The sequence below is a fragment of the Martinezella tropici genome, assembly GCF_003287875.1.
Taxonomy (GTDB): domain Bacteria; phylum Pseudomonadota; class Alphaproteobacteria; order Rhizobiales; family Rhizobiaceae; genus Rhizobium; species Rhizobium tropici_C.
This window is the reverse complement of record NZ_QMKK01000022.1, coordinates 222,543-335,445: the sequence shown is the minus strand read 5'-3', so window position 1 is coordinate 335,445 and position 112,903 is coordinate 222,543. Positions and strand designations below refer to the sequence as shown.

At 59.5% G+C, this 112,903-nt stretch carries 105 protein-coding genes and 4 tRNA genes (1 of these 109 running past the window's edge); 55 read left to right on the top strand and 54 right to left on the bottom strand.

Features of this window, described 5'->3' with window-relative positions:
- Positions 1-85, top strand: the final stretch of a protein-coding gene (locus DQ393_RS06885) for an alpha/beta fold hydrolase (RefSeq protein ID WP_210209409.1). Its footprint begins 1,031 nt before the window's first position; 85 of the gene's 1,116 nt are visible here — the last part of the coding sequence; the start codon falls outside the window, past its left edge; the stop codon is at positions 83-85.
- A 43-nt stretch (positions 86-128) separates the two neighbouring features.
- Here the strand turns inward: DQ393_RS06885 and DQ393_RS06880 are convergent, their stop codons facing one another.
- Entirely contained in the window at positions 129-1,118 is a 990-nt protein-coding gene (locus DQ393_RS06880; RefSeq protein ID WP_245430278.1) for an acyltransferase family protein, read from the bottom strand.
- Between the two features lie 489 nt (positions 1,119-1,607).
- On the opposite strand from DQ393_RS06880, the gene DQ393_RS06875 reads away from it, so the two are divergent.
- The 4 genes from DQ393_RS06875 to DQ393_RS06860 all read left to right on the top strand — a co-directional run bounded on the left by DQ393_RS06875 (position 1,608) and on the right by DQ393_RS06860 (position 5,709).
- Entirely contained in the window at positions 1,608-2,438 is an 831-nt protein-coding gene (locus tag DQ393_RS06875) for an oxidoreductase (protein ID WP_112341015.1), read from the top strand.
- A gap of 65 nt (positions 2,439-2,503) precedes the next feature.
- Complete coding sequence (locus DQ393_RS06870; protein ID WP_112341014.1) at positions 2,504-3,538, top strand: AraC family transcriptional regulator; 1,035 nt, start codon at positions 2,504-2,506, stop codon at positions 3,536-3,538.
- A 606-nt stretch (positions 3,539-4,144) separates the two neighbouring features.
- The gene (locus tag DQ393_RS06865) at positions 4,145-5,038 is read left to right on the top strand and encodes a hypothetical protein (RefSeq protein ID WP_112341013.1); all 894 of its coding nucleotides are present in this window, start codon (positions 4,145-4,147) and stop codon (positions 5,036-5,038) included.
- Positions 5,035-5,709 (top strand): hypothetical protein, encoded by a 675-nt coding sequence (locus tag DQ393_RS06860; RefSeq protein ID WP_112341012.1) that lies wholly within the window; start codon positions 5,035-5,037, stop codon positions 5,707-5,709. The genes DQ393_RS06865 and DQ393_RS06860 overlap by 4 nt, the downstream gene beginning before the upstream one ends.
- A gap of 45 nt (positions 5,710-5,754) precedes the next feature.
- Here DQ393_RS06860 and DQ393_RS06855 read toward each other — a convergent pair whose 3' ends face one another.
- From DQ393_RS06855 to DQ393_RS06820, 9 genes are all read right to left on the bottom strand, one after another.
- On the bottom strand, positions 5,755-7,575 hold the full coding sequence (locus DQ393_RS06855) for a TniQ family protein (protein WP_181592294.1): 1,821 nt from the start codon (positions 7,573-7,575) through the stop codon (positions 5,755-5,757).
- A gap of 37 nt (positions 7,576-7,612) precedes the next feature.
- Positions 7,613-8,677, bottom strand: coding sequence for an ATP-binding protein (locus tag DQ393_RS06850; protein ID WP_112341010.1), 1,065 nt, complete (start codon positions 8,675-8,677; stop codon positions 7,613-7,615).
- The gene (locus DQ393_RS06845; RefSeq protein WP_112341009.1) at positions 8,674-8,988 is read right to left on the bottom strand and encodes a hypothetical protein; all 315 of its coding nucleotides are present in this window, start codon (positions 8,986-8,988) and stop codon (positions 8,674-8,676) included. The genes DQ393_RS06850 and DQ393_RS06845 overlap by 4 nt, the downstream gene beginning before the upstream one ends.
- Entirely contained in the window at positions 8,985-11,102 is a 2,118-nt protein-coding gene (locus tag DQ393_RS06840; RefSeq protein ID WP_245430277.1) for a transposase, read from the bottom strand. Before DQ393_RS06840 ends, DQ393_RS06845 begins: the two co-directional genes overlap by 4 nt.
- 4 nt (positions 11,103-11,106) lie before the next feature.
- Positions 11,107-11,808, bottom strand: a complete 702-nt coding sequence (locus tag DQ393_RS06835) for a hypothetical protein (protein ID WP_245430276.1) — start codon at positions 11,806-11,808, stop codon at positions 11,107-11,109.
- 34 nt (positions 11,809-11,842) lie between these two features.
- The gene (locus DQ393_RS34095) at positions 11,843-11,974 is read right to left on the bottom strand and encodes a hypothetical protein (RefSeq protein WP_259666459.1); all 132 of its coding nucleotides are present in this window, start codon (positions 11,972-11,974) and stop codon (positions 11,843-11,845) included.
- Between the two features lie 73 nt (positions 11,975-12,047).
- The gene (locus tag DQ393_RS06830) at positions 12,048-12,371 is read right to left on the bottom strand and encodes a hypothetical protein (protein WP_245430275.1); all 324 of its coding nucleotides are present in this window, start codon (positions 12,369-12,371) and stop codon (positions 12,048-12,050) included.
- 804 nt (positions 12,372-13,175) lie between these two features.
- Positions 13,176-13,985, bottom strand: a complete 810-nt coding sequence (locus DQ393_RS06825; protein ID WP_245430274.1) for a hypothetical protein — start codon at positions 13,983-13,985, stop codon at positions 13,176-13,178.
- A gap of 61 nt (positions 13,986-14,046) precedes the next feature.
- Positions 14,047-14,637 carry a type II toxin-antitoxin system VapC family toxin gene (locus DQ393_RS06820; protein ID WP_112341008.1) on the bottom strand — a complete coding sequence of 197 codons (591 nt, stop codon included), beginning with the start codon at positions 14,635-14,637 and terminating at the stop codon, positions 14,047-14,049.
- Positions 14,638-14,740: 103 nt separating this feature from the next.
- Between DQ393_RS06820 and DQ393_RS06815 the strand changes: the two genes are divergently transcribed.
- From DQ393_RS06815 to DQ393_RS06790, 6 genes are all read left to right on the top strand, one after another.
- Complete coding sequence (locus DQ393_RS06815) at positions 14,741-14,923, top strand: hypothetical protein (protein ID WP_112341007.1); 183 nt, start codon at positions 14,741-14,743, stop codon at positions 14,921-14,923.
- 506 nt (positions 14,924-15,429) lie between these two features.
- Complete coding sequence (locus DQ393_RS06810; RefSeq protein ID WP_112341006.1) at positions 15,430-15,651, top strand: hypothetical protein; 222 nt, start codon at positions 15,430-15,432, stop codon at positions 15,649-15,651.
- Positions 15,652-15,661: 10 nt separating this feature from the next.
- Positions 15,662-17,509 (top strand): hypothetical protein, encoded by a 1,848-nt coding sequence (locus tag DQ393_RS06805; protein ID WP_112341005.1) that lies wholly within the window; start codon positions 15,662-15,664, stop codon positions 17,507-17,509.
- Between the two features lie 179 nt (positions 17,510-17,688).
- Complete coding sequence (locus DQ393_RS06800; protein WP_112341004.1) at positions 17,689-18,303, top strand: hypothetical protein; 615 nt, start codon at positions 17,689-17,691, stop codon at positions 18,301-18,303.
- A 9-nt stretch (positions 18,304-18,312) separates the two neighbouring features.
- Entirely contained in the window at positions 18,313-20,187 is a 1,875-nt protein-coding gene (locus DQ393_RS06795) for an AAA family ATPase (protein ID WP_112341003.1), read from the top strand.
- Positions 20,184-20,489: a hypothetical protein gene (locus DQ393_RS06790; protein ID WP_112341002.1), complete on the top strand. Its 306-nt coding sequence runs from the start codon at positions 20,184-20,186 to the stop codon at positions 20,487-20,489. Before DQ393_RS06795 ends, DQ393_RS06790 begins: the two co-directional genes overlap by 4 nt.
- Before the next feature lie 489 nt (positions 20,490-20,978).
- Here the strand turns inward: DQ393_RS06790 and DQ393_RS06775 are convergent, their stop codons facing one another.
- Together DQ393_RS06775 and DQ393_RS33780 are read right to left on the bottom strand one after the other, a co-directional pair.
- The gene (locus DQ393_RS06775; protein ID WP_245430273.1) at positions 20,979-22,631 is read right to left on the bottom strand and encodes a DNA cytosine methyltransferase; all 1,653 of its coding nucleotides are present in this window, start codon (positions 22,629-22,631) and stop codon (positions 20,979-20,981) included.
- Positions 22,583-23,008 carry a hypothetical protein gene (locus DQ393_RS33780; RefSeq protein WP_245430272.1) on the bottom strand — a complete coding sequence of 142 codons (426 nt, stop codon included), beginning with the start codon at positions 23,006-23,008 and terminating at the stop codon, positions 22,583-22,585. Before DQ393_RS33780 ends, DQ393_RS06775 begins: the two co-directional genes overlap by 49 nt.
- A 166-nt stretch (positions 23,009-23,174) precedes the next feature.
- Here DQ393_RS33780 and DQ393_RS06770 point away from each other — a divergent pair, with 166 nt between their 5' ends.
- The 4 genes from DQ393_RS06770 (at position 23,175) to DQ393_RS06755 (ending at position 26,066) form a co-directional block, all read left to right on the top strand.
- The gene (locus DQ393_RS06770) at positions 23,175-24,197 is read left to right on the top strand and encodes a hypothetical protein (RefSeq protein WP_146758964.1); all 1,023 of its coding nucleotides are present in this window, start codon (positions 23,175-23,177) and stop codon (positions 24,195-24,197) included.
- Between the two features lie 9 nt (positions 24,198-24,206).
- A complete protein-coding gene (locus DQ393_RS06765; RefSeq protein ID WP_112340999.1) occupies positions 24,207-24,614 on the top strand; it encodes a hypothetical protein in 408 nt (135 codons plus the stop codon).
- Between the two features lie 232 nt (positions 24,615-24,846).
- The gene (locus DQ393_RS06760) at positions 24,847-25,479 is read left to right on the top strand and encodes a hypothetical protein (protein ID WP_112340998.1); all 633 of its coding nucleotides are present in this window, start codon (positions 24,847-24,849) and stop codon (positions 25,477-25,479) included.
- Complete coding sequence (locus tag DQ393_RS06755) at positions 25,476-26,066, top strand: hypothetical protein (RefSeq protein WP_112340997.1); 591 nt, start codon at positions 25,476-25,478, stop codon at positions 26,064-26,066. The genes DQ393_RS06760 and DQ393_RS06755 overlap by 4 nt, the downstream gene beginning before the upstream one ends.
- On the opposite strand, the gene DQ393_RS06750 is transcribed toward DQ393_RS06755, so the two are convergent.
- A complete protein-coding gene (locus DQ393_RS06750; RefSeq protein WP_245430271.1) occupies positions 26,029-26,847 on the bottom strand; it encodes a metallophosphoesterase in 819 nt (272 codons plus the stop codon). The genes DQ393_RS06755 and DQ393_RS06750 overlap by 38 nt on opposite strands.
- A gap of 92 nt (positions 26,848-26,939) precedes the next feature.
- On the opposite strand from DQ393_RS06750, the gene DQ393_RS06745 reads away from it, so the two are divergent.
- Entirely contained in the window at positions 26,940-27,809 is an 870-nt protein-coding gene (locus tag DQ393_RS06745; protein ID WP_112340996.1) for a DUF4365 domain-containing protein, read from the top strand.
- 290 nt (positions 27,810-28,099) lie between these two features.
- Here the strand turns inward: DQ393_RS06745 and DQ393_RS06740 are convergent, their stop codons facing one another.
- From DQ393_RS06740 to DQ393_RS06705, 8 genes are all read right to left on the bottom strand, one after another.
- Entirely contained in the window at positions 28,100-28,615 is a 516-nt protein-coding gene (locus DQ393_RS06740) for a Mov34/MPN/PAD-1 family protein (protein ID WP_112340995.1), read from the bottom strand.
- Positions 28,615-30,312: a ThiF family adenylyltransferase gene (locus DQ393_RS06735; protein ID WP_112340994.1), complete on the bottom strand. Its 1,698-nt coding sequence runs from the start codon at positions 30,310-30,312 to the stop codon at positions 28,615-28,617. Before DQ393_RS06735 ends, DQ393_RS06740 begins: the two co-directional genes overlap by 1 nt.
- Before the next feature lie 8 nt (positions 30,313-30,320).
- Positions 30,321-31,373, bottom strand: coding sequence for a cyclic GMP-AMP synthase DncV-like nucleotidyltransferase (locus tag DQ393_RS06730; RefSeq protein ID WP_112340993.1), 1,053 nt, complete (start codon positions 31,371-31,373; stop codon positions 30,321-30,323).
- Positions 31,370-32,515, bottom strand: a complete 1,146-nt coding sequence (locus DQ393_RS06725; RefSeq protein WP_245430270.1) for a patatin-like phospholipase family protein — start codon at positions 32,513-32,515, stop codon at positions 31,370-31,372. Before DQ393_RS06725 ends, DQ393_RS06730 begins: the two co-directional genes overlap by 4 nt.
- Positions 32,516-32,923: 408 nt before the next feature.
- Positions 32,924-36,730, bottom strand: a complete 3,807-nt coding sequence (locus DQ393_RS06720) for a vitamin B12-dependent ribonucleotide reductase (protein ID WP_112340992.1) — start codon at positions 36,728-36,730, stop codon at positions 32,924-32,926.
- Positions 36,731-37,499: 769 nt separating this feature from the next.
- Entirely contained in the window at positions 37,500-37,997 is a 498-nt protein-coding gene (gene gpt / locus DQ393_RS06715) for a xanthine phosphoribosyltransferase (RefSeq protein WP_112340991.1), read from the bottom strand.
- 316 nt (positions 37,998-38,313) lie between these two features.
- A complete protein-coding gene (locus tag DQ393_RS06710) occupies positions 38,314-39,159 on the bottom strand; it encodes a universal stress protein (protein ID WP_112340990.1) in 846 nt (281 codons plus the stop codon).
- A 114-nt stretch (positions 39,160-39,273) separates the two neighbouring features.
- Positions 39,274-40,047, bottom strand: a complete 774-nt coding sequence (locus tag DQ393_RS06705) for a competence/damage-inducible protein A (RefSeq protein WP_112341080.1) — start codon at positions 40,045-40,047, stop codon at positions 39,274-39,276.
- A 240-nt stretch (positions 40,048-40,287) separates the two neighbouring features.
- On the opposite strand from DQ393_RS06705, the gene wrbA reads away from it, so the two are divergent.
- On the top strand, positions 40,288-40,887 hold the full coding sequence (gene wrbA / locus DQ393_RS06700; RefSeq protein ID WP_112340989.1) for an NAD(P)H:quinone oxidoreductase type IV: 600 nt from the start codon (positions 40,288-40,290) through the stop codon (positions 40,885-40,887).
- Between the two features lie 81 nt (positions 40,888-40,968).
- Here the strand turns inward: wrbA and DQ393_RS06695 are convergent.
- A tRNA-Leu gene (locus DQ393_RS06695) sits at positions 40,969-41,054 on the bottom strand.
- Between the two features lie 335 nt (positions 41,055-41,389).
- On the opposite strand from DQ393_RS06695, the gene ilvA reads away from it, so the two are divergent.
- Positions 41,390-42,640 (top strand): threonine ammonia-lyase IlvA, encoded by a 1,251-nt coding sequence (ilvA, locus tag DQ393_RS06690; RefSeq protein ID WP_112341079.1) that lies wholly within the window; start codon positions 41,390-41,392, stop codon positions 42,638-42,640.
- Between the two features lie 37 nt (positions 42,641-42,677).
- On the top strand, positions 42,678-43,016 hold the full coding sequence (locus DQ393_RS06685) for an HlyU family transcriptional regulator (protein ID WP_112340988.1): 339 nt from the start codon (positions 42,678-42,680) through the stop codon (positions 43,014-43,016).
- Positions 43,017-43,121: 105 nt separating this feature from the next.
- On the opposite strand, the gene DQ393_RS06680 is transcribed toward DQ393_RS06685, so the two are convergent.
- Positions 43,122-43,898 carry an SDR family NAD(P)-dependent oxidoreductase gene (locus tag DQ393_RS06680; protein WP_112340987.1) on the bottom strand — a complete coding sequence of 259 codons (777 nt, stop codon included), beginning with the start codon at positions 43,896-43,898 and terminating at the stop codon, positions 43,122-43,124.
- Between the two features lie 105 nt (positions 43,899-44,003).
- Here DQ393_RS06680 and DQ393_RS06675 point away from each other — a divergent pair, with 105 nt between their 5' ends.
- The gene (locus DQ393_RS06675) at positions 44,004-44,585 is read left to right on the top strand and encodes a TetR/AcrR family transcriptional regulator (RefSeq protein ID WP_112341078.1); all 582 of its coding nucleotides are present in this window, start codon (positions 44,004-44,006) and stop codon (positions 44,583-44,585) included.
- Positions 44,586-44,638: 53 nt separating this feature from the next.
- Here DQ393_RS06675 and DQ393_RS06670 read toward each other — a convergent pair whose 3' ends face one another.
- Positions 44,639-45,253: an FMN-dependent NADH-azoreductase gene (locus tag DQ393_RS06670; protein ID WP_112340986.1), complete on the bottom strand. Its 615-nt coding sequence runs from the start codon at positions 45,251-45,253 to the stop codon at positions 44,639-44,641.
- Positions 45,254-45,389: 136 nt separating this feature from the next.
- Between DQ393_RS06670 and DQ393_RS06665 the strand changes: the two genes are divergently transcribed.
- Positions 45,390-46,358, top strand: a complete 969-nt coding sequence (locus DQ393_RS06665) for a LysR family transcriptional regulator (RefSeq protein WP_112340985.1) — start codon at positions 45,390-45,392, stop codon at positions 46,356-46,358.
- Positions 46,359-46,455: 97 nt separating this feature from the next.
- Here DQ393_RS06665 and DQ393_RS06660 read toward each other — a convergent pair whose 3' ends face one another.
- Positions 46,456-48,444, bottom strand: a complete 1,989-nt coding sequence (locus tag DQ393_RS06660) for a bifunctional 2',3'-cyclic-nucleotide 2'-phosphodiesterase/3'-nucleotidase (protein WP_112340984.1) — start codon at positions 48,442-48,444, stop codon at positions 46,456-46,458.
- Between the two features lie 137 nt (positions 48,445-48,581).
- Complete coding sequence (locus DQ393_RS06655) at positions 48,582-48,941, bottom strand: PilZ domain-containing protein (RefSeq protein ID WP_112340983.1); 360 nt, start codon at positions 48,939-48,941, stop codon at positions 48,582-48,584.
- Positions 48,942-49,097: 156 nt separating this feature from the next.
- Here DQ393_RS06655 and DQ393_RS06650 point away from each other — a divergent pair, with 156 nt between their 5' ends.
- The gene (locus DQ393_RS06650) at positions 49,098-49,901 is read left to right on the top strand and encodes an endonuclease/exonuclease/phosphatase family protein (RefSeq protein ID WP_112340982.1); all 804 of its coding nucleotides are present in this window, start codon (positions 49,098-49,100) and stop codon (positions 49,899-49,901) included.
- Positions 49,902-49,907: 6 nt separating this feature from the next.
- On the opposite strand, the gene DQ393_RS06645 is transcribed toward DQ393_RS06650, so the two are convergent.
- A complete protein-coding gene (locus tag DQ393_RS06645) occupies positions 49,908-50,369 on the bottom strand; it encodes an Lrp/AsnC family transcriptional regulator (protein ID WP_112340981.1) in 462 nt (153 codons plus the stop codon).
- Between the two features lie 152 nt (positions 50,370-50,521).
- On the opposite strand from DQ393_RS06645, the gene ald reads away from it, so the two are divergent.
- Entirely contained in the window at positions 50,522-51,640 is a 1,119-nt protein-coding gene (gene ald, locus DQ393_RS06640) for an alanine dehydrogenase (RefSeq protein ID WP_112340980.1), read from the top strand.
- Between the two features lie 17 nt (positions 51,641-51,657).
- Here ald and DQ393_RS06635 read toward each other — a convergent pair whose 3' ends face one another.
- From DQ393_RS06635 to DQ393_RS06615, 5 genes are all read right to left on the bottom strand, one after another.
- A complete protein-coding gene (locus tag DQ393_RS06635; protein WP_112341077.1) occupies positions 51,658-52,167 on the bottom strand; it encodes a DUF1203 domain-containing protein in 510 nt (169 codons plus the stop codon).
- A gap of 80 nt (positions 52,168-52,247) precedes the next feature.
- Entirely contained in the window at positions 52,248-52,811 is a 564-nt protein-coding gene (locus DQ393_RS06630; RefSeq protein ID WP_112341076.1) for a GNAT family N-acetyltransferase, read from the bottom strand.
- A 5-nt stretch (positions 52,812-52,816) separates the two neighbouring features.
- Positions 52,817-53,674, bottom strand: coding sequence for a 3-mercaptopyruvate sulfurtransferase (gene sseA, locus DQ393_RS06625; RefSeq protein ID WP_112340979.1), 858 nt, complete (start codon positions 53,672-53,674; stop codon positions 52,817-52,819).
- A 73-nt stretch (positions 53,675-53,747) separates the two neighbouring features.
- The gene (locus DQ393_RS06620) at positions 53,748-54,485 is read right to left on the bottom strand and encodes an alanyl-tRNA editing protein (RefSeq protein ID WP_112340978.1); all 738 of its coding nucleotides are present in this window, start codon (positions 54,483-54,485) and stop codon (positions 53,748-53,750) included.
- 4 nt (positions 54,486-54,489) lie between these two features.
- A complete protein-coding gene (locus DQ393_RS06615; protein ID WP_112340977.1) occupies positions 54,490-55,530 on the bottom strand; it encodes a cysteine synthase A in 1,041 nt (346 codons plus the stop codon).
- 295 nt (positions 55,531-55,825) lie between these two features.
- Between DQ393_RS06615 and DQ393_RS06610 the strand changes: the two genes are divergently transcribed.
- Positions 55,826-56,656, top strand: coding sequence for an SDR family NAD(P)-dependent oxidoreductase (locus DQ393_RS06610; RefSeq protein WP_112340976.1), 831 nt, complete (start codon positions 55,826-55,828; stop codon positions 56,654-56,656).
- Between the two features lie 3 nt (positions 56,657-56,659).
- On the opposite strand, the gene DQ393_RS06605 is transcribed toward DQ393_RS06610, so the two are convergent.
- A complete protein-coding gene (locus DQ393_RS06605; RefSeq protein WP_112340975.1) occupies positions 56,660-58,117 on the bottom strand; it encodes a cryptochrome/photolyase family protein in 1,458 nt (485 codons plus the stop codon).
- A gap of 249 nt (positions 58,118-58,366) precedes the next feature.
- On the opposite strand from DQ393_RS06605, the gene DQ393_RS06600 reads away from it, so the two are divergent.
- Positions 58,367-59,479, top strand: a complete 1,113-nt coding sequence (locus DQ393_RS06600; protein WP_112340974.1) for a sn-glycerol-3-phosphate import ATP-binding protein UgpC — start codon at positions 58,367-58,369, stop codon at positions 59,477-59,479.
- Between the two features lie 249 nt (positions 59,480-59,728).
- On the opposite strand, the gene DQ393_RS06595 is transcribed toward DQ393_RS06600, so the two are convergent.
- The 3 genes from DQ393_RS06595 to DQ393_RS06585 form a co-directional block, all read right to left on the bottom strand.
- Positions 59,729-60,643 (bottom strand): ABC transporter permease subunit, encoded by a 915-nt coding sequence (locus DQ393_RS06595; protein WP_112340973.1) that lies wholly within the window; start codon positions 60,641-60,643, stop codon positions 59,729-59,731.
- Between the two features lie 7 nt (positions 60,644-60,650).
- On the bottom strand, positions 60,651-61,535 hold the full coding sequence (locus DQ393_RS06590; protein ID WP_112340972.1) for a carbohydrate ABC transporter permease: 885 nt from the start codon (positions 61,533-61,535) through the stop codon (positions 60,651-60,653).
- Between the two features lie 98 nt (positions 61,536-61,633).
- On the bottom strand, positions 61,634-62,986 hold the full coding sequence (locus tag DQ393_RS06585) for an extracellular solute-binding protein (RefSeq protein ID WP_112340971.1): 1,353 nt from the start codon (positions 62,984-62,986) through the stop codon (positions 61,634-61,636).
- A 329-nt stretch (positions 62,987-63,315) separates the two neighbouring features.
- Here DQ393_RS06585 and DQ393_RS06580 point away from each other — a divergent pair, with 329 nt between their 5' ends.
- The gene (locus tag DQ393_RS06580; RefSeq protein ID WP_112340970.1) at positions 63,316-63,879 is read left to right on the top strand and encodes a sugar O-acetyltransferase; all 564 of its coding nucleotides are present in this window, start codon (positions 63,316-63,318) and stop codon (positions 63,877-63,879) included.
- On the opposite strand, the gene DQ393_RS06575 is transcribed toward DQ393_RS06580, so the two are convergent.
- Complete coding sequence (locus DQ393_RS06575) at positions 63,876-64,187, bottom strand: hypothetical protein (RefSeq protein ID WP_112341075.1); 312 nt, start codon at positions 64,185-64,187, stop codon at positions 63,876-63,878. The genes DQ393_RS06580 and DQ393_RS06575 overlap by 4 nt on opposite strands.
- 116 nt (positions 64,188-64,303) lie before the next feature.
- Here DQ393_RS06575 and DQ393_RS06570 point away from each other — a divergent pair.
- Both DQ393_RS06570 and DQ393_RS06565 read left to right on the top strand, forming a co-directional pair.
- Positions 64,304-64,378 (top strand) — tRNA-Asn (locus DQ393_RS06570).
- A 349-nt stretch (positions 64,379-64,727) separates the two neighbouring features.
- On the top strand, positions 64,728-65,087 hold the full coding sequence (locus tag DQ393_RS06565) for a DoxX family protein (RefSeq protein ID WP_245430269.1): 360 nt from the start codon (positions 64,728-64,730) through the stop codon (positions 65,085-65,087).
- 217 nt (positions 65,088-65,304) lie between these two features.
- Here the strand turns inward: DQ393_RS06565 and DQ393_RS06560 are convergent, their stop codons facing one another.
- The 5 genes from DQ393_RS06560 to DQ393_RS06545 form a co-directional block, all read right to left on the bottom strand.
- The gene (locus DQ393_RS06560) at positions 65,305-65,631 is read right to left on the bottom strand and encodes a hypothetical protein (RefSeq protein WP_112340969.1); all 327 of its coding nucleotides are present in this window, start codon (positions 65,629-65,631) and stop codon (positions 65,305-65,307) included.
- A 209-nt stretch (positions 65,632-65,840) separates the two neighbouring features.
- Positions 65,841-66,947: a porin gene (locus tag DQ393_RS06555; protein WP_112340968.1), complete on the bottom strand. Its 1,107-nt coding sequence runs from the start codon at positions 66,945-66,947 to the stop codon at positions 65,841-65,843.
- A 781-nt stretch (positions 66,948-67,728) separates the two neighbouring features.
- Positions 67,729-67,802, bottom strand: a tRNA-Cys gene (locus tag DQ393_RS06550).
- 202 nt (positions 67,803-68,004) lie between these two features.
- Positions 68,005-68,145 carry a hypothetical protein gene (locus DQ393_RS33355; protein ID WP_162736968.1) on the bottom strand — a complete coding sequence of 47 codons (141 nt, stop codon included), beginning with the start codon at positions 68,143-68,145 and terminating at the stop codon, positions 68,005-68,007.
- A 376-nt stretch (positions 68,146-68,521) separates the two neighbouring features.
- Positions 68,522-68,947: a Rap1a/Tai family immunity protein gene (locus DQ393_RS06545; protein ID WP_112340967.1), complete on the bottom strand. Its 426-nt coding sequence runs from the start codon at positions 68,945-68,947 to the stop codon at positions 68,522-68,524.
- Between the two features lie 451 nt (positions 68,948-69,398).
- Between DQ393_RS06545 and DQ393_RS06540 the strand changes: the two genes are divergently transcribed.
- From DQ393_RS06540 to exoR, 5 genes are all read left to right on the top strand, one after another.
- Positions 69,399-70,067, top strand: a complete 669-nt coding sequence (locus DQ393_RS06540; protein WP_112340966.1) for a protein-L-isoaspartate O-methyltransferase family protein — start codon at positions 69,399-69,401, stop codon at positions 70,065-70,067.
- A 246-nt stretch (positions 70,068-70,313) separates the two neighbouring features.
- Complete coding sequence (locus tag DQ393_RS06535) at positions 70,314-71,195, top strand: PopZ family protein (protein ID WP_112341074.1); 882 nt, start codon at positions 70,314-70,316, stop codon at positions 71,193-71,195.
- Between the two features lie 121 nt (positions 71,196-71,316).
- Positions 71,317-74,160: a valine--tRNA ligase gene (locus tag DQ393_RS06530; protein ID WP_112340965.1), complete on the top strand. Its 2,844-nt coding sequence runs from the start codon at positions 71,317-71,319 to the stop codon at positions 74,158-74,160.
- Positions 74,161-74,661: 501 nt separating this feature from the next.
- Positions 74,662-75,915: an OmpP1/FadL family transporter gene (locus DQ393_RS06525; RefSeq protein ID WP_112340964.1), complete on the top strand. Its 1,254-nt coding sequence runs from the start codon at positions 74,662-74,664 to the stop codon at positions 75,913-75,915.
- Between the two features lie 683 nt (positions 75,916-76,598).
- A complete protein-coding gene (gene exoR / locus DQ393_RS06515) occupies positions 76,599-77,402 on the top strand; it encodes an exopolysaccharide production regulator ExoR (RefSeq protein WP_112340962.1) in 804 nt (267 codons plus the stop codon).
- A 168-nt stretch (positions 77,403-77,570) separates the two neighbouring features.
- On the opposite strand, the gene xth is transcribed toward exoR, so the two are convergent.
- Together xth and erpA are read right to left on the bottom strand one after the other, a co-directional pair.
- On the bottom strand, positions 77,571-78,362 hold the full coding sequence (gene xth / locus DQ393_RS06510; RefSeq protein WP_112340961.1) for an exodeoxyribonuclease III: 792 nt from the start codon (positions 78,360-78,362) through the stop codon (positions 77,571-77,573).
- Between the two features lie 127 nt (positions 78,363-78,489).
- A complete protein-coding gene (gene erpA, locus DQ393_RS06505; RefSeq protein ID WP_112340960.1) occupies positions 78,490-78,822 on the bottom strand; it encodes an iron-sulfur cluster insertion protein ErpA in 333 nt (110 codons plus the stop codon).
- A gap of 306 nt (positions 78,823-79,128) precedes the next feature.
- Between erpA and DQ393_RS06500 the strand changes: the two genes are divergently transcribed.
- The 13 genes from DQ393_RS06500 (at position 79,129) to DQ393_RS06440 (ending at position 94,395) form a co-directional block, all read left to right on the top strand.
- Positions 79,129-80,346: a deoxyguanosinetriphosphate triphosphohydrolase gene (locus DQ393_RS06500; RefSeq protein WP_112340959.1), complete on the top strand. Its 1,218-nt coding sequence runs from the start codon at positions 79,129-79,131 to the stop codon at positions 80,344-80,346.
- 55 nt (positions 80,347-80,401) lie between these two features.
- Positions 80,402-82,162, top strand: coding sequence for an arginine--tRNA ligase (gene argS / locus DQ393_RS06495; protein WP_112340958.1), 1,761 nt, complete (start codon positions 80,402-80,404; stop codon positions 82,160-82,162).
- Between the two features lie 61 nt (positions 82,163-82,223).
- Positions 82,224-84,923: an SPOR domain-containing protein gene (locus DQ393_RS06490; RefSeq protein ID WP_112340957.1), complete on the top strand. Its 2,700-nt coding sequence runs from the start codon at positions 82,224-82,226 to the stop codon at positions 84,921-84,923.
- Positions 84,924-85,049: 126 nt separating this feature from the next.
- A complete protein-coding gene (gene nagZ / locus DQ393_RS06485) occupies positions 85,050-86,063 on the top strand; it encodes a beta-N-acetylhexosaminidase (protein ID WP_112340956.1) in 1,014 nt (337 codons plus the stop codon).
- A gap of 73 nt (positions 86,064-86,136) precedes the next feature.
- Positions 86,137-86,934, top strand: a complete 798-nt coding sequence (locus DQ393_RS06480; protein ID WP_112341073.1) for a segregation and condensation protein A — start codon at positions 86,137-86,139, stop codon at positions 86,932-86,934.
- 37 nt (positions 86,935-86,971) lie between these two features.
- A complete protein-coding gene (scpB, locus tag DQ393_RS06475; protein WP_112341072.1) occupies positions 86,972-87,664 on the top strand; it encodes an SMC-Scp complex subunit ScpB in 693 nt (230 codons plus the stop codon).
- A gap of 245 nt (positions 87,665-87,909) precedes the next feature.
- Positions 87,910-88,110: a twin-arginine translocase TatA/TatE family subunit gene (locus DQ393_RS06470; protein WP_112340955.1), complete on the top strand. Its 201-nt coding sequence runs from the start codon at positions 87,910-87,912 to the stop codon at positions 88,108-88,110.
- A 55-nt stretch (positions 88,111-88,165) separates the two neighbouring features.
- Positions 88,166-88,876, top strand: coding sequence for a Sec-independent protein translocase protein TatB (tatB, locus tag DQ393_RS06465; RefSeq protein WP_112340954.1), 711 nt, complete (start codon positions 88,166-88,168; stop codon positions 88,874-88,876).
- On the top strand, positions 88,873-89,700 hold the full coding sequence (gene tatC, locus DQ393_RS06460) for a twin-arginine translocase subunit TatC (protein ID WP_112340953.1): 828 nt from the start codon (positions 88,873-88,875) through the stop codon (positions 89,698-89,700). Before tatB ends, tatC begins: the two co-directional genes overlap by 4 nt.
- 100 nt (positions 89,701-89,800) lie before the next feature.
- Positions 89,801-91,084 (top strand): serine--tRNA ligase, encoded by a 1,284-nt coding sequence (serS, locus tag DQ393_RS06455; RefSeq protein ID WP_112340952.1) that lies wholly within the window; start codon positions 89,801-89,803, stop codon positions 91,082-91,084.
- Positions 91,085-91,099: 15 nt separating this feature from the next.
- Positions 91,100-91,864 (top strand): 5'/3'-nucleotidase SurE, encoded by a 765-nt coding sequence (surE, locus tag DQ393_RS06450; RefSeq protein ID WP_112340951.1) that lies wholly within the window; start codon positions 91,100-91,102, stop codon positions 91,862-91,864.
- 4 nt (positions 91,865-91,868) lie between these two features.
- Positions 91,869-92,522, top strand: a complete 654-nt coding sequence (locus DQ393_RS06445) for a protein-L-isoaspartate(D-aspartate) O-methyltransferase (protein WP_112340950.1) — start codon at positions 91,869-91,871, stop codon at positions 92,520-92,522.
- Between the two features lie 169 nt (positions 92,523-92,691).
- The gene (locus DQ393_RS06440) at positions 92,692-94,395 is read left to right on the top strand and encodes a LysM peptidoglycan-binding domain-containing M23 family metallopeptidase (RefSeq protein ID WP_112340949.1); all 1,704 of its coding nucleotides are present in this window, start codon (positions 92,692-92,694) and stop codon (positions 94,393-94,395) included.
- A 78-nt stretch (positions 94,396-94,473) separates the two neighbouring features.
- Here the strand turns inward: DQ393_RS06440 and DQ393_RS06435 are convergent, their stop codons facing one another.
- Positions 94,474-95,349 carry an ATP-binding protein gene (locus DQ393_RS06435; protein WP_210260578.1) on the bottom strand — a complete coding sequence of 292 codons (876 nt, stop codon included), beginning with the start codon at positions 95,347-95,349 and terminating at the stop codon, positions 94,474-94,476.
- 201 nt (positions 95,350-95,550) lie between these two features.
- Here DQ393_RS06435 and yajC point away from each other — a divergent pair, with 201 nt between their 5' ends.
- From yajC to DQ393_RS06410, 5 genes are all read left to right on the top strand, one after another.
- Positions 95,551-95,898 carry a preprotein translocase subunit YajC gene (gene yajC / locus DQ393_RS06430; RefSeq protein WP_047634659.1) on the top strand — a complete coding sequence of 116 codons (348 nt, stop codon included), beginning with the start codon at positions 95,551-95,553 and terminating at the stop codon, positions 95,896-95,898.
- A gap of 157 nt (positions 95,899-96,055) precedes the next feature.
- Positions 96,056-98,599 carry a protein translocase subunit SecDF gene (gene secDF, locus DQ393_RS06425; protein WP_112340948.1) on the top strand — a complete coding sequence of 848 codons (2,544 nt, stop codon included), beginning with the start codon at positions 96,056-96,058 and terminating at the stop codon, positions 98,597-98,599.
- Between the two features lie 4 nt (positions 98,600-98,603).
- Positions 98,604-98,990 (top strand): Mth938-like domain-containing protein, encoded by a 387-nt coding sequence (locus tag DQ393_RS06420; protein WP_112340947.1) that lies wholly within the window; start codon positions 98,604-98,606, stop codon positions 98,988-98,990.
- Positions 98,991-99,005: 15 nt separating this feature from the next.
- The gene (locus DQ393_RS06415) at positions 99,006-99,866 is read left to right on the top strand and encodes a phytoene/squalene synthase family protein (RefSeq protein ID WP_112340946.1); all 861 of its coding nucleotides are present in this window, start codon (positions 99,006-99,008) and stop codon (positions 99,864-99,866) included.
- Between the two features lie 77 nt (positions 99,867-99,943).
- On the top strand, positions 99,944-100,405 hold the full coding sequence (locus DQ393_RS06410; protein WP_112340945.1) for a hypothetical protein: 462 nt from the start codon (positions 99,944-99,946) through the stop codon (positions 100,403-100,405).
- A 33-nt stretch (positions 100,406-100,438) separates the two neighbouring features.
- On the opposite strand, the gene trmFO is transcribed toward DQ393_RS06410, so the two are convergent.
- From trmFO to DQ393_RS06390, 4 genes are all read right to left on the bottom strand, one after another.
- Complete coding sequence (gene trmFO / locus DQ393_RS06405) at positions 100,439-101,875, bottom strand: methylenetetrahydrofolate--tRNA-(uracil(54)-C(5))-methyltransferase (FADH(2)-oxidizing) TrmFO (protein WP_112340944.1); 1,437 nt, start codon at positions 101,873-101,875, stop codon at positions 100,439-100,441.
- 113 nt (positions 101,876-101,988) lie between these two features.
- Positions 101,989-102,453 (bottom strand): VOC family protein, encoded by a 465-nt coding sequence (locus DQ393_RS06400; RefSeq protein ID WP_245430268.1) that lies wholly within the window; start codon positions 102,451-102,453, stop codon positions 101,989-101,991.
- A gap of 173 nt (positions 102,454-102,626) precedes the next feature.
- Entirely contained in the window at positions 102,627-102,770 is a 144-nt protein-coding gene (locus DQ393_RS06395; RefSeq protein ID WP_069611985.1) for a DUF1127 domain-containing protein, read from the bottom strand.
- Positions 102,771-103,074: 304 nt separating this feature from the next.
- Positions 103,075-103,221: a DUF1127 domain-containing protein gene (locus DQ393_RS06390; protein ID WP_081615319.1), complete on the bottom strand. Its 147-nt coding sequence runs from the start codon at positions 103,219-103,221 to the stop codon at positions 103,075-103,077.
- A gap of 839 nt (positions 103,222-104,060) precedes the next feature.
- Between DQ393_RS06390 and DQ393_RS06380 the strand changes: the two genes are divergently transcribed.
- The 4 genes from DQ393_RS06380 to tig all read left to right on the top strand — a co-directional run bounded on the left by DQ393_RS06380 (position 104,061) and on the right by tig (position 107,807).
- Complete coding sequence (locus DQ393_RS06380; protein WP_112340941.1) at positions 104,061-105,200, top strand: DUF2157 domain-containing protein; 1,140 nt, start codon at positions 104,061-104,063, stop codon at positions 105,198-105,200.
- The gene (locus tag DQ393_RS06375; protein ID WP_112340940.1) at positions 105,197-105,811 is read left to right on the top strand and encodes a GDYXXLXY domain-containing protein; all 615 of its coding nucleotides are present in this window, start codon (positions 105,197-105,199) and stop codon (positions 105,809-105,811) included. Before DQ393_RS06380 ends, DQ393_RS06375 begins: the two co-directional genes overlap by 4 nt.
- Before the next feature lie 144 nt (positions 105,812-105,955).
- A tRNA-Leu gene (locus tag DQ393_RS06370) sits at positions 105,956-106,040 on the top strand.
- A gap of 279 nt (positions 106,041-106,319) precedes the next feature.
- The gene (gene tig, locus DQ393_RS06365; RefSeq protein WP_112341070.1) at positions 106,320-107,807 is read left to right on the top strand and encodes a trigger factor; all 1,488 of its coding nucleotides are present in this window, start codon (positions 106,320-106,322) and stop codon (positions 107,805-107,807) included.
- 269 nt (positions 107,808-108,076) lie between these two features.
- Here tig and sthA read toward each other — a convergent pair whose 3' ends face one another.
- The 5 genes from sthA to sfsA all read right to left on the bottom strand — a co-directional run bounded on the left by sthA (position 108,077) and on the right by sfsA (position 112,897).
- Positions 108,077-109,483, bottom strand: a complete 1,407-nt coding sequence (gene sthA, locus DQ393_RS06360; protein ID WP_112340939.1) for a Si-specific NAD(P)(+) transhydrogenase — start codon at positions 109,481-109,483, stop codon at positions 108,077-108,079.
- 109 nt (positions 109,484-109,592) lie between these two features.
- Positions 109,593-110,189: a dual specificity protein phosphatase family protein gene (locus DQ393_RS06355; protein WP_112340938.1), complete on the bottom strand. Its 597-nt coding sequence runs from the start codon at positions 110,187-110,189 to the stop codon at positions 109,593-109,595.
- A 261-nt stretch (positions 110,190-110,450) separates the two neighbouring features.
- Positions 110,451-111,269, bottom strand: a complete 819-nt coding sequence (gene radC / locus DQ393_RS06350; protein ID WP_432421986.1) for a RadC family protein — start codon at positions 111,267-111,269, stop codon at positions 110,451-110,453.
- 42 nt (positions 111,270-111,311) lie between these two features.
- The gene (map, locus tag DQ393_RS06345) at positions 111,312-112,148 is read right to left on the bottom strand and encodes a type I methionyl aminopeptidase (protein WP_112340936.1); all 837 of its coding nucleotides are present in this window, start codon (positions 112,146-112,148) and stop codon (positions 111,312-111,314) included.
- A 2-nt stretch (positions 112,149-112,150) separates the two neighbouring features.
- A complete protein-coding gene (gene sfsA / locus DQ393_RS06340) occupies positions 112,151-112,897 on the bottom strand; it encodes a DNA/RNA nuclease SfsA (RefSeq protein WP_112340935.1) in 747 nt (248 codons plus the stop codon).
- Between the last annotated feature and the right edge of the window lie 6 nt (positions 112,898-112,903).

The window sequence follows — 112,903 nt, the reverse complement described above, 5'->3', positions numbered from 1 at the left end:
TATTTCGGTCTTGTTCGATCGACCAATTCCACAATCCTGTCCGGTCGTCGCGGGAACGTCTAATGCGCCAGGAGCGCAGCGGTAGCATTCTTCGAGCGAGCGACCTCGTCCCTTATGCGTCAGCCGCGCTATGCCGGCCGCGGGCGTGCGGATCGCGTTTTCCGGAGGATCGGCCGTTCTATGAACAGGTAGCAAACGATCGTGAAGGCGAGCGAACCCAATGCAATGAACACGGGCTGCGTGCCGTGCGGCACCCCGATACGCAACAGCAGCGCCGTTGCCAGGACACCCATCAGCACATGCCAAACGTAAATGGAATAGGAGGCATCTCCCAGGAAATGCAGGAATGCCAGCTGCGGCACGCCACGTTCCCGTTCCGCGAAAACAGCGCCTGACAACAGCAACATCGCTGGTATGCCCCAGCGGATAGCCCGTTCCAAGTGGATCAGCGGGTCACTCGCCACAAGCAACGCGACTGCGACGATCATCAAGCCGATAGCGGCGGAAAAAGGCAGCCGAAAGCCCTGTTTCCACAGGTGCCCGATGATGATGCCGGCAGCAAATTCCAGAATGACCGGTTGTGTGAAAACACTGAAGTAGCCGAGAGGCAGCAGGTAGTGCGCAATCACGATGGTCACGAAGGCTGCCATCAGGAGCCATAGCCGCCTGAATTCCGGCAGAAGCAGTGCAATCGAAAAGATGAGATAGAAGAACATCTCGTAGGACAAGGTCCATCCCTGCTCGACGACGGGGTGCAGCGCTTCGTCCTTCATCAGGGGCACGAAGAACAGCGAGCCGATCAAGTTCTCCATGCTTGAATTCGTGTCGAAGAAGAATTGCGGCTTCAGCACGGCGATGATGAAGGTTGCCGCCGTCGCAATCCAGTAGAGCGGCACGATCCTCATGAGCCGGCGCCACATGAATTCCTGCGGACCGAGCGATCGTCCGTCGGTCGTGACCCACATGATGAAGCCGCTGATGACGAAGAATATATCGACACCCGCCGCACCACTCTTGAAGTCCAGGCCGTATGTTTCGCAGACATGGAAGCAAAGAACGGAAATTGCGGCGATGGCCCGCAGATATTGAATGCTCGTGATATCGCTGCCGGTTTTCAAAGCGGTGCCTCGCGCGACTGAAATGCCATTGCCCGGGACCTTGCGGGCCGATGGAGCGATAGGGAATGAGTCGAAAGGCCGGACACTCACGCAGAATGATTGGGAGGGCACGGCGGACCGAATGTTGCTGGCTGCAACACTTCCAATGAAAATGGATGATTTCCCGCCGGTTTCGTGACCGAAATCGGGCATTTGGGATGCGAGGGCCTACTGCGATGAATTCGGAGGCCTTCATGTGGTTGGCCTATCGGTTGACGATTCCGTCGGCCTTTGTCCACCCATTCAGGCAGCCCGATCACTGAATTACATGTTTCGGCCGCAATAGGGTTGGCCCGCTTGGGCTTTCAGTGATGAGCTTGGAACGGCGGCTGCTTGTTCCTTTTGCGTCCATTTGACGATTGGCGTAATCCGCAACAGTGATGGCATGTTCCGCCAATGATCTGCCGCCAGCGAGCTTCTATTTGTGATCTTGCGAACAGAGAGGCAGATATGAGCAATACACGCAAGAAAACAGCGCTGGTGACCGGCGCATCCTCCGGCATGGGCAAGGAAATCGCCAAGCGCCTCATCAGCGATGGCTTCAGGGTCTATGTAGCGGCGCGCAGCATCGACAAGATGCTGGATCTCGAACGCCTTGGTGCTCGTGCCCTGCAGATGGACGTGTCGGACGACGACGAGATCAAGGCGGCCGTTGGGATCATTCTCGCAGAAAGCGGCGGCGTCGATGTCCTTGTCAACAATGCAGGCTTCGGACTGTATGGACCAGTCGAAGACATCGCCATGGACGAGGCGAGATATCAGTTCGAAGTCAATGTCTTCGGCCCGGCTCGCCTGACCCAGCTTCTGCTACCGGCGATGCGCCAGAAGGGAGCGGGCACCATCGTCAACATCACCTCGATGGGCGGCAAGATCTATACGTTGCTCGGTGCGTGGTACCATGCCACTAAGCATGCGCTCGAGGGCTGGTCGGATAGCCTGCGGCTGGAACTGGCCCCGTTCGGCATCGATGTCGTTGTCATCGAACCAGGCCTGATCGAGACAGGATTTGGCGATGTGGTCGCCGACGGCCTTGTGAAGCGCTCCGGGGCAGGTCCCTATGCCAAGGTCTCGCAAGCCGTCGCCAAGACCACGAGGGCGACCTATGGCCATGGGCGCGGCACGGATTCGAAAGTGATCGCGGATGTCGTCTCGGCTGCCGTGCATGCGAGAAGGCCGCGGACGCGCTATGTCGCCGGCAAATATGCCAAACCGATGATTGCGATCCGCAAATGGCTCGGTGATCGGATGTTTGATCGCATCATCATGAGCCAGATGCGCTAACATTCCCGCAGGCGGATGACAGACGAGCGCACTTCTGCGAGATCGGGCTTAGAGGGTCGACTGAGATGAGTGTGATGCCAGCAGATAAATGCAAGGTGCCGCAGGCCTTCTGGCGTGCGGTCGAGCGGATAGGCTTGCCACCGTCTGCGGTTCTGCGTCAGGCCGGTTTGCCCGCCACGTTGCATCTGGGCGAGAATGGCATGGTGACGACCTCGCAGTATTTCGCGATCTTCAGGGCGCTCGAAGAGTTGATGCCGGAGCCTGCGCTCGGACTTCGGCTCGTCCGCGAGGCGGATACGGCGGTTCATCCACCATCGACCTTGGCCGCCTTTCACGCCAGGGATTATCGCGATGCCCTTTACCGGGTCGCGCGCTTCAAGCGGCTCTGTACGCCCGAGCAGTTGAGTTTCCATGAGGACAAAGGCGAAGTCTCGATCGCAAGCAACTGGGTTTACGCGACCGAGCCTGAGCCCGGGATCGCCACGGACGTTGCCTTCGCCTTCCTGATCGAGCTTGGTCGCCGCGGAACCGGCCAAGCTCTGACGCCGGTTCGGGTCGAGTTCATGCGCTCCGGGCCAAAGAGCGATCTGTACCAGCTCTTTTTCGGGTGTCCTGTGAAGTATGGCGCTCCTCAGAACAGGCTCGTCCTGAAATCGGCCGATCTTGACCGGCCGTTTCCGGGCCACAATCCCGAACTCCTGGAAATCCTCACGCCGGCGCTTGCTGCCGCCATGGGTGAACTGCAGGCCCGCAGTTCCATTGGCGACCAAGTGAAAGTTGTCCTGAAGCGATCGCTTGCAAGCGGACGTCCGGAGTTGTCGCAGATAGCGCAGGATCTCAACATGAGCGAGAGAACGCTGCAACGGCGCATCACCGATGAGGGCAAGACCTTTCGCGAGCTTCTGTCGGAAGCGCGCCAGGAACTCGGACGGCAACTCCTGTCCAACCCATCCACCGACATCGACGAGGTCGCATGTCTTCTAGGCTATCAGGATCGCAGTTCCTTCTATCGCGCCTTTCGTGACTGGGAGGGGCTGACGCCTCTGCAATGGCGCGAGCTGAACGAACGGGATGCCTCGCAATTCAATTCGCTGCATTGATGCAGATTCCTGAAGACCGAATACCAAGGGATCGGCTCATGAATGGCACTCGGTGCGTAATTGGGGCGCGTCAGTATCTTCGGGTAACGCAAGTTGGCGTATGGCGCCTGTCACCCGACGTTCGATTTCTATCATAGTTGATTCTTGTCTTGTTCCGCGAAGTACTTCCGGGCACCGAAGTGCCCGGAAAGGATGCCTGGTTGTCCGCCCAAAAGGTCACGTTAATGACATCAGAATGGCCAATGACAACCTAATGGCGCGTTCCGTTGTAGGCAGCCAGTGATTATGACGCAGCGGTTCGTGGAAAATCAGCCACTTGCACAAACGTCCGGCCAAGCCATTCTGACGCAGCAGCCACGTGATTTTGACGGATGCGTGCAAGTCATTGATCAGACCGGCAATTTTGCCGAACTTCTTTTTCTGATTTGTAGCTTCTCCGAGGGCTCTGCGATCTTGTTTTAGGGGCAAGTTTTCGTTGCGCCTGCCTAGGATTCTGCCGACGCGCTGCGTCGCGTTCGCGGCATCGCGAGCCGTGATCGGAGTAGGGAATATGTTTAAACAAAGGCGTTAGAGGTTGTGCATTTCGTCGCAGAAGAAAGTGACCATATGCACGTCGAAGACTACGTCCGGAAGCACGTCGGAGAAGCGGCCGCCACCAGGCTTCGGTTCAAGCTGACAGGCGGTAGGTCGAATGATGAGGGCTATCGGTTCGAGCTTTTTAATTGCCTTGTGGAGGTGGTGGACTACGCCTACTCCTGGGTTGTCAAAGAAGCCATTGAGCCCGACACAGCTCCCCATCATCCTTCAACAGTGCTGCTAACCCAAGGAGCTCTGGCCTTCGTCGATGACGTTGTAATCAACACTCCTGAGGTTAGCCGATATCTCCAGGTCAAATATGGACTGGAACAAAAGTGGACCAGAGAGATCGCGCTCGACTTCGGCTATCAGCGGGATTGGCTGGGTCAACAAACATCTTATCGCCTTGAACTCGTCGTGCATGACCTTGAGCGGGAGAGTTACCTCCGAAAGAGCCTGTCGCGTTACAAGCCAGAATCTGCGCTTGTCCGAGCGAGGCCGCCGAACGAAACGTGGAATTCGCTTTTCGAGAAAGTTGATCAGCTTACGGCCGGGCCCCTCAGTGCGCGTAACAAGGAACTGGTGCTTTGGCACTTGGAGCTATCATGGTTCAGATCATCTCGCAGCGAAGCAATCTCGGGAACATTGGAGAGGGCGCGTGAAATCTCGAAAGGAATGGTCAGGTCGTTCCAAAAACCGCCGGAAGCCCTCCATGAGGCGATTGCTAGTCTGCCTGCCGAGGACGACGCCTTGTTCCTTTCGGCCGATGGTCGAACGCTTATTTTCGAACTCGGTGATGACGACGAAATATTCGAAGGTAGCGTGGTCGTCCATGACTGGTGCCGGTTCGAGGAGCAGCTCCGCGCGACGCCACCTTCGACGGCGCGAGAACTGATCTCGATGGCCATGGAGGTGGCGGAATGACGCTTGATCTGAATTATCGCCCTGACGAATTTTCGGAAGAGGTATGGAGTGCTCTGCGCGCACTGGTCGAGTTCCGGACGGGAAGCGACGATCTAATAGGAGCACTGCAGTTGCTTGGCCGCATAAGCGCCTCTCAGGTCGAGATTCTTCTTGATGGTGAGATTGCTCGCGTCATGGGACTCGCAGCCGATTTCGACGAGTTTGCCGGCCCGTTGATCGACCGTCTGGGAAAACGAGATGGGCAAGTTGCCAGCCATTGCGCTTGGACGAAGCTTGCTGAGGGCCGGTTGCCAGGCGAAACAGCCACCTATATCGAGAAAGAGTACCGGAAGCGTCAGAAGCTTCAGGCCGAGAAAATCTACATCAGCACTTCGATGGCCACAAACATTGAGACCGTGGAAACCTTGGTAGAGCGGGCGCTTGAGCTTTATTGCCCGACGAGGATCGAGATCCGTTGCGCAGTAGCTTCACACGAGGTCAAAGAAGCAAGGTTTGCGGGCGTCGAAGTGATCACCGATGCCCTTCTAATCCTGCCGCAATATCGTGCCGGGCATCATCAGAATGCGTTCGGCAATATGCTGTGCCGTTTACCAGAAATGCGCCAGCGGAGCACCTTCATGCCAACCTATATCAGGAACCTCGCGTTACCCGGAATTCAACCCACCTTGTGACCATGGGTAATGCCGCCAGCAAGCGGCGCTATTCGACGCATTTCTTCAGAGTGTTAGGAACCGCCGCTCGACGATCCCCTGCTTCACGCTCTCCATCGGGAAGGCGAGGGGCGCTCCCTTTTCCCTGAGGATCTTGCCGAGCCCACGCGAACCGACGCCGATCTCCTTCGACAGGCGCGCGAACGTCACGTAGCGCGCGTCGAATTCCTTAAAGTCGGCCTCGGTCATCACCCAGGTCGGCGCGCGTGCGACACGGAGCTGCCTCTGCTCGGCCTTGATGTTTCCGGTCCGTACGAGGAAGGCGAACGCCTCGGCCTGAAGCAGCAGGCGACGGCAGACTTCGGCACGCTCGACATAGGCCTTTTCAGTGACAGCGATCAGCGGGTCGATCTCCTTCACGTCGAAACGCAGCGCGGCGACGCCGTCCTCGTCGGACGACCTCCCGAGGTTCCGGAGCCGCCCGTCGAGAACCATCTGAAGGACGTCGACCAGCCTCAGCCCTGCCTTTCGTGCAGAATTTGTCAGGTTCGTCCAGTCGGCAGGGAATTCCGGCCGCGCGCGTGCCAGAAGCCTATCCCGCAGATCGGCGACGGCCTTTCGAGAATACCGGTCCAGAAGGCGGTATCCCCGTTCGCCCGCGTCTGCGCTCTTCAGGACCGGTTCGATCATGCCGTCGGAGATGAGGCGCTTCACCGTCATGCTGGGGAGACCGAGTATCGCCGCGGTCTCCTCGCGGGTCGCCATGTCCCCGATAGCCGCGACGGCCTCGTCCGCCGCCGTCTTCCGGACGTACCGCTGTCCCTTCGACTGTCGGAGGGAATCGATATGGCCGAGCTCGACAAGGATGCGCCGGAGCGTCTCGTCCGGGTAGCCGGTCGCCTCCGCGATCTTCCCGATCGACGTCCATGGGCTCTCCGTCACCGGGCCGAAGAATTCCATCCCGTCGAGCATCGGAACCCTCGACATGGTGTGGCTCCGGATCATGCTTCGCAGCCGGTCGTAGTCCGGATCTTCGTAGTTCTCGTTAAGCGAAAGGTAGAGCTTTCCGTAGAGGGCCTGGCCGCCGCGGACGTTCGATCTCTCGTCAGTCGACCTGACGTCGTCCAGCAAGGACGTGAAGCCGTCAGTGCCCTTCGCGAGCCGCTCGAACCCCGCCTGCCTTGCACAATGAAGGTCCTCCTCACCGAGCTTGCCGACGCGGACCTCCCTTCCAAACAGCAGCGCGACGCCCAGCAGCTCGCAGGCCGACATCCCGGCGGAGAGGCCGAAGCCGTTCAGGAACTCACCGTGCGCGCTTCGTCCTGCGAGACGCTTGCGGACGAAACCCTCAAAGGCCGTCGGCCGACGCGGCACGCATTCTTCCAGAAGCTCGTGCATCCGGTCTCCCAGGAGATCGAGCTGGGTGTTCAGGTCGTAGTGGTGGCTCTGGTCTGCTTCCATCTCTACGATCGCGACGCGGTGGACGTGGCAGGCCGGCACCTGCGGAAACACCCAGTAAAGGCGCGAGTAGCGGCGTGCGCCGGGCATGCGGCTGGCGTCTGCGTCGTCGTCCGCAATGCAGCGCGGGCAGAAGCGCAGCTTCGACCGCCGGAGCTTGCCGTGCGGGAAGTAGTGTCCGGCGACCGTCGCGCCGGAGAGGTCGTCGACGACGATCGCGCTGGCCTGCAGTCCCTCTGCATCGCGTCCTGCAAGTCCGGCCAGCTTGCGGACCTCGTCTTCGTCGCCCCGGATCAGACGGGGCCGGTCGAGCTTCATGTCCTGGCAGAAGCCGCGGATCGTCCCGGCGCCGTTCGCCCGAGCGAGACGGGCGAGGTAGCTCGTAAGGGGCTCGTCCGGGAGAAGAGGGACGTCGAACAGGCCGGACACCGCTATCTCCCGTTCCTGCGAGTTTCGATCAAGTTCATCATGCCTTCCTCGGTCGCCCACGCTTCCTGGGGGCCGCGGCGTCCACCAGGCGTCCCTCGTCGTCGACCTCGCGCTGGATGTGGAACCAGTCGTCGATCAGGAACACGTTCGTCTCAGCGGAGCAGTTCCGGGCCAGCCGCCTGTATCCTTCGGCGAAGTGCCGGTGGTGGAGTACCGCGCCCTTCTCCTTCGTCCAGCTCCTGTCCCAGAGGCCGCGCTCGATCGCGTTCTTGACGATCTGCACCGTCATGCCGAACCGCCAGATCCCGCCATGCATGAGACGCAGCAGGAAGTCTCGCGTCGGCGCGAAGCCGAGCGTCAGCCCGCAGGCTTCGACGAGCTCGTACACAATGTCGGCGATGCGCTCCAGATCTGCCTGAGTGTCCTTCAGCCCGGTGATTTCGATGAGCGGCGCCCGGCGGTCCAACTGTTTTGCAGGGTCGCGGTCGATGAAGTCCACGATGCTCGGCACGCCCGAAAGGATGAGCCAGATGGGCCGGCCGTCGTTGATCAGGAGGTTCTTGATGGTGTTGCTGAGGTGCATGTACTTCTTGCTGGTCGGAGCATCGAGCACGTGCTGGAACTCGTCGAGAACGAGAATTCTCGTCTGCATCTTCTCCATTCTCTCCCGAAGGATACGCCAGGTGTCATGCTCGTCCTTGTCCGACTGAAGGACGTAGCCAGTTCTTTCAAGAAGCTCCTTTCCAAGTGTCTTGGCTGTGCAGCTAGACGGCGTGGTGGCCCGGAGGCTCAGGGAGAGCATGTTCCCGTACTTGCCCGCGAAAGGCTTGAAGGACGGGTGGGCGTCGAGCCGTCGGTTGAGGGCAGTGGTCTTCCCAGCCCCGCTCTTCCCCGTGATCGTCAGGGCATAGCCTTCTTTTGAGTTACCCGCGAGAATGTGGGCGATCATCTGGTCGAGTTCCACGTCGATCGCCTCGTCGTCGGCGGTCACGATATGCATCGCCTTCAGTTCGGCGAGGATCTCGGCGCGGTCGACGGTGGCGGGGGCCACCGTCGACTTGATATGGGCCAGCATTTCATCGTCGAAGTTCGGCTCCGTCATTGGTCGTCCTTCCGGGTCTTTTCGATGCGGATGCCGCTTTTCCGTGGGATCACCTCCTGTCCGTCGTCAGGCGGCGTCGAAGGCGGCAACGACGGCTCCGATGGTGTCGGATGCGCTGTCAGAGGGGTCTGCGTGTTTTGCGTTGCGACCGGGTCGCGCGACTTCCTGGACTTCCTGCCCGGCTTCTTCGGCTTCTTATCCGGCCCGGCATCCGTGTCGTCGGAGCTGCTGTCCGTTGCCGCGTACGCTGCATCCGTAGCCGTGCTGCCGCCTTCAGCCGCAGCATGCCCCGCGTCGCGGGCCCCCTTCACTGGGTCCTTCTCCTTCGATGAGAACGGACCCGCTCGGCGTCGACACGGGCCGCCTCGGCCGGCTCGCCGTAGTCGGTCACGGTCTCCCTGGCGATCGTGAAGCCGGCGACGACCTCCCTGTCCCAATAGGCGAGCTGCGAAGCGGTGGTAAGAGGCGAACCGATCCCGGCCGCCGCCTTGCTCGACTTTGCAAAATCCCTGGCATTCGCCAGTGCCGCCTGGGCCACCCGCATGCCGATCGACCTCGACGCGCCGAACTGCCTCTTCAGGTACTTGATCTGCTCGAGCCAGTGGGTCACCCGCCAGCCCTTGAGGCCGTCCAGCGCGCACTCGACCTCCACCCACTCGTTGACCTTGAACGGATCCTTGACGAGAATCTTGGAGATGTCGGTCTCGTTGTAGCGGACGCTCAGCTCGAGGTCGTACCGCATCTCCCGGCACTCCTGAAGCCACGTGTTGGAGTACGGCAGCCCCAGGATCATGATCCCGTAGTTGCCGACCTTGTACTTCGTGACGACGCTGAAGGCCTCCGCATACTCCCTTTCCGACGGGTAGCCCTTGACGGCGCCGTTGGCGTTCTGCGTCCCGAAATACCATGCCTGGAGCGGCGTAAGGCCCTTGAGCCCTCGGTGTGGCGTGTTGTGGTAGCAGTCGACGATGAGCATGACGAGGAACTCGGCGAGCTGCTCGTCCGTCATGTGACGGTACTTCTGGGCGTCGTACTTGTCGCGTAGCAGCACGTTGCTGAAGGTCTGCCCGGACAGGAGATGGATGTAGCGCTGGTTGATGGTGCGGAAGAAGCGCTCCACGCGGCCGCGCAGGTGAGGGTGCTTCGAAGGCGGGACCGTGACGTTGCCGCTGTAGGACAGCGCGGCCTCCTGGAACTCCAGCGACGTGTAGCTCGCGCCCGCGTCCACGTGGATGTTCTCTGCCGTGCCACCCTGGGGCCAATTCGTCGCGGTGCCGTACAGCCTCGTCTCGAACTCCTTCGAGCGCGCCACCATCGCGAGGGTCGCGACCGCGGACGCGCCATCGGGCGCGCCCCACAGAAGCTTCGCCCCGCAGACCGATCTGGAATAGGCATCCAGCGCGACCGACAGCCAGACGCGGCCGTCGTTCGTCTGCGTCATCTTCTCCTCGATCTTACGCTTCACGTCCGGATGGAGGAATTCCCAGATCCCGCTGCGGACCAGAAGCCGCATCACGTCGAGCTTGTGCTCGTCCATCTCGACGTATTCGAGCGGACGCTGCGGCTGGTATCCGCGCCGGGACATTCCGAACCGTCTGGCGACGCGCGAGGGATCACCCGCCCGCGTCAGCTCGTTGCGGTAGTCGCCAAGGTCGTCGATGATGCGCTGGAACGTGCGCAGCGACGGCACCTTGAGCTCGGCGAGCCCTTCCTCGGCCCGCCTGCGGTTCGCCTCGTCCATCTGCGCGTAGCAGTCGAGCTTCGACGGCCGGTCCTTACTCTGGTACGCGCCCGCGTGCTCCATGTGGAAGGCTTCTTCCTCGGGCGTGAAGTCCGACTTCTGCCCGACGCCGCCGCGATGGCGCGGGAGCAGAGAGCAGGGTTCTAGCTGGTTGTCCTGGAAGCGCTCCACCAGGCGGCCGAACTGCCGCGGACCCGGAATGACTTCGCGCTTGCCCTTCTTCGGCGGGATCAGGTGGGCGTTCTCGGCCTTGAAGTGGTCGATGAACTTCTGGAAGCCCGCCTCCGAACGGGTGAAGAACTCGCCCGTCTCGTACTTGTCGGTTTCCATGTCCAGGAACTCCAGCACCATCCTGGTACGGAGGAGGGTGACGGCCGGAAGGTCCGTCCGCTTCAGCTTCTTCGCCCTGGCGATCGCGTTGCGCGCGCTGAAGTAGCCCTGTTCCCAGTCGATCTTCTTGTGGCGGAAGAGGTAGTCCACATACTCGAAGCTGAAGGCCTTCACCCGCCGGTCCTGCCCTCCGTCGACGGTTTCGATGACGATGCCCTCCGACCAGCGGGCGACCTCCTCCGGGTCGCCTTCGTTGCGGGTCTTGAGGCACCAGTAGCGGCCTTCGAAGCGGATGCGGTCGTCCGCGCCGAAGTCGTATTTCGTATAGCTGCCAACTGGTGCTGCTACGGTCATCTTCTTAATCCTTTCCAACGGCAAGGATCCACGATCCCGCGGAGACCACGACGGCCTCGGGACTTGGATGGTCATGAACGGCTAGGCCCTTGTCGATCAGGTCCCATACGGCGGTGCGGACCGCCGACAGGTAAAGATCGGGAAGGCGTACGGCGAGTTGCCAGATCCGGGCGCGTCCGCCGAGCTCCAGCAGTGCTTCATGCACGCGCGCGGTCTCGAACTCGTTCGCCACCTCGCGGGTGTGGAGAATGTTCCCGGCGAAGTTAACGCGCGCTTTCGAGATGTCCTCGCTCGTGGCCAAAAAGAACTCGTCGCCTCCATCTTTGCGATGTTGGTTATTGAGGAGTTTCATTTCGGCACGGGTCTGCTCGGCCGTCGGACCTTCCGGCTTGACCGCCCAGTGCTCGACCGACCCGTCGTCCAGACCGGCAGCCACGTCGATGATGTGCTCGTGGAACTTGCCCTCCACCTTGTAGCGGTGCGGGCCGTCCTGAGCCTTGATCGACACGACATCGTCGCGCAGGAAGAACAGCTTCACGAGGTCGCGCTCCAGACCGCTTTCCAGGCGGTGGTACGTGTTCGTCTTGCGGTCGACCACGGCCGGGCGGCTCGAGGCGGTCGTCTTTACGTGCTCGTGGTCCTCGTCCTCCTCGATGGTCTCCGGGGGAGCCTTCGGCGCGACGTCGCGGTCGGTCTCGCCGCGCATCGGCGGACCTCCGCGCCACGTGCCGGTCTTCTTGTCATATTTCCCAGTCCCCCGGCATGGCGGCACCGGTCGGCTCCGCGAAGTGCGTGCGTTCGTCGACGGTGCGCTCGAAGAGGTCGAAGCCCTGTTCGCGCAGGTGCATGGATTCGATAAGCGTGGCGATCATCTACGTCGTCCTTCCAAAAGATCGGGTGATGCCCGCCGGGAGCGCTTCCCGGCCAGGCGTCGTGCGCCTGCGGCTAGGCTGCAAGGTCGAGTACGGCGAGGTCGAGGTCGGCGAGGTCGCGGCCAGCCTCGTCTTCCGCACGGCCCTCCGGCTGCCAGCCGTTGAGGTCCTCGATCTCCGACAGCATCTCGGAGTAGGTCGCGAACACGCCCAGGGTGTCGTCGAGATGCATCATCGCGAACGTCTTCTGAAGCGCGGCGCTCGTAGCGGAAAGACAATGATCGTCGGCATCGAAAGCGAGAGCTTCGACGAGCTCCTCGACGTCGACGACGCCGTACTCCTCGTCGAGTTCGGACAGATGAATGCGGGGGAGGATGGATTCGATCAGGTCGCGCATGACTACGTACTCCTTGTGCTGCGACAAACGTTGGGTTTTGCAGGGTGACGGCGCAGCCGGGCTCGGCGCTTCGTAAGCGCGCACGAGTCCTAGGCCTGCGACGCAGTCCTGTTAGGCACGATGGGGAAGTGGCCGCGCTTACGGCCGCTCGGACGTCAGCCTATCGGCTTGACGACGCTTGCGAGCAGGCTGGCGGCGGCGACGGCGGTTTTCGAACCGCAGGGGAGCAGCATTTTCACAGGCACCTCCGGAAGGAACCGTCGGGGCCTCATCGGGCGCGACGGATAGGACAGACGAGACGGCGAAATCGGCGTCAGGCTATCTGCGGGAATTCAGCACTATTCCGGGAAACGTTGCGAGCGAAAGCCGAGAAGGTTGTGTTCTCGTAACCAGACATTTCGAACCCTCATTCCAAAATTGGCGATAAGAACTTCGGGCGGCCGAACCCTCATCACGGGCACGGCGCAGCTCTGTCGATGCCTACGCGGCGAAGCGGGCAAGGGGCCCGGCTGTTATCGACATGACTGCAGTCATGGCATGCTCCTTGAAGCCGATCCGCCAACGTGACGGACCTTCAGGCTGGGCCGCACCATAATGCGACAATACACGCAGTGCAAGAGTGAATCATTCCGCCGACGTCCACCCTGTAAAATGGCGCAGGTTCTATTAATGGCGCCCGTTCAGTGAGTTACGAGGGAGTTTGGTTAGTGAACTCTCAAAACATGCACGAGTCCTGCGCCAAATCGAGACCGTAGCCAGGCCGGCAATGATTCAACCATTAGAAGCAAGGATTCGCCCGCGCGTCTATGGGCCCGAGGCCGCGAGGAGATCGTCGCTGTCGGCCTGGGCGGGATTGGATTCGACGTGCTCTTCGGGATGCCACGGCGACCGAACGATAGTCTTCCATACCGCGTTCTCCGTCAGCATCTTGATGACGGGTATGCCCTCGGCGGCGGAGAGTTCCATCAGGCCGAGCTGGTCTAGCGACGTTCCGAAAGTGCGCACGAGCTGCGATGCGGCCCAGTCCGGATCGCCGACGTGCCATGCGGCGAGGACGCCGTGACGGCTTCCCGCGTTCCGCCGGTCAAGCACCGAGGCGACTTCGAGCGGCGTGCCATGGACGGCCCCGACGAGGACGCGTTCAGGCCTGTCGTGCGACCAAAGCACATGACACCAGCCTTCGCGGATGTCGGTCGGCCGCGGGTCGTCCAGGGAGGTTGTCTCCCGGAAGTATTGCAGCATCTCGGGAAGAGCGAGATCTTCGAGGTGGTCGAAAACCCGAGCTGTCTCGCTTGACCGCAGCTCCAGCTCCTTCAGGACGCCCAGATGCTCGTAGACTTCGTGCGCGAGGGCCCGCGACGGCTGGCCAAGGTCGTTCGACAGGGTAAACCAGTCGCGCGAGCTTTCGCCGGCGACGGAGCGGAATGTAGCCTCGAGCACGGTGGTCGAATACTTCCAGTCGCTCGGTTTCACGCCCGGCGTAGCATCCATGAAGCCGAGAAGGTTTTTTGCACTTCGCCGCCGCTTCCCAAGCTCCGTGGGGAGCTGCGGATATACCCCCCAGCCATGGGTATAGGGGTAGTTGTTTGGCGAGATCATGAGCCTGATCGACATGGTTAGCTTCCGTATGGGCGTATGCCTTACGGTCGCTCTGTCCGGAGCAAGTGACAAATGCCTATAGGCGTCCACTTCGCGCCGGCCATTCCGTCGGTTCCAGGTCGTCGTTCGCCGCGTCGCCGACATGCCATCCGGGCGGCGGCTCGACGTGCCATACGTCCGCCCGCGGGTCGTATACGCCGGGAAGGGGAAAGTGCTGGTGAATGAGACAGAAGTCGGCGGGGTTCAAGGTGGCGATCGGCAGTCCATGGGCTATGGCGAGCGCTGCCAGCATGGCGTCGCATCCGAGGTTGACACGATCCTGCTTGATCACCCTGCCATGCCTGTCCCTCCTCTCTGGAGTATGGAAGAAGTGCCGGAGGGGAGGGTGAGCCGCCATGGCCCCCAGAACGCGGGCGGCGGCGACGTCCATTTCCGGCTGGATCATTCGGCTGGAGAGGAACTCCTCGAACCAAGCCAGCAGTTCAAGGGCCTTCTGGACGTTGTGCCGCTGAACGGCCCGGATACCCACCTCCGTTTCATAGATGGTGATCCACGATACGGCGAGGGCGCCGCGCGGCAACTCGCCCAGCCACTCCCATATCCATTGTGGAGGTTCTGGAAGGTAGGCCGTGCTGATGATATTGGTATCAACGAGAATCTGTCCCACCAGCTCGTCGCTTTCACTTGTTGGTCCCTCGGTAGAGATGTAGGCTAAGGCGTCGACGCCTGTTAAAGTGTTACGGTCGAATCTTAGTCAGCAATGAAGTGACATGAGCCCTATTTGGACCGCAAAAGACCTCGAGGGGAATATTGTGCAGGTTCTCGAACTGGCGAGAACTGTTGGTCCTCAGCGCATCCGCGATGCGACCGGTATTTATGTGCTCAAGGTCGAAGAGGACTTCAGCAAACCCGATGTGGCCGAATCCATTCTGAAACTGCGACCGAAGGGCTAGATTCCGGCGCCTGGCTGGAAGGACTCGTTAACCACGCTGACAAATGATGGTTCCGCGGTCGTTCAATCGCAGGCGGGCGCGGCCGGTCGGCTCGGCTGCCTTAGCAGTCGGTTCATCAAGCGAAGGCGACATACGGAAACCCGTTCAACCTCCTAGGAGGAGAATACCAGCAGGGTAGCGTCACTTCGAAATCGGCATCTGCCGATGTCCTAGAAGGACGCTGCGGTCTCCCGAATTTCCGCGTGCGACGAAATGCCGAGCGCTCTCCAACCTCTTGGGGCGTCGGCCGTGTCGAAATTCACCTAGTAACGGCCGCGCCTCCTTCCAGCATTCCTTGGTCATTCCGCCCATGTAGCGAACACCGCGCCGCGTTGCCTGCCTATGGCCCCGCGAATATCATTCGAATGAAAAGAAGAATTACATCATGAATTTCGGCGAAATATTCATCATGATTGTTGACCTGCCGTCCTAGAGATCTTATGTGCCCGGAAGTATCGGGAGCACAGATGAGCGAAAAAAGAGAGAAATTCGTCAAGCTTGCAGAGGGGCGGACCCAGTTGGCGTTGGAAGCAGTCAGAAAGATTGGCAACCTATCGAACCGGCGCGCCTACGAGTTTGATGAGGGCGACATTAAGAAGATTACGAAGGCGCTTCGCGACGCAGTTTCCGATCTTGAACGTAAATTCGGTTCCAGCGCGGCCTCTCAGAAAGACGTCTTCAAACTTTAAAGGGAATTCGATGAGCTCCGAACGTCTGACAATCGAAGATGACCGTTTCCTGATCAACCGCCTTATAGGTCAGGCACCGCGTCATACCCTCGTGCGTGAGTTCTTCATGAACGCCCAGGAAAGCGCCTCGCTCGCTCCCGAAGGACGAAAGCTTGTTCGGATCTATCCTACTCTCGTCGAGGGGGTCCGAAAGCTCACGTTTTGGAACACCGGCCCTGGAATGAACGCGACCGAGCTGCGAACCGCGACCAATATCTCGGCCTCCATCAACAAGCAGATGTCGTTGAAGGGCAATTTCGGGATCGGCGCTAAAGTTTCCGGTCTCACGGTTTCGCCGGCGGGCATCCGCTATCGGTCCTGCAAGGACGGCGTCGTTCACGAGGTCACTATCGGTTACGACCAGGAAGCCGAGACGTTCGTCCGATTTACTTTCGAGGTAGAGGGCAGGGAAGAGTCCATTTTCGACGTAAGCTACTCGCTACGTCACAAAGTCGATCTGTCCTCGGACTGGACTGAGGTCGTGCTGATGGGCGAGGACGACGAGCATGACACGATTGCGGAGCCGGTCGGCAAAGGAATTCGCGTGGACCGGAGCTATGTTCCCACACAGATTTTCCGAAGGTTCGCCGAGTTTAAGCCCGGCGTCAGGGTCACCCTCGACGTCTCTCTTACCAAGGGAGGAGGAAAAGACGAAACGGGCAAGACGCGAACGCTTAAGACGCTTCAGGACGTGGTGCCGCTGCTGCCGAACGCAGAAGTGGTCCTCTGCCCCGAGACCGGCGTCAAGATCCAATACATCCACGATCCCAAGCACGCCAACTATAGTCACTCGCTTAGCGCCCTCAACAATCCTGCCACGTCATCGACGTCCTTCTGCGCGCTGGTGCATAAAGGCGAGCGCTACGATTTCCGGACGGGGAAGAAATGGTCTGCGGTAGCGCCGAATTACGGCATCCCGTTTGGTTCGACAGTGTTGACGGTCGAAATCGGCATCCCTGACGACGACGCCCTTCCCAACCAGTACCGGGACGCACTCACGACCGTAGAGGAGCGCAATCCGATTTCGACGGACGAATACGCCTCGAGGGTGCGGGAATTGATGCCCGAGTGGGTCAAGGACGTCATTCGCGAGGCCCATCCTCCGCGGGATGAAAACCTCGACGATCTACAGCGGGATCTTCAGAAGCTGCTTGACGAATTCCGTCTGCCAACCGCCACCTTCGTGAACTCGATCAAAGCGCCCGACCGCACCGATGATAGTGACGTCGGACTGGACGAGGCTCGCGCGGCGCCGGTCGATCCTATCGATAACGAGGAAGACCGTTTCCTTCGTGGCGGACGTAGCAGCGGCCAGCGGGCTACCGACAAGAAGGTTCGAAAGGCCCCCGAGGGCGCGAAATTGTCCAAGGAATCTCAGGCTTTGGAGCGGGCGCCGACGATTGAGATTCTGGACGATCCGGCCGAGGTCGACGAAAAGCAGATGAAGGGGCGGGCGGGGAGATACTACAAGGACGCGCAGACGCTGTTCATCAATGGTCTGTACTCGGCTGTGGAGCGTATGACTGCCGAACTCGAGCTCCACTTCGCTGGGCAGACAGAGGGAGAGGAGCTGCGGAAGATCGTATTGAAGGCCGCGCAGCGATCGATGGCGTTCCGCGTCGGCAAGGCCACGTGCTTTGCAATAAGCAAACGTCTGGTCGATGGCTGGTCTATCGAAGACCTTGATCGAGCCACCTCGCCGGAATCCCTTTCGCTCGCGGCAGACGATTATCGGCAGAGCATGGGCACCGCCCGCAAGTGGATCGGGGCAGAGTTGAAGGCGCAGGGGTTTGCAGCGGAGGAACCCGAGCCGGCGTAAGTCGCCGCACGAGGGAGCGAAGCGTCCGAGCGTAAAAAACACGAGATACCAGTTGACTCCGGCAAATTTGTTCATATTTTGTTCACCATGATGAAGCTCGTTTGGATATCTCGAATAGGTTGAACGGTACCGCCCCGTGGCGGAGCACGCATCGTTTTCCTTATTTGAGGATGTCCCTGATGAGCCATTCGCACGTCGAAACGCCTGCGGCCCTGTACGCCGCGTATGCAGAAGCCTCCATCCAGCTTTTCTATCCAAGGGGCACCGTCCGCTGCTCCGCCGACGCCCTGTTTCGATCACGCTCCGCTCGCGATCTGGGCTGCATCCTGGACGTGGACCCCAACGTCATCGCGTGGCTCTGCCTCCCGCTCGAATTCGCGACGGAACTAGGGCCGCACGTCCCGGACTTCCTCGTCGACTACGAGGATGGTGCCAGATATCTGCTCGACGCCGTCGAAGAACAGGAAATCCCTGAAGTCAAGGAGGGCGCAGCGCTCGCCGGTTTCCGATACCGCGGCATCGCCCGAGAGGAGATCGAAGGAGGTTTTCGCCTGGCGAACTCGCGCGACATGCTTCGATACGCGAATTGCCGGACTCCGCTCAACGATAGAATCAGGATGTTGTCCGCGCTCGACGAAGCCGGATCCCTGTCTGTGGGGGAGTGTTTGCACGTGTTCCGCGAGGTGCAGCCCATGACGGGCATTTCCTGGATGGTCCTGCACCGATTGATCGCAGTCGACCTCGATGAGGCGATGATCGGTCCCGAGACCCTCGTTCGTCGCTTTCAGCGCTAGGAGGGTGGAATGAATGATCTCCCACAAGGTCGCCACACGGTGACACTTGAGCGCGTGGCTTATGCACTTACTTTGAAATCCGCGGCGCGACTCGGCGGAGCCTTTAAACGGAATAACCAGCCCGGTCAGCAAATCGTGATCGCTCTGAGGCTTCCTGTCGGGTCTGCGTTCGAGGAATACGTCGCCGCAGCGAACATCCTGGTGCGCGAGGCGGACGGTCTAGCCAACTTTACAGTTGCGTCTCCGAGGTTGGGTATCAAAGGCGGCGTCGATGTTCAGAGGATCAAAAGCTATTTGAAATTGAAGCTATTGCTACTGATCGTCTGGCCCTCGGGATATGCGATGTCGAGAGAGATCGCTCTGGCTGCCGATCGCGTCGTAGACGTCACGCCGGTCCGCCCTTTCCATCTTGTCGCTGCCGCAAAAAAGTTTGCGGGTCAAAACGTCGATTCGGCGGACGCAAAGAAGTTGATGGAATATCCTCTTTCGGATGTCTTCGCGGCCTTCAGAACGGGACGGCCTGCTTCGAGCGTGCTTGCCCGCCTAACCGAGGTGAAAGCAACCGCTCGGCCCGCCGTGGACGGGCCGCGCCTCGAAGATCTCGCAGGATATGGCGAGGCAAAGACCTGGGGACTTTCTCTCGCCGAGGATATCGAGGCATGGAGGAAAGGGACGCTCGTGTGGGCGGACGTCGACCGGGGGCTGCTTCTGAGCGGAGCGCCCGGAACTGGAAAGACGACCTTCGCCAGCGCGCTAGCACGGTCATGCGGTGCCCATCTCGTAGCCACCTCTGTCGCACGATGGCAGGCAGCGGGGCATCTCGATGATACCTTGAAGGCGATGCGCAGGTGTTTTGAGGAGGCGACTGCGCATAAACCGGCTGTCCTTTTCATCGACGAGTTCGACGGGATCAGCGACCGAACCCGGCTTGTCGGAAACGAGCACGAGACCTATTGGTGCCAGGTGATCAACTTCCTTCTCGAGTTGATGGACGGCCACGACAGGCTTGATGGGGTGGTCGTCATCGGAGCGACGAACCATCCCGAGGTGATCGACGCCGGACTTCTTCGCCCTGGAAGGCTCGACCGCCACATCAGAATCCCGCTGCCGGACGCCGAGGAGCGCAAGCACCTTTCACGCTTTTACTTCGGCGACGACGTTTCCGACGAAGACATCGCGTCGATCGCCGCAGCGACCGCGGGATTGGCAGGAGCTCATTTCGCCAAAGCCGGTCGTGAAGCGAAAAGGATCGCCAGAAGAGCGGGGCGAGCAGTCGCCATCGAAGACGTCCTAGCTGTGCTTCCGAAGCCAAAGAAGATCGTCGGCAGCGAACGGCGAGCGATCGCTGTTCACGAGGCCGGCCACGCCGTCGTCGGACTTCGACTCGGCGTCGGTTATCTTCGGGCCGTGGCGGTCCCGTGGGAGGCTCACATCTCGTACCCTCTCGGTTTCGCGCATTTCGAATTCGACGAAGAGCCCGTATGGGATCGTCAGGGCTATCTCGATCTCATCGCTATGACGCTGGCCGGGCGGGCTGCAGAGGAGGTGATCACTAATACCGCCTTCGATGGCGCCGGAGCGGCGGAAGGCTGCGACCTGCACAAGGCGAGCGACCTTGCCACGAGGTTGGAACTACAGTTCGGCATGGGCGAAGGGCTCGCGTACTTCAATCTAAACGACATCAAGCAGCGTGATCTCGTCCGTCAGAACAACCCCGTCGTCGCAGCAAGGGTGGAGCGGCTTCTACGGCGGGAAATGGAGCGAAGTCGAGAAATCATCACGCGGTTTCGCGCGGCCGTCGAACGTATCGCCAACGTGCTGGTGGACACGGCGCTCATCGAGGGAGACGAGGTCAGGCGTATCATTCGGGAGAGTTCGAGATGACCAAGGTCAATCCGAGGCCGGAGGTGGACTGGAAAATCGTCGTGCGCAGCCTGAAGGGAACCGGGACCGCCGAAGCGCGCATCCTTGTCGAGAAAACGATCCTAGAAGCGGGAGGGATCCCACTTCGGCTTCGCGACGCGAGGCGTCGGCTTTTCATCCTGACAACGTGCGCTTGCAACGGGACACCGGCGATCGTAGATACTGAGGGCGGTTTGGTCTGCATGCTCGCGCTCGACGATCTGATCGATGTGGTGCTCGAAAGAGGCCCGACCTTGGGGGAGGTGATGAAAGGGGCGCGGTAGGCTCTAGGAAACCATCGGCTAGGGCGCGATTAACAATACCACCGCTTTGCGGCAGGCGTCACGATCTCATGTTGATGGAATGGCTTGCGGCTCTCAATTTTTTCTCCCAGCTTTATCAAAAGATAGGAGACGGTGGTTGTGTTCATGCCCGGCTCCGGCAACATCGCGAATACTGCCGATTGGCAAAACTCAGTAAACGGTCTGGCTGAGGTCCTGCTGATACGACTGCAGGGGACCACGATAGAGCAGGCCGATGGTCATCATTTTCGAGAAGTTGCTAACGACATCGTGAAGGTGCTCGAAATGAGACGACAAACGTCGACGTCATGCCTTTGCCGCTCTTGATACGTGACCAGGTAGTTTCTAAGGAAGCGTTGCCGGGCCTATAGCTCAATTGGTTAGTGCTGACCGCTCATAACGATTGCAGGTTCGAGTCCTGCCGGTTCACCAGCGGCCTCCTTGCGAAGCACTCGATCGCGCCGCTCTAAATTAGTTCGCCGGTTCCCGCGGTGAAGGTGCCTTCTCGGCGTCGAAGCCCTCTGAAGCGAGAGGTTGAAGCGGCGGCACTGCATCGAGCAGGACGCGCTCTTGGATCTGCACAGACCGGATTAGCACAGCCTCGTAATCGAAACGTTTGTTGGTGAGCGCTGCCCGAACCGCAAGGCCGATGGCTTGGCCAAGGATCGGCGGGACAGCATTGCCAATCTGACGCGCGCTCGAGTCCTTGCCGCCAACAAAATCCCAATCGTCTCGGAAGCCCTGAAGACGGGCTCGAATCCTTAGAGTGAGCTGAGGAAGAAATCCGGGGCCTGAGACGTCGGCCTGGTGTTGCGTCGGCGCAGCGTCGGCAACGGTCGCAATGTTGATGCCTTTTGTTGCCCAGCGTAGCGCTTCTTTCTCGCGCGAGCCTCCCTTGCGGCCGACCACGGTCGAGGCCAGCGCGCCACGCTTTTCAATGCCATTGCGAACGACCACATGATTGCGGCGGGCTTCCGCCCATTCCTTCGCGCCTGTCCATCCATTGGCAGCCATGAGGTCTTCAAGGACGTCGCCCAGATTAAGTCGCCATTCTGGAAAGACCGGTGGAGCTTGGAAGGCGCCCATTGCAGCTTGATGCATTCCGACGAACAGCATCCGGGTCCGTTCTTGAGCTACCCCATAATCCTCCGCTTCCATGCGAACAATTTGTACAGCGTATCCAGACTTCCTCAATTGCCTGAGGAAGTTTCCAAGGTGGTCTGCGTGTTTGGCATTCAGGAGGCCGGCAACGTTCTCAAAGACGAACGCCTTTGGTAGCATTTCGCGCGCCGCCCGCGCGCATTCGAGCAACAGATCTCTGGGGTCGTCTTTGCCGAGGCCTTTTCCATCTACGGAATAGCCCTGACAAGGCGGTCCTCCCACAAGTAAGTCGACACCTGCCGATCTGTATTCGGTGAAATCCACTTGGCGGATGTCGCCCTCGACCACGTTCCAAAGCGGCCTGTTGAGCCGTAGGGTCGCGGCCGCATGCTTGTCGAATTCGAAAAGGGCGAGAGGATGAAACCCGGCGTCTTCGAGGCCCAGAGACATTCCGCCGGCGCCCGCGCACAGTTCGACTACGGTCAGTTTCTGCGTCGGAAGACGAGTTAGCGGCGCCGGCTGGGTCAGTACGACATCATGCATGATGGGTGCGGCGGTCGATGTGATCGGTTGAATGCATTCTTGGAAATTTGTCGCCCATTGCGCTTCCAAGCTGGATAGGTCGAGGGCAAGTCCAAACTCCCCGCCAAAACGGCCTGAGGCGAGGGCGGTGATCGCGGCGTGGGCGAGCGCTAAGGGGCGTTCGCTAGAGTGCAGCGGAAGCCTCAGGGTGTCCTGTGGAGATAGGTCGTAGGTCCCATAAGCGGACACGAAATGCGGCAGTAGATCTGCTGCACAGTTTTGGATGCGCGTGCGGGCGGACGCGTGGTGCTCCTCCGGCATCTTCCTCTGGCGGTAGGCGTATAGGAGGGCGAGGAGCTCGGCGGCAGCCTTGTCGACGACGCGCGAGGCCTCCAGCGCCCGCCGACGTGCCGTCCTTGTCGAACTTTGGAAGCCAGCCGTGACCGACCGCTCTAGGAAAGTTTTCTTGCTGTTTCGAATATTGGCGCGAATGGCGGACACGTCCCTGAACCCGACGTCGCCCCTGCGGCAATCCTGGAGATAGCTTCGCCTCGGGTCTCGTCATCTGCCGCAGCTAGCGCCTTTAGAACTGGGAACTGGATACGTGCTTCCCTAAGCAGGTCCTCGGAGCCCTTCAGCGTTTTTCCCACCTTAAGATACGTCGATGCTTCGGCTACATCCATTTCACAACCGGCATATAGAAAGTGCACAACTTCTTTCGGAGACAGATGCTCGAGAAGTCCGTCGACTTTGTCCGCCATCTTGAACAGCCGGTCCGAAATCTGCTTCTGAAGGTTTCGGATCGCCTCCTTCGCCTTGCTAAGGGCCTCGGCTCTCAAATCTGTCATCCGTAATATCTCGCATTGGAAGTCGAACATGTCATATCGGGACACGTGTTGCAGGTCTGGCAATCAAATTGATAAAATTGCGAGCAACTGTGAATTTGGGCGCTCGGTGAATCGCTTCCCGACGCTTGCTTTACGCCGCATGCAAAAGCTGTATTGTCTCGAAAACGTCCGTGCAGATAGGTCGGGGAATGTGCTGATGAGGATGCGATACCTTTCCATCTTGCTTCCAATGTTAGTCGGCTTTGGCGCGGCGCCCTCGGTAGCGCAGCCTGCAGCGTGCCTGACTAAAACAGACGACGGCGGTCTTCAAGTCGGGAGGAATGCCTCGGTAACTTCGGAGAAGAAGGAATTCTACGAATCCTCCAAGGCGTATCCGGTCCGGACTTTTTCCGACCGGGCCGCGACAGGAAAGACCGCAGAATTCTGCCTGCGATACGAGATCGAAAACGTGGGGCAGGATCACATTCAGAACCTCTACTGGGGCTTGGCAGGCATATCTGTAAAGGACTTCCGGCCCGGTGCGCACGATCGCCAGTCACGGTCGCAGCAGCTCCAGAGCTTCAAGGATCCCGAAATCGACAGGACCGTGCTGAACGCATTCACCAACAATAAGGCGGAATCTCAGGTGTGGAGGGTCGAAACTCAGACCGCCAAAGCGACCGCGTCGCCGTTCGCGGAGGTAGTGGCCGTCGACAGGGAGCAATTTCTGCCCGGCGCCGTGCTCCAGGTATTGGCCGCGAACTCGATTGCGCAGCGAGGACTGCTGAAAGTCGTCAATATCGAGGAAGGCAAGCCGATCTACCCGATCCGTCAGACTGTCTCCGGCGAAGGGATCGATCTCGAAGTAAATTCACGCGTCGTATTGGACGGAAGCAGCGTGAGTTTCCAGACCGACGTGTCGCTCGGCGGTGAGAGCGCGGGCAATGCTCGGATCGCCATGCCGGCGTTGCTGGCCCTGGCGGACACGAAAGCAGCAGGGGCTCCCGAATACTATGACGCTTATCTGAGTTCCGTCGAAACACAGAGATCTGAATTTATCGGAGACTTCAAGCAGCAACGGTTCTCGACGACGCTCGACCGCCGAGCATTACTGCACAATTCACTTTTTCTATCCGAACATGTGATCACGGTACGCGCGAACGACAACGAGTACTGCTACAGGTTCCAGTCATATCTGCCCTTCGCCGTGAACTACGATCTCGACCGCTGTGCGCAATAGGAGGCGGCAGTGGCGGGTTTGGGAGACAAGATCGCAGACAAGGCACTAGACTACGTCGTCGGCGGCGTAACGTGGGCCGTCGTCACTCTGATACCGGGCCTATTGGGCACGCAGACGTTGAGAGACCCGTTCTACCACGCAGGATGGCTCCAGGAAAATAGAGCCTGGATCATGCCGTTTGCGATCGTCCTGCTGGTGTCGACATGCTTGGCCCTCAGGGTTTGGGGGCTTATCTTTGTCACTATCGTCGCATTCGTTGCGGCGTCTTCGTTCGCCTATTTTTACAGCGGGTCGAGCGTCCTCAGCGACAGCACGCAGCTCGCCCTATGGGTGGCTCACGCCGTGGTGTACAGCCTCTTTCCTGCGATGCTGGCGGGATGGACAATCATGGCTTTGAAATGGACCGGCGTGTTGTAGTTCTACGCCGCTAGTTTATGGCTGCGACAATACGAAGTCGCTCGCATGCTCGCGGAAATAGGATCGGAAGCCAGTCTCGTTCATTTCCTAGTTCCGGAGCCGCGAAATTCCCCGATGCCTCCGTGGATGATCCTGTTACTCTTTTCGCTCTATCACTCAGATTCAGATTGCACTTTTTGGTAGTTCAACGAAATTAGCTCGCGACGCCATCACCCACTGCAGAGCATCGCATATGGAAGAACACGACTACCGCCGAGACGCCCTCCGAATATTCTTCATTATCTTGGCTGGCTCCAACGGATTCAACGATCCCGCATATCCAGAACATGATCGTGTTTTCGCCGGGGAGTCGAGGCTACAGGCCTTGGATTTTTGGGTTCGTTACCCGGACTACCTAGCAGACGAGATGCTTTCGCAATACGAGCACTGTCACGACGTCTTTCTTCTCGCGCAGGCGAGGCGGATTTTCGAAAACGAGGAACCGAGCCTTCGCAAAATCCCGATGTTGAGACGCTATTTCGGTGCCTACGAGCCTCTGGATACCTCCCTCGGAATACTCAAGTCACGAGGTCTTGTTCTGCCGCGCACGCGCAAGGCGATGGACGGCAGGTCGAGCCATGACTTCCTCACAGGGGCGTTCTCGAGGCAGAAGCTCGACGAGATCGTATCCGCGTTTCCAACGCTCGAGTGGTATCGCGCCAGAACCGAACTCGTACTGAATGTCGCGAACGGCCGGGGTGGATTTGACCTTAAGAAAAGGCAGCACGCGCAAAAGGAATATCATGAAGCGCAGACCGGCGATCTCATACCAACCATCGCGGAGCGCGTCCTAAAGAGACTAGAGGCATTGGAGGAGCTCGTATGACCGACGGCACCATGATCCAGCCGGACGACGAGGGCAGGAAAGCCTGGTTGGAGATGATCGCAGCAAAGGCTGGAAGCGACGTTGACCATGTTAAAGACGTCCTCGCTCGCAACGGGATATCCGCGCGGCAGACCAAGGCCGTGCCACAGAGGCTGACAATCACTTCCATCCAGTTTTCAGGTGTGAAGGGCAACAGCTCCGTTCCGTTCGACTTCAAGTGGGATGCACTGGGACCGGGCGTCTGGGCAGTCCTTAGCGAGCACAACCTCAGAGGAAAGACCACGGTTCTCAATGTCATCAGATGGACGCTGACCGGAAAGCGATCCGTCCGCGACGACATGGATCCGTGGTTTCGGACAGTTTTGGTGGGCTTCACACTGGATGGGCGAGATTTTCGCGTGGTCCTGACCGACGCCCAGAAGGACGCCGGGCAGCTTGAGAGGATTACCGACGGCAAGGTTCTCGTCGTTCGAAAATTCAGGGATGACGAATCTTTCGAAGCCACGATGTCGGACTTCTTCATGGGCGAGCTAGGGCTCCAGCCAATCCTCAACCACACGGAACGAGATGGAAAGAGCTTGGCGTGACCTCTTCGACTCCGATCGTTTCCGTTTCCGACATCCAGGTGCTCACAAAGGATCGTACTGCGCCGTCCTCTACAGCCACAGCCGTCAAGAACCCTGTCTCCTCGGCGCCGGTATCAAGAGCGATACGATAGTTGTGGACTTCGGGAAGGCGGGAGGCGGTCACCGTGTGGCCGTGAACAACCGGCATGCCGAAGTCGTAGTCCACGTCCAGGAAATCGGAACGTATCGTCATCATGTCATATATCGACTGCCCGCTGAAGCTCACATCCGGGCGAAGGCCGGCGTGGACAAAAACGTGGCCTTGGTCAACTACTTTGTGCTCCGCGTCGCGCATGGCGGCAATATGGGAAGGGTGCGCCTCCAGCGCCGCTAGCATCTCCGGGATCATGCGCTGGAGTTCTCCCCAATGTTCTGCTGGTGTAACGCCATACGAAAGGGCCGTTGCGACGCCTCCGTTGTACATCCAGTTCATCAATTCGTAGTCTCGATTAAAGGGGTTGTCGATAAATCGCAGCACAAAGTCTTCATGGTTTCCGCGGAGCAGCGTGCTGCCCGGAACGTTCAGAAGAGTAGCGATGACCAGATCCATGGCGCGCTTGCTCCACGGGCCGCGATCGATGATATCGCCGAGAAAGATCACCCGGTACGGCGTCGACGTTCGAAGGGAATCCTTCCGAAGATGCGACAGGAGAGCATCCAGGAGATCGGCGCGCCCGTGCACGTCCCCGATGGCATAAATTCTCATTGGCGTCATATCCCCCGCAGCGACTTGCTTGAACATAGGTTGCAGAGCTTTCCTCGCGATCAAAAGATTCGATAGAAGTTGAGGGAAGCATGGCGAGATAAACCGATCGAGCGGTAGGGGTGGCTGTAATGGCGGATAGTAACCAGACGGAGCGGGTCGGCGTGAACGCGGTAGAGGCCATTTTCCTGCATATGGGCTGGATCTTCCGCGAGCAGACAATCAGCGACTACGGCATCGACGCGCATGTCGAGCCCAAGGACGATGGCGTACCGACCGGGCAGTTGATCGCCCTGCAAATCAAGACCGGCGATTCATATTTCAAAAAGCGCGGCGATAATTACGTCTTCTATGGCGAGCGAATTCATTTGGACTATTGGCGACGTCATATCCTGCCGGTCTTCATCATCCTTCACAATCCAACGACCGGCCAGACTGTCTGGCAGCGCGTGGATCCCGAGCTCGTCGAGGAACACGGTGGAGGAAGATGGTCACTCGAGATTCCTGCAGACCAGGTTCTGAACGCATCGGCTGGTGAGTTCCTGCGGCAAGGGATTTCCTCGGATGCCAGATCGGTACGCAGGGTTCGCATGCTGCTCGACGTCCCGCTCATGCGGGAGGTTCTGGAGAAGCAGGAGGAAGATGCGGTATTCCTTGTTGTCGACGAGTGGGTGAACAAGACACTCAACTTTCGTAACAGCACCCTGTTCTACGGCGATCCAAGGGGAGAGCCGGTTTTTGAGTTCGATCGCTGGGTGCCGTACAGCGATCTCGGCAACTTCATGAACGAGAGCTTTCCGTGGATGGATTTCGAGTACGCAGAACCGATCGACGACGGGTCAATCGAGGTCGAGGGTCACATCCTGGAGGTCAAAGTAAACTCCCTAGGCCGAGCTTTCCTTGAAGTCGAAGACTACCTGGAGAACGGCAGCGTGCCCTTGGAAGTGGATCGTTGGTACGAAAATTCGGCTGAAAGCTATGCAGACGATGATCAAGATTGACGGTTTGCAGGTCGGGAGAGGGCGTTCAAAATAGCGATGCGGAATGGTCGCCATCCACGTTGGTCTCGATACCGCGCGGCGACCGGACGATGCCATTTTCGAACCCGCACGCGGTTCCGGTGGTGACGGAGCTATTCCGCAAGCGTCTCTAGGCGGACTCCTGGCTCTGGGCTTCTCGACGACCCCTGGTCTTATCTCGACACCAATTTGGTTTTCATTTTGGAGCCGAACGAGGAAGTCTTGCTATAGCATCGCTTCTAGCCGGCACGTCGGATTCCATTGCCGTTCAGCTAGATCCACTTAGCCTTTCGTCGTTGAGGCTTCTCCTCCTTGCTGACAGTTGCCTCGTCCTTCCTCATTCCACCACCGATCGGATGGAAGGACATCCACAGACCAACCGGCGGTTCACGCCGGCCGAGAATGCACATGAGAAGTCCTGGCAGGTCATGATGCGACTCTCGCAGGATGTTCTCCGTGCTTGCAAAGTCCTGCGCGGATGGACGCGGGACGTTTTGTGGATGAGTATGCCAGTCGCCGATGAATTCTAAGCCTTGCTCGTAAAAGCGATTGATCTCTTCTTGCTCAGCTCGCCGGTCCGGCCAGAAGTGAAACATCCCCCGACGATCTCCAAGTCGGGGGCCGGTCGCCACGTCGATCCGCCAGTAGTTCTCTGAAAGGGACGCGAACATCTGGCCGCCAGCCTCCTTCTGCATAAATCGTTTCTGCTGGTGAGCGAGCATCGTCGATAAGGCCGACGGCATCAGATCGACCACGAGGTCGCCGAATCGATAGGTCAGGCGTTCCATCAAAAAGACCAATCACTCTCAGTAATGCCACCATGTCTCGGCGGGGTTCCGTGCTCCCTCAGCCAGTACTCAGTCCAACATCCTTCGGCGGCGCCCACCGTGCTTTCTTCGGCCGTCCATGTACGCCAGACTGTGCTTTTGTTAAATCCTGAAAGGGCTTCGAGAGCGAGCCGCGCAGCAAGCGCCTGCGATTGGGCGACTTCGACCGCACCGAAGGGCGACGTGCTGTTTCCGCACTCCGCCGGCGGTGGCAGATCGGTGTGCGACGCCTTGCCCATGAAGCTGCCATTGACGTCGAATCCCTCGACGAACGATTTGTCCTTTCCTGAGATCAGCACCGCATGGCTGGCGAGCCCATAGGCTTCTGTCCATGCGTAGACGACCGGCAGGGACTTCCCAAGTTCCTTGACCTTGTTATCCAAGAAGACGTCGCAGCCCCAATCGCCTGTGGTCGAAACGATCAGATCGACATCATCCATCAGTCCCGGCTTTTCGGCGATTGCCTTTCGCAGGGTGGTGCGATAGGCGACGACCTCCTCCAGTGACGGAATCAGCCGCTCGAGTCTCGCCTTGAGAGCGTCGACTTTCGCGATGCCGACGCTTTCTGCACCGAGTTCGTGTCGGCGGATATTCTCCCATCCAAGAATCTCGTTGTCGATCAGGACCAACCGGGAGACGCCAGACTTTGCCAGCAAGGACGCGACGCCGGAACCCAAGGCGCCGCATCCGACGATGACCACCGTCTTGGGTAAGCGGGCAACCTCGGGATCAGGCAGGCGGCTACGCGAGGATTCGATGTCCTTCGTGTCCAACCGGCCAACATCGTAAAGTCGGATGACATCCTCGTCCGCCAGCTTCGATTGGACAGGTGCCTTGTGAGGTGGCCGCCCCCTTTTATCCACCCGAAGCGAAAGCTCGACGGCCACCTTGAACTGGCGCCCATCCCGCGCTTCCGCCGAGAAAACGACCGGAAGCCGTCGCGGACAAGGACGAAGGAGCGCGCCCACAGTTGCCATTCCCCCGGATGAGTACCGTCTAAGGAAAGCAAGAAATCCCTCCGCATCCTTCGGATACCGATCGGGACGCGGAATGCGACGCAGTTCGATGACGGGGAACTGATGCGGCTCGCGAATGAAGACGTTCCAGAGGTGCTTCGAAAACCTTCTGAGCGACACCTTGTTCGGGAAACAGTAATAGGCGTCGTCCTTCGAATAATAAAAGTATGCACCCAACCCCTCCCTAACGCCCGCCAGGCTTAATCGAGCTGACCGCGCGTTCTGGGGAAGATAGTGTGCCCAGTACGATCCGAAGTCGTTTTCAAAATCGCCGTCCTCGTCGCCATTTTCGTTCGCCTGTAGGAGCTTGCGAGCATCGTGAAAGGCAGCCTTCACGGCACCTAGAGGATCGGCAGGGGCGGTCGGCGTATCGAGGCAAATCCTGGCGATCTCGCCGAGGAGTGGGGCGGGTTCTATGTGTGGTCTGGGATCCTGGGGATCGTACTGCCCGATGAACGCCTGTGGCTTGGAGTATGGAAAGTCGCGATCAGCGACGACCAAAAGTTCCACGCCCATGGTTCGGACACGCCAGCCCTGACCGCCAAACACCCGGATCAAAGTATGGTCGTCTGGCAGCTTCCCCTGGAAGGCCCCTTCCAGGGATTCGAACCAGCCATCGATCTCGGGCGTCGGGTAGGACATGGAAAACCTTATGCGTACCTTCCGTCGTTGGACGCGTAGCGGGTCTCACCCTGCTTGATGAAAGGGCCGGATCTGGCGCTGCTGTCCAGTTTCTTCTCGGCGTCGGGATCCGGCTGGGTTCGGAACCAGTCCGTGTTGAAAACCCTGTCCCAAGCCTTCATGGCCTGATCATGGGTGCAGTCCGGATCATCGAGGATCTCGAAATGTCCGAGGTTCTCTTCGAGACATTCCTTGAAAAAGGAGACCTTCGAGCTTCCGGAATTGACAATGTTCTCGTCTTTGAGCGTAGGATGCTCGATCTCGTCGTTGTAGTTCAGGCGGTCAACGATCCTCCGCATCAGATCCCTGAATGCCTTGTCGTTCCGACCTCTAATCTCGAGGTAGCATTCCTCGACAAGGCGCGATATCGCGAAGCCCGAGATGGTCTTCGACTTCCAAGTGCCGCGACTTTTGGCGAACTTTTTCATCAACCGTGTCATCCGGACGAACTGGCCGCTGTTACCGTCCTTGCTCGCATCGGAGCATTTAGTGCTGTTCGCTGTCTTGAACCACTTGGTAACCGCTCTGGCGTCCGAGCGTTTCCAGTCAGGACCGGCCAGTTCCCAGGCGGTCTTCGGTTCGCCGGAGATCGGATCCTTGATTTCGATCTTTCGGTAGGAGGGGACGTCGACGTGGAATCCCTCGTTGTAATAGACGCGCACGCAGTTCTTGCGTACCTCCGGTGCCTGTTTGAAGCGGCTGTCCTGAAGTGCGTTGCATACCATTTTCCGGACATCGAGCGCAGACATTTCGCCACCGTTCGGCCCGACGAGATCTTCCTTCTTGAAGTAGACGCCGTCGTCGATGTCATAGTCTGCATCGTCCTCCTGGATCATCGTCTTCATCGAATATGATCCTTGGGTGTGCATACCGATGGGTGTCGGCTTTTCCTGGACCCGTAGTCCGCCTTTCAGGCGGTCACGGTTGGTGTCGGCTTTGTCCTTGATGTCCAGGCGATCGTCGTCCGACAGCTTCACCATCTTGCGCTGGAACTTCAGGATTTGACTGTCGCAGTTCTTCATTGAAACACCTCCATCGGGATCCCCGATTTCGGCATCGCAGGGACTTCGTTGAAAAGCTTGTGGATCATTCGGCCTTCTGGGTGATCTGTGCGGTCGCAGAGGCTCTTGACCATGTCTGCATCGTCGTAGCCGTGAGCGATGAGAGCCTTCAGGGCCTCGGGGCGAGCTTCGTCGAGGCTGAGGTACTGAAGCATTGTCGACGCTGCTTCCTGCTGCGGAATGCGGACATGGGTCACGGATCGTCCTAGCTTGGTCAGGTGCCCGGCAAAGAACCGAGCCATCTGATCATAGGCGAACTCTTGGACATCGATTGCAAGCGGCCCGATCTCAGCGCCGAGCTTCCATGAAAGCATCGAACGATGAACCTTTTTGGGCTGGATTTGCGACCCGGCCGGTCGAGACACGTTCCCGATCGAGAAGATCTCGATCGGCTGATCAGGTTCGGCGCAAGAGAGCGCATCGATCATGGCGACGAGAACAGGGTTATTCGCCCACAGGCCGCCGTCGGCGAAAACACGAAAGTTATCGGATTTTGTATCCGGGTCCCGGATCGCAGCGAGCGAACGATAGATCGGCGCCGCGCTTGACGCGAGGCACACATCGGCTAGGCGGTAGTTGTCGTCCCGTACGCCGCTCTTGGGGGTCTTCTTGAAAACCCAGGAACGGTGTTTCTCCATGGAAACAGCGGGGATCGAGAGGCTGATTCCGCGCCCGTCCAAGACCTGCTTCATCGTGACGTCCCGCATCTCGTTTTGTAGCGCGGACTGAAGTGCCTTGTCGCCGGCCCGGACGATGCGGCCGCCTTTGGTCAGCGCGCGCCAGAGCGGGCTGACGACCCCGTCTTTGATGCGGTGAGGGAAAATGGACGCGCCGTGATCCTCGTAGAGTTTCACGACTGATGACATCGGTCGTCCGATGGCGGCAGCGCATCCGAGGATCGCTCCGGTACTCGTGCCAGCTATAAGATCGAAGCCCTTGCCGATATCGAGAGCCTCGACGTCTCGGAGTTTTGCGTAGTAGCCCGTCAGCTTGTCCAGAAGCGCTGCCGTGTAGATGCCCCTCATGCCACCGCCGTCGATGCAGAGCACGCGATAGGGGCGCTTACCTATGGGAGTAGTTCCACCTGTCATCTGCACGTCCATCTAACTTTGATCCCTATTCGTTCCCTTTAGGGCTTTCAGACGTCGAGGACGCCTGAATGTTTCTTGCTTTGGTCAACGATCTCGCCGGATGTTCCGGGATCGCTTGCTTTGAGTGGAAACTCGAGATTAAGGAAATGGAAAAGGCATCAGTTTGGAGATGACGTTACCGTTCCTAGTTACAGTATAAGAAAGTCCAAAACACCATTTGTGTATTCATTGAAGAAAGCACATATCAGGGGGCCGAATTCGTCTTCAAAGAAGAGATGAACCATCTCCAGGGAGTCGGAATTTTCTTCGTCTCTTCTCCAGAAGGGTCGCGCATCAATACGCGACCCTTCTGTTACTGCGTCATTTTCGTGGCCGTGCGACAGAATCAATGGCTGCCTACATCCGTGTGCGATCAGATGCTCAGCTGCACCCACTCGTCGCGCCGCAAGTATCGCACTTCTCGCAAGTTCCATTCCGGACCATCGTGAAGTTCTGGCACTCCGTGCACATGTTACCGGTGTAGCCCTGCATGATGGAGCGGGCGCGGCGTTCGGATTCGAGCTTCTTGGCTTCGGTCTTGGCCGTTGCCGCGTCGCTTGCGGCCTTGTCGGTGAAGAGGCCGGTGGCTTCAGCGGTTTCGTTCGCCAGTTCCTCTGCAATCTCTTCGGCCAATTCCTTCGCGCGCTCCTCATAGTCGCGCTTGAAGGCGACGACTTCGGAGGTCGAGACCGCGCTCGCCGGCTCCAGCTTGCGCACCGTGTTGCCGGCAAAGGCGGTCACGGTCGAAAGCGAGGCTCCGCGGACCGGGGCGCCAGATGCCGAACCCTTGGCTTCGGCTGCCGGACGTTCGCCGCCGGTCGGAACCAGTGTCGGCTTGTAACCGCGGGTCAGGCCCTTGGAGACGACATCGGCCTTGCCCTCGGAAACACCGCGGCCGAGCGCCGTGTTGTTGAAGTCCGAGGTGTCGACATGGGCAAGATCGTGACGGCCGAGATAGGAGATCGCCAGCTCGCGGAACACGTAGTCGAGGATCGATGTGGCGTTCTTGATGGCGTCGTTGCCGGTGACGATGCCGGCCGGCTCGAACTTGGTGAAGGTGAAGGCGTCGACATATTCCTCGAGCGGCACGCCATACTGCAGGCCGAGCGAGACGGAGATCGCGAAGTTGTTGATGAAGGCGCGCAGAGCCGAGCCTTCCTTGTTCATGTCAAGGAAGATTTCGCCGAGACGGCCATCGTCATATTCGCCGGTGCGCAGGAAGATCGTGTGTCCGCCGATCTTGGCCTTCTGGGTGTAGCCCTTGCGGCGACCGGGAAGCTTTTCCTGCGTGCGCACGACCTTCTCGATCACGCGCTCGACGATCTTTTCCGTGATGGTGACGGCCTGCGCGGCGGCCGGCGCCTGCAGGAATTCCTCCAGCGCATCCTCGTCGCTGTCATCCTCGATCAGCGAAGCGTTCAGCGGCTGGCTGAGCTTGGAGCCGTCGCGGTAAAGAGCGTTGGCCTTGAGGCCGAGCTTCCAGGACAGCATGTAGGCGTTCTTGCAATCCTCGACGGTCGCCTCGTTCGGCATGTTGATCGTCTTGGAGATCGCACCCGAGATGAAGGGCTGAGCGGCCGCCATCATGCGGATGTGGCTTTCGACCGAGAGGTAGCGCTTGCCGATCTTGCCGCAGGGATTGGCGCAATCGAAGACGGCGAGGTGCTCGTTCTTCAGGAACGGCGCGCCTTCCAGCGTCATGGCACCGCAGACATGAATATTGGCGGCCTCGATGTCCTTCTTGGAGAAGCCGAGATGGTCGAGCAGGTTGAAGCTCATATCGGCCATCTGCTCGTCGGAAACCTTCAGCGTGCCCTTCAGGAAGTCGGCGCCGAGCGTCCACTGGTTGAAGACGAACTTGATGTCGAAGGCGCTCTTCAGAGCGGCGTTGACGGCATCGATCTTCTCAGCCGTAAAGCCCTTGGCTTTCAGCGTCGAGGGGTTGATGGCGGGAGCCTGGTTCAGGTTGCCATGGCCGACGGCATAGGCCTCGATCTCGGCGATCTGGCTTTCGGAGTAGCCGAGAGCGCGCAGCGCTTCCGGAACGGCACGGTTGATGATCTTGAAGTAGCCGCCGCCGGCGAGCTTCTTGAACTTTACGAGAGCGAAGTCCGGCTCGATACCGGTCGTGTCGCAATCCATGACGAGGCCGATGGTGCCGGTCGGCGCGATCACGGTTGCCTGGGCGTTGCGGTAGCCGTGCTTTTCGCCGAGTTCCAGCGCCTTGTCCCAGGCGGCCTTGGCATGGGCAACGAGATCCTGGTCCGGATTGTCGGAATGGATCAGCGCCACCGGATTGACCGACAGGTTCTCATAGCCCGAGGTCTCGCCATAGGCGGCGCGGCGATGGTTGCGGATGACGCGCAGCATGTTCTCGCGGTTCGGCTTGAACATCGGGAAGGTCCCGAGTTCGGATGCCATTTCAGCCGAGGTCGCATAGGCGATGCCGGTCATGATCGCCGTCAGCGAGCCGGCGATGGCGCGGGCTTCGTCCGAGTCATAGGGAATGCCCGACGACATCAGCAGGCCGCCGATATTGGCGTAGCCGAGGCCGAGCGTGCGGTATTCGTAGGAGAGTTCGGCGATACGGCGCGAGGGGAACTGCGCCATCATCACGGAGACTTCGAGAACAACGGTCCAGAGGCGGACGGCATGCTCGTAATCGGCAATGTTGATGCGCTTCGTCGCTGCATCCTTGAAGGTCATCAGGTTCAGCGAAGCAAGGTTGCAGGCCGTGTCGTCGAGGAACATGTATTCCGAGCACGGATTGGAGGCGCGGATCGGGCCGGCAGCCGGGCTGGTATGCCAGTCGTTCATCGTCGTGTTGAAATGCAGGCCCGGATCGGCCGATGCCCAGGCGGCGTAGGAAATGGACTCCCAGAGGTCGCGGGCCTTCAGCGTCTTGATGATCTTGCCGTCCTTGCGGGCGGTCAGGTGCCATTCGCCGTCATTCTCGACGGCGCGCAGGAAGTCGTCCTTGATGGAGACGGAATTGTTGGAGTTCTGGCCGGATACGGTCAGATAGGCTTCCGAATCCCAGTCCGTGTCGTAGGTCTTGAATTCGAGATCCTTGTAGCCCTGGCGGGCGAACTGGATGACGCGCTGGACGTAGTTTTCCGGAACCTGGTCCTTCTTGGCAGCGCGGATCTCGCGCTTCAGGGCAGGGTTCTTGGCCGGATCGAAGCAATCGTCATTGTCGCCTTCGCAATTCACCGTCGCCTTCATGATCGCCTTCAGGTGCTTGGCGACGATCTTCGAGCCGGTCACGAGAGCGGCAACCTTCTGCTCTTCCTTGACCTTCCAGTTGATGTATTCCTCGATATCCGGATGGTCGATGTCGACGACGACCATCTTGGCGGCGCGGCGCGTCGTGCCGCCCGACTTGATGGCGCCGGCGGCGCGGTCGCCGATCTTCAGGAAGCTCATCAGGCCCGAGGAGCGGCCGCCGCCGGAAAGCTTTTCACCCTCGGCGCGCAGCATCGAGAAGTTCGAGCCGGTGCCGGAGCCATACTTGAAGAGGCGGGCTTCGCGAACCCACAGATCCATGATGCCGCCTTCGTTGACGAGATCGTCCTCGACCGACTGGATGAAGCAGGCATGCGGCTGCGGATGCTCATAGGCCGACTTGGACTTGGTGAGCTTGCCGGTGAAGGGATCGACATAGAAATGGCCCTGGCCGGGGCCATCGATGCCATAGGCCCAGTGCATGCCGGTGTTGAACCACTGCGGCGAGTTCGGAGCGACGCGCTGGGTGGCAAGCATATAGGCAAGCTCGTCACGGAAGGCTGAAGCATCTTCCTCGGAAGAGAAGTAGCCGCCCTTCCAGCCCCAATAGGTCCAGGTACCGGCAAGGCGATCGAAGACCTGGCGCGCATCGGTTTCGGAGCCGCTCTGCTGCTCCTTCGGCAGATCCTTCATGGCAGCTTCGTCGGGCACGGAACGCCACAGGAACGAAGGAACGTCGTTCTCCTCGACCTTTTTGAGCTTGGCGGGCACGCCGGCCTTGCGGAAGTACTTCTGCGCGAGAATGTCGGCGGCAACCTGCGAGAACTGCGCGGGCACGTCGATATTTTCGAGGCGGAAGACGATCGAGCCGTCCGGATTCTTGATCTCGCTGGTCGCCTTGCGGAATTCGATATCCGCATAGGGTGACTGGCCGGCCTTCGTAAAACGACGTTCGATGCGCATAGTCCCAATCCTCATTCGTTGGTGTGCGCCCGCATGAAAGCAGGGCGCAAAAATTCTCATTCCGGCATCGCGATTTCAACGCGCAGCCAGTCTTCAATCCGCTTTCTGACAGGAGGTGTCACCCGGAGATGAGTTTCCTGTATCTTGTGGTGATGGTGGCTGCAAACACTAAATATAGTATTAACAGCTTATTGCCGCCAGTCCCCGCATCTATTTTTTCGACGGCATCGAGATCGGCACAAAAACCCCCGCGGCGGCCACCGGCAAAGGTGAATCGCCTTGAATCAAGATCCGATTTCGAATTGAGAACCAGCCCTCACTAACCCGCCTGGTCCAGTCGCCGCCGCAACGTCGTCCATTAACTTTGAAAGACCCGATTCCGTCAAGGGGTGGTTTGTAATGGATTGCTAACCACAATATCTTGTGGGCTCACCTGTGGAAAGTGGGGAAACGTCAGTAGAGTAGAAGAATCAAGAGCTTGATGGGAGATGCTCGCCCTTTGTGGGATCGATGACGGCGCAAGCCTCATCACTGCGGGTGTCGAAAACGACAAATTTGTGTCCGTGACCGCGAGACCATTGGCAAGGCAGCGAAATCATGCTGTGGCGCATCACGATTCGGGCGGAAACCCTTGAATCCCACGCTTTCTCGCTATGGTGACGCCTACTAAATCTAGTGGGCGCCGCAGCGCCCACCTCTATTACCGTCTTCCGGTTCGATTTCGACGCGCAGCAGAATCAGCGAGTGATTCGCAACGCGAAATGGCGGTTTAACCGCGGTGACCCTTGGCGATCGGCTCCTGATAGGTGAAGCCCATGTCCCAGGGGAAGTAGATCCAGGTATCCTGGCTGACTTCCGTGATGAAGGTGTCGATGGTCGGCACGCCCTTCGGCTTGGCATAGACGCAGGCGAAATGTGCCTTCGGCAGCAGGTTGCGAACCTCGACGGCCGTCTTGCCGGTATCGGTCAGGTCGTCGATGACGAGCACGCCTTCGCCGCCATTGACCGTCAGTTCCGGCGCGATGCCTTTCAGCAGGTTCATTTCGCCCTGGCTGGAATAGTCGTGGTAGGAGGCGACGCAGACCGTCTCGATCAGGCGGATATTGAGTTCGCGCGAGATGATGGCGGCCGGCACGAGGCCGCCGCGGGTGATGCAGACGATTGCCTTGAAATCGCGGTTGAGACCGGCGAGCCGCCAGGCAAGGGCGCGCGCATCGCGGTGGAACTGATCCCAGGACACGGGAAAGGCTTTATCGGGCAGGGACATGGCAGAAGCTCCGGGGCATGGAATAATAACGCGCCGGCAATGCCGGCGACCCTGAGCAGACCCCGCGGCGGGCGCGGACCATGAACCAAATCCGGAACGCGATTCGCTTGCTATCTGCTTGAACAGGATCTCATCCGGGAAAAAGCCATGTGCTTTTTCGGGACCATGCTCCGTCGACCGCGCGAACGGTTCCCTGGCGGGAATTCTGTCATCGGTCGCTGCTTTCTGCTGGATTTGCCGGCAAAAGGCAATAGCCGCAAAGCCCGCAATCGGTGCACATCCGCACCCGAAACCGTTTGATTCGCGCTTTGGCGGCTCAGCGGGCCAGAAGCGTCATCGCCGTCATCGATTGCAGCAGGGTGCGCGTCGTGCCACCGAAGATCATTTGCCACAGCCAGGAATGCGTATAGGCACCCATAACAAGCAGATCGATACTGTCATCCGCCAGGCGGTTTTCGATGACCTGCGACGGCGTCGACTTGCCGGTGCAGGCCGCCGTCACGAATTTGGCGCGAACGCCATGGCGCGTCAGCGCCGCCGCGATGCGAACGCCGGTTTCCCTCGACGGGTGGGATTCTTTCTCGGATGTGCTGACCGAGAGGATCTCGACCGAATCTGCAGCCTTCAGGAAGGGTAGGGCATCGAACGTTGCACGCGCCGCTTCCTTCGATCCGTTCCAGGCGATCAGGACGCGGCGGATCGGCTTCGGAGCGGTCAATATATAGGGGATCAGAAGCACCGGGCGGCCGCTGTCGAACAGGAAGGTTTCGACGTCGACCTGAGAGTCGCCATATTTGGATGGGTCCGGCTGCACGGCAACCAGCAGGTCGGCGCTGCGGGCGCTTTCGATCAGTGGTTCGGTGCCGTAGCCGGACGTGCTGGCAAAACTGTGCCATTCATAGTCGAGACCGGCGCTTTCCATCTTTGCGCGGAACAGCCGCTCGATTTCGACCGCCTGATGATGAGCGGCATCCTGAAGAGCCTGCACGGCGACGGGATCAGGAATTTCCATCGGCGCCACCAGCGGCACAGTCGAGACGATTTCCGCATGAAGACCGACAACGCAAGCGTCGTGCTCCTTCGCCAGCGCCGCCACGAAATCGGCGGCGATGCGCGTGTTGCCGGGATTGTCGAGAACGGTCAATAGGGTCTTGTACGACATGACGTGATCTCCCATGCGGAGGGTTGGATCTCAGCATTATATCTGCATTCCGCGATAAATTAATGCGCTTCGATCGCCTCTGGTTCCGCAAGGAGTGCAGCCATTCGTTGAGTATTATGCCTCAGCCGATTGATTTTCCTTGGCTTTCGACTGGCGGATGTCTTCGATCATCGCGCGTACCTCGGCTGCGACATTTTCAATTAATTCGGCGGATCGGCCCCTCACGACGATTTCCGTCGAGAAGGATTGGCCGACATAGCGCGGATAGGAACCGATGCTCGTGTCCGGATGTGCCTTCTGGATGAGCCCGAGTGGCGTGCCGATCTCGCCCTCGCCATAAGGGCAGGAAATGGCGGTCGACAAAACGCGCGCTCCGGTCTTGAGCGTCGGTATGACATTGTCGAGCATGGCCTGGAAGACCTGCGGCACGCCGGCCATGACATAGACATTGCCGATGTTGAAGCCGGGAGCGGTCGAGACCGGATTGGCGATGTGCTTCGATCCCACAGGCATGCGGGCCATGCGCTGGCGCGCCTCGGTGAACTCCATCTCGCGTCGCGCATACATTTCCCCCATGATCCGCATGGCCTCGGCGTCGTGCTCGCAGGGCACCCCGAAGGCCCTGGCGATGGCATCGGCGGTGATGTCGTCATGGGTCGGCCCGATGCCGCCGGAGGTGAAGACATAGTCGTACTGGGGGCGTAGGGCATTCAGCGCCGAGACGATGGCATCCTCGTCATCGGCAACGATGCGGACTTCCTTCAGGTCTATGCCGGCCAGCAGCAGGACATCGGCGAGATGGCCGATATTCTTGTCCTTCGTCCGGCCGGAGAGCAGTTCGTCGCCGATGGCCAGCATGGCGGCTGTGACAATGATATCGTTTGACATGAGGACATCCGTGAAAATGCGCATTGGCGCGTTCGCAAAAAGTTCGAAATAGGTAGCGCCGTTTTCCGCGAATGCAAACGGTCGATTTCGCATGGGCGGCAACCATCGGGAAGCGACGCAAATGAATTTTTCGTCTACAGGGGATGAACAGTGCGTTCCGGGCATGGGGGCTGCGCTGTTGTCGCATCGCTGATAAAACTTGCCACCACAATCAACGCGTCCAACAAACAGGAGACGTTCATGGCTAAGGTTCTGGTTCTCTATTATTCCTCCTACGGTCATATCGAGAAGATGGCCTATGCCGTCGCGGAAGGCGCAAAGTCGGCCGGCGCTGAAGTTACCGTCAAGCGCGTTCCGGAACTGGTCCCGGAAGAGGTTGCCAAGGCCTCCTATTTCAAGCTCGATCAGGAAGCCCCGGTCGCAACGCCCGACGAACTCGCAGACTATGACGCCATCATCATCGGCGCCGGCACCCGCTTCGGCACCGTTGCCTCGCAGATGCGCAATTTCTGGGATCAGACCGGCGGTCTCTGGTTTGGCGGCAAGCTGGTCGGCAAGGTCGGCTCGGTCTTCACCTCGTCCGCGACCCAGCATGGCGGCCAGGAATCCACCATTCTCGGCTTCATCCCGACCCTTCTGCATCACGGCATGGCCGTCGTCGGCCTCCCTTACGCTTTCCAGGGCCAGATGGGCACCGAGGAAGTCAAGGGCGGCTCGCCCTACGGCGCTTCGACGATCACCAACGGCGACGGCTCGCGCCAGCCATCGGAAATCGAACTGGAAGCCGCAAAATATCAGGGCGCGCACGTCGCCAAGATCGCGGCCAAGCTCACGGCCTGATTTGAATTCTGCATATCGATTGAGAGGGGGCGCGGCAAAAGCTGCGCCTTTTTCGTTTGGGCTTGATGGAATTTGACTTTTTGGTGCGGACGACGGGGGTCGAACCCGTACAGCCAAAGGCCGAGGGATTTTAAGTCCCTTGCGTCTACCAGTTTCGCCACGTCCGCGTGCTTTTTCCCTTCAAGCACTTGAGCGATTCAGTCAAGGAAATGTTTTGTGGGAAGAGTTTGATCTCTATGGCTTTGCCTGAGTGACCCAGGCGAAGCCCGCCTGAGCCGACGGATCGGTGTTGGACGGGCCTCTAACCATCATCATGATGGCTGTCACGCATTGGAGACAGGCGAAGCCGCACTGTCAACTCGCAGAATTTGGGGATGAAGAGGTGGACGGCATCATTGGGAAGAATCTCGTTCCGGCAGGTCCGAAAGCGCGCTAAACAGGCTTTCTTTACTCATCTTTCCTGTGCCATAGCGGGGATGGATTGAAGAAGGACGGACAAGCCGTGGACAAACAGACTGTTCTCGAAGCCACCGAGGCCATGCGTGGCCTTTTTCCCGCAACGCCGCTGCAGCTGAACGAGCATCTTTCCGCCCGCTATGGTGCCGACATCTGGCTGAAGCGCGAGGATTTGACGCCGGTTCGTTCCTACAAGATCCGCGGCGCCTTCAATTTCTTCCGCAAAGTTATTGCCGAGGGCGGCACGGGAAGGACTTTCGTCTGCGCCTCCGCCGGCAATCATGCCCAGGGCTTTGCCTTCGTCTGCCGGCATTTTGGTGTGCCGGGCGTCGTCTATATGCCCGTGACAACGCCGCAGCAGAAGATCGACAAGACCCGCATTTTCGGCGGCGAGTTCATCACCATAAGGCTCTTCGGCGATTTCTTCGATCAATGCTATCAGGCGGCCCGCGAGTATGTCGATGAGATCGATGGCGTCATGGTGCCGCCTTTCGATCATGCCGATATCATCGAAGGGCAGGCGACGGTTGCTGCCGAGATCGCCGAGCAATTGCCTGATGGCGTTGTCGTCGATCATGTCCTCCTGCCTGTTGGCGGCGGAGGCCTGGCAGCTGGCATTACCGGCTATTTTTCCGATACGCTTGCCCGTAGCGCCTTCACCTTCGCCGAACCGGCGGGAGCGCCGAGCCTGCGCCGCAGCATCGAGGCGGGGAAGGTGATCACACTGGCCAAGGTCGATAATTTCGTCGATGGCGCCGCCGTTGGCCGCATCGGCGAGCTGAACTTCGCCGCGCTGAAGGGTTTTGCGGCCGAGCAGGTTGAGCTCATCGAGGAAAACGCCATCTGCGTCACCATCACCGATATGCTGAATGTGGAAGGCGTCGTTCTGGAGCCGGCCGGCGCGTTGGCGATCACGGCGCTGGAAAAGCTCGATCGCGACAGCATCCGCGGCAAGACCATTGTCGCCGTCGTCTCCGGCGGCAATTTCGACTTCGAGCGCCTGCCCGATGTCAAGGAACGCGCCATGCGCTATGCGGGCTTGAAGAAATACTTCATCCTGCGGCTGGCGCAGCGCCCCGGCGCGCTTCGCGATTTCCTCAACATGCTCGGGCCGGAAGACGATATCGCCCGCTTCGAATATCTGAAGAAGAGCGCCCGCAATTTCGGCTCCATCCTGATCGGCATCGAGACGAAGAATCCGGATAATTTCAAGCAGCTTATCGCCAATTTTGAAAGTTCCGGCATGGGCTATGAGGACATCACCGAAAACGAGATCCTGGCAAACCTGATCATTTGACTTTGCGACCCCGCAACCTTCATGCTAAAGGCGATCCATGGCTTCGTTCTTTTCAAATATCCTTTCGATCTTCACCGGTGGCGCATCGCAGGCTGGCACTGAAAAGTCCGGCGGCTCGACAGTTAACATCGAGCCCCAGGTGCATGCCGGCTGCACGATCTATGCGACGCCGCAGCGCGAGGGCAATCAGTTCCGTCTCATGGGTCGGATCGAGAAGGATGTGAACGGCGAGATCCTGGTGCGCAATTTCATCCGCGCCGACGTCTTCACCTCGTCCGACGATGCCGTGGAATCGACCTTCCGCAAGGGCCAGCAGATCATCGATCAGAACGGCGCCGGCCTCTTTGGCGACGGCGAAAAAGTCCGCCAGGTCTGAAGCAGCCAAACTCCTTTAACATGCATCAGATGCAAGGCCGCCTCTGCATCTGCTTTGGCGGCCCATAACACTCATTGAAAATTGATGGCTGATAATTCGCGAGGCTCAAGCCGCACGGAATATCTTCGCGCCGGATGGAGCGTTGATCGCGCCGCCGTCGACGGTGATTTCGATCGCCGTCACGTTGGCGGAATCGTCTGAGGCGAAATAGAGCGCGGCTTTCGCGATTTCGTCGGCTTCACTCATGCGGCCGAGCGGGCTGAGGCTGCCAAATCGGGCCTGCAGCGCATCCAGGGCCTCCGGCGTGCTGGCGCGCGGCTCCCAGATCGGCGTCTTGGTGGCGCCGGGCGTCACCTGGTTGACGCGGATGCCGCGGGGCGCGAGTTCGGAGGCGAGATTGCGGGTCATGGCGCGAACCGCGCCCTTCGTGCCGGCATAGGCCGAGGCGCCGGGAATGCCGAGCACGGCATGCACGGAGCCGTTCAGGATGACGGAGCCGCCATCGTTCAGATATGGCAAGGCGGCCTGCACGGTGAAGAAGACGCCGGTGAAATTGATGCGGACGATGGTTTCGAACTGCTCAAGCGTGGTCTTGCCGAGCGGAGTATCGCCGGCAATACCGGCATTGGCAAAGACCACATCGAATTTTCCAAGCTTCTCCGCGGCCTCGGCAAACGCCTTCTCCATGGCAGGAATATCGGTGGTGTCGGCCTGCAACGCCAGCACGCGGCCGCCGAGCTGTTCGGCTGCCGCGGCCAGTGTCTTGGCATTGCGGCCTGTTATGGCGACCTTGGCGCCTTCGGCGAGGAAGAGGCGGGCGGTGGCCAGTCCGATGCCGCTGTTTCCACCGGTGATGACGGCGACCTTGTTCTTGAGACGCATGTTCGTAGCTCCTGTTGGCTTTTGACACGATCTGGATTATGATCGTTATCTATAAGGATTATGATCGTAAGCCATTTTGTCAAGCCAGGCATGAAAGGATTTTCGATGGGCCGCTCACAATTGGAGAAGCAGAAGACGCATGAACGCATCGTGACGCTCGCCGCCAAGCGTCTGCGCGAGGAGGGATTGGAAGGGATCGGCGTTGCCGACCTCATGAAGGAAGCGGGGCTTACAGTCGGCGGCTTCTACAAGCACTTTGCTTCCCGCGACGAATTGGTCGCGGAAGCTGTGGAGTCGGCGATCGGATCATGGCGGCGGCAGCAGGAGGACAAGGGGATCGATCCCAGAAGCATCTCGCTCGATGAGTATGTCGATACCTATCTCAGCGAGCGTCACCGCGATCATTGCGGTGAGGGCTGTGCCTATGCGGCACTGACGGCGGATATGGCGCGCAGCAGCGATACGGTCCGCGCTGTTGCGACGGAAGGCTTGCGGAGGAATTTCGATGCGATGACGGCGCGCATGCCGAAACCGGAGACAGCCGAAGCCAGACGCAAGGCGATCATCGCTTCCTGCCTGATGACCGGTGCGCTCGGCCTTGCGCGCGTGTCAAATGACGAGGCTCTTTCCGATGAAATTCTGGAAACCGTGAGGTCGTTCGTGAAGGAGTTGCCACAGGCGGAATAGCAAAGCGGCCGGCTGATGCCGGCCGCCTGTCGATGTCTGAAGGCTGCAGTCGATCAAGCGGCGAGAGCCAGCTCCGAGGCGCGGGCCTGGGCGGCACCGACGGCCTTTTCGGCAGCTTCCGGACCAAAAGCAACGCCTTCGATGTAAACGGTCTCGACATCGGTGATGCCGATGAAGCCGAGAACCGACTTCAGGTAGGGAACGGCATGGTTCAGCGGGGCAGCCGGGCCTTCGGAATAGACGCCGCCGGAAGCAAGCACGATATAGGCCTTCTTGCCGGTCGCCAGACCCTTCGGGCCAGTTTCCGTGTACGTGAAGGTGCGGCCGGCGCGGGCGACGTTGTCGATCCAGGTCTTCAGCGAGGAATAGATGTTGAAGTTGATGAGGCCGGTGCCGATGACCAGGGTGTCGGCTGCCAGCAGCTCGTCGATCAGCGCGTCGGAAACCTTGACCAGTTCCTGCTGCTCGGGCGTGCGGGCGTCAGCCGGCGTGCGGATGGCGACCGTGAAGGGGCCATCGATGTGCGGCAGGTTGTCGGCAGCGAGGTCGCGCTTGACGAGCGTCTTGCCCGGATTGTTGGCCTTGATCTTCTCGGCCAGTTCGGTGGCGATCTTCGTGGAGAGCGAGTCCGGACGCGGGCTGGAGGTCAGAAGCAGAATGGAGGACATATCCGTTTTCCTTTTCAATGAGTTGCTAAATCGGCTGGGAGAGTCCGATCACGTTCGCCTCCATAAATAAGTCGTCAGTGCTATCGAGAAAAACTGTGATAATATGGATTGGAATTATCGATAGAATGGATGGCAGATGCTCCCCAATCCCACCCTCGACCAATTGCAGGTCTTTCTGACCGTTGCCGAGTCAGGCAGCTTCTCAGCTGCTTCGCGGATGCTCAACCGCGCGCAGTCGGTCATCAGTTACACGATTGCCAATCTGGAGGCCCAGCTCGAAATGCCGCTGTTCGAGCGCTCCGGCTCGCGCCAGCCGAAGCTGACCGATGCGGGCAGGGTGATGCTGGAGGATGCGCGCCGCATTCTTTCCGATCTGCAGGTAATGCGCGCACGCGTGAAAGGCCTGAAGAGCGGCCTTGAGGCGGAGGTGGCTGTTGCCATCAGCGTCATGGTGCCGGTGCATGCCACCGTCGATGTATTGCGGGAATTCCGCGATCGCTTCCCTTATGTTTCCCTGCGCCTCGACACCGGCGAACTCGGTTCGATGCTGGAGCTGGTTGCCAGCGGCAAGTCGACGATCGGTATCGGCGGCTCGGTCTTGAAGCAGGATGATGCCCTGGTCATCGAGCGCATCGGACATTCCTTCATGATGCCGGTCGCAGCTCCGACGCATCCGCTCGCTCTGCTGGGACGGCCGCTGACGCTTGCCGACGTGCGCGAAGAGGTGCAACTGGTCGTCACCGACGCGTCAAACCTCACCAATGGCAAGGATTTCAACGTCCTGTCCTACAAGATCTGGCATCTCAGCGACATCGCCACCAAGCATCAGCTGATCCGCGGTGGTCTTGGCTGGGGCGGCCTGCCGGCCTCGTTCATCATGGAGGATCTGCAGAAGGGACGGCTGGTGCCTTTGGCTCTCGATGCCTATGACCAGAGCGAATATCCACTCTATGCCATCCGCAAGGTGGATAATCCCCCTGGCCCTGCGGCTGCCTGGATGATCGAGGCTTTCCGTGATCGTCTGTCGCGATGCCCGAGTCAGGAGGACTTCAAGTCCACTGTCGAGATGTTCCATCCAGACGACAAGCGCCTGGCGGCCGAGTGAAGAAGTCCTCTCCCTGAAAAAGGGAGGCCAGGTGCGTAAGGTGCTTTTTCGTATCGTGAGCTCCTTCTCCCCAGTGGGGAGAAGGGGTGGTCAATGCTTACAGCACCAGCCGGTAGCTGCGGAAGCCGTCGGCACCTTCGCCGGCGTCTTCGATCTTCACGCTCTTGACCTGGCCGAGGAAATCCTTGGCCTTCGGCGAGCTCTGGAACCGCACGGTCGTGTCCGCCAGCGGTTTGAAGGTCCAGTTGCCGTCGGCGGTCGGGTTGATCGTGCCCTGCTCGTGGACATAGCGCACGATGACATCGCGGTTCGTGTCCGGCGCCTGGTAGACGACCTTGTCCGCGGCGATCTCGGGGAAATTGCCGCCGCCGCCGGCGCGGTAGTTGTTGGTGACGACCAGGAACTTCTGCGCTGGGTCGATCGGCTTTCCATCGAACTGCAGGTTCTGGATGCGGTTTGCATCGGCATTCAGAACCTTGCCGTCATCGCCGAAGCGGCGCGGCTGCGAGACATCGATCTGGTAGGTTACGCCGTCGATGACGTCGAAGTTATAGGACGGGAAGCTGCTGTTGATCAGATCCGCATCCTTGGCGCCCGGCTGTACCTGGTTGAACATCGCGGCCGACATTTCCAGCCAGTTCTTGACCTGCGCGCCATTGATGACGACGGCCTGGACGGTGTTCGGATAGAGATAGAGGTCGGCGACGTTCTTGATGGCGATATTGCCCGCGGGAACGTCCGTATAATAGTCGGCGCCGTTGCGCCCGCCGCATTTGAAGGGTGCTGCAGCCGAAAGCACCGGCAGGCCCTTGTACTGCGTCTCCTTCAATATGTTCTTGATGTACCAGATCTGCGCCTGGCTGACGATCTGCACAGAGGGATCGTCGGCGACCAGCGCGAAGTAGGAATAGAGCGGCGCAGAGGTCTTGCCGACGGGCGTGCGGACATAGGTCAGCGTCGCCTCATGCTCGGCCTTGGCGGCTTCGACGACTTCCTTCTTGTCGGTAACGTCAGCGATGACCTTCTTCTTGTCGTCGCGATGGTAGATCGGGCGTGCTTCGGAGGTGAAGTCGACGATCTTCCAGCTCTTGCCATCCTTTTCGAGCAGCAGGTCGATGAGGCCGAGATGCGAGCCCCAGAAGCCGGCCATGACGGCAGGCTTGCCGTGCAGCGTTCCCTTGACCGGATCGGCGTCCTTGATGCCATCCCAGGTCTTCGGGCCGGGGAAGACGAGATGCTGGTGGCCGGTGAAGACGGCATCGATGCCGTCGACCGCAGCGACGTAAAGCGAAGCGTTTTCCATCTTCTCGCTCGGGCCGCTGCCGTCGATGCCGGAATGGGAGAGGGCGATGATGATATCGGCGCCTTCGGCCTTCATGACCGGAACCCAGGCCTTGGCGGCTTCGACGATATCGCGGGTCTGCGCCTTGCCTTCGAGGTTCTTGATGTCCCAGAGCATGATCTGCGGCGGCACGAAGCCGATGAAGCCGATCTTGATCGGGCTTTCATTGCCGGAGCCGTCCTTGATCTTCTTTTCGAGGATCAGATAGGGCTTGAAGAACAGGTCGTCCTTCGTCGGGTCGGAAGCAAGCTGGCCCTTGGTCAGGTTGGCGCAGACGAACGGGAAATTCGCGCCGGCCAGCACCTTGAACATGAAATCGAGGCCATAGTTGAATTCGTGGTTGCCAAGCGTGCCCACAGAGTAGCCGAGCGTGTTCATCGCCTTGATGACCGGATGGACGTCGCCTTCCTTCATGCCGTGCTGATAGGCCATGTAATCGCCCATCGGATTGCCCTGCAGCACGTCACCATTATCGATGAGGAGCGAGTTGGTGGCTTCGGCGCGGATATTGTCGATGATCGTCGCCGTGCGCGTCAGTCCCATCGTGTCGTTCGGCTTGTCGGCATAATAGTCGTAGGGGAAGACGTTGACGTGAATGTCCGTCGTTTCCATGAGTCGCAGATGTGCCTGGTTACCGGCTGCGCGGGCCGCGAAGGGATGCAGCACGATCAGTGCGGCGGTCGCGCTGAGGCCTTGCAGCAGGGAACGGCGCGACATGCTGGGCAAATCCAGAATGGAAGACATAAGACACTCCTTCAACGATGGGGCTATGGTCCGTCGATCATCTCTCGGGCGAGGGAGATTAGGACGATTTTTGAAGGTGTGCACCAGGAATGTGACAGGCTTATTGTGGATCGTAGCCGGCTTCCGCCGGCATGCCATCAACGTTTGAGAACCGGCTTTATGTCCTTGTGGAAAAAGCGAAAATAGGACGCGACCTTAGCCGAGGCGTTGGATGAACGATCGAATTCGATACCCATGCGGCCGTTGTGAGCCCAGCGCACGAAACCATCCAGCAAGCCGATATCGTCGCATTCGACGCGAACCTTGCTGCCGGCGGCCGCATAGAGCGGCGACTGCAGATCGAGCGCGATGCCGCTGGTGGAAATATTGACCACGCGGCCGGCGACGAGCTTGGTGAAATAGCGAACCTGGCCCATCAGCCGAGCGTGATGGCGCGGCGAACCCCGCGTCTTGATTTTCAGATTGCCTTGAACGAGAGATTTCGAAGAGAATTGCATGACGTTATCCAGGCTCGTGCATTTTTCCTGCTCTGGATAGCAGGTTTGCATTGAGGGATGCTTAGGGTAATCGCTAAAATTGTAGGCGGCCGTATCGAATCGATACCGCAAATCAGTGCCGAACCCGGCCGCAATATGAATGTTGAGAGGCAGAATATGCGCATCGTTTCTTTGAATGCATGGGGCGGTCGGCTGCATGACCCGCTTATGCCCTATGTCGCCGACGTCGATGCAGATGTTCTGTGCCTGCAGGAAGTGGTCCGAACGCACGACGCACAATCTGAGTGGCTGGTCTATCGTGATCATGGTGTCGAGCTTCCGCAGCGCGCCAATCTCTTCGAGGAGCTGAAGGCTGCTTTGCCGGCTTACGATGCCTTCTTCCTCCCGGTCGCGCGGGGCGATCTCTTCGACGGTGCCACGCGATTGGACTCTGAGTTCGGACTGGCAACTTTCGTGCGCAAAACCCGTCCAATCATCGGCCAGGCAGCCGGCTTTGTTCACGGCGAATTTTCGGCTGACGGTTATGGACCGCATCCGCGCTCCCGCAATGCCCATTGCATCCGTCTCTTCGACTATGAGCGCGGCTATCCTATAACCATTGCTCATATGCATGGCCTGCGAGATCTGGAAGGCAAGGGCGATACGCCGGCCCGGCGCCATCAGGCGCACGCGCTGGTCGAGATCATTCGCCAGGTTCGGCAAGAGGGCGACAGGCTGGTCGTTTGCGGTGACTTCAACGTGTTGCCGGATAGCGAGACCTTCGAGATTCTTGCCAGCCTGGGGCTTGTCGATCTCGTCACTTCAAGGGGACATGACGACACGCGCACCTCGCATTACAAGAAGCAGCCGCGTTTTGCCGACTACATGCTCGTGACGTCGAATGTCGAGGTCATCCATTTCGATCCTGTCGCGGAGCCAGAAGTGTCCGATCATCGTGCATTGCTGCTGGATATCCGCTGACGAAGATCACAGGCCAACATTCGGCCGGTCGATGATCTCGCGAAGCGCGAAGCTGGAATTGATCTTCACGACGTGCGGCAGGGCCGAGAGCCAGTCGCGATGGATGCGCTCGTAGTCCTCGAGGTCCCGCGCGGCGACCCGGAGTATGTAGTCATATTCGCCAGACATGAGGTAGCAGGACAGCACATTGGGGCAGCGCTTCACCGCGGTTTCGAATTCCAAAAGCGTCTTTGCGAACTGGCCTGACAGCGAGATGTGCACGAAGGCGATCATCTTGTAATCCAGCGCCTTGTGCGAGAGATGCGCGTGATAACCGTCGATGACGCCGCTCTTTTCCAGAATATCGAGCCGCCGCGAACAGGCCGAGGGCGAAAGCCCGACCTTCTCGGCCAGTTCCGAATTGGTGATCCGGGCGTTCTGCTGCAGCATCCGCAGAATCGAATGATCGATGGCATCGAGGTCGGACATTCGAAGAACTTTCGAAAAAACTCCCCTTGACGCAATAAATCACGAAAAATGACCGCAAAGCAAATCGTCTTTGCAAGGACATTGCGGGACGGAGGTGGTCTGATTTCACTTGGAGAAAATGAAAGACGCAAAAGCATTCGAGGAGGAATGAAATGCGCGTTGGCTGCCCCAAGGAAATCAAGAACCACGAGTACCGCGTCGGGCTGACGCCGGCATCCGTTCGCGAATACATCGCCCATGGCCACGAAGTCTGGGTCGAGACGAAGGCCGGTGCCGGCATCGGTGCCGATGACCACGCCTATGCGGCTGCCGGCGCCAAGATCGCCGCAAGCGCCAAGGATATTTTCGAGAAGTGCGATATGATCGTAAAGGTCAAGGAGCCGCAGCCGTCTGAATGGGCGCAGCTCCGAGAAGGCCAGCTTCTCTATACCTATCTGCATCTGGCGCCTGATCCGGAACAGACAAAGGGCCTGCTCGCCTCCGGCGTCACCGCTGTTGCCTATGAGACCGTGACTGACGAGCGCGGCGGCTTGCCGCTGCTTGCGCCGATGTCCGAAGTCGCCGGCCGCCTGTCGATCCAGGCGGGTGCAACCGCTCTGCAGAAGGCCAATGGCGGCCTCGGTATCCTGCTCGGCGGCGTGCCCGGCGTGCTGCCGGCAAAGGTAGCGATTATCGGCGGCGGCGTTGTCGGCCTGCATGCGGCCAAGATGGCAGCCGGCCTCGGTGCCGACGTCAGCATCCTCGATCGCTCGCTGCCGCGCCTGCGCCAGCTTGACGATATCTTCAACGGCCGCGTTCACACCCGCTATTCCAGCATCCAGGCGCTGGAAGAAGAGGTCTTTTCCGCCGATCTCGTCATCGGTGCCGTGCTGATCCCCGGTGCTGCCGCGCCGAAGCTGGTGACGCGCGAAATGCTGTCAGGCATGAAGAAGGGCTCGGTCATCGTCGATGTCGCCATCGACCAGGGCGGCTGTTTCGAGACCTCGCATGCGACGACGCATTCCGATCCGATCTACGTGGTGGAAGGCGTCGTGCACTACTGCGTTGCCAATATGCCGGGTGCCGTTCCCGTGACCTCGGCCCATGCGCTCAACAACGCCACCATCTATCATGGCCTCGCTTTGGCCGATCGTGGCCTGCGCGCCATCGCGGAAGACAAGCACCTCCGCAATGGCCTCAATGTTCATAAGGGCCGTATCACGAACCGGCCCGTGGCCGAGGCGCTCGGCTATGAGGCCGTTGCTGCGGAAAGCATTCTGAACGTCGCGTAAAGCCCATCGCGCGCACGTCAGATGGAGGCGCCGGCATCCGCATATGCCGGCGCTCCTATTTTATCGATCCGGCACTGATAGCAATTGTTGCGTGCCGAGCGGACGTGGACATAGGCGATGTCTGGACGCTCAAGCAGCGAGGCAGCATAGGCCGGGATGTCGCCGGTCGGCGTCACGGCACCGGTCCCATAGACGATTCGATCGTTCTTGCCGTAGCCGCGCACGATGAAATCGCGAGTGTTCGCGAGCACTGGCGGCAGCACTTCTACTGCCTCGTAGCGCTGGCACGGCGTCTTGTGCAGGAAGATCGGACCCGTCTCCGCATAGGGCTGCAATTCCGGGAAGGGGCGATAGGCGAAGACGAACAGCTCTTCGCCGGCATCGATATTGCGCAGGCAGTGACGGCAGGGATGGCCGGGGCCATCGGAAATCATCGTCTCCGGCCGATGACCATAGGCATCTGTGCCACCGTTCCACAACACTTCGGCATCGGACGTGGGCATGGCTGCAAAGGCGATGGAAGGCATGGCAAAGCTCCTTTCGAGATTTGCCATGTGATGCGCCGGAGAGAGGTGCGAAGCCACCCGATTCCTGCGGCTTCAGTTCCCTAGCCTTTCTTGGCGAGCTCAAGCAGCTCCTTGTCGCTCAATGGCCGAACGATACCTTCGCCAGTCGAAATCGGCGAGAATCCGAACATCTGATAGAGCTGTAATGCCCTGGGATGATCGAGATTATTTGTGGTCGTCACGATGCGCTGCGGGTTCAGCGTCCAGATGGCGTAGAGCGACTGCAGCAGAAACCATTTGCCGATGCCGAGACCGAGCGCGTTTTCGATAAGGCCGAAATGGCTGAGTTCGATCGTCTCCTCATCCTGGCGGAAATATTCGAAGAATCCACCCGGCGCGCCGTTGACGTAAAGTACGCTGATATCGTTGCGCTGGTCGTGAAGAACGGCCGTCAGCTGCTCGTCGGAGAGGCGTAGACGCTCCACCCAATGCCAGCGGGCGCCCACCTGGCGATAGAGATAGCGGTAGAAGGGCAGCGGGATGCCAGGCGTCCGCATGATCGCGGTCTGGATATTGACCGGCACCGGCAGACTGGCCTTGGGCGGCGCGGTCATTTCCAGGCGGGTGATGTGAACCTTGATGGAGGAGGGCGTCTTCACGGCCATGATGCTCAATCTTGACCGGTGACGATGGGCGTATCCGCCCGGCTGCCCCATTCCGACCAGGAGCCGTCATAGAGCTTGTTGTTGCCGTGACCGAGAGATTCGAGCGCCAGCGTGATGATGGCGGCGGTAATGCCGGATCCGCAGGTCGTCACCACAGGCTTGTCGAGATCGATGCCGGCCTTCTCGATGGTTTCCCTCAATTCCGGCAGCGACTTGAACTTGCCATTCGTGGCAAAGACGCCGGATGGCAGGCTTCTCGCGCCCGGCATATGGCCCGAGCGCATGCCTTCGCGGGGCTCCGGCTCCGTAGCTGCGAAACGGCCGCCACTGCGGGCATCCGCGATCTGCAGCGAACGGCTGTCGACGATTTCTCGCATCTCTTCGAGTGAAACGACGCGGCTGCCGTTGAACTTGGGCTTGAAAGTTGCGGGCGCGAAGCTAGGCGTCGCCGTCTCCAGCGGCCGCCCTTCGGCCTTCCAGCCGTCCAGACCGCCATCGAGTACAAACACATTTGGCGCCCCCATGACGATGTGGAACAGCCACCAGACGCGCGGTGAGGCAAACAGGCCGGGACCGTCATAGATCACGATGCGATCGCTGTCGCTGATGCCGAGCTTGCCGACTTCGGACGCGAAGAATTCGGGCGAGGGGACCATGTGGGGCAGGTTGGTCGAATGATCGGCAATTTTGTCCTGATCGAATCGGATCGCACCGGGAATATGGCCACTGGCATATTCGGCATCGGCATTGCGCTTCTGGGCCGGCAGATAGAAGGATGCATCGAGGATGCGAAGGTCCTTGGCTCCCAGCTCGCCTTGCAGCCAGTCGGCAGATACGACGAAACGGCTCTTGTCCGCTGTCATGATGATCTCTCCCTGCTTATGTCTCTTGGTTTTGATATCGGGATATCGGGATAAGGATATAGGCGTTGCCCGGTCAATTCTCGTCGCTCGGTGCGCCGAAGCGAATGCGGAAGCGCCGGTTTTCCTTGCCCTTCTTCTCGATCTTGGCGATGTGGATAGCGCCGACCTCCTGCGTCTCCGACACATGCGTGCCGCCGCAGGGCTGGCTGTCGATGGCCGAATCTTCGCCGATACAGACGAGGCTGACCCGGCCAAGGCCCATGGGCGGGCGCACATTCTTGGATTTGACGATGCCTGGATTGGCAACCAGCTCTTCGTCCGTGATCCAGCGGACGAAAACGGGATGGTTCTCATTGACGAGCGCCATCATTTTCGCCGTCACCGCATCCTTGTCGATCGTCTCGCTCATGTCGAAATCGACGCGGCTTTCATCTTCGCCGACCGCAGCACCCGTAATCGGATAGGGGCAGACCACCGAAAGCAGATGGCAGGCCGTATGCATCCGCATCAGCTTGTAGCGGCGCGCCCAATCGATGTGCAGCACCAGCTTTTCGCCGAGGATGGGCAGGGGCTGATCTTCGAGCGGGACGTGAATGATGATGTCCTTGATCGGCCCATGTTTCGTCTGACCGAGCATGATCCTGGAGCCGTCGCCGCGCTCCAGGAAACCCGTATCGCCCGGCTGGCCGCCCGAGGTGGCGTAAAAGCAGGTCTGATCGAGTTCGATACCCCCGTCCTCGTGAATTGCGGTGACGACGGCTTCCGCGGTCGAGAGATAGAAATCGTCACGATAGAGGGCATTGACGGTCATCAGATCACGCTGTTGTTTCGTATGGGACGGCGATTTCAGTCCGCTTTTCCAAGTAGCCTGGCACCGGCAAGCCCTTCGACTTCAGGAAGTCGGGATTGAAGAGCTTGGACTGGTAGCGATTGCCGTAATCGCACAGGATGGTCACGATCGTATGTCCGGGACCGAGATCTTTGGCGAGACGAACCGCGCCGGCAATATTGATGGCCGTCGAACCGCCGAGGCACAGGCCCTCGTGTTCGACGAGATCGAAGACGTAGGGAAGCGCTTCGGCATCGGTAACCTGATAGGCGAAATCGGGCGTGAAGCCTTCCAGGTTCGCCGTGATGCGGCCCTGGCCGATGCCTTCGGTGATGGAGGAGCCGGAGGATTTCAGCTCGCCGTTCTTGTAGAATTCATAGAGGGCCGCGCCTTCCGGGTCGGCAATACCGATCTTGACGTCCTTGTTGAAGGCATGCAGCCCCATGGCTACGCCCGCGAGCGTGCCGCCGGAACCGACCGAGCAGATGAAGCCGTCGATCTTGCCATCGGTATCGTGCCAGATTTCCTTGGCGGTCGTCTCGATGTGGGCCTGACGGTTGGCGACATTGTCGAATTGGTTTGCCCAGATCGCGCCGTTAGGCTCGGTCTTTGCGAGCTGTTCGGCTAGCCGGCCCGAGACCTTCACATAGTTGTTCGGGTTCTTGTAGGGGACAGCCGGAACCTCGACCAGCTCGGCGCCGAGCAGCTTCAGCGCATCCTTCTTTTCCTGGCTCTGTGTCTCAGGAATGACGATGACGGTGCGATAGCCGAGCGCCTTGGCAACCAGCGTCAGGCCGATGCCGGTATTGCCGGCCGTGCCCTCGACGATGACGCCGCCGGGCCTCAGCAGCCCCTTCTTCTCGGCATCGCGGATGATGTAGAGCGCGGCGCGATCTTTCACCGATTGGCCGGGATTGAGAAATTCGGCCTTGCCGAGAATGGTCGAGCCCGTCGCCTCGGAGGCGCCCTTGAGCTTGATCAACGGCGTATTGCCAATTGCTTCGAGGACGGACGGATGGACGGTCATTGGAATCTGCCTTCTGTTCGCAACTACTGTAAGAACGGTCTTTTCCCTTCACAAGGCGGTATAGGCAAGAAATTCTGTTCCTCGCTATTTGTTCGCGCCGCAAAATTCGACTTGGCAACCTTCGTCCGCCGAAGTCTGCCACACGGCGCGCCAGTCTCCATTCGGTGACATTGTTTCCCTCGCTGGGCCGCCAAACAGGCCGAAAGCGGCCACAATGATACGTTATTTCTAAAATGCCACGGGCGGCCTCGGTAAAGCGTTTGATTCAGGCGGCCGCCAGCCAAGGAGAAGAGCCATGAGCCCGTTCATCGCACGTCCTGAACATGGAGTCGTCTGGATTACCGGCGCGAGTTCCGGTATCGGCCGCGCGCTTGCGCTGAAACTGGCAGATGAAGGCTATAAAGTTGCCGTGACTGCCCGCAGCCATGACAAGCTTCTGGCCTTGCAGGCAGAGGCAAGCGCACTTGCCGGCAGCATCGTCGTGCTCGATGGCGATGTGACCAATGCCGAGGATATGGAGCACACCGTTGCAGCCATCGAATATCAGCACGGCCCGGTCGCCCTGGCGGTCCTGAACGCCGGCATCTATCTGTCCGCGCGCGGTGAAGACCTCAATCACGAGGCGTTCGAGCGCAGTTTCGCGGTCAATCTTCATGGTGTCGTCAACTGCCTCGTTCCGGCGGTCCGACATATGCGCGCCAGGGGATACGGCCAGGTTGCCCTCGTATCTTCCGCCGCCGGCTATGGCGGCCTACCCGGGGGCGCTGCCTATGGCGCCAGCAAGGCCGCACTCATCAACATGGCCGAGAGCTTGAATTTCGAGCTCGATCGCATGGGCATCCGTATCCAGCTTGTCACGCCCGGTTACGTCGATACGCCGTTGACGGCAAAGAACAAGTTCGAGATGCCCGATATAGTATCGGCGCAGCAGGCGGCCGAGGCGATATCGGCCGGATTGAAATCATCGGCCTTCAACATCTGCTTCCCGAAGAGCCTGGTTTTCCGGGCAAAGCTTTTGAAGTTCTTGCCCTATAGCCTCTATTTCCGGGTGCTCGGATATCTTCTGGGAAGCGGCAGGAAGCGCCGGCCTGTCGGGCCGCATATTACCGCGCATCCGGCCGAATAGCGCCTATCCATCATCTTTAAGCGATGCGTGTGCAGCGAGTGCGCGCTGCCGCGCCATGGCATGATCGACGATCGGCCGGGGGTAGTGCTTGCCGAGTTCTATGCCTGCACGCTTGAGTACGTCATCAGGCGCCTCGAACGGTCGATGGATATATTTGCTTTCGAGCTTGGAGAGCTCCGGCACGAAAGCCCTCACATAGCGGCCATCCGGATCGAATTTCTCACCCTGCAGCACCGGATTGAAGATGCGGAAGAAGGGCGAGGCATCGGCGCCGGAGCCCGCAACCCACTGCCAGTTTGCCGCATTGGCGGCCGGATCGGCATCGACGAGCGTATCCCGAAACCAGGCTTCGCCTTTGCGCCAGTCGATCAGCAGATCCTTGATCAGGAAGGAGGCCGCGATCATGCGAACGCGATTGTGCATCCAGCCATGGCGCCACAGCTGCCGCATGCCGGCATCGACGATCGGATAACCGGTTTGCCCGCGTTGCCAGCGTGTGAGCAGCTTGGCATCGGATAGCCACGGAAAATCATCGTAGCGATTGTTCCAATTGGCTGTCCGAAGCTTCGGGAAATGAAAGAGCTGATGGTAACAGAATTCCCGCCAGACAAGCTCCTTGCGAAAGCGGACGATATTATCCGCCGAGATTTTGCCTGATAGTCCGCGCGTCGCGTGCCAGATACGGGCAGGCGAAATCTCTCCGAGCGCCAGATGCGGCGAGAGCAGGGAGGTCGCCGGTCTGTCCGGAAAATCGCGGCCGACCGCATAATCATCGATGGCGCCATCGACGAAATCCTTGAGCTTCTCATGTGCCGCGGTCTCGCCCGGCGTCCAAATGTTAGGGAATTCTGCTGCCCAGTTGGGCTTTGTGGGCAGCATTGACCAAGAGGCGAGCGCGTCCGATTGCGGCCAGCGGCTGGGTGCGAGGAGCTTTGCGGGCGCTTCTATCGGAAACGGCGGCTCGCCGGATTGCTCGAAGGCACGCCAGAACGGCGTGTAAGTCTTGTAATGGTCGCCTGCGCCCGTGCGAAGGCGTGTCGGTTCATGCAGCAGCTGGCCGGCAAAGCTGTTGGCCTCGATGCCCTTGCTCCGCAACGCCTTCTTGATTTGGATGTCCACATCGATCCCAGCCGGATCGTATCGACGGTTCCAGACGACGGCTTCAGCCTCGGTTTCCTCAATAAGTTTTTCGAGCACCGTCAGCGCATCGCCCTGGCGGAGGATGAGCCTGCTTCCGAGTGCATTGAGGGCGGTTTGCAAGGCGGTGAGCGAATGATGCAGCCACCATTGCTGCGCTCCGCCGAGCGGGCCACGCTCCGTTGCATCCGGCTCGCGAATATAGACGGGAATTACCGCGCGGCCCGATATTGCCGCCGCCTGTAACGCGTGGTTGTCGTCGAGGCGGAGATCCTTGCGAAACCATAGCAGGATGGGATTCGGCTCTTTTGTCGATGTCGTCATGGTCCTGGCCGATCGCCTATCCTCTGTGCTTGTCGCATGCCTTGTAACGGGGGAAACCCCCATACGATGCCGACCATCGTATGGTTTCGCTACCGCGCGTTACATAAGCGAATGCCACACGCAACTCGCGTAAGGAAAACTCGCTATCCTCTGTGGTATAAGGAATGCTTGTCACTGTTCTGTAATGCAAATTCGCTAGCAGTCCACCCGATTGACGTGCCGAGAATGGACAGGCGGGGAAGATTAAAAATGGCGGAAATCCGCATCGAGCAAGTTCGCAAGGCCTATGGCCGCAATCCGGTCGTTCACGGCGTCGACCTGAATTTCCGATCGGGCGAATTTGTCGTCATCCTCGGACCTTCCGGCTGTGGCAAGTCTACGCTGCTGCGCATGATCGCCGGCCTTGAGGACATCACCTCGGGCGAGATCATCATCGATGGCAAGGTGGTCAACCAGCTCGAGCCGCGCGAGCGCGGCTGCGCCATGGTCTTCCAGAACTACGCGCTCTATCCGCACATGGATGTCGCCGCCAACATGGGCTATGCGCTCAAGGTTGCCGGTGTGCCGCGCGCCGAACGCGAGCGCCGCATCAAGGAAACTGCCAAGATCGTTGGCCTCGAAGATTTCCTGGCCCGCAAGCCGGCCGAGCTTTCCGGCGGTCAGCGTCAGCGCGTCGCCATGGGCCGCGCCATCATCCGCGAGCCGAAGGTCTTCCTTTTCGACGAGCCTCTGTCCAACCTCGATGCCAAGCTGCGCGTGCAGATGCGTGTCGAGATCCGCCGCCTGCACAAGCGCCTGTCGGCCACATCGGTCTTCGTCACCCACGATCAGGTCGAGGCCATGACCCTCGCCGACAAGCTCGTCGTCATGTACAAGGGCAATGTCGAGCAGGTCGGCACGCCGCTCGAGGTCTACAACACGCCGCGCACCCGTTTCGTCGGCTCCTTCATCGGCTCGCCAGCCATGAATTTCCTGGAAGGCACTTTTGCTGCCAATGGCGAACAGTTTATCTTCGACGGCATTCCGATCGCTATCGACGCCAATATCGGCAAGCGCCATGCCGGTCAGCCGGTTGTCCTCGGCGTCCGTCCCGAGCATGCGCGTCTCGTCCCCGCAGGCACGCCGGGCGCTATCCCGGCAACGGTCGATTTTGTCGAAGAACTCGGCGCGGGCCGCGTCATTCATTGCGATATCAACGGTTCGAGCTTCGCGGTCGCCGTTGCCGACCACACGACAGGTCAGACCGGTCAGTCGGTCGCGCTGGAGCTGCCGCAGCAGCATACCCATCTCTTCGCCCAGGATACCGGGTTGCGGCTCGATACCGTCGCCACAGTCACGCCGCTGAAGGTGCTGGCGAGCTGATTTTCAAACATAACTTTTCAACAGGTGCGCCCGGAAGTCTTTCCCGACTTCCGGGCTTTTATTTTCGGCCATTGCGAGCCAGCGCCCTCTCCAATCGCGTATGAAGCGAAATCGTTGCCGCAAGGTCGTTCTCCCCTCGCGGAGAGAGCGATCTTGCAGTGTCGACGTGCCTCGCACGTGCTTGCACCGCCGCGCGCCGAGAGAGGAGACTGGTTCGCAATGACTGCACCGAGCATGGTGCAGGAGCACTTACTTCTCGGTTGCGATCAGGCCGCGAACGAACCAGCGCTGCATCAGCACGACGACGGCAAGCGGCGGCAGCATGACGATCAGCGTGCCGGCCATGGCGATGTGCCACTCGGGAAGGCCGCCGATGTTCGGGATGAGCTGCTTGAGTTCGGTGACCGCAGTCATGTGAGCTGGATCGGTGGTGACGAGCAGTGGCCACAAATACTGGTTCCAGGCCCAGAGGAACATGATGGTGCCGAGCGCGGCCATGTTGGTGCGCGACAGTGGCAGCAGGATATCAATGAAGAAGCGCAGCGCTCCGGCGCCATCCATACGCGCGGCCTCGGTAAGCTCGTCCGGTATCGTCAGGAAGAATTGACGATAGAGGAAGGTCCCGGTCGCCGTTGCGATCAGCGGCAGGATCAGACCGAGGGAGGAGTTAAGCAGCCCGAAATCCAGTGAGATCTGAACACCCGTGAGCTTCTCGACAAGCCAGCTGATGCCGGTGATGTCGAGCAGCCCCTGATAGGGCGACAGGACGTTCGCTATGACCGCATAGGTCGGCACGATACGCACTTCGAGCGGCAGCATTAGCGTTATGAAGATTAGCCAGAAAATGAAGTGGCGGCCCGGATAGCGAAAATAGACCAGTGAGAAGGCGGTGATCGCCGAAATGGCCACCTTTCCTACCGCGACGCCTCCCGCAAAGATCAGGCTGTTCAGCAGCTTGGGACCAAGATTGGCAGTCGTCCACGCCGTCTTCATGTTGACCCAGAAGTCCGAGCCGGGGATGAGCGACATCGGCACTTTATTGACATCGGCGAGATTATGGGACGCCGCTATGGCGACGATGGCGAAAGGTCCGACTGCTACGACGAAGCCGATGAACAGGATCAGGTGCGTGAAGAAATTAAGGATGGGTGTGCGCTCGACCATATCAGCCTCAACGGTAATGCACGCGCTTCTCGATGAAGCGGAACTGAAAGATGGTAAGGACGATGATCAGCAGCATCAGGATGATGCTCTGCGCCGCCGCACCGGAAAAATCGAGGCCTTTGAAGCCGTCTGAATAGATTTTGTAGACCATGAGATTGGTCGAGTTGTGCGGGCCGCCCGATGTCATGATGTCGACGATGGCGAATGAATCCTGAAAGCTTTCGGTGATGTTGATGACAAGCAGGAAGAAGATCGTCGGCGTGATCAGCGGGAACTGGATGTCCCAGAACCGGCGCAGTACGCCGGAGCCGTCCATGGCGGCCGCCTCGATCAGCGAACGCGGGATGGCCTGGAAGGCCGCCAGAAAGAAAATGAAGCTGTAGCCGATATATTTCCACGAGAAGGCGGCGATGATCGAGGCCATTGCGGCCGTACCGTCAAGGCCCGGATCCCAGAAACCTGGCCAATAGTGGTTGACGACCGACATGAATCCGGCCTCCGGCGCCAGGATGAAGCGGAAGGCCATTGCCGACGCGGGAGCCGCGATACCATAGGGCCAGATCAATACCACGCGGTAGATTTTCGAACCCCGCAGCTGCCGATCGGTCAAAGCAGCAAGTATCAGTGCGGCCCCCATGGAAATACCGGTACTGATGGCCGCGAAAATGATGCTGATCGTGACTGAGTTCCAGTAATCAGTATTAGCGAGGATCGATTTGAAATTGTCGAGCCCGACCCAGATATTGCCGCCGCCCCAGGGCTGCTGCAGCGTCAGCGACCAGAAGACCGCCTGACCGGCCGGCCAATAGAAAAAGGTGAAGATGAGGAGCAGTTGCGGCACCGCGAACAGGATGCCGACACTCCACTTGCTGAAAGTTATACGCTTTTCCATTGTCTCTTCCGGCTTGGTATCCCGATGCCACGCTTGCTCTCATAACGAACGTCCGCCGGGAATCCCGGCGGACGTTGTCTGTCGCGAGCTTGCGCTGCTTACGGCAGCTGCTTGCCCTTGTAGGTGGCTTCGAAGCGGTCGAGGACGGCGTTGCCGTTCTTGACCAGGTTGTCGATGCCTTCCTGGACGCTGACCTTGTTGGCGAAGATGGCCTGCATCTGGTTGCCGAATTCGGCGCGGATCTGCGTGAAGTTGCCGAGGCGGACACCGCGGGTGATCGGGGTCGGCTCGGAAGCGGTCAGGCTGGCGATAGCGACTTCGCGGCCCTTGTAGGGAGCCTTGTCATAGAAACCGGAGGACTTCATGAAGTCGAAGCCGGACTTCTTGACCGGGATGTAGCCGGTGTTGGTGGACCAGAACAAAGCCGTTTCGGGCTTGCCGATGAAGTCGAGGAACGCTGCAGCCCCCTTGTATTCGTCAGCCGACTTGCCGGAGAGAACCCAGAGCGACGCGCCACCGACGAGCGAATTCTTGCGCTCGGTACCGGCGTAGACCGGAAGCTCGGCGACATCCCAGTTCATGCCGGCCTTCTGCGTCTTGCCAACGGTACCGTGGTCGCCGACCGAGGTCATGATCATCTGGCAATCGCCGGCGGCGAAGGCTTGAACCATGTCCTGGCCGAGGTCCTTGGACTTGATCTTGATGAGGCCCTGGTCGTACCAGCCCTTGAGGTCCGTTACGTACTTGACGAACTTCGTCTTGTTGACGGTCAGGCGGGCATCGAGGCCGTCATAGCCGTTGTTCTTCGTGGCAACCGGCTGATCGTGGATAGCAGAGAACTGCTCCATCAGCTGCCAGCTTTCATTGCCGGAGATGTTGATCGCCATCGGGCAATCATAGCCGGCGCCCTTGAGCGCCTTCATGTCTTCGGCAGCTTCTTCCCAGGTCTTCGGAGCGGCGGTCTTGCCGATCTTGGCGAAGGCGTCCTTGTTCCAGTAGAGCAGGGCAGTCGAGGAGTTGAACGGGAAGGAGAGCAGTTCGCCCTTGGAGGTGGCGTAATAGCGGGCAATACCCGGGAAATAGTCGTCCCACTTAACCTTGTAGCCGTTTTCGGACATCAGCTTGCTGACCGGGTAGTAAGCGCCCGAAAGCATCATGGTGGCGGTGCCGACGTCATAGACCTGGACGATCGTCGGCTGCTTGTTGGCGCGGAAGGCGGCAATGGTGTTCTGCAGCGCGGCGTCGTAATTGCCCTGGCTGACGCAGGAGACTTCGTAATCCTTCTGGGAATCGTTGAAGTTCTTGCAGAGCGTCTGTACGACGCGTTCCAGGTCGCCCGACAGGCCGAACCAGAAATCGAACTTGGCCGGAGCAGCGGCAGCAGGCAAAGCCAGCGCTACGCTCATGACGCCGGCAGCAGCGGCCGAAATGTAGTTTTTAAGTTTCGACATAATCCCTATTTCCTTTTTGAAAGCTCGGAACCGGTGGCCTTGCGCAAGTCCGCGGTAGCGCGGGTTATAGACAAGCTGTGTGACAGTTTGTTGAGGGCAAGAATCCCGTATTGCCGGGCATTTCCGGCCGAAATCAGGGATTTCGGGCAACCAATCTTTGAACGATCAGGCATTTGAGTCAACGCTAATCGAGGCGTGCGATATTGGCTGGTTCGCGCCGGGCTCCTCGCATATTCGTAAGCCGAAGATTGGCTTGCTTGCTGCCTGCCCGAGTGGTGATGCATGATCGCTTCGAGACGAATCCGGAGAAGCATGCGAGGAGGCAAGCAATGAACCTGAGCGAGCGGCAGAAGATGGCGGCGGGAGAATGGTATTGCTGCTTCGATCCCGAGCTCGATCGTCTGCGCTGGCAGGCCCGGGAAGCAGTGCATCAGCACAATACGATGCCGCCTGTCGAGCGCGGCAATATCGGACCGGCTCTGGCGGCGCTCTTTGCCGATGCCGGCGAGAATGTTTTCATCGAGGCTCCGTTCCATTGCTCCTATGGCATCAACATCTCACTCGGCCGGCGGGTCTATATGAATGCCGGCTGCACCATTCTCGACAGCGGCAGCGTCCGCATCGGCGATGGCAGTATGCTGGGACCGGGCGTCCATATCTACTGTGCCGAGCACCATAAGGATCGCGAGCTGCGCGGTGCGGGTATCGAAATCGCGCGGCCGGTCACCGTCGGCAGCAGCGTATGGATCGGCGGTGGTGCAATCCTTGTCGGCGGCGTGACGATCGGCGATGGCGCAATCATCGGCGCGGGCGCGGTCGTGACCAGGGATGTCGCAGCCGGTGCGACCGTTGTCGGCAATCCAGCCCGCGCGATCGGCGCAGCGACCGACTAGTCCGCCGGACGGCGTTTCTTGGCCCACCAGACGGCGAAGCGGCGGCGCCAGCGTCGAACGATGGGCATATCGTGCGAGAGCACGATGAAGCCCAAGGGCAGCATCCAGAAACCGAGCACCGGCAGGAAGCCGAGCAGGCCGCCGAAGATGAGGGCAACTCCCACGCCCAGGCGGGCAAGGCGTGACTGCGGCAGGGGAATTCTCAAGGAGCCGAAAACAAGCTCGCGTGTTGCGGGATCAATGCCGAAACGGCGGGTTTTCCGGCCATTTCGATCGGCATTTTCGGTCGTTCGGCTCTGATCGGTCATCCACAGGAAATGGTGAGGCGGGGAAATAATGCAAGAGAATTCGATTTTTTTGAAAAAACCGCTTGGCAAATCGAGAAAGCATTTGTAGAAGCCCACTCACACCGCGCCAAGCGCATTCCCTGGTAGCTCAGCGGTAGAGCATTCGACTGTTAATCGACAGGTCGCCGGTTCGAATCCGGCCCGGGGAGCCACTTTCTTCCATAAATATTGCAGCATAGAGATAGTGGCGAAAGCGTCGTCGTTTTGCCGAGCGATGGTCGTTGTCTCGTGCAGGCGGTTGGCCAGCCTCTGAACGGCAAAGCTCTGGCAGCGCAGTTTGGCAGTTTTATTGCACATGCTTCGCGCCGGCAGTTTCTCGACCTCTGTCTTCTATCTGGATTTCCCCGGCAAACCGTTCTCATTGCCAGCGTTTCCAAGTCGTGGCAGGATCGCGTGCTCTTTGCACCGGCTGGGACCGCAAGGGGGCAGGGGAGATCTGGCATGGTGGAGAATGCAGTCGCCTGGAAGGCGGCTACGCGTCGCATTTCGTGGGCGGGATGAGTGCTCACGGCGATCGTGACTCTTGCTTTTGCGGCCGACGCCGCCGTCAACTTGTTTTCGCCCGCCACACTTACGGCGGAGATGACCGCAACCGGATTTTCGGCCAATCAGGCGGGAGCAGTCGGGCTGATCATCCTCGTCTGTGCGGTTCTTTACGCAGTTCCGCACACGGCGGTGCTCGGCGCAGTCCTGATGACGGGCTTTCTTGGCGGCGCAATCTGCACGCATTTCCGTCTTGGAGAGATCGGCTCGCCGCCACAACTTATCAGTTTGCTTCTGGGAGTCATGGCGTGGAGCGGGCTTTATCTTCGCGATGAACGCCTCCGGCGCCTTCTGCCCATCCGCTCTGCGATCGGGTGAAAAGCGGCGCGCACATCATTCTCGATTTTTTGCCGCAACAGCAAGTGACTTGCGCTGCAGTTGATTGTCCGGACAGCGCGAATGGCAGTAGGCTAATCCGAAAACAAGCGGCCGCTACCGATATCTCAGCAGCGGCCGTTTTCTTTTGGTGCAGTCGGAAGGATTGCGTGTCCGTTTCATCTTGCCTTGCGGCTTAGCGGGAAGCGGCGCTGGGATATCAGGGGCGGATTTCCAATATTACGCCGCTATGGTGCCGACGATAATAACGACGGTCGTCCCGCCATCTGTCGTCCCGCCATCTGTTATGCCAATGGCGGCGTTCCCAGCGGCGCTCCCGCCAATGGCGGCGGTCGTAATCACGGTCACGCCAATAAGGCCGGCGGTCGTAATCTGGATATCTGCGTGTTCCGCGTTCCTGCACCAGGATGACGTTCGAAGCCGTCGATGAACTGCCAAGCGTTGTAGACGCGGCGGGCAGGGCAGCCGATAGTACGGAACCCAAGGCAAGCGCGGCGGTCAAGGCGATTGAGGCGAGATGTTTCAAGGCGGTAACTCCTATATTCAGCCACGTCCCTTTCAGCGAAAAACGCCACGGTGACGACAAGGTTCCCTTCTCCGGTTGATCGGAAGCCTTGTGACACGCGTGCTGATCGCAGGATGGCTCTGCAATTTCCAGGAGTTGCCGTCAAAAAGGGGGCCGGCAGGGAAAGCCGGACCCCTTCCTTCTCTGATCGGAGGTCAAGTCTGATCAGGTCAGAAGTTGCGTTCGAAGCGCAGGATGCCCGAAACGGTGTCGTCGTGGGCATAGTCATAGTGAACGTAAGTCACTTCCGGCTCGACCAGGAGATTCTTGACCGGATTGAACTTCAGGTTCGTGGTTGCTTCGAAGATCTTCGAGTCGCTGTAGGCAAGCTGCAGGTTCCACTTCAGCTTGTCGTTGAACGGAACGCCGACGCCGCCCCAAACGGCCCAGTCACCCCAGCCGCACTTAGAGGCATTGACGGTGCCGTTCGGCGCCGTGCAAGCGGAGACGTCCTGGTTCGTGCCGGCATACTTGTTGAGCTTGTCGCCGTCGGTGTTCCAGCCGCCCATCAAGAAGGCCGTGAATGCGCCGAAATCGGCATCGACGCGAGCCTTGATGGCGCCTTCTTCGACGATCGAGTCATAACCGCCGACAACCTTGAAGCCCCATGCACCGGACTTGAAGCCGGCACCGGCAACGACGTCGGGAGCGTAGTGGTTGGTCCGGTCGTCCGTCCACCAGCTTGCGCCGTAGGATGCCGAACCGGTCGTGGCGGAGTTGGAATCTTCAAGCGAGATCACTGCCGAGAAGCCGTTGCCCGCATCATATTCGTAGGTCAACTGGTTGAGTTCGTATGGGCCGTCATAGATCACGTCGTCGTTGATGACGTCGCCGGCGTAACCGATGTACAGGTTGTACTGCGAGTCCTTCTTACCAACGGTGAAGCCGCCGAGGCTGATGTAGGACCATAGCAGGTTGGTGGAGGTGGAGCCGCCGTCGTTCCAGTCCCAACGAACGATGGTTTCGGTCTTCAGCGGACCGTATTCGGTGTCGGTCGCGGTGTCGACGTTCAGCTCGGCGCGCGTGTGCCAGAGCGTGCCCTGGTGGCTGTCACGGTTGTAAGCATTGTACCATTCACCTTCGGTACGAACCTTGCCGCCGATCTTGAGGCAGGTTTCCGTGCCCGGAATGAAGAAGTAGCCAGCACCGTAAGCGTCGCAGATGCGGACGTATTCCAGCGGCTCCGGCTCAGCGGCGACGATGGCGTCGGCCGCGTGAGCACCGGAAACTGCCGCGAGCGCAGCAGCGGAGCCGAGAAGAAGGCTCTTGATGTTCATAGTAACTCCAATCTTTCTTGATTGGGCATGAGATATCGCGCCGAAAACGACGTGCCCAACCCCATCCCGTTCATGTTCCCTATTCAGTAGGTGCGAAGTAATAAGCTTCGCGAACTATTTCGTGAACCTGCTTCGCTGATTTGGCAAGATACTAAGAGTTACGAACTATATGCGCACTACTTGAAAATGGACGTTGTTGCAAAAATGACGCAATTCGTTAATCGGGACCGACCACGGCCGCTTTCGATATCGTCAGCACGACATCCGCTTTTATAGCGTGGAAACGGCTGGAGTTGGTGGGTGAAAGGAATATGCGAGCGGCCGATATAGAGAAGAGGGCTGCCGTCATATGATCATAGTTATGCCACCCACCGCTTCTGGTCGATCGACTATGAGCAATCACTACGCCCTCCTACAAATTTAAGGCTTTGAACCGCGGTTGCGGAAATGATTCTCCAGGAAAGAAATCGGGGAAAGGGCGTTTTCCGAGCCGGCTTGGCTGTGGTGCGTCCGACGACATTACTTTGGGGGCGTATTCTCGTCGGACGCGGCACTGTCCGGCTCGGGGGTGGCGTCCAAACCGGTAGCGCTGATTTTAGCATCTACCGCAGGTACCTATAACCTACCTGAATGGACTGGCGCCTCTGGCTAAGGGCTCACCCGAAAGTGAGCGGACCGTTCCGGCTATGGCCCCAGGTCAAAGAAGGCAAAGCGTCAGCCAATGGCCGCGTCTTCAAAAAGACGCCCCGAATTCCACTGCCTACCGATATAAAGGGGAGAATGGAGGCCTCGCCCGGAATCGAACCGGGGTGCAAGGATTTGCAGTCCTCTGCGTAACCACTCCGCCACGAGGCCATCCGGAAACAATTTGCGTTGTGGTGGCGCGGATTTAGAATGATCCAAAGAAAACCGCAAGAGGCAATTTTTGAAAAATGTTCTGTTCGATTTCTAAAGCATGTGGTGGCTGAAACCGATCCATTTGCCGTTCGTTCGGCGGGCATGGTTATCCACACCACCGTTTTGGATTGCTGTGCGTGTCAGTGGCAACCTGTTCGCATTATGTCGTCAGGATAAGCAACGCGACGCCAAGCAGCGTCAGAGCTGCGAAGATTGGCAGCAGCATCTTCATGACCAGCCGAGCGAGCTTGTTGCGCTCGCACGACGTCAGCGTAGACCACGGCGACCTCGGCAATTCCATAGAGATTCCCCCCACCGCAGCGTCGCATTTGAAACTGAAATGACGCTTAAGGTACAGGGGAGATGGCCTTTCTGCAGACCGGGCGGCGGAAATATCGTGAGGCGCAGCTGGGTGTTGCGGCGATCGTCACGTCCGGAAAAGCAAAAGCGGTCCAGTCTAGGGAAAAAACTGGGCCGCCTTTCGCTGGACTAGAGGTCAATCAAATTCAGCGTCCTAATTATAAGTTTTACTTACTAATTGTCAACAGGAATGAGATGTTGCGTGCCTCGGTGACGTGGGCCAAGCAAAGGCATTGTTCCACGGGTCTTCATGCTGGGGCGGGATTTTGGAAGATTCAATTGCTTATGGGAGTTGAAGCCGCAGGGACTGTGAATGCCTATTCCTCAAGGCATGGAAAGGCGAATTTGTAGGAACGTGCGATCAGCGAACTGGCGGGGCGTTCGAGCTGCCATGAGTGTTCCGCCATCCACTTGCAGGCGATCGCGGTTGCCTTTGTGTTGCTGAGATCGGGCGGCAGGCAGAAGGCGCCGACAAATTGCTGAAGATAGCGCTCGTAGCGGGACGAGTTCTTCGGCGTCTGCTTGGTGGCACGGATTGTCAGGTTTTTCGTCCGCTGCGCTTCGTCGAGAATGCCCTGAATATAGACCGAAGCGAGCGTGCGATCCTCTTCGCACCATTCGTCTAGCTGTTTTCCGGTCACGACGTGTCCGATGATGGGCGTCGCCTCCTGCGGAGCTTCCTCGCTCGATGCGCCTTGAGGCAGAAGAAGGAGAAGCGCTGCGAGGGAGAGCGAAAGCCTCATTCGGAAACCTACATCATGGAAGAAAGACTGGCAGCCAGGAAGACCACGAGCGGCAACGAGGTTGCAACGAAAAGAACGAGAGAGACAGGCATCCCAGTCACCTTCTATTCGAATTTAGTCTTAACCCGAAAGGCTTCGGGCCGGAAGGTTGATCTGTGACCACACTCAGGCGGTTCCAGGTTATGAAGCGTGGTCCTGGGAAGTTAACATTTTACTAACGGATGCTTCGATCTGAAGCACGGCGAGCAGCGCGATGTCGTCGGCAACGGGATTTGTCGAGAGGTTCGGACCCGCATTCCAGGGCGCCGTTTGTTGTGCGCGGGCGACGTCTGGCCATGAATCTCCGCCCCAGTTGCCGCAATGCCTTGAAAGCGTGGCGTCAGGCGATTAAGACACGCGTAACAGAAAGCAGAGCAGGCCCGTTCGGGCATGAAGGGCGCAAGAGGACAAGATGGATTTCGAAGCAGCGCGCGTGAAGATGGTCGAGAACCAGATCCGGACGACGGATGTCACCTCCCATTCCGTGTTGAACGCCTTTTTGACGGTACCGCGCCAAAATTTCGTGCCGGAGAAGTCAAAGCTCCTGGCTTATATCGACAATGACATCGAGATCGCCGCTGCGTCGGCCGGCAAGCCGGCCCGCTTTCTCATGGAGGCATCGCCATTGGCAAAGCTTCTGCAGCTTGGCGTCATCACCAAGCAAGACAAGGTTCTCGATGTCGGCTGCGGCACTGGATATGTAGCCGCCATCCTGTCGCTGCTCGCCGAAAAGGTCGTCGCCCTCGAAAGCGATGAGGAACTTGCCGCTCAGGCCAAGGCCAATATCGCCGCACTCGGCTATGACAATGTCACGGTCGTCACCGGTGATCTGGAAAAGGGGTACGCCGGCAATGCCCCCTATGACGTGATTTTTATCGATGGCTCGATCGAGCAGCTGCCGCAGGGACTGCTCGACCAACTCGGCGAAGACGGCCGCCTGATCACGGTCATCGGCTATGGCCATGCCGCCCGCGCCACTGTTTTCATGCGCGAACGCGGCGCCTTCTCGGAAAACGTCTTTTTCAACGCATCGATCAAGCCGCTGCCGGGCTTTGCCAAGGCCAAGGAATTCGTATTCTGATTTTCAGAACGGTCTGATGATCCAGCTTGCGACAGGCGCCTTGAGGCGCCTGTTTTTTATTGCCGTCGCCTGTGGCAGAATCGCAGGCGATGGAGCGATTCGTCGTGGTCGTAACAAAACTGTGCATCACCGGGTTTAGTGCTTTGACGGTGATTTTTTTCCCGAAGGCAGTCATCTAGGGTGGCCCTGATTCGGGTGCCGTGTTGGCGCGTTTCCGGTCGTTGAATATGGAAAACGGGGATGAATATGGCTCAGCCAAATGTAGTGCGTGAACCGTCCATGGAAGAGATCCTGGCATCGATCCGCAGGATCATCGAAAGCAACGAGCCTGTAGGCACCAAGCCGATTTCCTCCCCTCATCTTGCCGCTTCCAGCATGCGCGACGACGATATTCCGCTGACCGTGGATGAAGAGTTCGCTGCCGCGGATCGCGCCCGTGCCGCGGAGCAGGACCCGCGTTTCGTCGCCGCAAACTCGCAAATGCCCGTTGCCGAGCCGGATGGTGCCGGTCGCGGCCTGTCGCTGGCGGATGTCGCCGCGCGTGTGCGCGCTGCATCCGAACGCAACGCCGCTGCATTGCTGAATGCCGGGCGCGAGCCCCCGCAGCCGCGTGAATTGCCGCCGGCCATGGCCGCGCGTCTTGCCGAAGTCCATGTCGAGCCGATGGCCGATGTGCCGTTGCGGCACACCATTGCCGATATCGCAGCGCCGGCAGCTTCACTGGCCATGCAGGCTGCCGCAGAGGTCGGTGCCGAATCCGAAAGGGAAGAATTGCAGCCGACGGTCGCTGCCCCGGTGCCTCAGGTAGCCGCGTCGGTCGAGTCACCGGTTTTCCAGGCTCCGGAGCCGACCGCTGCCGTTGCGGCGGAAATGGAAGCGTCCCTGCCGCCGGCCCAGCTCGTGTCTGCATCGCCGCTGATGTCTGAAGCAGCCGGCGCGCAGGTTACCCGTTCGTTTGAAGAGCTTGCCGCCATCGTCGATGGCGGCCCGCGCCGCTCCCTCGATGAACTGGCTCAGGAAATGCTGCGCCCCATGCTGCAGGAATGGCTCGACGATAATCTGCCGACCCTCGTCGAGCGCCTCGTGCGCGAGGAAATCGAACGAGTGGCCCGCGGCCCGCGCCGCTGACAGCCTGAGCTTCGGGTAGCAGATCCGCCGCTCCGGGCTCCGGGGCGGCTTTTTTATTGACTTGCCCACAGCCATCCTATTTACAACCCGCATCATCCAATCCTCAAGATCCGGTCATAAAATGCTCGACAAAACATATGATTCCGCCGCCGTCGAACCGAAGATCGCCCAAAAATGGGATGAGGCCGACGCCTTTCGCGCCGGCGCGAACGCCAAGCCGGGTGCGGAAACCTTCACCATCGTCATTCCGCCGCCGAACGTGACTGGTTCGCTGCACATGGGCCATGCGCTGAACAACACGCTGCAGGACATCATGGTGCGGTTCGAGCGCATGCGCGGCAAGGACGTTCTCTGGCAGCCTGGTATGGACCATGCCGGCATCGCCACGCAGATGGTCGTCGAGCGTCGCCTGGCCGAACGCCAGCAGCCGGATCGCCACAAGATGGGACGCGAAGCCTTCATCGAGAAGGTTTGGGAATGGAAGGCGGAATCGGGCGGCCTGATCTTCAACCAGCTCAAGCGCCTCGGTGCCTCCTGCGACTGGTCGCGCGAACGCTTCACCATGGACGAGGGCCTGTCCAAGGCCGTTCTCGAAGTCTTCGTCACGCTCTACAAGGAAGGCCTGATCTATCGCGACAAGCGGCTGGTCAACTGGGATCCGAAGATGCTGACCGCGATTTCGGATATCGAGGTCGAGCAGCACGAGGTCAACGGCAATCTCTGGTACCTGCGCTATCCGCTGGAGCCGGGCGTCACCTATCAGCATCCGATTGCCTTCGATGACGAGGGCAAGCCGACGGAATGGGAGACGCGCGACTATCTCGTCGTCGCCACCACCCGTCCCGAGACAATGCTCGGCGATACCGGCGTCGCGGTCAATCCGAGCGACGAACGCTACAAGTCGATCATCGGCAAGCACGTCATCCTGCCGATCGTCGGTCGCCGCATCCCGATCGTCGGCGACGAATATCCGGATCCGACGGCTGGCACGGGCGCGGTGAAGATGACGCCTGCGCATGATTTCAACGATTTCGAAGTCGGCAAGCGCCGCGGTCTGCGCGTCGTCAATATTCTGACCCCGGAAGCCACCATAACCATCAAGGACAACGAGGATTTCCTCGAAGGTCTCGATCATCCGGCCGCCTTGCATGGCGCATGGGACGAGCTGGAAGGCAAGGATCGCTTCGAGGCGCGCAAGATCATCGTCCGCATTTTCGAAGAATCCGAATTGCTGGATAGGGTCGAGCCGCACAAGCACATGGTTCCGCATGGCGACCGTGGCGGCGTGCCGATCGAGCCGCGCCTGACCGAGCAGTGGTATGTCGACGCCAAGACGCTTGCCGAACCGGCGATCGCCTCCGTCCGCGACGGCCGCACGAAGCTCGTTCCGAAGAGCTGGGACAAGACCTATTACGACTGGATGGAAAACATTCAGCCGTGGTGCGTTTCGCGTCAGCTCTGGTGGGGTCACCAGATTCCCGCCTGGTATGGACCGGATGGTCAGGTCTTCGTTGAGAAGACCGAAGAAGAGGCACTGCAGGCGGCGATCCAGCATTATCTCTCGCATGAGGGGCCGATGAAGGCCTATGTCGAGGACCTGCTGGAGAACTTCAAGCCGGGCGAAATCCTGACGCGCGACGAAGACGTGCTCGATACCTGGTTCTCGTCCGCGCTCTGGCCGTTCTCGACGCTCGGCTGGCCGGATGAGACGCCGGAATTGGCGCGCTACTATCCGACGAATGTCCTCGTTACCGGCTTCGACATCATCTTCTTCTGGGTTGCCCGCATGATGATGATGGGCCTGCATTTCATGAAGGATGAGAATGGCGAGCCTGTCGAGCCATTCAGCACGGTCTATGTCCATGCGCTGGTGCGCGACAAGAACGGACAGAAGATGTCGAAGTCCAAGGGCAACGTCATCGATCCGTTGGAACTGATCGACCAGTACGGCGCCGATTCCCTGCGCTTTACGCTGGCGATCATGGCGGCGCAGGGGCGCGACGTGAAGCTCGATCCGGCCCGTATCGCCGGCTATCGCAATTTCGGCACCAAGCTCTGGAACGCGACGCGCTTTGCCGAGATGAACGGCGCCAAGAGCGACCCGCATTTCGTGCCGGAAGCAGCCGAACTCACTGTCAATCGCTGGATCCTGACCGAGCTGGCGCGTGCCGAGCGCGACGTTACCGAAGCGCTGGAAAGCTTCCGCTTCAACGATGCGGCAAGCGCGCTTTATCGCTTCATCTGGAACCAGTTCTGCGACTGGTATCTTGAACTGCTGAAGCCGATCTTCAACGGTGACGACAAGAACGCCAAGGCGGAAGCCCAGTCCTGCGCTGCTTATGTTCTCGAAGAAACCTACAAGCTGCTGCATCCGTTCATGCCCTTCATGACCGAAGAGCTTTGGGCGCATACGGCCGGCGAGGGCAATGAGCGCGACGGCCTGATCTGCCATGCCGATTGGCCGACGCCTTCCTATGCGGATGATGTTGCCGCCGATGAAATCAACTGGCTGATCGACCTTGTTTCCGGCATTCGTTCGGTGCGCTCGGAAATGAACGTGCCTCCGGCAGCGACCGCTCCGCTGGTGGTCGTCGATGCGAACAGCCTGACTCGGGAGCGACTATTCCGTCACGACGCCGCCATCAAGCGGCTGGCGCGTGTGGAAGCGGTCTCGCTTGCCGATACCGCGCCGAAAGGTGCGGCACAGATCGTTGTCGGCGAGGCGACCGTCTGCCTGCCGCTCGGCAGCCTCATCGATCTCTCGGCCGAAAAGGCGCGCCTTGAAAAGGCGATCGCCAAGAACGACCAGGAGATCGCGCGCATCAACGGCAAGCTTTCGAACGAGAAGTTCGTTGCGAACGCGAATCCGGATGTGGTCGCCGCCGAACGTGAGCGCCTCGGTGAACTCGAAGGGCAACAGGCGAGCCTGAAGGTGGCACTGGCACGGGTCAGTGAAGCGAGCTGAGAAAGAGAGAACTGAAGCGTATCGCGGATCTTTCAGATTCGCCTAAGTTCTTGATCTTGTGCATGTCGTAATCGCAAATCACTGTACGCCTTTGCACGACATGCTTTCAAATTTGATGCAAGGCACGCGGCTTACGTTGCGTGCCTTTCTTGTTTGTTTCTTTGATTCGATGTCGATGAACTGAGCCGTGCGCCCTAATCCACCGCCAGTTTCACACAGGCAAAACATATTACATGGAATCCGCTCGCTGTTCGTGAAAAACAGAGCTGTTGTCATATTGTAACAGAATTATTGCCGCGAAGAATAAAAATCTAAGCAGGGAAGAAAATGACATTAAAAAGGAAAAATTTACCTAATTGCACAGTTTTTGTGCGGCGCAGTTCGTTTTCTTACGTAAATCAATCACTCTTTTACCGGGTTTCATCCCTTGTAGGCCGCATTGCCAATTCAAGTGATCGTCGCAACAATCGAAAAAGCGAATGCACACGTGGGGGAGTTACAATGGCATTTTCTATTGCGTTGAGGAGCGCAGTTTCATTCGTCATCGGTACGTCTTTTGCGAGCGCAGCCTTTGCGGGCGGCCTCGATCGTTCCGGTTATGACATCGACTTGCTCTTCGACAAGGGTCGTTATGTCTTCGAGTCCGGCGTTACCTATGTCATGCCGGACCGCAAGTTGAAGAATGCGAAAGACATCGATCCGACAGACGGCAATCTCAATAACCGAAGCCACTCGACCGATGCCTCGAAAAATTACGCGATGCCTTATGCCGCCTTCAAGATCGGCATCACCGACAACATCGACTGCATGGCCGACTATTCCCAGCCATTCGGCGGGTATCTCTATGAGGGTAAGAACTGGGCTGGCGCCAATAATGAAATCAAGGTGAAGGTCCGCACGAACAATTATGGAGCGACCTGCTCGTACAAGTTCGATGCAGGTCCGGGCGAATTTCGCATCATCGGCGGCGGCTTCTACCAGGAGGTCAGCGGTTTCAAATCACGCCTCGTCTCGGCCATCCCGGCTCCGCTTTCCTCTGTCTACGACGGCGTCGGCTCGCTCGATGTGGACGGTCACGGTTGGGGCTGGCGCGCCGGCCTGGCCTATGAAATCCCCGAATATGCCTTCCGCACGAGCCTCGTCTATAACAGCCGGGTCAAGTACGACAATCTCAAGGGCAGTGTGGATCTGACCGAGCTGCCGCCGATTCGGCCGTTCTTCGGCTCGGTCACCTCCGTCTTCGGGTCTGCGGATGCCCCGGACTCGCTGGAGTGGAAAGTGCAGAGTGGCATCGCGCCGGACTGGCTGGCCTTCGGCTCGGTCAAATGGACGAATTGGAGCGTTCTGCAAAGCATCGCCCTTTGCCCGACCTCGACCCGCAGCATAGCCTGCAGGACCGGCGGTCCGACGCAATTGACCTCGCTTGACCTTCTGTATCGCGACGGCTGGACCATCACGGGCGGTATCGGGCATAAATTCAATGACAAATGGAGCGGCGCGATCAGCCTGAGCTGGGATCGCGGTACGAGCGACGGCTACGGCATGAACTCCGACACGTGGACACTCGGCGCAGGTGTTGCCTACAAGGCGACGGAGCACGTTCAGTTCAACTTCGGCGGCGCGCTTGGCCTCATGACATCAGGCAAATCCGGGCCTGTCACCCGCGGCGGCATCGTCTATGGCGATGATGCGACCTATAGCTTCGGCAATGACCTGGTCGCCGCTCTTCAGACGTCGGTGAAAGTCAGCTTCTGACGATAAGTCGTTGGATTGACAAGCTTATCGTCTATCGCCTCATCATATCGACAAGGTCGCGGGCCTGTACAAGTCCCGCGGCTTTTCTTTGCCTGGCTTGGATGGGTCGAAGCGTCAAACCGGCCTCTTTGCCGGATTTATGGTTAAGGAAGTCACAAGGTCGGTCAAATCTTTGTGACGAATTAGCAACACTCTATTTCAAGACATTGCAGCCACGTGATCAGATTACAATTTGTCCATTTCCCGCCACAAATGGGGAGCAGCGATTACGTGGGCACAGGGGTTGGCCTTGTAGAAAGTGCGTAAACGATCGATGGGTGAACTTCCACTTTGGCATAAGCAACAATCCGGGATCGGGGCCGTGATGCTTCCGATGCAGGGGAAAAGTCTTTGTCCGCCAAGGGAAACCGTCAGCCTGACGACGTTCGATCTCACTCCTCGGCAAGCGAATGAGAGCGCAGGGTCGGCGATGGGATGCGATAACGGCCGCACGAATGCTGGTTTGGACATAATTGCAAGCTATGCTCGCAATTGTGGCAAACAGCCTCGGTTGAATGCCATGGGAACCGTCTTTGCAAAGGATGATCCAGTCTCATGCGCCATCAGGGAAAACATTCGCGAAACTGACGGCGTTCATGCAAGCGCCGTGACAGGCCCGAATGGAGCGAAAGAAATCGACTGTTATGTTTAAGTCCGAGTTCATATCAGCGAGAGTCATGATGCTCAGCCTGTCCCTTGCCACGGCAGTGGTGTTGGCAGGTCAAGCCAAGGCATTCGATATCAATGCCGGTGTCACCAAGGAATCGGGTCCGTTCGACCTCTTCAAGTTCGGCTTCAAGGCCTACAAGAACGGGCAGAAGGAAGAGGCGGTCGAAGCCTATCGTTATGCCGCCGAAAAGGGCCATACGGGCTCGCGCTGGGCTCTCGCCAACATGTATGCAGATGGCGACGGTGTGACGCAGAACGATTTCGAAGCGTTCAAGATCTATAGCGAGATCGCCCAGCAGGGCGTGGAGCCGGGTTCGGAAGATACCGGCTTCTTTATCAACGCGCTGCTTGCGCTTGCCAGCTACTACAAGACCGGTATTGCCAACAGCCCGGTCAAGATCGATCTCAATCAGGCCCGCCAGCTTTATTTCCAGGTTGCATCCACCTTCGGCGTTCCTGAAGCGCAGTTTCAGCTCGCGCAGATGATGCTGACGGGCGAGGGCGGCGCCACCAATGTGCAGCAGGCCAAGAAGTGGCTGAACCAGGCACGCAAGAGCGGCCATCCGGGTGCCATGGCCGTCTTCGGCAATATCCTGTTCCAGGAAGGTCAATCCATCCGGGGTCTCGCCTTCATGACGGCGGCACTGGACAAGTGCAAGCCGAAGGACTGCAGCTGGATGGAAGACCTGCAGGAGCAGGCATTTTCCGTTGCCAATGAGAACGACCGTCGCGTGGCGGTCTCCATGGCCCATCAGCTTGACGTCGCCGGCTCTGACTGATTGCCGGCTTTCACTGCCCCGTTGCCGCGATGGGGGCGGTTGCCGAACTCTCTTGTTTTAGGCTGACGTCTAAGCCTTTCCGCTTTCCTTCGGATCGCGAAGACGCTCTGTCTTTTTATTTCCTGTGCAGTCCGGACGGAAAACCGCGAGACCTTTTCCTGGAATGCTTTAGTTGGCGAAATCGAGATGCGCGATGACCGGGACGTGGTCGGAAGGCTTTTCCCAAGCGCGCACATGCTTTTCGATTGCCGTCGCAGTGAGTCGATCGGCAGCTTCCGGCGAGAGCATCAGGTGATCGATGCGGATGCCATTGTTCTTCGGCCATGCTCCGGCCTGGTAATCCCAGAATGAGTAAAGCTTCACCGCATCCGTTGTCGCGCGCACGGCATCGATAAAGCCGAGATGTTCGAGCTGACGGAAGGATTGGCGCGTCTGTGGCAGGAACAGCGCATCGCTTTCCCAGACCTTCGGATCGAAGCAGTCATGCGGCTCCGGAATGACATTGTAGTCGCCGGCGAGCACGAGGGGCTCCTCGAGCGCGAGGCGATCCGACGCGAATTTGCGCAGGCGCTCCATCCAGGCGAGCTTATAGGGATATTTCTCGGTATCGACCGGATTGCCGTTCGGCAGATAAAGGCAGCAGACGCGCAGAGCGCCGTGGCCCGGCACGGAAAACACCGCTTCCATGAAGCGCGACTGTTCATCCCCGTCGCCGCCGGGCAGCCCCCGCGTCACCTCGTCGGGTTTGATCTTTGAGAGGATGGCGACACCGTTGAAACCCTTCTGCCCGTGGGTCTCGACATGATAGCCGAGCGCCTCGACCTCCAGCCGCGGAAAACCTTCGTCGACCGTCTTGATCTCCTGCAGGCAGACGATGTCCGGGCTCGAATCCTTCAGCCACTGGCAGAGGTTTTCAATACGCGCTTTGACACCGTTGATGTTCCAGGTGGCGATTTTCATGGATAGCTCATTCCTTTGCTTCGCCCTGTTGTATCTGCAGCCGACGGGCTTGACTACAGCCCATATCAAAACCGGCCCGGAGCGATGGCTCCCGGCCGGCGATCAAGCTGTGGAAAAGGGGAAAGCCTCAGATCGAGAAGCTCGTGCCGCAGCCGCAGCTTGCGACCGCATTCGGATTCTTGATCTGGAAGGATTGGCCGAGCAGGTTATCGACGAAATCGATTTCGGAACCGGCCATATAGACCAGCGACAATTGGTCGATCAGCACGGTGGCGTTGTCCTTTTCGACAACGATATCGTCATCTTCCGGGCCTTCGACGAGATCGAATTTATAGGAGAAACCGGAACAGCCGCCGCCTTCAACGGCAACACGAAGCGCGCGTTTGCCGGTCTCTGCGCCGACGATCGCAGCGATTCGCTTCGCCGCGGCGTCCGATAGGGTAACGTTAGTCTCAGTCATGCTTTCCTCCTGCCGGGGTCAAGATCCGGAGAGAACCAAATAGGCCGTCGAACTTTCAAACGGCTGATATCCATAGCCTTTATCATGAAAGCCAGGCCGGTGACAGCTTTGGTTATGTGGTTGAGCCACGCACCGTTTTGCTGTTTTCTTGTCTATAGGTATGAAGGCCGCAATGCGGCGTCAATGGGTCACCGCTTCGCGATGGGATACTATATTCCGATCTGCGAGCAACGCCTTCGCCGGGTATGATGAAACGACCTTCGCATCTATGATTGTGCGGGGGCCAGATGCCGGAATGGATTGGTAATGACGATCGATACGCATGCATTGGGTTTTGGATATGGTGAGAAGGCGGTCTATGCAACGGACCCCTGGGCATCGCGCGGAAGGCTCTACGACGAGGGGGCGAGCCCCACGCGCTCCGAATTCCAGCGCGATCGCGACCGGATCGTCCACGCGACCGCTTTCCGGCGCCTTAAGCACAAGACGCAGGTCTTTATCGCCCAAGATGGCGACCACTACCGCACGCGGCTGACGCATACGATCGAGGTGGCGCAGATCGCGCGCGCTCTGGCGCGTGCTCTGAAGGTGGACGAAGATCTGGCGGAAGGCGTGGCGCTGGTTCACGATTTTGGCCACACGCCTTTCGGCCACACCGGCGAGGATGCGCTGCACGAGATGCTGCTGCCCTATGGCGGCTTCGATCACAATGCCCAGTCGCTGCGCATCGTTACCAAGCTCGAGCGCCGCTATGCCGATTTCGACGGGCTCAATCTCACCTGGGAGACGCTCGAGGGCCTGGTCAAGCACAATGGCCCGCTAATGACGCCTGATGGCAAGGGCATTCGCGGGCCGGTGCCGCAGCCGATTCTCGACTATTGCGAAATCCACGATCTCGAAATCGCGTCCTTCGCCAGCCTCGAAGCGCAGGTTGCCGCGATTGCCGATGACATCGCCTACAACACGCATGACATCGACGACGGTTTGCGCTCCGGCTATCTGACGTTCGATATGCTGGAGGAAGTGCCGTTTCTCGCGGGGCTGATGGCCGAGGTGAGGGCGCGCTATCCGCATCTGGAGCCGAGCCGCTACACGCACGAAATCATGCGCCGCCAGATCACCCGTATGGTCGAGGATGTCATTGCCGTATCGCAGCAGGCACTTGCCGAAATCAGGCCGGGCAATGTCGCCGACATCCGGGCCGCCGGCCGCGTCGTCGCGACCTTTTCGCCTGACATGGCGCAAACCGACAGGCTGATCAAACAGATGCTGTTCAAGCGCATCTATCGCCATCCCGACATCATGCGGATTCGTGCCGGCGCGGCGCAGATCGTAACGGATCTCTTCCACGCCTATATGGAAAATCCCAAGGAGATGCAGAGCCACTATTGGGTCGACCATATCGCCGGGCTTGCGATCGCCCCCAAGGCAAGGCATGTCGGCGACTATCTGGCCGGCATGACCGATACCTACGCCATCAGCGCCCACAAGCGCCTGTTTGACCAGACTCCCGATTTGCGGTAGGCAGCGGCGGCGTCGGGCCGATAGCGGCCTGATCAAGCTATGCGTGGACAATATGATGAACCTTTTCACCGACTTCGAAGTAAGAATTAAGAACGCTCTCGAGCAAATTGATATTGTGAGGGAAAAGCGATCTGAAGTCGATTTCGGACGTATCGGCGTGGAGCCGCCGCGCGACGCCAGCCATGGCGATGTCGCCACCAATGCGGCCATGGTTCTGTCCAAGCCGCTGGGCACAAATCCGCGTGCGCTTGCCGAGATTATCGTCGCCAAGCTGAAGGAGGACGCCGACGTTGCCGAGGTTTCGGTAGCGGGCCCCGGCTTCATCAATATCCGTCTCTCGGTCGGCTACTGGCAACGTCTACTATCGACGATGATCTCCGAAGGCGAGAAATTCGGCCGCTCGAAGCTGGGTGAGGGGCAAAAGGTCAATGTCGAATATGTTTCGGCCAACCCGACCGGGCCGATGCATGTCGGCCATTGCCGCGGCGCCGTTGTCGGCGACGCGCTGGCAAACCTGCTGGCCTTCTCCGGCTATGAGGTTACCAAGGAATATTACATCAACGATGCCGGTTCGCAGATCGACGTGCTGGCGCGCTCCGTCTTCATTCGTTATCGCGAAGCGCTTGGCGAGCAGGTGGGCGAGATCCCGGCGGGTCTCTATCCTGGCGATTACCTGGTTCCCGTCGGCGAGGCGCTCGCCAGGGAATTCGGCACCAAGCTGCGCGGCATGCCGGAAGAGCAATGGCTTCCCATCGTCAAGGATCGCGCCATCGACGCGATGATGGCGATGATCAAGGAAGACCTGGAAGCGCTGAACGTCAAACATGACGTGTTCTTTTCCGAACGCACCCTGCATGCCAATGGTGCCGCGTTGATCCGCACCGCGATCAATGACCTGACCTTCAAGGGCTATGTCTACAAGGGCGCGCTGCCGCCGCCGAAGGGACAGCTTCCGGAAGATTGGGAAGATCGCGAGCAGACGCTCTTCCGCTCGACGGAAGTGGGCGACGATATCGACCGTCCACTGATCAAGTCGGATGGTTCCTATACTTACTTCGCTGCCGACGTTGCTTACTTCAAGAACAAGTTCGACCGAGGCTTCAACGAGATGATCTACATCCTCGGCGCCGACCATGGTGGCTACGTCAAGCGGCTGGAGGCGGTCGCGCGCGGTGTTTCCGATGGTGCGGCGAAGCTGACCGTGCTTCTGTGCCAGCTCGTCAAGCTCTATCGCAATGGCGAGCCGGTGAAGATGTCGAAGCGCTCGGGCGATTTCGTCACGCTGCGCGAAGTCGTCGATGAAGTCGGCCGCGATTCCGTGCGCTTCATGATGCTCTACCGGAAGAATTCAGAGCCCCTGGACTTCGACTTTGCCAAGGTCACCGAGCAGTCCAAGGACAATCCGGTCTTTTACGTGCAATATGCGCATGCCCGTTGCATGTCCGTTTTCCGTCAGGCCAAGGAAGCCTTCCCGGATATCGATATTACCTCGCTTGATCTGTCGAAGGCGGTCCTCGGCGCGATCTCCGATCCGGCCGAACTACAGCTTGTCGCAAAGATTGCGGAGTTCCCGCGAATCGTCGAAGCTGCAGCGCAGTCGCAAGAGCCGCATCGCATCGCATTTTACCTTTACGACCTGGCAAGTTCCTTCCATGGACACTGGAATAAAGGTAAAGATTTACCTGAATTACGTTTTGTTAACGATAAGAACCGAGAATTGAGCATTGCCAGACTTGGGCTGGTGTACGCTGTCGCGTCGGTTTTGAAGTCGGGTCTTGGTATAACCGGGACCGCAGCACCTGACGAAATGCGATAAACGTCACCATTTACCCACATTGCGCTGGCATTAACTGTAGTGTTTGCGAGTGGAACGGGTGATGGCAGAAAAACAGTTGGCGTATCGCGCAAGCGGAAACGACGAGTTCTTTGCGGATGATGATCCGCTCGCAGAACTCGCTCGTATCGTAGGTTTTGAGCCGCGCTCTGCTGCTCAAGCAACTCCTGCGGCTCAGCGGCAGGAGCTTGCCTTCAATCTCGAAGACGAGCTTCTTCGCGAATTCGAGCGGTACGATACGCCGCGAATGAGTCCGGCGAATGACATCTCCGTCCCGACGGAGCCGGTATCTCCTCCAAGCCAGGCTCCAGTCGAGCCCGTGCGGGCCGAGCCGAAATTTGAGGAGCCTGCCCAGCAGGTTGCTGCTCCCGTCAAGCCGACGCTCGGCGCTCGTGACCTGATCGACGAGCTGGAAATGTCGATTACGCCTGCTCTGCAGCCGGCGCCGAAAGCTGCGCCCGCCGAACGGCCAGTGGTGGCTCCGGTCGCCAAGACGCCGCAATCCGCTGCTGCCACGATGCGGCTGCCGATAGCCAATTTCACACTGGCAACCCCGGTTGCGCCGCGCGAGCAGCCGGCGCCCTCCATTGCGCCGCCAGTACCCCCGGCAGCTCCCGCCGAAGCAATGTTCGACGAGCTGCCGGATTTTGAGCAGCTTGGCCCTGTCGAGCCTTTCATCGCTCAGGAACCGGCTTCGAAGCCCGTAGAGCCTGAGCCCATTCCGGCTGTCTTCAAGGCGCCCGAGCCGCCAAAGATCGCCAAGGCCGATCCCGCAGCGCTTGCCGCCGAGATCGATGCCCTGCTGGCTGATGTGAATCGGTATCCGGTCCCCTCCAGGGCCGCTGCGCCGGACGAGCCGGCCTTCGGCGATTTCAGCGCTTCGTTTGACGAACAGTCGATAGCGCCGGCTGCATCTGCGGCTGCGCTGTCGCGTGAAGAACCGAAGCCGATCGCCTTCGATGCGGAGGATCCGTTCGCCGGTCAGGATTTCGAATTCGATCTTGCCGATATCGAGATGGAACTTGCCGGTCTCGATTTTGCCGAAGCCGACAAATCCTCCGATGCGCGGCAGCCGGCTCCGGCAGCGCCCGTTGTAGAGCCGATCGTTTCCCGCGCAACGCCGGTCATGCCGGCGCAGGTCGCTCCTGCCGCTGCCGCCGTAGCGCCGCAGCCGATCCAGGCAGCGCCGATGCCGGTCGTGCCTGCCGCTCCCACGTTCGAGGTCGAACAGGCACTGCCTTTCGATCCCACTGAAATCTCCGAGACGGAGGATCGTGTCGAGACCTTCGAGGGCTCGCATGTTCCGCACCTGCCGCCGATCGAGCCGGAAGAGCCGGTCGTCGTTCCGCCGGAATATGATTTCGATCTCGATTCGGAGATGGCGAGCCTTCTGGGGACGCCTGCCAAGGAAGCCGCATCCGAGCCGATCAAGCCGGCTGCCGCTGCCATGCTCGGCGGTGCCGCCGCTGCGGCCTCGTGGTCGAAGAACGCGGCTGCCCAACCCGCTGCACCCGTTGCCAAGCAGCCCATCGAGGAGTTCGACGAGTTCGAGCGTGCGCTGGAAGAAGATTTCCGCCGCAGCTACCGCGAAGCGTCCAGTCCCGTCGAGAACGTTGCCAGAATGACGCTGAACCCGGCCGCAGGCGGCCGCCGCCCTGTGCGCTCCATGCGGGGCATTGCGACCGCCGCTGCCGTCATCGTGGTTCTCGGTGTCGGCGCCTATGGCGCCTATAGCTGGATCCGCCACGGTGCGCCGATCTCCAGCTTCTCCGGCGAGCCGCGCGTGATCACCGCCGATAGCGACCCGGTAAAGGTCGCCCCGGAAAATCCGGGTGGCACCGTGGTCCCGAATCAGGACAAGGCCGTGTACGACCGCGTGGCGGGCGACAGCACTGCAGCGCCGAAGCAGAAGGCTCTCGTCTCCTCCAACGAGCAGCCTGTCGATGTCGTGCAGAAGACCCTGATCCCAGAGGCGGTTTCTCCGGATGACGGCAGCGCCGATCAGGTCACGTCGACGCCGGTCGGCGAAACCGAGGATCCGCGCCTGTTGCCCAACCAGGACGGGGGAAACACCAATGTCGCCGCCAATGGCGACGATCAGGTGCCGGCTGTTTCGCCGCGCAAGGTCCGCACGATGATCGTCAAGCCGGATGGCTCGCTGGTTCCGCGTGACGAGCCGGCCGTCGATACGACGACGACCGCTGTTGCGAAGCCCGCGAACAATCAGGTCGCGTCGGCCAATCCGCGCCCGTCTCAGGCAAACCCGCCGGCCGCAGCCCAGCCCGATAGCGGCGATGCCGCCAGCGCCGAAAGCACGCCGATCCGCGTCGTCAAGACGAACCCGGTTCCGACGGCACGTCCCGAGCCCGCCGCCAAGGCCAATACCGCTGCTCCGGCCCAGGAAGCCCAAGTTCAAGCTCAGCCCAAGGCTCAGCCGAAGCAGGTTGCATCGGCAAGTCCTGCTGCGGCAGCTCCGGCTGCGGCCTCTGCCGCGGGTGGCGGTGCTTACGGCGTCCAGATCGCATCCCTGCCGACCGAGGCCGATGCGCAGAAGTCGCAGGCGAACCTCAAGGTCAAGTTCGCCAGCGTCATCGGCAACCATCCGCTTGAGATCCGCAAGGCCGATATCGCCGGCAAGGGCACCTACTATCGCGTCCGCGTCGTCGCCGGCTCCAAGGATGAGGCCGCAGCCATCTGCACGCGCTATCGCGCCGCCGGCGGCACCTGCCTGATCTCGAAGTAAGGATCGGATACGGAACTGATAAAAACGGCGGGCCTCGGCTCGCCGTTTTCGTTTGAAATATGCTGTTCCTGTGTATCTCGGCTTGACGTCACTCGCATTTCCCGGAGCAAGCCTTATGATTCGGATATGACCGAATCGAAATCCATGATCCTCGGCTGTAGCGGCCACTCCATCACGCCCGAAGAGCGTTCCTTCTATCAGGGGGAGCAGCCATGGGGCTTTATCCTGTTCGGGCGCAATATTTCCGAGCCGGCGCAGATCGCCGATCTCGTTGCGTCCCTGCGTGACAGCGTCGGGCGCGATGCTCCTGTTTTCATTGATCAGGAGGGCGGCAGGGTGCAGCGCATCCGTCCGCCGATCCTGCCGCATTACCCTTCGGGGCAGGCGCTTGGCGATATCTACCGTCAGGATCGTGAACGCGGCCTGCGGGCCGCCTGGCTCATGTCGAGGCTGCATGCCTTCGATTTGCTGAAGTTCGGGATCAATGTCGATTGCCTGCCGGTGCTGGACGTGCCGGTGGAGGGATCGAGCAATGTCATCGGCAATCGCGCCTATGGCTCCGATCCGGTGACGGTGACGGAGATGGGGCGTGCTGCGGCGGAAGGTCTGAAAGCCGGTGGCGTACTGCCCGTGATGAAGCACATGCCCGGCCACGGCCGCGGCTTTGCCGATTCGCATCACGAACTGCCCGTCGTCTCGGTGCCGCGTGCGGAGCTGGAGGCGCATGATTTCGCGCCCTTCGTGGCTCTCAAGGACGAGTTGATGGCAATGACATGCCACGTTGTCTTCACCGATATCGATCCGGAAAACCCGGCCACGACGTCGCGCAAGGTGAATGAGGAGATCATTCGCGGGCATATCGGTTTCCAGGGGCTGCTCCTGTCGGACGATACCTCGATGAATGCGCTGAAGGGCACGATCGGCGAACGTACAGCAAATATTATTGCGGGCGGATGCGATATCGTGCTGCATTGCAATGGCGTCATGGACGAAATGCAGCAGGTCGTTCGCAATGTTCCCGCTTTGGCGGGTGCGTCGCTGACAAGGGCCAAGGCGGTCGAAGCGGCATTCGGCAAAAATGATGGCGCCGATGAAGCCTCGATTCGGGCGGAATTCGACGCGATGGTCGCAGTGGCGTAAACCGGACTTCGAGGAACGGACGGGTGACAGAGTGAGCGGCAGCACGGACAAGCTTCAGCAGGCGGCAACGCCGATGGACAAGCTCTGGCAGGAGGGCGAGGCGCAGCGCGGCTCGCACGAGCCGTCGCTTGTCGTCGATCTTGCCGGCTTCGAAGGACCGCTCGATCTGCTGCTGCATCTGGCGCGCACCCAGAAGGTCGATCTGTCGCGCATCTCCGTTCTGGCGCTTGCCGAGCAATATCTTCAGTTCATCGAAAGCGCCCGGCGCATTCGAATCGAACTCGCGGCCGATTATCTCGTCATGGCCGCATGGCTCGCCTATCTGAAATCCAAGCTGCTGATCCCGCAGCAGAGCAAGGAAGACGGCCCGACCGGCGAGGAGATGGCGGCGACGCTCGCCTTCCGCTTGAAGCGCCTGGAAGCCATGCGCGATGCGGCCACCGACCTCGTCAATCGCAATCGTCTCGGCCGGGATATCTTTGCGCGCGGCGCACCGGAACATATTCCCGATCGACGCCAATCCGCTTTCGATGCCAGCCTCTATGATCTTCTGACGGCCTATGCCAGCCTGCGTCAACGCCAAGCGGTGACGCAGGTGACGATCGAGAAGCGCCGTGTCTGGTCGCTCGCCGATGCCCGTGTCATTCTCGATCGTATGATCGGCGAGATCACCGATTGGACAGCATTGGAACATTACCTGCTGAGCTATATGACGACTGCCAGCGATCGCGTAACGGCCATCGCCAGCGCATTTGCGGCTTCGCTCGAACTGGTGCGCGAGGGTCAGCTGGAAATTCGCCAGGAAGGCGCGTTTCAGCCGCTCTATATGCGGCGGGGGCCGAAGCATTCGTCGCTGGAAGCAGCGGAATAGGGCGGGGACAGGCGTGAACGAGCCGAACGACGAGCATATGGAAGCGGAGGCGGAAACGCTTGAGATCGACGAGCGCCGGTTGAGCGAGGCCGAGCGGATCGCCGAAGCGCTGGTTTTCGCCTCGGCGCAACCGGTTTCCGAAGCCTTCATCGCCGAGCGCGTGGCGCGCGGCGTCGATATTGCCGCCGTCATGCAGAAGCTCAAGGCCGATTATGCCTCGCGCGGCGTCAATCTCGTGCAGGTGGATGGAGCCTGGGCCTTCCGCACCGCCGCGGATCTCTCCTTCGTGATCCGGCGCGACGAGAGCGAGGTGCGAAAATTGTCCCGCGCCGCGCTCGAAGTGCTGGCCATCATTGCCTATCACCAGCCGGTGACGCGTGCGGAGATCGAAGATATCAGAGGCGTGCAGACCTCCAAGGGCACACTTGACGTGCTGATGGAGTCCGGCTGGGTTCGCTTTCGCGGCCGCCGCCGCACGCCGGGGCGGCCGGTCACGCTTGGCACGACGCGCGATTTCCTCGATCACTTCGGCCTCGAAGAGCTGCGCGACCTGCCTGGTCTCGAAGAGTTGAAGGGGGCAGGGCTACTATCCGGCCGGATTCCCGCCAATTTCAACATCCCGTCGCCCTTGATGAACGACGAGCTGACTGAAGACGAGGATCCGATTACCCAGATGGATCTGGAAGAGCTTGGCATCCTGCCGCCGACTGGCGCAAATTCCAGCGATTGAGCCATTTGGTGACCGTTGGAACGGGTTGCTGCGCTCTCCATAAATTTTCATGAAACCACCGGCAAAGTCTCTCTTTCGCCATCAGCGGATGCAAATATACAAATCATCCTCTCGGCTTGGAGACGCTTGATCACCCGCATGGGCGTTCATCATCCCGATATGCGTGGATGCAGTAAATTTTGGTGTTTGAAAAACATCCGCAAACGTCTTACATCGGAAAGACACTGTAATTGGGAGTTAAAGTAATGGGTTCTCTAAGCATATGGCACTGGCTCATCGTCCTGGCCATCGCGCTTTTGTTGTTCGGCCGTGGAAAGATCCCGGAGCTGATGGGTGATGTCGCCAAGGGCATCAAAAGCTTCAAGAAGGGCATGAACGACGACGAGGAGACGTCGACGCAGACGACGTCCCGCACTGTCGAGCATAAGGCTGACGAAACGAAGTAATCATGTCGGGCGGGCGCCAAGCTGAGAGGCTTGCCGTTGGCCCAGGAGCCTTTGCATGTTCGATATAGGCTGGTCCGAGCTCGTGATTATTGCCGTCGTGGCCTTGGTGGTGATCGGCCCCAAGGAATTGCCGGCGACCTTACGGACAATAGGAAAGATGACGGCCCGGGCGAGGAAGGTTGCTGGCGAATTCCGCGCCCAGTTTGACGAGGCCATGCGCGAAGCGGAGCTGGACGACGTGCGCCAGACGATCGCCGATGCGCAGAAGCTCAATCCGGTCAACTCGTTGCGGGAAGCCATGAACCCGCTGCGCGAGATGGGCAATGAGATAAAGGCCGATCTGCAGCGCGCGACCAGCACTGACAAGGTTGCACCCGCTGCAACGCCCTTGCCATCCGAGCCGGTTCCGGGCGTTTCGTCCGGCTTGCCGGAGGCGCTCTCGGCCACATCGGCCCGGAGCGATCCTGCCCCGCTTGTCGCGCCCGCTGCCCAGCCATCCGCTGCCGCGAGCGAAGCGGTGGCAAGTGCAGCCGTCGAAAAGCCGAAGGCCGTGCGCAAGCCGCGCCCGAAGCCGGTCGCCAAGGTCGACGATGTTGCGGCCGCCGCCGTCCAGACGCCCGTCGTAACGGAAAAGCCGAAACGAGCCGCAAGCAAAGTCGCGACCGCCGCTGCCGCAGAGAAGGCGTCTCCAGCTCCCAGGAAGCGCCCGACCGCTACCGCCAGCAAGGCGACGCCTAAAACGCCCAAGAAGAAGGACCAGGCATGACGGGTGATATCGATGATAAGCCGCAGCCGCTTATCGAACACCTTATGGAATTGCGCACGCGGCTCATCTGGTCGATCGTAGCCTTCTTCATTGCCTTCATCGGATGCTTTGCCGTGGCAAAGCATCTCTTCAACTATCTGGTCTATCCCTATAAATGGGCGGTCGAATGGGCGCATCTCGACCTCTCCAAGGCCGAGCTGATCTACACGGCCCCGCAGGAATTCTTCTTCACGCAGGTGAAGGTCGCCATGTTCGGCGCCCTGGTGATTTCATTTCCGATCATTGCCGCGCAGATCTACAAGTTCGTGGCGCCGGGTCTCTATAAGAACGAGCGTTCCGCCTTCTTGCCATTCCTGATCGCGTCGCCGATCCTGTTCCTGATGGGTGCCGCGCTCGTCTACTTCTTCTTCACGCCCATGGTCATGTGGTTCTTCCTGAAGATGCAGCAGGCGCCAGCCGATGGTCAGGTCGGCATCGCGCTGTTGCCGAAGGTCTCGGAATATCTGAGCCTCATCATGACGCTGGTCTTTTCCTTCGGCCTCGTCTTCCAGCTTCCAGTCATCACGACGCTGCTTGCGCGCGTCGGCCTGCTGACGTCGACTTGGCTGGCGGAAAAGCGCAAATTCGCGATCGTTTTCGCTTTCATCGTTGCCGCTGTGCTGACGCCGCCGGATCCGATGTCCCAGATCGGCCTTGCACTGCCGACGATCCTTCTCTACGAGATTTCCATCTACGCGGCGCGACTCGTGGAACGCCAGCGTACCCGGCAAGCGCTTGAAGAGACTGGCGGGACTTCCGAGATCACCAAGACGGATAACGTCTAGGCGAGGAAGCCTCCGCTTCGTTTCCCAGGTATTTGCCGTTTCGACCTCCGACCGAGACCTCGGTCGGAGCTGTACTCATGTCAAACGACCTGGAACGAAGATGCTTGATATCAGATGGATTCGTGAGAATGCCGAGGCTTTCGATGCGGCGCTTGCAAAGCGCGGTGCGGAGCCTCTGTCGCAAAGCCTCATTGCGCTCGACGAGAAGCGCCGCTCCGTCATTCAGTCCGTCCAGGATATGCAGTCCCGCCGTAACGCCGCCTCCAAGGAAATCGGCGCGGCTATGGCGCAGAAGAACAGCGAGCTTGCCGAGAAGCTGAAGGCCGAAGTCGCTGACATCAAGACCACGCTCCCGGCTGCGGAAGAGGAAGAGCGCGCGCTGACGGCGGAGCTCAACGACGCGCTGTCGCGCATCCCGAACATCCCGCTCGAGGACGTACCCGTCGGCAAGGATGAACACGACAACGTCGTCAAGCGCGTCTGGGGCGCCAAGCCGACCTGGAACCATGAGCCGAAAGAGCATTTCGATATTGGCGAAACGCTGGGCTACATGGATTTCGAGCGTGCCGCCAAGCTTTCCGGTTCGCGCTTCACGGTGCTGACCTCGCAGCTCGCACGCCTGGAACGGGCGCTTGGCCAGTTCATGCTCGATCTGCATACCAGCGAGCACGGCTATACCGAAGTCAGTGCGCCGCTGATGGTGCGTGACGAGGCAATGTTCGGAACAGGTCAGCTGCCGAAATTCGCAGAGGATTCCTTCAAGACCACGGACGGCCGCTGGCTGATACCGACGGCTGAGGTATCGCTGACCAATCTCGTTTCTGGCGAAATTCTCGATCAGGAGAAGCTGCCGCTGCGCTTCACCGCACTCACGCCGTCCTTCCGTTCGGAAGCAGGCTCCGCTGGTCGCGATACGCGCGGCATGCTGCGCCAGCATCAGTTCTGGAAGTGCGAGCTGGTGTCCATCACCGATGCCGAAAGCTCCATTGCCGAACACGAACGGATGACGGCCTGCGCGGAAGAAGTGCTGAAGCGCCTCGGCCTGCATTATCGCGTCATGACGCTCTCCACCGGCGACATGGGCTTCGGCGCGCGCAAGACTTATGACCTCGAAGTCTGGCTGCCGGGGCAGGATACCTATCGCGAGATTTCGTCCTGCTCGGTCTGCGGCGATTTCCAGGCGCGGCGCATGAATGCACGCTATCGCGGCAAGGACGACAAGAACACCAAGTTCGTTCACACGCTGAACGGCTCCGGCACGGCAGTCGGCCGGTGTCTGATTGCCGTTCTCGAGAATTATCTCAATGCCGATGGTTCCGTCACTGTTCCGGACGCACTGCTGCCATATATGGGTGGTGTGAAGAGGATCGAAAAAGCAGCATAATCGAGCGGTGGGGCGATGCGTATTCTTCTGACCAACGATGACGGCATTCATGCCGAAGGATTGGCTGCGTTGGAGCGTATCGCCCGCACCTTGTCTGATGATGTCTGGGTTGTCGCGCCCGAGACGGATCAGAGCGGTCTCGCACATTCGCTGAGCCTTCCCGAGCCGCTGCGCATGCGCAAGGTTTCCGACAAGCACTTTGCGCTCCGGGGAACGCCGACCGATTGCGTCATCATGGCCATCCGCCAGGTTATGGACGGCAAGCCGGATCTGGTGCTTTCGGGCGTCAATTCCGGCTCGAATGTCGCCGACGATGTGACCTATTCCGGAACCATAGCCGGCGCGATCGAAGGTACGCTGCAAGGTGTGCGCTCCTTTGCGCTGAGCCAGGCCTATCTCTATGAAAACGGCGCGCGCGTCGTGCCCTGGGACGTGGCCGAGGCGCATGCACCGGCCCTGCTCGGCAAGCTCATGGATGTCGACCTGCCCGATGGTACCTTCCTCAATCTCAATTTTCCGAATTGTCGTCCCGGCGAGGTCGATGGGACGGAAGTGACGGCGCAGGGCAATCTCGCTTTCAACGTGCAGGTGGAGGAGCGGGCTGACGGTCGCGGCTTCCCTTATTATTGGCTTCGCTTCGGCGAACGCAGTGGTATCTTCCGTCCGGGAACCGATATTCAGGCGTTGAAACAAAATCGTATTTCGGTAACGCCTTTGAAACTCGATCTGACGGATTATTCGGCGCAGGACCGCGTGGCGCGGGCGCTCGGTATGGAGTAGCGGATTGACACCTCGTTTGGTGGAAAAGGAAGGCTTTGCGGCCGTGGTTCTGCGGCTGCGGGCGGAAGGCATATTGGATATCGATCTGATGACGGCGGTCGAGCAGACGCCGCGCCTGCCTTTCGTGCCGCCGCAATTTACCGATGATGCCTATTCCAGCCGCACGATCCCGATCGATTGCGGTTCCTTCATGGAGGGCATCGATCTGGTCGTGCGCATTCTTCACAGTCTGAAGATCAAGCCGGGACACCGTGTTCTCGAAATCGGGACGGGGAGCGGTTTCACCGCTGCGGTCATGGGGCGAATCGTCGAGCGTGTCCTGACGATCGACCGCTACAAGACGCTGACCACCTCGGCGCAGCAGCGCATGGATACGCTCGGGCTGCGCAATGTCGTCATCCGCCAGGCAGATGGCAGCGCCGGCCTGCCGGGCGAGGGCACCTTCGACCGCATTCTGGTCACCGCCGCATTTCCGACCATGCCGCGCTTTTATGCCGAGCAGCTGGTATCGGGTGGATCGATGATCGCGCCGCTGATGGTATCGGACGATGTCTGCCGTTTGGTGCGGCTGACAAAGACGGGCAGCCGCTTCGAGCGTGAAGAGCTGTTCGATGTTCCCTATCAGCCGATCGTGCCGATGCTCGCCTCTTATCTTTGAGGCTCAATTCGGGATAATGCCTGTGAAACATGGCGTCTCGGCGCCGTTTCATCTTCTATGGTTAGCAATTCCTCAAAAAAACACATGCCGCACCAGTGCTTTAACCGCATGGTAAGATTAACGCGCTTTAATCGACCCATAATCGGTTGCGTCTCAAGTGGGTCGAGTCATGGGTTTCAGTCTTTCTTCGAATTTCGGTAAATCGGCAGGGAAAGTCCTGGTGGCCATTCTTCTGGCGAGCACCGCGACGGCTTGTAGCTCAGACACGACCCGGTTCAGCGGGCTCTTCAACAAGACGGACAATGTGACGACCGGTTCGATCAACCGGCGCGGCTTGAATGGTCCGAATGGCGATCCGGTGCCGCGCGCCGATGTCGCGCAAGCCGGCGGTTATGGTCAGCAGGATTATTCGCAGCAGAGTGCACCGGTGTCGCAACCCTATCCGAATTCGCCGGCTCGCTATAACCCGTCCTACTCCAGCGCTCGTGCATCAACTGCACCTGTCGCAATTCAGCGCACCGAACTTGCTCCTCCCAGCGCTTCCGCCAGTGCCGCTCGTCCCCGCGGTGGTTCGCGCACCGAAACCGAGGCGCTTGCTCAGCCGTTCCCGGCATCGCGCAGCAATAACGGCTCTCGCGCGGCGCCGGCTCTCGCACCCGATGCGATGTCGACCGGCACGATCAAGGCGGCGGCAGCACCTGAGATGTCTCCCGGCTGGACCACGGTCAACGCGCCGAGCGTAACGCTGCGCCAGGGCGAAAACATCGCGCTTCTGTCGCGCCGCTACGGCGTTCCGGAAAAGGAAATCCTGCGCGCCAACGGCCTGCGTAACGGCGCCGGTGCTCAGCCGGGTCAGCAGATCATCATCCCGACGATGAATGGCGCCGGTGCCTCAAGTCCAGCGAAGATGGCGTCTGAAGCAACGGACCTTTCCAAGGGCGGCAAGATGCCGGCCCCGGTCAAGGCGCCGCAGCAGGAAGCCCTCGCGCTGCCTTCCGGCAACCAGATGCGCGGCAAATCCCAGGCGGGTCTCGCCGATCCCAACAAGCTTGCAGCCGGCAATGGCAAGGGGCCGATCCCGAAGGGCGCCGGCACTTACGTCGTCAAGCCGGGCGATTCGCTTGCTCGCATCGCCAAGGAGAGCGGGGTTACCGTCGCCGAACTAAAGCGTGCGAATAACATGCAGGCCGGCGACGGCATCCGCATCGGCCAGGCGCTGGCATTGCCGCACGGCGCCGTTGCCGCTGCGGACCCGGTCAAGACCGCTTCCATCGAGCCGCAGAAGGTTTCGGCCAAGCCCACCGCTACGCCGGTCGCAGAGCCGAAGCAGGCGGCCGCCGAACCGATCGCAAAGCAGGCTCCGAAGGTTGTCGCTCATGCGGATACCACAAGCGATGCATCTGCCAAGCCGAAGGAAGTTGCCTCCGCTTCTCCGAGCCAGTCCATCAACGATGCCGCGAAATCGGATGCGCAGGCCGATGCGCCGGAAGCAACCGGCATCGGCAAGTACCGCTGGCCGGTTCGCGGTGCCGTGGTTGCCGGCTATGGCTCCAACGTCAACGGCAGCCGCAACGATGGTATCGACATCTCCGTTCCCGAGGGCACGCCGGTCAAGGCTGCTGAAAACGGTGTCGTTATCTATGCCGGCAACGGCTTGAAGGAGCTCGGCAACACGGTTCTCGTCCGTCACGACGACGGCACCGTTACGGTCTACGGCCATGCCGATGCGCTCAACGTAACCCGCGGCCAGAAGGTTCAGCGCGGCCAGACGCTGGCAACGTCCGGTATGAGCGGCAATGTCAGCCAGCCGCAGCTGCACTTCGAAGTCCGCAAGAATTCGGCTCCGGTCAACCCAATGACGTTCCTTGAATAGGTAGTGCGTCTCAAGGACTCTGCAAAAAGCCCGGTCAGTGCCGGGCTTTTTGTCGTTCAGGGCCTGATTGGTCGAAGATCAATCCCGTTCCAGCACGATGCGCTGCCGTCCGGCGAGATCCTGGATATATTGCCAGGCGACACGACCGGAGCGGGCGCCACGGGTCGTTGCCCATTCGAGTGCTTCGTGATGCATTTGTGCACGATCGAGCTCTAGCTTGAAGTGATCAGCATAGGCATCGATCATCTGCAGATAATCTTCCTGGCTGCATTTGTGGAAGCCGAGCCAAAGGCCGAATCGGTCGGAGAGCGAAACCTTCTCTTCCACGGCTTCCGAAGGATTGATGGCTGTCGACTGTTCGTTCTCCATCATATGACGCGGCAGCAGGTGGCGCCGATTGGAGGTCGCATAGAACAGCACATTGTCCGGCCGGCCCTCGACGCCGCCATCCAGCGCCGCCTTCAGCGACTTATAGGCCGTATCGTCGTGATCGAAGGAGAGGTCATCACAGAAGATGATGATGCGGTGCGGAACGGCTTTCAGGATATCGAGCAGCACCGGCAGCGAGGAAATGTCTTCGCGATGGACTTCGATCAATTTCAGCGAAACGCCGGTCGTCCGACGTACGTCTTCATGCACGGCCTTGACGAGAGACGATTTGCCCATACCGCGCGCGCCCCAGAGCAGGACGTTGTTGGCGGCGAAACCTTCGGCAAAGCGAAGCGTGTTTTCATGCAGAATGTCGCGCACATGATCGACGCCTCGAATGAGGGTCAGCGCCACACGGTTCGGTCGTGGCACCGGCTGCAGATGAAGCCGGGCGGGGGCCCAGACGAAACAATCGGCGGCGTTCCAGTCATTGATGGCCGGAGCCGGCCCGGCAAGGCGTTCAAGCGCATCGGCAAGGCGGCGGACTTCGGCAAGGATCAGGGCATTTTGGTCTTCAGTCACCATTTCCTCCTGAATATTGAACAAGAAAGTCGTAAAATGCGCGCTGTCTTGCCGGGTATCATGCTCCTTTGGGGGCTGAAAGGCTAACAGACCGGGAAAACGGTACGGTTGACGGCTGTTTTTGTTGCATTCGTCATGCGCGTAACTATATTCCGGCCACCTGACGCGGGGCCTGTTCCCGCTCGGAGTTCAAGGGAGTTCTCGATGTTTATCACCAACGCATATGCGCAGAGCGCGACAGATTCGGCCGCGAGTGCCTTCGGCGGTTCCGGCTTTGAAATGATCATCCTGTTTGTGCCGCTGATGGTCGTTTGGTATTTCCTTCTTATTCGTCCGCAGCGTGCTCAGGCGAAGAAGCGTGACGAGATCCTGAAGAACATCCGTCGCGGCGATCAGATCGTCACCAGCGGCATCGTCGGCAAGGTCACCAAGGTCATCGACGAAAAGGAACTGGAAGTCGAGATCGCCGAAGGCGTGCGCATCCGCGTCGTCCGCAGCGCCATTTCGGAAGTTCGCGTCAAGGGTGAGCCGGTCAAGGCAGACGCCGCTTAAAGCCTTGGGCTGAGAGCAGCGCCCGTCGCCGCTCAGGATCCTCGAAATTCGGGATCGACTTTCCTGAGGGATTGTGCACAATTTCAATATGTTACTGCGCCCGTTCATTTTCTTTTGAAGATGGGGCGCGGTAGGGAAGCCCTAAGTCGAGAGAGCGATGCTGCACGTCTCCTGGTGGAAGACCGCCCTGATCTGGTTCGTCGTTCTCTTGAGCGTGCTTCTGGCCGCTCCCAATTTATTCGGTGAGCGCGCGCTTTCATCCCTCCCGGCATGGTGGGCGCATCGAAAGATCGAGCTAGGTCTCGATCTGCGCGGTGGATCACATCTGCTGCTGAAGATCGAACGGGGTGACGTCGAAAAGGATCGTCTGGAAAGTATAGTCAGCGATATCTCGACGCGCTTGCGCACCGTCAATGTCGCTTATTCGGGCTTGACAGGCACTGGCCGCAAGATCCAGCTTCGCATTAACGATCCGGCGCAGGTTCAGGCTGCTTTGACGGCGTTGCGACCGTTGACTGCCGAACCGGACAAACCGTCCGTGGTTCTGTCCCAGGGGGATAACGGTGCGCTGACGCTCGATATCACCGATGCCGACATCAATAGCCATGTGTCAGCGGCGATCGCACGCGCGATCAAGGTCATCCACGCCCGCATCGCCCAGCTCGGCGTGGGAGAGCCGCTGATCCGCCGGCAGGGATCCGATCGTATCATCGTTCAGGTGCCCGATCTCGCCGATGCGCAGCGGCTGAAGAACCTTCTCGGCCAGCCCGCCAAGCTTAGCTTCCGCCTGATCGATCAGTCGATGTCGGTCCAGGACGCCATGGACAAACAGCCGCCGGCCGGGTCCGACGTGCTGTTTTCCGAAGATGATCCCCCGGTCGGCTATCTCGTACAAAGACAGCCTCTGCTCTCGAACGTCGATTTTTCCGACGCGGTCTCCGTTACCAACGACCAGACCGGCGAAGGAACGGTTTCCGTCAAGCTGACGCCGGAGGCCACCCACCGCTTTGCACAATCGACGGCCAGCAATCTCGGCAGGATCATCGTCGTCGTGCTTGACGATCAGGTCATCTCCGCTGCATCCCTGAAGACCGTCATCGCAACAGGCGAGATCGACGTTCCCGGAGACTTCACGGTCCAGGGTGCGCAGGACCTGGCCGTCATGATCAAGAGCGGACCGCTGCCGGCAACGCTGACGACGGTCGAGGAACGGACCATTCAGCCGGGCCTCGGCGGCGAAACGGCGCGTTACGGCCTGATTGCCTGCATCGCCGCCGCAGTCTTCGTGGCCGCCTTGATGATCGGCTTCTATCGCCTGCTCGGCATCATCGCGACCATCTCGCTCATCATCAACATGATCATGGTGGCAGCGCTCATGGGTGTGCTCGGCATCACGCTGACGCTGCCGGGCGTGGCTGCGATCGTCTTGATCATCGGTATCGGCCTCGATGCGCTGGTACTGATCTATGAGCGCGTGCGTGAAGAGGAAAAGAAAACTCATCTTCTCGTCGATGCACTGCGCCACGGTTTCAACCGGGCAGCCGCGACCGTGGCCGACGCCAATCTGACCGTGCTCATCGTCGCAGCCATTCTCTTCTATGCAAGCACCGGCGCGGTTCGCGGCTTTGCCGCCACTCTCATGGTCGGCGTCTTCACCACCTTCTTCACCTCCTGCTTCGTTACGCGGTCGCTGGTGAATATGTGGATATCGCGCCGCAAGCCGCGCACGTTGCTGGTCGGCGTGCGAAGCGGCGTTTTCGACAACGCCAACATCCGGTTCATGGGCATCCGCCGTTACACTTTCACGGTATCGGCGGCTCTGTCGGTCATCACACTTGTCGCCTTCGCGACGGTCGGCATGCATCTCGGCATCGATTTCGCCGGCGGATCGATCATCGAGGTCCGCGCCAAACAGGGTGTTGCCGATGCGGTGGATATTCAATCGCGCCTTGAGGCCGTTGTTCCGGGCGATGTGCGCGTCGAGCGGCTTGCCGATCGCCTCGGCGCCGTGATTCGCGTCCATGCACAGGAGGGCGGTGAAAATGCCGAACAATCCGCCGTATCCCTCGTGCGGGACGAATTGGGCAAGGACTATAATTTCTCACGCGTAGAGGTCGTCGGTCCCGCCGTATCGGGTGAAATCACGACAACGGCCTCCCTTGCCGTACTGGCGGCTCTCGTTGCAATTCTCGTCTACATTTGGCTGCGTTTCGAATGGCAGTTTGCGGTCGGCGCGATCATTGCGACGCTGCACGACGTCATTCTGACGCTCGGCCTCTTCGTGCTGACGGGCATGGAATTCAACATGACCGGTATTGCCGCGATTTTGACCATCGTCGGCTACTCGCTGAACGACACGGTTGTCGTCTACGACCGCATGCGTGAAAATCTGAAGCGCTATTCCCAGATGCCGCTGCCGATTCTGATCGACGCCTCCATCAATCAGACACTATCTCGTACCATTCTGACATCGGCGACGACGCTTCTGGCGCTCTTCGCTCTCTACATCTTCGGCGGCGAAGTGATCCGTGCTTTCACCTTCGTCCTGCTTTTCGGCGTCGCTGTCGGCACTTTCTCGTCGATTTATATTGCGGCGCCCGTGCTGATCCTGTTCAAGCTGCGTCCGGACAAGTTCCAGACCGGCGGCGAGAGCAATGGACCCGCGGCCGGCAACATCCAGTCAGGCAAACCAGCGGTGTGATACAGTGGCTAAAGGAATAGAAATCCGTAACGCGCATTTCCCGGGGCGCGCACCGATCGACGCTTACGGCAATGGCGGCTTCCGCTTCGCCGACATGTCGCATCGCGGCTCGCTGCTGTGCCTGCCCTCGGGCATCTACGGATGGGACATGCTGCAGGGCGATGCGCTGACGCCGGATCGCTTCCAGAAGGTTCTCGATGAGGCTGCCGAGATCGAAGTGCTGCTCGTCGGCACCGGCATGGAGCTGCGACCGCTTCCCGCCGAGCTGAAGGCTGTCCTGCGTGGAAAGCAGATTTCGTCCGACCCGATGAGCACGGGAGCGGCGGTGCGCACATTCAACATCATGCTGTCCGAATCGCGTGCCGTGGCTGCGGCGCTGATCGCCGTCTGACGTTCGGATCCACGTATGACGATAACAGCTGCGCCCCGTAGCAACCGGGACATCTGCCTCGCAACGCTTCGCGACACCGATCGCGATCGTTATCTTGCCTGCCTGCTGGCGCCGGAAGAGAAGCGCCCGGCACTTGCCGCGCTCTATGCCTTCAATGCCGAGCTGGCGCGCGTGCGCGATCTTGTGCATGAGCCGCTGCCCGGTGAAGTGCGTATGCAATACTGGCGCGATCTTCTTGAAGGGCAGGCCCATGGCTCGAGCGAGGCCAATCCGCTGGCGTCCGAGCTTCTGACCGCGATCGAAGAATACCGTTTGCCGCGCCAGACGCTGATCGACATGATCGACGCGCGCATCTTCGATCTCTACGATGACCCCATGGAGAGCCGCAGCAGCCTCGAAGGCTATGCCGGCGAGACGGCTTCGGCCCTGATCCAGCTGGCTAGTCTGGTCTTGTCCGCCGATGAGGCGAAGCGTTCTGCGGATGCCGCAGGCCACGCCGGTGTCGCACAGGCGGTTGCCGGACTGCTGCTGTTGATGCCCCTCCATCGCCATCGCGGCCAGCTTTACCTGCCGCTTGAGATTTTAACGGCAACGGGTCTCGACCGCGATTCCTTCCTTGCCGGCGAGGATAATCAGCGCATTTCAGCGGCCATCGAAGCATTTGCCGGCCTGGGCCGCGAGCACCTCGCCAAGGCGAGGGCGGCAGGGGCCATATCGCAGGCGGTATTCCCGGCCTTTCTGCCCGTCACGCTGGCCGAGCCGGTCTTGAAGCAGGCCCAGAAGCTCGGCGCTGGTCTCTTCGATCGATCCCTCGCATTGCCGCAATGGCGCCGGCAGCTGCGCATGGCGATGGCGTCGATTACAAAGAAAATCTAAAATACGACAAGCTGGCGCAAGTCTCGGCCTGTATGGAGAGTGCCGGCACTTGAATTTGCATTTCCGGGGGAGCTGCCATGGGTATTATCGTCTGGTGCATATTGTTCGCGATCGTCATCTTCATTGCCTATTACGCGACGCGTATGGCATCGCAAAACAAGGAAGACGGCCTGCACGATACCGGCCTCGCCATTCTGGAGTTCGGCCGCGCCTTTCCAACCGAGGCGATCCGCCAGTTGCAGACGACGGCCGACGGACAGGCGGTTTTCGTACGGCTGCATGACGACAAAGCGGGCTTTATGCGCAATGTGCGCAATCACTTCAGCGTCCATTTGATCGAGCCCGGTCGGGCGCATGCCAAGATCTCGGCAACCGGTCGCGGCTTGACCGTCGATTTTCTGGATGCGCCCCACCACAACGGCACGTTCGAATTCAAGACGCCTGCCGAAGCCGCGGAAGTGTCGCTCTGGCTGCTTGGCAACTATGTTGCCGGTGAGGACGCCAAGCTGCAGGATCAGGCGTCGCCGGCTAAGGCTTGAAAATCCTGAAAGCTCGGCCTCGAGCTCAGATGGTCAGGCGCTCTCCGCGAGAACCGGCGCCTGCACGCCGAGCCATTTCGCGCAGTCGGCAAGCGCACGCTTGGCGATAAGCTGGCGCTTCATGATGGTTTTGTCCTTGCCGCGGAAGCGCTTGACGCCTTCCGGCTTGACGATCGATCCGGGTTCCAGCTCCGGGAAGAGCCCGAAATTGATGTTCATCGGCTGAAAGGAGCGCTTGCCCGGCTCCTCGTCCGAAACGATATGGCCGCCGGTGATGTGGTTCAGCAGTGAGCCCAGCGCCGTGGTGGACGGCGGCAGCGAGGGTGCTTCGCCCTTGCGCTCGGCAGCGGCGAAGCGGCCGGCGAGCAGGCCGATGCTAGCGCTTTCGACATAGCCTTCACAGCCGGTGATCTGACCGGCAAAGCGCAAGCCCGGGCGCGACTTCAAGACCAGGGAGCGATCGAGCAGGGTCGGCGAGTTGATGTAGGTATTGCGGTGCAGACCGCCGAGGCGCGCGAATTCTGCATTCTCAAGGCCGGGGATCAGCCGGAAGATCTCTGCCTGCGCGCCGTATCTCAACTTCGTCTGGAAGCCGACCATGTTGTAGAGCGTGCCGAGCGCATTGTCCTGACGTAGTTGCACGACGGCATAGGCCTTGACGGTGGGATTATGGGCATTGGTGAGCCCCATCGGCTTCATCGGTCCGTGGCGCAGCGTCTCGCGCCCGCGCTCCGCCATGACCTCGATCGGCAGGCAGCCGTCGAAATAGGGCGTGCCTTCCCATTCCTTGAAACCGACGGCATCGCCGGCGATCAGGGCATCGACGAAGGCATTGTACTGGGCTTCGTCCATCGGGCAGTTGATATAATCCTTGCCGGTGCCACCGGGGCCGACCTTGTCGTAGCGCGACTGATACCAGCAGATGTCCATATTGATGCTGTCGCGATAGACGATCGGTGCGATGGCGTCGAAGAAGGCGAGCGCATCGGCACCGGTTTCGGCCTGGATGGCGTTCGCAAGGCCGGGCGCCGTCAGCGGGCCCGTGGCGATGATCGCCTGGTCCCATTCCCTCGGAGGCAGGCCCTGGATTTCCTCGCGGACGACGGTGATCAGCGGATGATTTGCGATCGCCTGCGTTACCGCTGCTGAAAAGCCATCGCGGTCGACAGCAAGCGCACCGCCGGCCGGCACCTGGTGCTTGTCCGCACATGCCATGATGAGAGAGCCCGCCATGCGCATTTCCGCATGGATGACGCCGACGGCATTGCTGGTGGCATCGTCGGAGCGGAACGAGTTGGAACACACCAACTCGGCAAGATCGTCGGTCTTGTGCGCTTCCGTGCCGCGTACGCCGCGCATCTCATGCAGGATGACGGGTACGCCGGCGCTGGCGATCTGCCATGCGGCTTCCGAGCCGGCAAGCCCGCCGCCGATGACGTTGATGGGGGAGTGGGGATTGGTCTGTGTCATGCGCGCGTCATTATCACGAGCGGGGCGGCGATCCAATCGCTTTGCTAAAGCATGCCGCGCAAAACTGCGCCGCGGTCTTACGGCAATTTAATCTCGGGTCCTGCCGAGAGGCACTACGTATCGAAAGGCCTCGAGGGCGGCTCTGCAAGAGTGATGCGATTTCCGTCAGGATCCGCAAGCTGGGCGATCTTTCCGTAGTCGCCTTCCGATTCACCTGTGAGCTTCATGCCAAAGTCTTCGAGCGATTTGCGGGCCTGATCCATTTTCGGCACGACAATGGTTAGTCTGCCGAACCCCGCATTCTCCTTGTCATGGAAGATTTGAATGTTCGCGCCTGCGACATCGCGCCATTGGATCAACCCATCCATGGGGCGATCGTCAGGCCCCCGGTCGAAAAGTTGGGTATAGAACGTCTCTGCCCTATCCATGCTTGCCATCGCGAGCGCGGCGTAAATTCCTTGGATCTGCATTCTTACGCCTCTCTGCCAAAAGCTCTCCACCTGTAAATGAGAAAAGACGCGGTTCCGTTCCCAAATCGCGCGTGACGGCGGCAGCGGCGATGTCCGCTTGTGGCGCATAAGTTGCTGCGGTGCTCTATGGCTGGTGGCATTGATATCCGGCGCCAGTGGGGAGCGGCTCGCTGCTGATCACTGAAGCTCTACGAGTTGATTGAATCGAACGGCGCTTAGTCGCCGGAATCAAAAACGGCGCCGAAAGGCGCCGTCTTGAAGCAGTCTACAATTCCTAACGATTAACGGAAGGAACGTGCAGCGATGTTGCGGATCTCGTAGCGGCTGACGCCGATGTCCGAAAGGGTCTGGCTGGAGAGGTTGCCAAGTTCGTTCAGGGTACGGCGGTAGCTGATCCAGTTCTTTGCAATGCGAATCGGGTTCATGATCTTATCCTCGGTATCTTGGTTGCGAGCGGTACGATTACCGTCTCAGCGCTTGCACTCTATATAGGCGCGAGGAGGTCGGTTGTGCAGTGCAAAGAAAAGGCGTCTGCTATGCATTTGTGCAATATGACGCCCAAAAAGCAGTCGATGCTCAAAATTTGGGTGCTTTGCAGATAAGGAATAGCTCGGGGCGGATCGGCTATGCTGCGCTTGCTCAGTCGATGGGCAAAAAAGAACGCCCGCCGCGGAGGTCCGCAACGGGCGTTGAGAAGGCTTTCGCTGTTGGGCGAAGCCTATCCGGCGATTAACGGCCGGTGGCTTCGCGGGCAACGCGATGGATGTCGGCGCGGTCGATGCCGAGGTCGTGCAGTTCACGAGCGCTCATGCGGCCGAGTTCGTTGACGGTCTGACGATACTTGCGCCAGTTGTTGAAAGAGCGGGTCAGGTTCATTTTAAGTCCCTTTCGAGGATCTGTGATCGAGCGGTTCCGCGATTGGTTCCGTCGTCGATCTAATGGATTTAAATATATGCTGCGCCGCGAAAACTAAAAGAGCGAATGCTTCATGTCACCTATGCATAACATGCAAGCCTTGTGGGCGATCTGCCTAAGATGGCGGCTGCTTTATGTGCATATCGCGGCCGAATGAAGAACTACTTCAGAGGCTCGCTTCAAGGGAACGCCCGGCTTTCGCTGGCGCTTCCATTTGTTGCCCGCATTCGGCCATGTTTTGGCCAGCCATGCCGTATCGGGAGGGCTGCATGAGCTGTCTTTCGCCCGCGAATCGTCACTCGACTGTTTCCACGTCAGGTTCCGGCATTTGCCAGTTCTTCCGGCACCAGATGCATATGAGCCGATTTGAGGTGAGAAAAATAACGCCCACCGCGGGAGGAGGATGCGGTGGGCGTCATTTGAGGTGATTGACGACTGGGAGGAGGAGTGTCGTCAATCTATCGGAGCGCACTGGGAGGAGGAGTGTGCGGCTCCGAATTCCGTGTCGGGACGTAAATCCCAGGCTTTTCCGACCAGAATTGGCCCGGCGCGCCATCTCCGTGTTTCGGCGTTCTACAAATAGTATGACTTTTTAATTTTGTGCAGCGCAATAATTTCATAGGAGGTATGCCGAATGCGCATGTCTCGTGCCGGTATCTGAATACCAGGCCATATCATGCAAGGTCAGCGCTTAATTCTGTATTAATGTGGGACATATTTGTGCGGAAGGCGCCGGCGGCATAGATGGCTGAATTGTGGTATTTCTCCTATGCAAGGGGAGTCGCAGCTAGGGAGCCGGGATGTACAGGGGCAGGCTGGAACGGGATCTGAAAATCTGGATCGAAAAAGGTCTTGTCGATGCAGGTGCTGCAGAGGCGGTGCTGCGTGAATATGACGGTCGCCAAACGAGCTTCAGTGCGGGGCGGGTGCTGGCAATCATCGCCGCGGTGCTTCTTGGCCTGGCGATACTGCTTTTCATTTCCGCCAATTGGGAGGCGATTCCGAGGATCTCGCGCCTCGTAGGGCTCGTCGCGATGATATGGGCTTTCTATCTCGGCGCGGCGCATCTCCTTACTCTTGGTCGTTCGATTGTCGCATCGGGACTTTTGATCCTGGGGACGCTGAGTTTTGGCGGCGCCATGGCGCTTGTCGGCCAGATGTACAATCTGTCCGGTGACGAACTGACGATGATGCTCGTCTGGTTTGCTGCGGCCTGCATCGTGGCGGCGCTGTTTCGTTTAAGCGCGCAAGTCGTGCTGGCCGGTTTTCTCGCTTGGGCATTCTGCGGCGTCTATCTATGGGATCATTTCGATCAGTGGCATGGCATCATGCCTTGGATGCCGCCTCTGATGGGCGTCATCCTGATTGCGCTCGTTCGCTATGTCGACGCACCGGGTGCGCGGCATCTCGCCTACCTCATGCTGGTGGGATGGTTCACCTGGCTTTTCGCCCGGCATGAGAGCCTGAACACGGCGATCCTCTTTGCCGGGCTCGGGATGGCGGCCTTTCTTCTCGTCAGCATTCCCGCTTCGCCGCTGATGTCGCTTGTGCGGTCGGCTGGAGCGGCCCCGGCCTTCTATACTTTTCTGATCGCCTCGATCGGCTTCTTCCTCGTCCATGCCGAGATCGGCACTGGATCCTTCGAAAACAACGTCTGGGTGGAAGACAAGCTGCCGCTCGTCTTCGTCGCCGCGGCGACGCTGGCGAGTTCGGTGATCGCCATCGCCCTTGCCGGCCGTGACAATGGTGCGGTGCGCTATCTCGCCTATTTCGTCTTTGCCTGCGAGATCCTCTATCTTGCCGGCGAGACGATCGGCTCCATCATCGGTACAGCCGGCTTCTTCCTTGCGGCTGGTATATTCGTGGCCATTGCCGCCTGGCTGGTCATCCAGCTGGAACGGCGTTTTTCCGATAATGGCAGGCAGAGGACGCGGGCATGACCGATATTGCCGAGAAGAGCCCGACCATTGGCTCCCGCCGCCTGTGGATTGCCGCTATCGTCGTTGCGGCTCTGCAGACCGCCGTGCTGGGCTATATGGTCGGCGAGCGGGCCTGGGGCCTGCGGAGCGGTGTCGAGATTCTCTTGAAGACGGCGCCGGTCGATCCGCGCGATCTTCTGCGCGGCGATTACGTGACCTTGAACTACGACATCTCACGGGTTCCGTTTTCGACGATGGTCGAAGGACCACCGAAAATGAGCCGAAACGCCGCTATATTGTCCGTTCGCCTGAAGAAGCAGGACGACGGTTACTGGGGTATCGTCGAATCATCCTTCGGAGCACTCGATGCGAAACCCGATACGGTCGTGCTCAAAAGCCTGCCCGTCGATTATGTTTTCCATGGCGATGCGACCGACCCCTCGCAGGCGGTGATCGGGGTCACCTATGGCATCGAGCGCTACTATGTGCCCGAGGGGCAGGGGCACGATATCGAGAGCGCTCGCAATGACAATCGGGTCGCCATCGCGGCGCGCGTGTCTTCCGATGGCGTTGCCCATATCAGAAGCCTGCTTCTTGACGGCAAATCCGTCTACGAGGAGCCGCTTTACTGACGATATCTGCCGCAAGATGCCGATAAGCTTTCGGCCTCGTCGCGGAACCGTCATTTTTCCTTTGCGTGGTTTGAAACGGGTGATATAGAGACGCCGCGCTCCGGAAGCCCCCATGGGCAGGCATCGCCATGCGGTTTTGGGAACGCGGGTATGGTGAAATTGGTAGACACGCCAGATTTAGGTTCTGGTGCCGCAAGGCGTGGGAGTTCAAGTCTCTCTACCCGCACCAACACTGTCTTGTGGACGGGGGGAGGCTCGCGAAGCCTGTCTTCCGATATGCCGCAGGACGCGCATCTTGCCCAAAGCATCCCGCTTTCGATGAGGAAAGGGGATAAGATGTTTTGGCTCGTGACGGGATAGAGCTGCCTTTTGCGCGTTCATTTGAAGGCGCGGCGCTCTGGCAAGATGAAAGGGAATTGCATCCAAGCCACGCTCGGGATTTTCCGGCGTCGTGCTCATCGAAACGAACGGCAGGCTGGGCACGGCCGCCATGAATGAAGGTAGGACAATGCAGGTTATCGAAACGCTCGCTGAAGGGCTGAAGCGCGAAATCAAGGTGGTCATCCCGGCCAAGGACATGGAAGTGCGCATGAACGAGCGCCTGGCCGAGGTCAAGGACAAGGTCCGCATCAATGGCTTCCGTCCGGGCAAGGTGCCGGTCTCGCACCTGAAGAAGGTCTACGGCAAGTCGATCATGGCCGATCTGGTGAACGAAATCGTTCGCGACCAGCCGCCGGCGATCCTGACCGAGCGCGGCGAAAAGTCGGCAACCCAGCCGGAAGTCGCCATGACCGAAGACAAGGACGAGGCAGAAAAGATCCTCTCCGCTCAGGCCGATTTCGAATTCACGCTCTCCTACGAAGTGATCCCTGCGATCGAACTGAAGCCGGTCAACGGCATCAAGGTGACCCGCGAAGTCGCTGAAATCAGCGAAGACGAAGTGACCGAGCAGATCCTCAAGATCGCCGAAAGCGCCCGCAGCTACGAGACCAAGAAGGGCAAGGCCGCCAATGGCGACCGCGTCACCATCGACTATCTCGGCAAGGTCGACGGCGTTGCCTTCGACGGCGGCAAGGATGAAGATTCGCAGCTCGTCCTCGGCTCCAACCGCTTCATCCCGGGCTTCGAAGAACAGCTCGTCGGCGTCAAGGCTGGCGATGAGAAGGTTATCACCGTAACCTTCCCGGCCGACTATCCGGCCAAGAACCTCGCCGGCAAGGAAGCCACCTTCGACATCAACGTCAAGGAAGTTGCAGCTCCCGGCGAAATCGAAATCAACGACGAACTCGCCTCCAAGCTCGGCCTGGAATCGGCTGACCGCCTGAAGGAAATCGTTCGTGGCCAGATCGAAAGCCAGTACGGCTCGGTGACCCGCCAGAAGGTCAAGCGCCAGATCCTCGACCAGCTGGACGAAATGTACCAGTTCGACACCCCGCAGAAGCTCGTCGACGCTGAATTCGCCAGCATCTGGCGCCAGATCGAAACCGATCTCAGCGAATCCGGCAAGACCTTCGAAGACGAAGACACCACCGAAGAGAAGGCTCGCGAAGAATACCGCAAGCTCGCCGAGCGCCGCGTTCGCCTCGGCCTCGTTCTCTCCGAAATCGGCGAGAAGGCCGGCGTCGAAGTCAGCGAAGACGAACTGCAGCGCGCGCTTTACGCACAGCTCCAGCAGTTCCCGGGCCAGGAAAAGGAAATCCTGGAATTCTTCCGCAACACGCCCGGCGCTTCCGCCAACCTGCGCGCGCCGATCTTCGAAGAGAAGGTCATCGACCACCTGCTGACCGAGGTCAACGTCACGGACAAGACCGTCTCCAAGGAAGCGCTGCTGGCCGACGACGAAGCTGAAGATAAGCCGGCCGCCAAGAAGGCTGCTCCGAAGAAGAAGGCTGCCAAGGCCGAGGCGACTGAAGCTGCCGCTGAAGGCGAAGAGGCTGCTGCCCCGAAGAAGAAGGCCGCTCCGAAGAAGAAGGCTGCTGAAGACAGCGCCGAATAATCGGTCTTTCTTCCGAACAAAAATTAGGCCCTGCCGTTCGCGGCGGGGCTTTTTGTATCGTGGGTAAACCTCCGGGCTCTGGCGGAGGGCAGGAGTGAGTTATCACCCGCCTTCGTGGTTCGAGATGGCCCTGCAGGCCTCTTCACCATAAGGGCTCATCCTTTGCGCATGATCCTTGCCCCATCCTCTCATCCTGAGGAGCGAAAGCCGAAGAATGGAGCCTCGAAGGATGAGGATGGTCCCATAAACCCTTCAAATCACAATCCGCCTCAAATCTCCGACTTGATATCGCCCATGCGGTTCCAGGCGTCGAGGCCGGCGATCTTGTAGGCTTCGGCGAGCGTCGGATAGTTGAACGTGTTCTCGACGAAATATTCGACGGTGCCCTTGAGGTTCAGCACGGCCTGGCCGATATGCACGAGCTCGGTCGCGCCTTCGCCGACGATGTGGACGCCGAGGAGACGGCGGGTCTTCAGCGAGAAGATCATCTTCAAGAGGCCTGTGTCGAGGCCCATGATATGACCGCGCGAGGTCTCGCGGAAGCGCGCGATGCCACATTCATAGGGGATGTGCCGCTCCTTGACCTCTTCCTCCGAGAGGCCGCAGGTGGAAATCTCAGGCACGGCATAGATGCCGTAAGGGAAGTATTTCGGCGGTTCCTTGGCGATGGCGCCGACGGCAACGCGGGCGGCGATGCGGCCCTGTTCCATCGAGGTGGAGGCGAGGCTCGGGAAGCCGACGACATCGCCGGCGGCAAAGATATGCGGGACTTTCGTGGCAAAGGTCTCCGGATTGACGCTCAGGCGGCCGCGCGCGTCGGCTTCGAGGCCGGCAGCAGGGAGATTAAGGGTATCGGTCGCGCCCATGCGGCCGGCGGCAAACAGCACCATGTCGGTGGTGATGCGGCGGCCGTTGTCGAGCGTCAGCTCCACCTTGCCGCTCGGCAGGCGCTCGACTTTCTCAGCCTTCTGGCCGAGCAGCAGCTTCATGTTGCGATCGCGCAGCTGGTAGGTGAAATCCTCGACGATTTCCTTGTCGATGAAATCGAGCATGGTCGATTTCGGATCGATCAGCGTCACCTGCGTGTCGAGTGCGCTGAAAATCGTCGCATATTCGATGCCGATGACGCCGGCGCCGATGACGACCATCGATCGTGGCAATTCCTCGATATCGAGCAGCTCGTCGCTGTCCAAGACGATCTTGCCGTCGAAGGGCATGTAATCCGGACGGAACGGTTTGGTGCCGACAGCGAGCAGAATGCTTGTCGCTGTGACATTGATGACTTCGCCGTCGTCCTTGACGACCTGCATGGTCTGCGGATCGATGAAGCTTGCCTTGCCGCGCATATGCTGCACGCGATTGCGGGCGAACTGATGCTCGAGCACCTCGACTTCGTGGTCGAGCGTGATCAGCAGGCGGCGGCGCAGGTCCTCCGCGCTGATCTCCTGCTTGACGCGGTAGGCCCGGCCATAGAAGCCGCGCTCGCGCCAGCCGGAAAGGTTGAGCGCGGTTTCGCGCAGCGTCTTGGAGGGAATGGTGCCGGTGTGGACCGAGACGCCGCCGACGCGTTTGCCTTGCTCGATGACGAGCACCCTCTTGCCGAGTTTGGCGGCCTGGATAGCGCCTCTGCGGCCTGCAGGGCCGCTACCCACGACTAGGAGATCGAATTGGTCCATCGGGAAGCCTCGGATGACTGGATAGGGAATCAATGTCGCAACGCAACATGCACTCCGTCAACCGGTAGCTGCTCAATGTTACAGATTATCTAACGGGAAGAGCCCATACTCAGGATGCGGAAAAGCCGAGCCAGGGTTCCAGCTTCTCAAATGTCCGATCCATGGCGTAGGCGCGGGTAAAGGAAAATGAAAGATGGCCATAGAAGATCGACATCTGGTTTTCTGCCGTCGACTCATTCGTCTTGGCAATGGCGGCGAGATAGAGCGCCGAAGCAAGCCCTGTGCGGTCCGCTCCCGCCTGGCAATGAATGAGAAGTGGTTTCGGCGCGTCCCGCATGATTTCGATAAGCTGTGCGGCTTGCTGCTGCGTCAGCTCATGAGCGGACGACATGTGGAAATCGATGTGGTTGATGTTGAGCTGCTTGGCCTCGGCGACTTCCTTGTCATACCAGTCATGACCGCTGTTGTCGCCGCGCAGGTTGATAATGGTCTTGATGCCATATTGCTTTTGAAGTTCCGCAATCGTGGCGGCCGACGGCTGAGAGGAGCGATAGAGTTCGCCGGCGATGACCGGGTGAAAGTTCGTCGTCCAGAGCATATGAGCGTAGAAACCGACTGCCACCGCCGTGAAGGCTCCCAAGGCGACAAGCGCGCCGCGGCCAACACGAAGGAGGCGATGGGAAAGCATCGGCGATGTCTTCGGCATGCGATCTCCGTGCGGGCCAAACGCGCAAGCAGATTGGCCAAATCAAAACAACGACTTCCGCCAGCGGATTCGCCGACTGGAATGCGGCGATCCTTCTGCCAGATCATCCTGACGCTGAACTGAAAAACCAAAATGGAGATCGTTATGAACGATTCTCGGTTTTTCGAGGGATGGGAATACGTTTTAATTCTATAAAATGATATTATATCAATGTGATGAGATATAGTTTTGACTAGTTAAATTAACGCGTCTGCGGCAACTTCAGATCAAATGCAGTGCTCTGAAGCTGACATGACCGTTCTTGCCAATGATAACATGGTCGTGAACGGTAATGCCTAATGGTTTGGCAGTGTCGATAATCGTCTTGGTCATGTCGATATCGGCGCGCGACGGTGTCGGGTCGCCTGAGGGATGATTGTGGACGAGAATCACGGCCGAAGCGGAGAGTTCCAGCGCGCGTTTGACGACTTCACGCGGATAGACGGGCGTATGATCGACAGTACCGAAACCTTGGACTTCATCTGCAATCAAGGCATTGCGCTTGTCGAGAAACAGCAAGCGAAACTGCTCGCGCGCTTCATGCGCCATGGCGGCATGACAATAGTCGATGAGGGCTTTCCAGGAAGAGAGCACCGGCTTGCCCGTTAGCTCGCTTTTCAGCATGCGCTGCGAGACGCTCGCCACCAGCTTCAGGTCGAGCGCGACCGCATCGCCGACGCCGCCGACCTCGGTCAACAGACTGACCGGAGCACCGAACACGCCGCCGAGCGAGCCGAAGCGGGCTAGCAGCGCCTTGGCGATCGGCTTCGTATCGCGACGCGGGATCAGCCGGAAGAGCAGCAGCTCGAGGATTTCATAATCGGCCAGCGCCGCGTCGCCGCCGCCGCGATAGCGATTGCGCAACCGCTCGCGGTGCCCATGATAATGGGCTTCGGCGTTTATCGGGGTGGGTTTTGCTGCAGGAGCGGATTTGGCAGACTGCGAGGCGGGCTTGGCGCCTTGTGGTGCAAAGAATAGCCGTTCGTCCAGAAGCGGGGCCTCTTCCGAAGCCTCCGTCTCCCCGCTTCTGTCGAGGGGCATGTCGCCATGTCCATTGGAAGAAGCGGGACGTTTCGCCATAGATTATCCCTGCAGTGGCGGTAGACCGGGACGGTCGAGACCGCCGGGCGACAGGGTGAAGATTTCGCAGCCCGTCGCAGTGACGCCGACCGTATGTTCATATTGTGCCGAGAGCGAACGGTCGCGGGTAACGGCCGTCCAGCCGTCGCCGAGCACTTTCACATGCGGCTTGCCGAGATTGATCATTGGCTCGATGGTGAAGATCATGCCCTCGCGCAGCTCCGGACCGTCATTGACCCTGCCGTAATGCAGGATATTCGGCGAGTCATGGAAGAGGCTGCCGACGCCGTGGCCGCAGAAGTCGCGCACGACCGAGCAGCGCTCACCCTCGGCATAGGTCTGGATCGCTTCGCCGATGGCGCCGGTGCGGGCACCGGGGCGAACGGCGGCAATGCCGCGCATCAAGGATTCATAGGTAACTTCGAGCAGCCGCTCGGCCGACCGCTTGATTTCGCCGACCGGATACATGCGGCTGGAATCGCCGTGCCAGCCATCCAGCACATAGGTCACGTCGATATTGACGATATCGCCCTCGCGCAGCGGCTTGTCGTTGGGAATGCCGTGGCAGACGACATGGTTGATCGATGTGCAGGACGATTTCATGTAGCCGCGATAGTTCAGCGTCGCCGGATAGGCGCCATGATCCATGCCGAATTCAAAAACGAAGCGGTCGATGACGTCGGTCGCCACGCCGGGCTTGACGATTGCTGCGAGTTCATCGAGGCAACGGGCGGTCAATTGGCATGCCTTGCGCATTCCGGCAAAGGCATCCTGCCCGTAAATGCGGATAGCGCCCGTATTCTTCGCCGGCGCCGTTGCCGCTTCGATGTAATTCACCATGACTAGCCTTCGGTAGAGATCTTAAACTGTTCTAATGCAGCTATGCCGGGTTCGTCTATCGGGATCAACCCGGCAGGCGCGATTTCCGTCGGCGAGACCCTGCATTTCAGCGCATAGACTTCGACGCCGCGCGCCAAAGCCCGCTCATAGGCCCTGGCATAGACCGGATCGAGATCGCCGCAAATTCGGAAGCGATCGCAATCATGCCGCTGGATCACGAACAGCATGACGGCGCGGTAACCGGCCTCTGCCATATCGCCGAGTTCTTCGAGATGCTTGGCGCCGCGGGCCGTCGCCGTATCGGGAAATTCCGCAAGGCCCGGCTGTCGCATGAAATGGACGTTCTTCACCTCGACATAGGTGGTTGTCCGCAAAGGGTCGGTCAAGAGCAGGTCGACGCGGGAATTGCGGCCGTAATTCTGTTCGCGCTTGACCGCCGTATAGTCTCCGAGATCGGAAACCTGTCCAAGCGCAATCGCTTCCGCCGCGATCCGGTTCGGCATGGCTGTATTGACGCCGACGGTCGTGCCGTCCGCCTCGATCAGTTCGAAGACATGGCGGTATTTTCGCTTTGCTCCTTCGTGCTCGGATAGCCAGATGCGCGAGCCCGGCGCTGTCAGCCCGAGCATCGAGCCGGTATTCGGGCAGGAACCGGTGATGAAGGTTCCGTCTTCCAGCTCCGCGTCGAAGAGGAAGCGCTTGTAGCGCGCGATCAGGCGGGCAGAGATGAGAGGCGAGGGGAAAAGCATGGCGTG

What these genes read in the sequence shown, in the direction of transcription:
- DQ393_RS06875 (WP_112341015.1), top strand. Translation starts at nt 1,608, where the DNA reads ATGAGCAATACACGCAAGAAAACAGCGCTGGTGACCGGCGCATCCTCC.
- DQ393_RS06870 (WP_112341014.1), top strand. Translation starts at nt 2,504, where the DNA reads ATGAGTGTGATGCCAGCAGATAAATGCAAGGTGCCGCAGGCCTTCTGG.
- DQ393_RS06865 (WP_112341013.1), top strand. Translation starts at nt 4,145, where the DNA reads ATGCACGTCGAAGACTACGTCCGGAAGCACGTCGGAGAAGCGGCCGCC.
- DQ393_RS06860 (WP_112341012.1), top strand. Translation starts at nt 5,035, where the DNA reads ATGACGCTTGATCTGAATTATCGCCCTGACGAATTTTCGGAAGAGGTA.
- DQ393_RS06850 (WP_112341010.1), bottom strand. Translation starts at nt 8,677, where the DNA reads ATGACGGAGCCGAACTTCGACGATGAAATGCTGGCCCATATCAAGTCG.
- DQ393_RS06840 (WP_245430277.1), bottom strand. Translation starts at nt 11,102, where the DNA reads ATGACCGTAGCAGCACCAGTTGGCAGCTATACGAAATACGACTTCGGC.
- DQ393_RS06835 (WP_245430276.1), bottom strand. Translation starts at nt 11,808, where the DNA reads ATGCGCGGCGAGACCGACCGCGACGTCGCGCCGAAGGCTCCCCCGGAG.
- DQ393_RS34095 (WP_259666459.1), bottom strand. Translation starts at nt 11,974, where the DNA reads ATGATCGCCACGCTTATCGAATCCATGCACCTGCGCGAACAGGGCTTC.
- DQ393_RS06830 (WP_245430275.1), bottom strand. Translation starts at nt 12,371, where the DNA reads ATGCGCGACCTGATCGAATCCATCCTCCCCCGCATTCATCTGTCCGAA.
- DQ393_RS06825 (WP_245430274.1), bottom strand. Translation starts at nt 13,985, where the DNA reads ATGTCGATCAGGCTCATGATCTCGCCAAACAACTACCCCTATACCCAT.
- DQ393_RS06815 (WP_112341007.1), top strand. Translation starts at nt 14,741, where the DNA reads ATGAGCCCTATTTGGACCGCAAAAGACCTCGAGGGGAATATTGTGCAG.
- DQ393_RS06810 (WP_112341006.1), top strand. Translation starts at nt 15,430, where the DNA reads ATGAGCGAAAAAAGAGAGAAATTCGTCAAGCTTGCAGAGGGGCGGACC.
- DQ393_RS06805 (WP_112341005.1), top strand. Translation starts at nt 15,662, where the DNA reads ATGAGCTCCGAACGTCTGACAATCGAAGATGACCGTTTCCTGATCAAC.
- DQ393_RS06800 (WP_112341004.1), top strand. Translation starts at nt 17,689, where the DNA reads ATGAGCCATTCGCACGTCGAAACGCCTGCGGCCCTGTACGCCGCGTAT.
- DQ393_RS06795 (WP_112341003.1), top strand. Translation starts at nt 18,313, where the DNA reads ATGAATGATCTCCCACAAGGTCGCCACACGGTGACACTTGAGCGCGTG.
- DQ393_RS06790 (WP_112341002.1), top strand. Translation starts at nt 20,184, where the DNA reads ATGACCAAGGTCAATCCGAGGCCGGAGGTGGACTGGAAAATCGTCGTG.
- DQ393_RS33780 (WP_245430272.1), bottom strand. Translation starts at nt 23,008, where the DNA reads ATGTTCGACTTCCAATGCGAGATATTACGGATGACAGATTTGAGAGCC.
- DQ393_RS06770 (WP_146758964.1), top strand. Translation starts at nt 23,175, where the DNA reads ATGAGGATGCGATACCTTTCCATCTTGCTTCCAATGTTAGTCGGCTTT.
- DQ393_RS06760 (WP_112340998.1), top strand. Translation starts at nt 24,847, where the DNA reads ATGGAAGAACACGACTACCGCCGAGACGCCCTCCGAATATTCTTCATT.
- DQ393_RS06755 (WP_112340997.1), top strand. Translation starts at nt 25,476, where the DNA reads ATGACCGACGGCACCATGATCCAGCCGGACGACGAGGGCAGGAAAGCC.
- DQ393_RS06750 (WP_245430271.1), bottom strand. Translation starts at nt 26,847, where the DNA reads ATGTTCAAGCAAGTCGCTGCGGGGGATATGACGCCAATGAGAATTTAT.
- DQ393_RS06745 (WP_112340996.1), top strand. Translation starts at nt 26,940, where the DNA reads ATGGCGGATAGTAACCAGACGGAGCGGGTCGGCGTGAACGCGGTAGAG.
- DQ393_RS06740 (WP_112340995.1), bottom strand. Translation starts at nt 28,615, where the DNA reads ATGGAACGCCTGACCTATCGATTCGGCGACCTCGTGGTCGATCTGATG.
- DQ393_RS06735 (WP_112340994.1), bottom strand. Translation starts at nt 30,312, where the DNA reads ATGTCCTACCCGACGCCCGAGATCGATGGCTGGTTCGAATCCCTGGAA.
- DQ393_RS06730 (WP_112340993.1), bottom strand. Translation starts at nt 31,373, where the DNA reads ATGAAGAACTGCGACAGTCAAATCCTGAAGTTCCAGCGCAAGATGGTG.
- DQ393_RS06725 (WP_245430270.1), bottom strand. Translation starts at nt 32,515, where the DNA reads ATGGACGTGCAGATGACAGGTGGAACTACTCCCATAGGTAAGCGCCCC.
- DQ393_RS06720 (WP_112340992.1), bottom strand. Translation starts at nt 36,730, where the DNA reads ATGCGCATCGAACGTCGTTTTACGAAGGCCGGCCAGTCACCCTATGCG.
- gpt (WP_112340991.1), bottom strand. Translation starts at nt 37,997, where the DNA reads ATGTCCCTGCCCGATAAAGCCTTTCCCGTGTCCTGGGATCAGTTCCAC.
- DQ393_RS06710 (WP_112340990.1), bottom strand. Translation starts at nt 39,159, where the DNA reads ATGTCGTACAAGACCCTATTGACCGTTCTCGACAATCCCGGCAACACG.
- DQ393_RS06705 (WP_112341080.1), bottom strand. Translation starts at nt 40,047, where the DNA reads ATGTCAAACGATATCATTGTCACAGCCGCCATGCTGGCCATCGGCGAC.
- wrbA (WP_112340989.1), top strand. Translation starts at nt 40,288, where the DNA reads ATGGCTAAGGTTCTGGTTCTCTATTATTCCTCCTACGGTCATATCGAG.
- DQ393_RS06685 (WP_112340988.1), top strand. Translation starts at nt 42,678, where the DNA reads ATGGCTTCGTTCTTTTCAAATATCCTTTCGATCTTCACCGGTGGCGCA.
- DQ393_RS06680 (WP_112340987.1), bottom strand. Translation starts at nt 43,898, where the DNA reads ATGCGTCTCAAGAACAAGGTCGCCGTCATCACCGGTGGAAACAGCGGC.
- DQ393_RS06675 (WP_112341078.1), top strand. Translation starts at nt 44,004, where the DNA reads ATGGGCCGCTCACAATTGGAGAAGCAGAAGACGCATGAACGCATCGTG.
- DQ393_RS06670 (WP_112340986.1), bottom strand. Translation starts at nt 45,253, where the DNA reads ATGTCCTCCATTCTGCTTCTGACCTCCAGCCCGCGTCCGGACTCGCTC.
- DQ393_RS06665 (WP_112340985.1), top strand. Translation starts at nt 45,390, where the DNA reads ATGCTCCCCAATCCCACCCTCGACCAATTGCAGGTCTTTCTGACCGTT.
- DQ393_RS06660 (WP_112340984.1), bottom strand. Translation starts at nt 48,444, where the DNA reads ATGTCTTCCATTCTGGATTTGCCCAGCATGTCGCGCCGTTCCCTGCTG.
- DQ393_RS06655 (WP_112340983.1), bottom strand. Translation starts at nt 48,941, where the DNA reads ATGCAATTCTCTTCGAAATCTCTCGTTCAAGGCAATCTGAAAATCAAG.
- DQ393_RS06650 (WP_112340982.1), top strand. Translation starts at nt 49,098, where the DNA reads ATGCGCATCGTTTCTTTGAATGCATGGGGCGGTCGGCTGCATGACCCG.
- DQ393_RS06645 (WP_112340981.1), bottom strand. Translation starts at nt 50,369, where the DNA reads ATGTCCGACCTCGATGCCATCGATCATTCGATTCTGCGGATGCTGCAG.
- ald (WP_112340980.1), top strand. Translation starts at nt 50,522, where the DNA reads ATGCGCGTTGGCTGCCCCAAGGAAATCAAGAACCACGAGTACCGCGTC.
- DQ393_RS06635 (WP_112341077.1), bottom strand. Translation starts at nt 52,167, where the DNA reads ATGCCTTCCATCGCCTTTGCAGCCATGCCCACGTCCGATGCCGAAGTG.
- DQ393_RS06630 (WP_112341076.1), bottom strand. Translation starts at nt 52,811, where the DNA reads ATGGCCGTGAAGACGCCCTCCTCCATCAAGGTTCACATCACCCGCCTG.
- sseA (WP_112340979.1), bottom strand. Translation starts at nt 53,674, where the DNA reads ATGACAGCGGACAAGAGCCGTTTCGTCGTATCTGCCGACTGGCTGCAA.
- DQ393_RS06620 (WP_112340978.1), bottom strand. Translation starts at nt 54,485, where the DNA reads ATGACCGTCAATGCCCTCTATCGTGACGATTTCTATCTCTCGACCGCG.
- DQ393_RS06615 (WP_112340977.1), bottom strand. Translation starts at nt 55,530, where the DNA reads ATGACCGTCCATCCGTCCGTCCTCGAAGCAATTGGCAATACGCCGTTG.
- DQ393_RS06610 (WP_112340976.1), top strand. Translation starts at nt 55,826, where the DNA reads ATGAGCCCGTTCATCGCACGTCCTGAACATGGAGTCGTCTGGATTACC.
- DQ393_RS06605 (WP_112340975.1), bottom strand. Translation starts at nt 58,117, where the DNA reads ATGACGACATCGACAAAAGAGCCGAATCCCATCCTGCTATGGTTTCGC.
- DQ393_RS06600 (WP_112340974.1), top strand. Translation starts at nt 58,367, where the DNA reads ATGGCGGAAATCCGCATCGAGCAAGTTCGCAAGGCCTATGGCCGCAAT.
- DQ393_RS06595 (WP_112340973.1), bottom strand. Translation starts at nt 60,643, where the DNA reads ATGGTCGAGCGCACACCCATCCTTAATTTCTTCACGCACCTGATCCTG.
- DQ393_RS06590 (WP_112340972.1), bottom strand. Translation starts at nt 61,535, where the DNA reads ATGGAAAAGCGTATAACTTTCAGCAAGTGGAGTGTCGGCATCCTGTTC.
- DQ393_RS06585 (WP_112340971.1), bottom strand. Translation starts at nt 62,986, where the DNA reads ATGTCGAAACTTAAAAACTACATTTCGGCCGCTGCTGCCGGCGTCATG.
- DQ393_RS06580 (WP_112340970.1), top strand. Translation starts at nt 63,316, where the DNA reads ATGAACCTGAGCGAGCGGCAGAAGATGGCGGCGGGAGAATGGTATTGC.
- DQ393_RS06575 (WP_112341075.1), bottom strand. Translation starts at nt 64,187, where the DNA reads ATGACCGATCAGAGCCGAACGACCGAAAATGCCGATCGAAATGGCCGG.
- DQ393_RS06555 (WP_112340968.1), bottom strand. Translation starts at nt 66,947, where the DNA reads ATGAACATCAAGAGCCTTCTTCTCGGCTCCGCTGCTGCGCTCGCGGCA.
- DQ393_RS33355 (WP_162736968.1), bottom strand. Translation starts at nt 68,145, where the DNA reads ATGGAATTGCCGAGGTCGCCGTGGTCTACGCTGACGTCGTGCGAGCGC.
- DQ393_RS06545 (WP_112340967.1), bottom strand. Translation starts at nt 68,947, where the DNA reads ATGAGGCTTTCGCTCTCCCTCGCAGCGCTTCTCCTTCTTCTGCCTCAA.
- DQ393_RS06540 (WP_112340966.1), top strand. Translation starts at nt 69,399, where the DNA reads ATGGATTTCGAAGCAGCGCGCGTGAAGATGGTCGAGAACCAGATCCGG.
- DQ393_RS06535 (WP_112341074.1), top strand. Translation starts at nt 70,314, where the DNA reads ATGGCTCAGCCAAATGTAGTGCGTGAACCGTCCATGGAAGAGATCCTG.
- DQ393_RS06530 (WP_112340965.1), top strand. Translation starts at nt 71,317, where the DNA reads ATGCTCGACAAAACATATGATTCCGCCGCCGTCGAACCGAAGATCGCC.
- DQ393_RS06525 (WP_112340964.1), top strand. Translation starts at nt 74,662, where the DNA reads ATGGCATTTTCTATTGCGTTGAGGAGCGCAGTTTCATTCGTCATCGGT.
- exoR (WP_112340962.1), top strand. Translation starts at nt 76,599, where the DNA reads ATGTTTAAGTCCGAGTTCATATCAGCGAGAGTCATGATGCTCAGCCTG.
- xth (WP_112340961.1), bottom strand. Translation starts at nt 78,362, where the DNA reads ATGAAAATCGCCACCTGGAACATCAACGGTGTCAAAGCGCGTATTGAA.
- erpA (WP_112340960.1), bottom strand. Translation starts at nt 78,822, where the DNA reads ATGACTGAGACTAACGTTACCCTATCGGACGCCGCGGCGAAGCGAATC.
- DQ393_RS06500 (WP_112340959.1), top strand. Translation starts at nt 79,129, where the DNA reads ATGACGATCGATACGCATGCATTGGGTTTTGGATATGGTGAGAAGGCG.
- argS (WP_112340958.1), top strand. Translation starts at nt 80,402, where the DNA reads ATGAACCTTTTCACCGACTTCGAAGTAAGAATTAAGAACGCTCTCGAG.
- DQ393_RS06490 (WP_112340957.1), top strand. Translation starts at nt 82,224, where the DNA reads ATGGCAGAAAAACAGTTGGCGTATCGCGCAAGCGGAAACGACGAGTTC.
- nagZ (WP_112340956.1), top strand. Translation starts at nt 85,050, where the DNA reads ATGACCGAATCGAAATCCATGATCCTCGGCTGTAGCGGCCACTCCATC.
- DQ393_RS06480 (WP_112341073.1), top strand. Translation starts at nt 86,137, where the DNA reads ATGGACAAGCTCTGGCAGGAGGGCGAGGCGCAGCGCGGCTCGCACGAG.
- scpB (WP_112341072.1), top strand. Translation starts at nt 86,972, where the DNA reads ATGGAAGCGGAGGCGGAAACGCTTGAGATCGACGAGCGCCGGTTGAGC.
- DQ393_RS06470 (WP_112340955.1), top strand. Translation starts at nt 87,910, where the DNA reads ATGGGTTCTCTAAGCATATGGCACTGGCTCATCGTCCTGGCCATCGCG.
- tatB (WP_112340954.1), top strand. Translation starts at nt 88,166, where the DNA reads ATGTTCGATATAGGCTGGTCCGAGCTCGTGATTATTGCCGTCGTGGCC.
- tatC (WP_112340953.1), top strand. Translation starts at nt 88,873, where the DNA reads ATGACGGGTGATATCGATGATAAGCCGCAGCCGCTTATCGAACACCTT.
- serS (WP_112340952.1), top strand. Translation starts at nt 89,801, where the DNA reads ATGCTTGATATCAGATGGATTCGTGAGAATGCCGAGGCTTTCGATGCG.
- surE (WP_112340951.1), top strand. Translation starts at nt 91,100, where the DNA reads ATGCGTATTCTTCTGACCAACGATGACGGCATTCATGCCGAAGGATTG.
- DQ393_RS06440 (WP_112340949.1), top strand. Translation starts at nt 92,692, where the DNA reads ATGGGTTTCAGTCTTTCTTCGAATTTCGGTAAATCGGCAGGGAAAGTC.
- DQ393_RS06435 (WP_210260578.1), bottom strand. Translation starts at nt 95,349, where the DNA reads ATGGTGACTGAAGACCAAAATGCCCTGATCCTTGCCGAAGTCCGCCGC.
- yajC (WP_047634659.1), top strand. Translation starts at nt 95,551, where the DNA reads ATGTTTATCACCAACGCATATGCGCAGAGCGCGACAGATTCGGCCGCG.
- secDF (WP_112340948.1), top strand. Translation starts at nt 96,056, where the DNA reads ATGCTGCACGTCTCCTGGTGGAAGACCGCCCTGATCTGGTTCGTCGTT.
- DQ393_RS06415 (WP_112340946.1), top strand. Translation starts at nt 99,006, where the DNA reads ATGACGATAACAGCTGCGCCCCGTAGCAACCGGGACATCTGCCTCGCA.
- DQ393_RS06410 (WP_112340945.1), top strand. Translation starts at nt 99,944, where the DNA reads ATGGGTATTATCGTCTGGTGCATATTGTTCGCGATCGTCATCTTCATT.
- trmFO (WP_112340944.1), bottom strand. Translation starts at nt 101,875, where the DNA reads ATGACACAGACCAATCCCCACTCCCCCATCAACGTCATCGGCGGCGGG.
- DQ393_RS06400 (WP_245430268.1), bottom strand. Translation starts at nt 102,453, where the DNA reads ATGCGCCACAAGCGGACATCGCCGCTGCCGCCGTCACGCGCGATTTGG.
- DQ393_RS06395 (WP_069611985.1), bottom strand. Translation starts at nt 102,770, where the DNA reads ATGAACCCGATTCGCATTGCAAAGAACTGGATCAGCTACCGCCGTACC.
- DQ393_RS06390 (WP_081615319.1), bottom strand. Translation starts at nt 103,221, where the DNA reads ATGAACCTGACCCGCTCTTTCAACAACTGGCGCAAGTATCGTCAGACC.
- DQ393_RS06380 (WP_112340941.1), top strand. Translation starts at nt 104,061, where the DNA reads ATGTACAGGGGCAGGCTGGAACGGGATCTGAAAATCTGGATCGAAAAA.
- DQ393_RS06375 (WP_112340940.1), top strand. Translation starts at nt 105,197, where the DNA reads ATGACCGATATTGCCGAGAAGAGCCCGACCATTGGCTCCCGCCGCCTG.
- tig (WP_112341070.1), top strand. Translation starts at nt 106,320, where the DNA reads ATGCAGGTTATCGAAACGCTCGCTGAAGGGCTGAAGCGCGAAATCAAG.
- sthA (WP_112340939.1), bottom strand. Translation starts at nt 109,483, where the DNA reads ATGGACCAATTCGATCTCCTAGTCGTGGGTAGCGGCCCTGCAGGCCGC.
- DQ393_RS06355 (WP_112340938.1), bottom strand. Translation starts at nt 110,189, where the DNA reads ATGCCGAAGACATCGCCGATGCTTTCCCATCGCCTCCTTCGTGTTGGC.
- radC (WP_432421986.1), bottom strand. Translation starts at nt 111,269, where the DNA reads ATGCCCCTCGACAGAAGCGGGGAGACGGAGGCTTCGGAAGAGGCCCCG.
- map (WP_112340936.1), bottom strand. Translation starts at nt 112,148, where the DNA reads ATGGTGAATTACATCGAAGCGGCAACGGCGCCGGCGAAGAATACGGGC.
- sfsA (WP_112340935.1), bottom strand. Translation starts at nt 112,897, where the DNA reads ATGCTTTTCCCCTCGCCTCTCATCTCTGCCCGCCTGATCGCGCGCTAC.